Consider the following 115,343-nt stretch of genomic DNA (forward strand, 5'->3'; position numbering starts at 1 on the left):
TGAAAGCATATAAGCGCGAAACCCACCACAAGATGAGATTTCTTTAAAGGGTCGTGGGAGATGACCACGTTGATAGGCTATAGGTGTAAAGGCAGTAATGTCATAGCCGAGTAGTACTAATTACCCGTAGGCTTATGTACTGACTCTTGTTATTTTGTTTTAAGAATTATTTACTTAATCTGGTCTCAAAATTATCTCAATATGTTACCTTATACTCTTTAGTGTATTACTGAGGAGATTCTCAATTAATTGGGAATAAAGACTTAAGGTGGTTATAGCAATGGGGCTCACCTCTTACCATTCCGAACAGAGAAGTTAAGCCCATTAGCGCAGATGGTACTGCAGAAATGTGGGAGAGTATGTCGCCGCCTTTTTTTAAAAACCCTTACTAATTATTAGTAAGGGTTTTTTTTATGATATAGTTTTTTGAAAATATATGTGATTTGTTGGTTTTTGATGCTTGATGAAAACACAATATGTAAAGCGAACACATAAAGATTATTCTATGTCATTTAAACTTCAAGTAGTGCATGATCTCTCTCGATCTCAAGCTGTTTTGAAGTATGGTATTCAAACCAAATTTCTAGTTAGGGATTGGTTCAGAATGATAGAATCATAGTATTAGATTACTGGAAAGTAGTTCACAATAAAAGATTCTTGAGTAGATATAAATCTCAAACTATTACAATTTTAACACTATTCGCGAATCAGCTAACTTTTAAAGAGTTGAACACCTTGAGCTAAGAAAACTATTTCGTTTGATATGATACCTGATTAAGCAGAAGAGGAATTTGATGTTTCAATCAGAATAACTTCAAACCCAAGTGATGGATATGTTTATGATAGATTACAAGTAGAATATTCTTATTAACCTACAATAGTTGAGATAAAGAGAGAGTTGTATTATCGAGTTATCGACTCAAAACATAAGCAATAGTATATTATTTTGAAAATAATATCGTTTTCAAAAGAATTTATTGTAAGAGCTGAGAGTTGGTAGCGATCGTTTGTTATTATTTATCTAATTTTCTAGTAGGTGATGAGTTCTATATAAAACCCTCAACCTAGTTATTAAAAATATAAAACCTCTTGAGTTATGACAATCAAGAGGTTTTTTTGAAACAAAAAATAGAAGCTTATTAGTTTACAATAAGCTTTTTAGTAGTCTTTATATCGTTTGAAATTATAGATACTAAGTATAGTCCTGATGCAATATTACTTACATCAATCGTATTTTCTGAAGATAATTGCATATCAATTTTTTTACCTGCATTATCAAATACTTCAATTTTGATATCTGTAATTCCAGCTGGAACTTGAAGTTTTACAATATCTTTAGCTGGATTTGGATATAATGATACCTCAGCTAGTATGTTTTCTTCTTCAATAGATAACGTTGCTAAATTGAATGTTGAAGGTGCTGTAACAGCCGCTGCATTAGGATCTACTCTGTTTGAAAACATTGCCATTCCATCATCATCCATATCAGCTTGCATGAAAGATTTTAAAGTTGTTACTGCATTTGCTAACGGGGAATTATTTTCTAGTATGTATATAGTGCCTGATGTTGGACTTCCGTCTACTGTAAATGTATATATGTCAGAGTTTGTTCCAGCAGACGGTGCAGGTAAGGACATAGGACTACCTAAAGTCTCGGTGACTAAATATCCATCATTTGCTGGTTGCGAAACATTATTTCCATCAAAGAATGTACCATTTGCGGCATTTCCTAAAGAGGATACAGTTGTAATTGTTACACCATCAGGAACTAAGATTGTAAATCCGTAGCTCTGTACTGAAGTAGCAAAGTTGTTAGCACTTGCATTTGGCACTGCCTGCACTGTGAAGTTATAACCTCCATTGTGCATCAATGTGTAAGTATAGCCATCTTGAGCTTTTAGCTGTGAAGCTAAAAGACAAAAGATGCTAAATATAAATATGTTTATTGTTTTTTTCATAAGTTTAATTTTCTGGTAATTGTTCTTGTATTTGATATGTACTAAAGTTTAGGAAATTCCCAGGATGTGCTAATATATTTTGTAAAATTAATGGTGTATCTGGAGTTGTTCCGGTATATTGTGTGTTTCCATCCATATTTACATCATTTACATTATATCCATTTACTACATACGTAGGGAAGTTTAGGAAATTACCTGCATCATTGAGTACAGTTGATAGTATACTTGGTGAATCAGGAGTTGTTCCTGAATATTGTACCACAGTATCACTATTTACATTTCCTGACCACAATGCTAAATCTCCATTAGACAATTGCACTTGTGCATTGGTACCAAATATTCCAGTTGCACTATTTGTGAAATCTACATTCGTAGCTGTTACAGATAAAGGTAATTTATTTGCAGTCATAACACCTAAATGGTTTCTGTGCTTAACTACTATATAATATTCACCTGTTAATCCACGAACTATTACATCAGATGTACCATCTAAAGCAACAATATCTCCATCACGTTGTACTAAAGCAGAAGTATCATCAACAATAAGAGTATCGTCTGAACCACTTCTGATTTCTACTAATACCCAATCAACTATATTGTCTTGACTTGATCCACTGCCAGAAATTCCTCCATTGTTGAATACATCAGAATCAGGAATTGCAGTACTACCATCATATGGGCTAACTTTTGGGATTATATTTGCGGTACGCAAATCATCATTCATAAGTCCATCATCAATAGCATTTGTGCGTGGTCCTTGTAAAAATACTGTTGCTCGTATTCTTAAATCAACAACTTGATTCGGATCTAAGAAAACATTTTCTTGATCAACACTAAACCCATCACCATTTCCACCTTCATATAAAACAGCTAGTGAAATATTTTCTAGGGTAGTTGACTGTAAAGTTCTACTAGAGAAACCATCACCATTGCTACCTTCATATAAAACAGTAAGCGAAATATTTTCTAGCGTGGTCGATTCTAGCGTTCTACTAGAAAATCCATCACCATTTCCACCTTCATATAAAACAGCTAGTGAAATATTTTCTAGCGTGGTTGCTTGTAAAGTTCTACTAGAGAACCCATCACCATTGCTACCTTCATATAAAACGGTAAGCGAAATATTTTCTAGTGTAGTTGCTACTAAACTTCTACTAGCAAACCCGTCACCATTACTGCCTTCATATAAAACGGTTAGTGAAATATTTTCTAGTGTAGTTGCTACTAAACTTCTACTAGCAAACCCGTCACCATTACTACCTTCATATAAAATAGTTAATGAAAGATTTGTAAGCGTTGTACTTAGTTCGCTTTCTACATCATTACCATCGCCATTACCACCTTCATATTGTGCAAATACTTGTGTGACTTGGAATAGTATAAAAGATAAGATTAGAAATCTTTTTTTCATCTTTTTATGTATTAAGGTGCAGTTCTAGCCGCTCTAAATCCTAAACGATTGTTTCCAGAAGCAATAATTGATGCACCATCAAATCTATCAGATACTCTAATAAAATCTGCTCCATTTAACCAACTTCCTCCACGGAAACTGTATCCATCACCTGTTGTATTATTTGGCCAGTTAGATACGGTACCATTTCCTGTAGTAGAACTAATAATTCCGTTACCATGTAAACCTGTAAAGTTTCTTCCTTGTGCCGTTCCTACGGTTACTACACGTTCGTATAAGTTTCCAGAAAGTTCCATAATTCCATAATAACTACCACCAGTTTCTTCACGATTGTTATTTACAGCACTTGCCGCAAAAATTCCATTACGTAATGGTCCATCAATTGTTCCATTAGTTAATGAATACATTGCATTTCCAGTATTTGTTTCTGGGTTTGTAACACGCTCACTTGAGAAACCAGAGTTTACAATAGTATAGTCATTAGAAGCAATATTAGCACTTCCCCAAGCAAATTCGCCAGGTTTCGGTAAAATAGGTCCTCTACATGCTTTTTCATATTCTAACTCACTAAGTGGTCGTAAACCTGTCCAGTCCATATATGAATTCATATCTGAAATATCTAAATATGCAACAGCTCTGTCTGGAGCTGTTGATGTGGCACTTGCCGTTCCACCAGTCCATGAAATTGTATTTCTACTGATTACAGCATCACTGTTTTTGTGTGTTGCATCTGTTATATCTCTATTTGTTTTTTGATTTTCTGTCAAGCTATTGAAGAAAGCTAACCATTGCCCTTCGGTTACTTCGTATTTCATAGCGTAAAAATCATTAAACCCTTTTGGGTATGATGCAGCTAATACTCCTGTTTGGTCTCCACCATTAGAGTTTGTTGCTGTATAGTATAAGTTTCCAGATGTATTTGCAACAGTTAATGCGTTTTCTGAAGTAATTCTAAAAGAAGAAGCTGTAGAAAAACCACCTGAGTGAAATTTATTTGCTTCATCACCTGTAGTTCCTCCTACATAGAAAGATCCTTCTGGTACGTATACCATTTCAATGGCAAATACCTGAATGTCTATAATATCATTTGTATCGGTAGAACCAAAATTCCAACGAATCTGATTGTTTTGGAAATTTACATTTCCACTTCCATCGGTACTTCTGTAAATAAAAGCACCAATACCGTCAGAGGTAACTTCAATTTCAGCACCAGTAGCCGCTACTGAGTTTGCTTGGCTGATAATTCCGTGTGTCCACGTACCGTTGTTTACTCTATATTTGATAAATACCCAAGCAGCATCCCAATTAGATGGTCCTGAGCTTATTCTCCATGAATTTTCCCAAAATAGATCAAATTCTACGTGTACCCAATTTGATACATCGTTTAAGTTTTCTAGTGAAATGTTATTCACTTGGATGTTGTTTGCTTTAGTCGTTGACGTTAAAGCAAAACAAAATAGCATTAGAATTAGTGTAATTTTTTTCATTACTTTGATTTTGATTGTTTAGTTATTAGATAAATTGTATTCTAGATTATTAAAATATTTACATGTATATAATTGACTATAAGCGATCAAAATTTGGGGGTAGAGCTTATTTATGTTTCAAATATACCCGATGATTAAGCTCATAAGTGCAATTTTTGTATGAATGGAATCAAATGTTGTATAGATTGTTTTTGACTGAAAAGGGTGAAAATCCCCTTGTATGTTAACCATTTGTAAAAATAAACCGCATATACATATTTTAGCACCAATGATACGAACGACAATACAATGTAACTCGAAAAGTTTACCTTTATAGTATAAAACCCAAAATCACATGTTAAGAGCAATTTTAATTGACGATGAACCTAAAGCTTTGGAAAGTTTGTCATGGGAATTAGAAAACTTTAGCGATGAAATAGAAATTCTAGCTACGTTTACTGACCCAGAAGAAGCATTATTGTATGTAGAGAAATCAAGTTGTGATTGTATTTTTCTTGATATTGAAATGCCAACAATGGATGGTTTTCAATTTTTAAATCGATTGAAGTCAAAAGATTTTGCAGTTGTTATTACCACAGCTTATAATGAATATGCAATCAAAGCTTTAAAAGAAGAAGCTATTGATTATTTGCTGAAACCAATTGACATGGACGATCTTAAAGTTGCCATTTCTAAAGTAAAAAAATATATTTCCAGAAATGATGTTTCTACCGAAAAGTTTGAACGCATCTTATCTGATTATAATAGTAGATTCAATAAAAAACGAATCACCATTAATACAGACGGAAAACTTATTTTCCTCGATTTAGACGACTTGCTATTTGCTGAATCCGATGGAAATTATAGTACATTATATTTAACCAATTCCAAAAAAATAGTACTTACAAAGAAACTGAAAGAAGTAAATGCCATGTTACCAGATGAGCGTTTTTTCAGAATACATAATTCATACATTGTCAACTTAGATAAAATTAAAGAGTTTATAAAATCTGATGGATATGTAATTTTAGTTTCCAATCATAAAATTCCTATTTCTAGACAACGCAAAGCGGCTTTCCTAGAAAAATTATAAGAAAAATAAAGTGTATATGTGCAATTTACATAAGAATGCTTTGCTGTTCATTCTTGCCCTATTTTTATCTACCATTAGCTTTTCACAAAATATCGATAGTATTTTTGTGGAAGACGCGAATGCACTTTTAAAAACAAAACCTACAGCATATTTTAAAATTAATGAAAATCTTAAAAAGTATAGTAAAGACTCTATACAACTTCAATATTTAGCAAAACTTTACAACGAAAATAAATACCTACATGGAGAAAGTTATGCCCTAAACGGAATTGGTATTTATTGTCGCAATACATCTCAATATGAAAAAGCAATTGTATATCACAACAGAGCTTTAGAAAAGGCAAAAGAAGCTGGTGATAAAGAATTACATGTAAACGCTTTAAACATGTTAGGTGTTGTGTATAGAAGAATTGACGATATCCGAACAGCGTTAGATTATCACCAAGAAGCCTTAGCATTAGCAGAAACAATTAACGACAGAACAGAATCCGTAAAACGAAGTATTGCCGTTTCATTAAATAGTATGGGAAATATTTTTCTAGTGCTAGAACAATATGATTTAGCAGTGCAACGCTTTACAAAGTCAATAAAAATTGAAGAAAGTGTAGGCAATAAACTCGGTTTGGCAATCAATTATCATAATATAGGATATGCAAAAGAAGCTACTGGCGATTTGGAAGGCGCGTTGATTGACTATGAAGAATCGTTACGTTATAACAATGAAATAAACTCCGATTTAGGACGCGTAATTTGCAATAATACAATTGGTAGAATATACATAAAGCAACAAAAATACGAAGAAGCCATTGGCATCATTTCATCTACATTGGAAAGTGCGAAAGGATTGCGAGACAAATTTCATCTTTGTGGCGTATATACCAATTTAGGTTGGGCGTATTTAGAATTAAAAAACTACAAACTTGCTAAAAAATACCTCAATGAAGGATTGGCAATTTCTAAAGAATTCAATCTAAGAAGTTCTATAGCTGAATCCTATGAGCATTTATCCAAATTAGCCGAATATGAAAAAAACTTCAAAACGGCATTGGAATATCAGCGAAAATCGTATGAATTGAATGAAGAGATTACCAATGAAAAAAACTTCAAATATGTAAATGATCTCATTATAAAATACGATAAAGAAAAATACAATTTACAAATTGAAAATCTTGAAAAAGAAAATCAAAATGTAAAGCTTACGCTGAAACGAAATAAAAGTATTTGGATTACAAGCAGTATTGTGTTGGCATTTTTGGCTATTATGATTTACATTCTGTACAGACAACGTTTGTTGAATAATGAAAAGAAAATTTTAACGCTCGAACAAGATATGCTTCGTAGTCAGATGAATCCACATTTTGTGTTCAATTCGTTAAACTCTATCAAACAATACATCATTGCGAATGAACAAAAAAATGCGGTTCATTACTTAAATAAATTTGCAAAACTGATTCGTAAAATATTAGATGCTTCACGTGTAAAAGTTGTTCCGTTAGGAGACGAACTAGAAACAATGGATTTATATATGAGTATTGAAAATATTCGTTTTTCTAATGGTATCAATTTTGAAATTATGGTGGATAATGATATCAATCTCGATCAAATAAAAATTCCATCATTAGTATTACAACCGTTTTTAGAAAATGCATTATGGCATGGTTTATCTTCTAAAAAAGGCGAAAAAAATATTAGACTTTCTGTAGAAAATACTAAAAAAGATTTCATTACAATTTCTATTTCTGATAATGGAATTGGAAGAGAAGCGGCTCAGAAAATTGCAAATGATAAATTTGTAAAACGAAAATCAATTGGTATTGCGTTGACAAAAAATAGAATGACCAATTTTGTAAAAGATTTTAAAAATAGTTTCTCTGTAAATTTCATCGATCTTAAAGATGAAAACGAAAATCCAAGCGGAACACAAGTAGTATTAAGCATTCCGCTTCGATAATTTTATATCATTCACTCACATTCTTTTTTTGATTACGAACGCTTGCTGTCACTGCGAGGATTATTTGAAAGGTTAATATGTTCTGTAGGTCTACTAAGAGTTACCGTAGGAATGCAATCAATCGATTTAGGCGGTATACCACCTTTAATTTCTCTTAGCTTTAAATTTGTAATATGTGCAATAGTCGTTTTTCTAAGATTCATTTTTTTCATATAAAAAGGTTGAAGTTTTAAATTAAGAAATTTCAATATAAAAACATTTAGTTAGCCAAACAGTGTAAATTTTAGACAATTTATGAATTGTCATTTTTTAGTTTCCTTAAATAATACGCAGGTGATATTCCTGTTTGCTTCTTAAAAACTCTCGTAAAAGTCTCAGACCTACTAAAACCAAACTCTTGCGCCAAATATTCTATCGTATATCTTTGATAGTGGGCATCGTTTTTCAACTTTTCAAGTGCCGTGTTAATACGATATTCATTAATGTAATTAGTGAACGACTTCTCCTTATATTGATTTATAATTTTTGAAAGATAAGAAGTATTGGTATTAATTTCTTTAGCTACATGCGCAAGTGTACAATTTAAAGTCAAATAATATCCTGTAGTTTCTAAGGTTTCGAGCGACTGTAAAATCCGTTGTATATTTTTATCTTCAATAGCTGCAATCTTCATTTTTTCTTGATCATTCTTTTGAATATTCTTCGTTTCTAACTGTTCAAGAATTTTAGATAATGCCTTTTCGTTCTTTTTATTTTTTCTGTAATACTGAACTAAAAAGAAGCCTAAAATACATAGTAATAGCGAAGATATTAGTAAAATGGTATTTTGTGTACTTTTCGATTTATCTGTTAGCTTCTTAATTTTATCTTCAAACTTCTTAATATCATATTCTTTATGAATCTTTGTTAAGAGCTGATTGTTTTGTTTATAAATGAGTTTCTGAGCATTTGTATGCTTCTCATAATATATTCTTGCTTTTTCAATTTCTTTGGTATGAAGATAGCTATTTGCTAATAAAAAGTATAAATCAGGAATTTCTGTGAATGAAATTTCATGTGTATCTAAAAGGTTCGTTGCAGGTTTTAAAACCTCAATCACTTTTGAATAGTCTTCTATTTCATGGTAAGTCCTTGCAATGTATAAATTGATTAAAACTCTTCGCCGAATGATAGAATTACGATCAAAATATGTTTTTGCCTCCTTGAATTTTTCAAGTGCTTTTTGATACTTTTTTTGTTTGTGATATAATTTTCCTTGCTCACTTACCAATAAAAAATAGGCTTCTTCATCCTTGTGATAGATACTTTTCTCTACTCCTAAATTTATATAATGATCGGCCACATCTAAAGAATCCATGCTTAAATACGCATTGCTGAGAAAATGTAAAACGCTAATTTCACTTTTGTGATCACCAATTTCTTTAAAACCTTTTAATGCGATAATTCCATCCGCTAAAGCTTCCTTGTAATTAGCGAGATCCTTTCTTAGCAGTGCAATGTTATATAAAGTAATTAATGAACTTCGTTTGTCTTCTGTATTTTTAGATATGTCCCATGATTTTAAATACAGGCTTAATGTTTCTTTATAATTTCCTTTTTGATAAAAAATATTGCCCTCCAAAAAATAGCTTTTTGCTAAAAAAACCGCATCATTCATTTCTGTAGCGTAATTTCTTAGGCTATCAATTGCATTTATTGCGTGTTCATTATCTCCTAACTTCCTGTGAATGAAGGCTAAGTTATAATAAGATGCAATCTTCCAAGTAGAATTATTATCATTATATGCTTTCTTCAACATCTCATTAGCATAGGTTTTTGCTTCATCAAAATTGTGTTGTTTTTTGTGCTGAAATAAAGAGTCCAATCTTGTAAAAGACAAATTGCTAAAGTCTTTTTGAGAATTATTTTGACCTTGTATAGTTGCAATTGAAAAAAGAAAAAATATGCTAACTATGTGCCATTTTATAGAAAATGCAAGCATTATTATGATTTTAAATTTAAAATTGAAGATATCTTTTTTATTCATATCAAGCACAAAATCTTAAAGGTACATTACTAAGAATAATTATACAATTCATGAATTGTATAAAAACGAATTTGCATACAGCTTGTCAATTCTGCTACTTTTGAAAAAGATCGATCGCATACTTTAGTATAATTATTAATACAATTAAAACAATAGAAATGAAAAAACAAAAAACCTTAAAACTACAATTCAATAAAAATATCGTTTCAAAATTTCAGACATATCATGTTTCAGGAGGAGATATTCATGTTTCGGGAGGACACAATACTTGCCCGAGTGTTTGGTGTTCAGAATTAAATACAGCTTGTTGTCCTAGAACAGTGTTTCCTTGTCTGATACAACCCAATAGCAGAGCTGTGAAAACAGGTTGTGTTGCTGTTCTTGCTACACAAGTAGGACAACATACGTGTATGGATGTTAACGGAAATTTATGTTAACTAAAAAAATGGCTGTCTAAAAGTCGTTTTTTCGAATAAAATAAAGCAATCTGTGAAATTTAAGTTATTGATTCACAGATTGCTTCAAAATTATAAATTTTTCGTAATACACTTTTTAGGCTGTCTCCTTAAATAAAATATCTTGTCCTTCAAACCTTTTTTAGTTGTACGATACACAAAAGTTAGCAGGGCAAGATATAAATATAAGAATTTCAAGAATGTTTACTTTAGTAAAGAATCCTTTACAATACTATCTTTTTGAATGGCCATAGAATCTTTGATAGCTTTTTGTCGTGCGCGTTCTTCATCAGTATAAATTACATCTTCAGATAAATTTTCAGAAGCTTGCCACGTTTCTCCAAGTTGTTTTAAAATTTCAGTATTCCATTGTGAAGGATGTTTGGCATCTATCCAAACAACATCTTTATAGGAAACATCAACCAACGCCAAATCTGGAGTTGAACCACCATCAAACTGATCGCTATTTGCTCGTTTTGCCGCAACAGTTGAAAGCATAAACAAACGTCTTTTTCCGGCAATATCTCTAATAAAAGGTCTAAACTCTACAGGTTTATTAACGGTCCAATCGTACGATTTTTTAGATTCCATCACTTTCGCTGGCATTGCCGAAACGCCTGCATATCCTTCTTTCTTCTTAGAATGATTGTAATAATATACTTTTTTAGTTCCGTCGGCGGGAATAAAAACACTAATAGATAAACTTGTACGTTGGTCACCAATTGGTTCTAAACCAAACCAATGATACAAACCGTCATACGCATTATTTACTACGCCATCAAACTTGAAATCTGTCACAAATGGTTGTTGATTTTGATCTTCTATCAAATCTGGAATTTTTACCGCAGTTTTCTTATTCCAAGGCAATGGATCTGTAAAACCACCTAAAAACATCATCGATTTTGCTTGCAAACGTGATACTTTTTCAGACAATGTATTTTGACGTGTTAAGTATGGATAATTTTGTACATCTTCTGCGGCAATAAACGTTCCTTTTCCAATGAGCAAACGCTCCAAATAGTCGTTAAAATCATGTTCACCAGTTTCTACAACCATCACGCCACCAAACGTTGGATATGGAAAAAAGAAACCTTTCCATTTAATCAAACTTACAACTTGAACCCACTTTCCTTCGTCATTTTTCATGTAATACGCTTCGTGCGGTTCGTAATTAAACAATTGCCAAGGATTAAAACGTTGCACAACGGCATTATAGGTATTTCTACTAAACGCTAACGATTCGCCAATAGCAAATGTTGCCGCAATTCTATTCTCGTTAGAAAATCGGGGAGAAGGTGATGTACTCGAAACCGAAAACAATTCTTCAATATTATCACTTGTACGTTGCACAAAATATTCTTGTGAAGGTTGTACAGCCATTGTCCATTGATTGCGATCATCAACTCTAACCAATTGTGGCGCTGATACTTCTTGCGTTTCCGAAATAGATTCGTACGCCATTGTTTTAATGTTGTTATATGGCTGTATACGTTCGTTTTGCGTTAGTGGCAATGCTGAAATTTCTTGAAGATTCATGTCGTTAAACACATTGTACGTTTGCATATAATCATACATGCCAACATTCCAGAAAAGGACATATATCAGCGTAATAGACGCCAATGTCAAAATTCCTCTAAATACTTTTTTTAGGGCATTTGTAGCTTTTCGAAATGCTCGAATTCCGAGATATAATATTCCAACAAACAAAAGTAACACAAAGAAATACTTTCTAATAAAAAGTAAAAATGGTTGATAATCGTCTCTTAAAATAAAAAGCGCACAAAAAATGATAATTCCTATAATAATGAGGATAGTTTTCTGTTTTGCGCCACGTTTCCAATATCTTTTTAGCATAACTTTCTATTTTAAAAATCCTTTATCTTTTAATCGTTCTCTACCGCTTTTCTTAGGCGTTTCAGGTTCGTTTGCAGCTTCTTCTGTTTCTGTTTCTGTTTCTTTTTCTTTAGAAAAACTTGATGCCGCTTCTTGTCCTTTGGTTTTAATATCGTCAAAAATATCTTTTCCAGTATCGACAACTTTATCAATAAGGTCTTCAGATTTATCTTTTACATTGATTACAAAATTAGCAATATAAATTCCGATCATTGTTCCAAACACACCAGAAACGTAATATTCAATTCTAGGGCCGAAAGGTAATAATAGAAAAACCAATGCCACTAAAATAAAGATAACATTTACATACACGAGTCTTGGAAGAAATTCTTGATTTACAAAAAAACCTTTCTTGCTAGTTGCAGGCATGCGTAGTTCTTTTGAATTTGCAATTTTGTTAATAGATCTGTATAATCCATTACTTTGAGCTTCGAGCCAATACAATGCAATTCCAAAAATGATACTTGTTATAAATATGATGATGTCAAATGTAATCATGTGTTCCAAGTGTTTTGTTTAATTAATTTGATGACCCAATCCTGATACGATTCGTCCCAATTTGTATATTCTGAATAGAATGTTTCCTTATCATACCAATACAAAAATAATGGATCTTTGTATGGTGATGTTTTTACAATCAATTTCCAAACAAGTTCTTGTTCTTTCATTGGTAGTTCAGGTGTTGGAATTTGTATACAAGCCAACACTTCTGGCGTTAAGCCACCTTCTATATCTAATGCGTTTTCTTTTTTAGAATTCTCTTTTAAGCGTTCTAAAATCATAACTTGCTTTCGCGAATCTGCTGTGAAACGATTTAAATAGCGTTTGTACACATTACTATTTTCTAAAATTTCATGCAATGAATGTGTCGCATTTTTTAGTTGCTTCGAGAAAATTATTTTTTGTACACGTTCATAATATCCTGATAAAACGCTGTGTTCAGGATCGAGTACAATCATTTTTTCAGCGGCCAATGCACTATAAAAACGTCCGTCTTCAATATGAAAACCTTGTGTTTTTGACGATGTTTGTACTTTATCGGCAACTTCTTTCGATTCAAATATTAGAATGTTTTTTCCACTTCCTTTTCGTCTAAAAACAAACACGCCGCCAAATGCTCTAGTGTAAAAAGAATCTGTTTTAAAAGACATGCTTTCCATTTCCAGCGTACGCGAACGTAAATCGCCGTGTTTTCTGGCGGAAGCCAAAATTTTTAAATGTAAACTTTCATCTAAAAAATTATCGTCATCATGAAACGTTTCAACAAGTTTCAATTGCTTTTGTTGTATGCTGTATAAATCTTCAACAACCGTAAAATCGACTGTGATTTGATTGTATTTTAGTAAATCTTCTGGTTCGTAAAACGCATCAATATATTGATCTAAATCTACACAAATTGCGGCGTCACGTGTAATATCTTTAATGGCATCACGATGTTCTTTAAACACCAAATTCATGATTTCTCTATCAAAACTATGAAAAGGCGTGTACGCTGGTTTTTCGTTTTGTTTTGGTGAAAGAATGATAGCATTCGGATTGGCTTCTCCAGAATTTAAATACAAGAAATCATCTTTTTCATCGGCAATTTCAGGACTCCAACCCATGGCATCAATATGAAAACTGCGCAGTTTTGTTGGTGCGGTTCCTATGAAAGATAGACATTTATTGTAGCGTTCTACCAAAGCGCCCGTAACAGGAACTAAGGCGGCGCCAAATAATTCAGATCGTTTTAATTTTTCCATTCGCTATGTATCAATTCAACCATAAAAATACAATTATTTATAGTTTTTCAAGGATATTAAATTGTTGTTATTGTGCTATTCTTTCTAACTGTCAAAAAGCACTCAGTCATATTATATTAGTAAGAAATTTGATCGTTTCGTTACAGTTTAGATCAAGATTCCAAAATAGATCGTTTAAAATAAGGTTTTCCAATAGACGCCTGTAATTGCAGTAGCATCTATGAGACCTATATAGCGACTATCTCTTGCATTATCTCTGTTATTACCAAGCACAAATATTTTTCCTTCGGGAATTAGTAGCGGTCCAAAATAATCTTTGTTCCAGTTTTGTTGATAGTTTTCTTTAACTAAATCATCTACATGATTTTTCTTTTCTATGTATTTATATTTTCCTAAAGCATTTAAGTTTGCATCGGAATCTTTCATAAACACCATGAATGTATCTTTGTTTAGCTTGATTTTATCTGAATATGAATCGTTCAATTTGCCCAATTGCGCTTGACTTAAAAGATACGAATGTTTTAATTCGAACTGTTTGTCAAAATTTTCACCATTTACATATAAAACACCTTTTTTAATCTCAATCGTATCATTTTCAACACCACACAAACGAAAAATATAGTTAAAATCTTGGTATGGGAGATCATGAGATAAACGATCGTTGAATGTAAATGTAATTAAATCACCACGTTTGGGCGTTTTTAAACTTGTTGTTAGTATATACGAACCTTTTTTTATGGTAGGTTCACTACTAGATGATGAAATTGTGGATAGTACGAGCGCTCCTGAAAATTTTAAAATATAATACACAAGCGCAATGCTGAAGAGAACGATGTATATTTTGTATGATTTTTTCTTCAAACTTTTATCGTTTTATATAATATACTTCCGTAATTTTATCGTTTTCCACAATATACATTACAATAAATTCTTTGGCTGGTTCGTCTTTTTTAAAAGTTACCTTTTCATGATCAATCACTGTATTTCCAGAAGCAATTCTGTCTTCAATATAACTGAACAAATCTGGTGTATTTTTAAACATTTGACCAAAGCGTTTTTCTAATTCAGCTTTTCCTGATGAACGCAACTTTTTTGGAAAATCGTACATTTTGACATCATCGCTAAATAATGCTGAAAATGCTTGTATGTTTCGTGCATTATACGCTTCTACCTGTTTCTGAACAATGATTGCGGCTTCATTATTTTCTTGTGCTGTTGCAAATGAAACGCTCAGAAGTACAAAAATAAGTAGTTTTTTCATGATGATATATTTTATAAAGTTTAATCTCTTACAAAGTAAATTTTTGCTATTTTTCCGTTCTCTATTTTATAAATCACGATAGCCTCACTGTAATCTCCATCTCCATATTTAATACGTTCATGATCAATAACAGTATTCAGTCGTGTAGTTCTGTTTACGATTTCGCAATGTAAATCAGGATATTTTTTAAAAAATGTTGCCCATCCTTTTTTGAATTCGTCTTTTCCTTTTGTTTTTAGAATGTTTGTGAATGTATAAACCTCTATATCATCACTAAAGCTTTCTAAAAATGCTTCTACGTTTCCTAAGTTATAGGCATTTACTTGTCGCTGTACAATATTTTCAGGCGATTCTATCAAAACATCTTTCGTATGATAAATGCTTCCACCTTTTATAACATGACTAATTTTTTGCAATGCTTTGATGTCTTCTAAAGGATTATTTTCTAAAATAATTAAATCTGCAAGTTTAGATACTTCAATACTTCCAATTTCGTTGTCTTTATCCAATACTTTAGCGGAATTAATGGTAGAAGCTTGAATAATTTCCAAGTTAGACAATCCAGCTTCTTTCATCAACCGAATTTCTTCTTGATATGAAGTTGCATGCAAAGTTCCAATGTTTCCTGCGTCAGTTCCGGTAGCAATGTTTACATTTTTATGTTGCAATAATTTTAGATTTGTTGCTTCTGTTAAATTTTCCTCAACTTGGCGTTTTTTGTAGGCTATATTGTTTTTCTTGTAACGTTCAAATTGTTCCTCATTATCTAGATGTTTATGATCTGAAAAACTTTTGATCGGAAATGGGTTGGAAAGCCTTAATTCTTCATTTGAGAATGCAATTTTTTGCGTAAATGCTTCCGTATATTTATCACTAACCATTAAAGTTGGAATATAACTCACGTTATTTGAAGTAATCATTTTAACAAATTCTTCATCAATAGTCGCTTTTACAATTTCATAATTTAAGTTTGCATCACCTCTTTTGATATACCAAATTTTGATAAAATCAGGTTTGTATGGAACTTGCTTTTTTACCAATTCAATAGCTTCTTCAGGTGTATTAGCTTTAATAATTGGGCTGTCTTCTATGTCAAAAGCTTTCGGTTGATAGGTTGAAATTAATGGACCAGTAATATATATATTCGGAAAAGAAGTATGATCACTATATAAATCGCGAATTTTATAATTATACATTGGTCCGCCAATATCAATAATGGTAGTAATTCCTGATTGTAAATACCGTTTTAATATATCTGGAGCATTTTGACGAAGCCATTTGCGTTCGTCTTCATATGGTCTGAATCTGGTTAAATTAAAAGCATCTGGACGTGTGTACAAACTTCCCGATTGAAATAAATGTACATGACTGTCAATCATTCCTGGCAACAACCATTTTCCTGTTCCGTCAATTTTGATAGTAGCCGTATTGTTTTCACGAATTTTCTTAGCAATTTCTACAATTTTTTTATCGCGAATCAACACGCTTTGCTTATTGTATTTTCCTGTGTGAACGTCAATTACATTTATATTCTCAATCAAAATAGCTTCTCCTTTCGGGTTCATTTTGATACTTTCAACTTTTACAACTTCTTCTTGAGCGAAACTAACTGAAATACAAAAAAGTAGGAAGAAAACGATTTTTTTCATGATTATTAGCTGTCTTTTTCAAAACGATTACGTGCTTCCGTTCCAATTTTCATTTGCATAACTTGTTGTTCTACTTTACGAGAGAAATCAGTGTCAGCAATGGTTGCAACGTTGTCTAAGTAACGAATTACTTCTTGCTTACGAATGGCCGCAAAGTTGAGTCCTTTCATGTTTGCGGTCATCAATTCCTTTAACATTCCTAATTTGGTATCGTAATCTTTTAGGAAATACAATTCAGGGTTTTCAAACCAATCTTCTTCCAAGTTGAAATCTGTTAAACGTAACGAAATCGCACTTTGAATGTTTCTGATATCTCTTGAAGAGAAAAACGGAAATTCTTTCTGAACCGAACCGTATAAGTTTGAATAGAATGTATGTGAATCTAACGCATCTTGCGCCAATACTTTATCATAAATAATGGCAATTTTTTCTTCTGTAGGTTTGTCCAATTGCCCTAAAATTTCTCCTGCATTGGCTGCCAACCCTTGATCACTTAAGTATTTGTAAGTTGCATGATCTTTCATAGCAACAAAACCTGGCAACGTTTTTTCAAGTTTATTCCACCAAATATAATCTTGGTCTAAGAAATCGTGTTCCGTACGTGCGCCATCAATTTTGAAACGTCCTTGAATTCTGGAAATTACTGCTTTGTCCAATTGTTCGGGCAAGTTGGTAAATAATCCAATCGCACTATTTCCATGATTTACAGCATATGCACCTTCTGTATAGCGTAAAAATACACCAATTACTTCTTTTACACCAGCCGAAACGCCTTGCGCAGTTCGTTCTTGTAAGTTGTTTTCTGCATCATCAATTGGCGCAAAAATCAATCGAGTTGGATCTTGCATCGGTTTCATCCATTGCACCATTTTTTCAGCGGATCCGCCTTGAAACGTAGAAACTACGGTATCTGGCATTGGATGAAATAAAAATGGAATGTCCAAATGATCACAACGTTCTTTCAACATCGTAGCAATTGCGGCAATTAACATACTTTTTCCTGTTCCTGGAATTCCGTATCCCATAAATACAGGCATGAATCCGCCAAGTTCCTGAAAAGGATTTCTTTTGGTGGCAATGTCGTAACTCATTAAACGTTCTACCAAACGCTTGGCAAAATGTTTTGCATCTTTGTTTCCAACAATTTGTTCAAAACGAATTGGATTGAATTCTATACTCGTGGCACTTCCTGTAAAAGCAGTTTCCCAACCAGCAATTGAAAATTCAGAATCTTCTAATTGATACGTTCTATCAGTAATTACTTCTGTATAATTTAACGCGCCTTTTCGTTGAATGATTTCGTTTAAATACGATTCAAAATATAACACCGTAAAATCAATTACATCTTGTTCAGAATTGATTAAATTTGGGTGATTCATGTATTTGTCATAGTAAAATAACTGACATGAAATTCCTTTCATTGGTGATAACAGTGATACTTCTGGAATTCCTGCAAATTTGTTTTGCATGACTTTATTGTCTTCCGAAGCTTTTTCCTTCATCTTAGAAAGAATGAAATACGATACGCTAAACAACATAAAAGCAGTTGCCGTTTGTTGTTTTGATTCGTATTCTTTGCGTTGTTCTGTGGAAAGTCCGGCTCTTTTTTCATGTAAAATAGACAATCCTGACGCATCATAATAACTATCTCTAATCCATAAACCAATTGCCAACGCTTCTTGCAAGTTGAAGAGTGTTTCATTCAGCGCAAGCGGCAACGCAACAGAATCTGGAAGCAATCGTTTTTTTAAACTTAAAATCGTTTTTGAGATTGAAATTGCATTCGCGCCAGCATTTCCTGTCGCTTTCGATAAGTATAATAAAATATCCTCTTGCTCTTTATTTCCGTCTCTGTTTCGTGCTTTGTATCCTTGTTCCCATTGTACGCCTTTGATGAACGAAGAAGCTTCTTCACGTAATATTTGTAATTCTGTTTTCTTGATAGGAAAAGTCGGTTGTTTCTCCATGTATGTTTTTTTCTTTAGTTTATGAGTTATGAGTTTGTCGCTGCGCTCCTGTTTTTTTTGATTTCAAAGTTCAAAGTTGTTTTTAATATTTAGAATATAACTTCATCCATAATTTTCAATTTCAATTCAGCTCATTCGGTAATTCTTCCACTTCAAAAGGTTCGTGATGTAAATGAATTACCGTATCTGGAATTGCACCATATAATAATTGAATGACTCTGTGTGGCGCTAAGATGTAGTTGTGTTTTACGACAGAACTCCAAACTTGTATGACTTGTTTTTTAAACGATAATAAATCATTGCTTACTTTGGATGAGTTTACAGCGTCAATTGTTTCTACTTTTGTGCTTAAAGCAAACGAATTAAGCGTAATATCTTTTTGTGCAATTGCTTTTAGAAGCGCATGTGTTGTATCATGATCATCTTTAGAAAAGATACTGTGCAATATGCCCAAATCAACACGTTTTATTTTTCGCGGATGTACATATTTTAAGCGTTTATCAATCATGTACGCCATATTGTCTAAATCCATATGACGATCGCCACATTCTTTTATGGTGTTATAAATTTCTTGTTCAACTTTAGCATCGTGTTTGTAATCGAAATACATAAAACAGATAAAAGGTCTGTTGAGCGATACGTCATAAAAAGCCCAATCGAGCACATAAGTGGCAAACGAACTTTTTGTCTTTTTGATCTTTCCAATCACAAACTTTTGAAAGATTTTATCTTCCTGAATCATGTTGTAATACAAGGAAGAAGAGGCTTCAAACAAATCGCGTTTGTCTACATGTTGTTTATTTATCATTAACTGATGAATAAACTTTTCTTTAAATTTTTCAGCTTCTGGAAGTCTAGCTTTAAACTCTTCTTTCAAGTCTAAATCGTTATGAATATAGCGCAATTCCAGGTAATTTGGAAATCCAGATTCTGTCAAATCGACTTTCATATGTTCTTCATCAAAACGATATTTTAATTGCATGGCTTTTAACGAAAAAGCTAGGCGTTTGCAATAACTTTCTAATGATTTTAGTTCTTCTTTTGTACAAATTCGTAAATGATTCCATTCCACTAAATTAATTTCAAATTCATCCAATACATGCTTCACCATTCTATAGTAAAGTTCGTATTGCGCATCTGAATCTAAAGTTGCGGAATCTAATGGAGTTGTGATATCGTTTATAGACATTAAAACAGAAATGTTTTAGTAATTAATATTTTTTGGGCATGTCCACCAATGAAAAAATTGGCGGTCAGGCTATCAGCAGTCGCTTTTTTTATAGTGCAACTTTGTCATACCTGCGCAGGCAGGAATCTAAAAAAAGAGCTCCGACAAAGCTTCTATCCTTCATGCGGAACTCTCATTGTGCATTTTTATAATTATCCTAACAAATCATCCGAACCACCATCATTTGTTGGTGTTGGTTTTCCTGCATCATCACCATCATTTTTTCCTGTAGAAGGATTGTCATTGTTTTTGTAATATTCTTCAAATAATTCTTTCATGTCAATTCCGTAACGATCTGCGAAGTTTTTACGAATTTCAACATCTTTCTCCCGAATTTCTTGTAACGATTCTGCATAACTTCCGTAAATACCTTTCATCACTTTTTCATGTACAGGAATGTTTTCCATCATATCTTGACGTGCTCTTGCACTTGCAGTATGCATTGCGGCTAACGTTTCACCAATTTTTTCATCAGTTTTGATTCCTAAGTGCTCTAAAATTGCAGCAAATTCTTGATCCGTTCTTGCTTTCAATGCAACTACATAACCGTCATAGTAACGAACTCGTTCTTCCGTATCGGACTTCAATTTCGCTCTATGCGTTTGTAAGTTGCTACGTAACGATGTTAATACTTTAATGGTTAAGTTATGCTTGTGAACGAAACTATCTTTACTCGCGGCTAACGTAATGTATGCAGTTCGCAAACCTTCTAATTCTTCTACTTTTTGTTCAAGTTTTGTAATTTTTGACAACGTTTCAGAATAGGCAGTTGATTGTTTGTCTACAACTTCTTCCAATTCTTGTCGTGCTTGACTCAATAAAGATTTTTCAGTTTCGAGTTTTTCTTCTACTTCTTTCTTTTTCTCTAACGCTTTCGTGTGATTTTTACTTGCTTCAACAATTGCAACTTGCAATTTGTCTTCTACTTCTTTAATTTCAACTTCACGGTCTTTTAAACGTTTTACAGCCGCCTGACTCTTGAATGATAGTTCTTTTAACAACGTTTCAGTATCAGAACTTTCAATACGCTTTTGAAACATTTCCTTTGCTTTTGAATCGGCAAATTTTCTTGTTTTCTCAGCTTGATCTAAGTCAGATTTTGAACTTTTTATCTTTGATTTTCGTCCCCAAAGGTTGTTCCACCATGTATCAGGCTTCTCTAAAGCTTCACGATATTCAACTTTTGCTTTTTCAAGGTCTTTTTGAGCATTGTCAATGACGCGTTGTTCTTCATCGTTTAATGTAGAAAAACGTTCAAAAATAATTCCAACTTCATCTTGATAATCTGTTAAGTCTTTGATGGCATCTAACAAAGAAGTACGATCTTTTTCAGCCATATCAACCACATTATCTAAGGTTGCATTTAATATTTTTTGACGTACTTCAGGGCTATCTTCTTGTGCTAATTTCGACTTCATTTGGTCGATAGCTTTTCCCCAATCTACTTTATCGTTTGATTTTTGTTCTTGTTGTGATCCTGAAGTTTCCAGTAAATCAAATTCGTCAGCCATATACTATTTAGTTTATTGTTAATGAATGTTTTTTTAGTCAATTATGTTTTAGCATACTTACTTGAGTTTTTTCCATTGACTAACAATGAAAAAAATGATTTTTTCAAGTAATTTCTAAAGATAAAGAATTTAAGTTATACGTATGAAAAAAACTCAAATTGTTACGGATTTCCATAATATTTTCATGAAATTTGATGAAAAATGAAGTAACAATCTTATTGTTTTAAGCGCTGAATCAGCTCATTAGGAGCTTTCCAACTCATTGTATTTGCAATGTGATTTTGAATCTCTTTTATTTGTGTTTCCGTAGGATTTTCTGGCGTTGATTTTTGTAAATACTTGCCAATTTCATAGGCTTGATGAAAACTAGGATAGATTTGTTCTACTTCTTTAAAGGCAATTATTGCTTTGTCCAATTCACCATTTATTAAAAAAATAAAGGCTTCACGTTCTTTTGCAATAGCTTTGTCATATTTAGATATTTTTTGCTGAATAACAGTTGATGCTGCAAAGCTTTCTTTCAACTCAGTATTGTCGTTTGCAAATGTATTTACGGCATTATTTATTTTCTTGGCTTCTTCTGCAGTTCCCGTAATTGCTTTGTTTTTAAGGAAATTGTCAATAGATTCTTGAATTTTAGTTGCTAAGACATCATTTTCAAGAATTTCATCTAAAATGTCACGAAAAATAATAGTTCGTTCTACTATTGTGTCATTGAATACTTGATTTACAATGTTTTGTGATATTTTTAATTGTTCCATGCGTTTTTCAGATTGCTTTACAACATGCTGAAAATAATAGCCCATTCCGGCAAGAATTAATGGAAATATAAAAAACTGTAACCACAGATTAAAATTTCGTTTCTTTTCGAGTTTTACAACTTTTTCTTTGAGTTCGTTGAATTCGTTTTCATCCATCAGGTTAAAGCTTTTTAATAAGTATCCTAAATTACTTTTAATTGTAATACGAGTAAAGGGGAAAATTCCCCTAAATACAAAAAGGGAAACCACAGCCAGTGATTTCCCTTTTTTATCATAACTAATTACTAAATTACAATGAAATTATTTGATCATTAATTTTTTAGAAGCCGAACTTTTATCGGTTGTAATATTTACGATATACATACCTGATGATATATTGTTGAATTCTATTTTAGTGCTTCCTGCAAATACAGTTTGTCTTTTTACCATTTGTCCCGTGATAGCAACAATTTGAACTTCTGCTTCGTTTGCAACCGAATTATCTAGCATAATTGTAAATGTTCCGTCTACACTAGGATTTGGATACATTGTGAAACTATTTGCTGTAAACACATCGTCAACTGACAATACAAATTGTCCTTCGAAAGCTCCAATATCTCTTGTTGTTCCAAATATAGCTTGTCCAATTTGATCGGCAAACATATCTGTTGGATCACCAGTATTTACTGCAGGAGAAGGATTCATTAGTGCATGTGTTAATGTGGTTCCACCATTATCTTGTAACGGTCCTAACGCTGGATCTACACCTTCAATATCATTTGTTTGTGGTGTAAAAACATTGAGATCATCACTAGCAATTAAGTTATAATCATTAGAAGTTATTGTTCCAGAAACATCTGCGCCAGTTGCAGCAGTGTTGTTTGCTACAATTGTATTCTTTAATGATACATTGTTAACGGCATTAATTCCACCACCATTTCCTGCGGTGGAGTTCATAGCAACCGTTACAGCATTTAAGTCTAAACTTGCTCCGTTATTTGTCATTCCACCACCAGAAACAGAAGCTGCATTACTCGATATTGTACTTCTAGTTACGACAGTAATACTTCCCGTGTTATTATAAATTCCTGCGCCTTCTGCCGCCGTATTGCTATCTACTGTAGAAGTTGTTACAGTCATAGTAACTCCATTCTGATTCCACAATCCACCACCTTCGTTTGCGGCAGTATTTGCAGATACGGTACTTTGTGTAATGTTCACTGTTCCAGAAGTACCACTTATGTGCATTCCACCACCATTTCCTGGTGCTCCAGCTCCTGTAACAACTCCCGTATCATTAGAGTTTAAATCTACATCTGTTAGTGTAACCGTTCCGCCACCGTTACTTTCAATTCCTCCACCTGCACGGTTAGAAGTATTGTCCATAATTGTTGTTCCGTCAGCAGTTAATGTTCCAGCGGCATTTAAAATTCCACCACCTGTAGATTGTGCTCCGTCAGCAACGTTGTTTATAATTGAAGTTGTTCCAGAAATCGTTAATGTTCCACCTTCATTGAAGATTCCACCACCACCAGCGGCTCCTGGCGTTGTCATGTCATTTCCTGAAGCTGTATTTCCATCTACTGTATGATTTGAAACTGTCATAATTCCTGAACCATTCCATAATCCGCCACCTTCATTTGCGGCTACATTTCCATTGGAAGTTCCACCTGTTATTGTAATGTTTTGCATTCCTGTAATGTGTAAACCACCACCATTTCCTGGTGCGGCTACTGCAGGTGCAACTCCTGCATTATTTGTGTTTAATGTTGTATTTGTTAAAGAGATTGTTCCTGCTCCAGCATTTACTTCAATTCCACCACCAGCTCTGTTTGCTCTGTTTCCAGTTATTATGGCATCTGTTACGCTAAGCGAAGCCGCATCTACCATAATTCCACCACCAGAACCAGCAGTTCCATCAGCAATGTTATTAGAGATTGTAGCTCCGTTTGTAATGTTTACAGTTCCACCAGTTAGTGCAAAAACACCACCACCACCTTCGGTAGCAGTTGCACCAGAAGCTGTATTTCCATCGATAGTTGTTCCATCAATAGTCATAGTTCCTGTTCCATTCCATAGTCCACCACCTTCAGAAGCGGCTGTATTCGTATTTACTGTTCCACCTGTTATTGTAATGTTTTGCATTCCTGTGATGTGTAAACCACCACCATTTCCTGGCGCGGCTACCGCAGGTGCAACTCCTGCATTATTTGTGTTTAATGTTGTGTTTGTTAAAGAAATTGTTCCTGCACCAGCATTTACTTCAATTCCACCACCAGCTCTGTTTGCTCTGTTTCCAGTTATTGTGGCATCCGTTACGCTAAGTGAAGCCGCATCTACCATAATTCCACCACCAGAACCAGCAGTTCCATCTGCAATGTTATTAGAGATTGTAGTTCCGTTTGTAATGTTTACAGTTCCACCAGTTAGTGCAAAAACACCACCACCACCTTCGGTAGCAGTTGCACCAGAGGCTGTATTTCCATCGATAGTTGTTCCATCAATAGTCATAGTTCCTGTTCCATTCCATAGTCCACCACCTTCAGAAGCGGCTGTATTCGTATTTACTGTTCCACCTGTTATTGTAATGTTTTGCATTCCTGTGATGTGTAAACCACCACCATTTCCTGGCGCGGCTACCGCAGGTGCAACTCCTGCATTATTTGTGTTTAATGTTGTGTTTGTTAAAGAAATTGTTCCTGCACCAGCATTTACTTCAATTCCACCACCAGCTCTGTTTGCTCTGTTTCCAGTTATTATGGCATCCGTTACGTTAAGCGAAGCCGCATCTACCATAATTCCACCACCAGAACCAGCAGTTCCATCAGCGATATTGTTAGAGATTGTAGCTCCGTTTGTAATGTTTACAGTTCCACCAGTTAGTGCAAAAACACCACCACCACCTTCGGTAGCAGTTACACCAGAAGCTGTATTTCCATCGATAGTTGTTCCATTAATGGTCATAGTTCCTGTTCCGTTCCATAGTCCACCACCTTCAGAAGCGGCTACGTTTCCGTTAGCTGTTCCGCCTATGATTGTTACATCACCAGCACCAGTTATATGTAAACCACCACCATTTCCTGGTGCGGCTGTTGCTGGCGCAATACCAGCATTGTTGTTGTTGAGTGTTACATTGTTGAGTGTAATACCCAAACCAGCACCTGAGTTGTCTTCGATTCCACCACCAGCTCTGTTGGCTGTGTTGGAAGATATTTCAGAATTATTTACAACTAAAACACTTCCTGTATCGTTAAATATTCCGCCACCTGAACCAGGACTTCCATTTGCAGTATTGTTTGTAATTACAGCGTTGTTAATAGTAATTACTGCATTAGTTGAATAAATAGCACCACCATTGTCGGCTAATCCGTTGGTGAGAGTTAAATCATTAAGGTTAAATGGACCACTTGTTACGTTAAAGATTCTTCCGTTATTTCCTGCATCAATAGTAACCGTAGTTGCCATGGTTCCTGAGATTGTCAATTCTTTATTGATGGATAGTTCAGAGTTTAGGTTTACTGTAAGTACCGAAGGCGCAAAAGTAATTATTCCACCAGCAGGTGTATCTGCAATTTCTTGCCGAAGAGTTCCGTCTGATCCATCGTCTAGTCCACTTGTTACAAGTTGACCATACGAAAGTGACGTTGTAAGTATTGCACCTATGAGTACAAATAACTGCGTAGTTTTGTTTTTCATTGTATTAGTATTAGTTAGTATTAATTTTGTGTATTCAACTATTTCTAAAGACTGATAAGCATTGTCTGGTTTACTGAAGCTTACAATGTTCAATACATTCCATTTACGTAGTTTTCACAGGATTGGTTTTGCTGTATAAAATATTTAACATTATTTTAACATTTATCTTACTTCATTTTTTTGTTGTAAGATGTGTACATTGGGAAGTGTAATTTTTTGTATAAAGGAGTCAGTTATTTCATCCTCAATACTAATGATCAAAAAATACGTATAATTAAGTATTGTTCTGAGTGTTTTAATGATGGATATTTATCATAACCTAAAACACGACTCAATGAAATCATCAAAAACAACTATCGAAATCGGAAATGAATTTAAAGAAGTAGAAATTTATTATGATAAAGTAACAGAATCACAATTAACAATTGCTATTAATAAAAATCAGGTTACTGTTTCGCAGGAATAAGCATTTGAGTTCATCAATATTAAGGAAGTAAAAACAATCAATATTGACTATTGCTTCCATGAATAGTTTAGTTGAAATTTGTTGTAAACTATTAAAAATTAAAATTTATGGAAACACTAACTACCAAAGTTGAAATTGCAAATGAGTTTGAAGAAACAGGAATGTTTTGCGGACCTGATGAATCTACTGATACGCCACGACCAGACGGAAACGATGATACGACAGGTTCTAAAAAAGATGAAGATGATAAAACTGACCAAGACGGTGAAGTTATCAAACCAGGCGGTTTTTAGATTTTTACACTAAAAACTTTACAATTTTAAAAGGCTTTACTTATCTTTAAAAGGAAAGTTGAGCCTTTTTTTAGCATAAATATTTACAATGACATACACAAAATTTATACGTTACTTTTTTTGCTTTTATATAAGTATCTACGCGCAGTGCCTAAAAGGTCAAAGCACAAAGAAAATTGATAGTATGAAGACTGCTTTAAAAACCCAAGAAGGAGTTGTGAAACTAGGAACATTAAACGAATTAGCTTGGGTTTTACAGAAAAAGAAAGATTCTTCAGGAATTGCGTTTGGATTGCAACAATTACAATTGAGTAAAAAACTCAAAAATTATCCTTATCAGGTTGATGCATTAAATATTTTAGGAAGAATAGCCAAACATCAGCAAAAATATAAAGATGCTGAAAAGTATTTAGTAGAAGCTACAGAGTTGGCAAAAAATCATTCGTATGACCACGGAATTGGGAGAGGATTCAATGAACTTGGTTTGTTTTACAAAAGGCAAGGAAAAACAATGATTGCGATTGAATCTTTTTTAAAAAGCTATGAATCATTTAAACAACAAGGAAAAAATAAACCATTAGCAAAAGTAACTGCAAATCTTGGAAATTTATTTAAAGAAGTGGAAGCGTACCCCGAGTCATTGACATATTTTTTGGAAAGTTTAGAGTTGAGAACAATGCTTCATGATACGTTAGGTTTAGCAAAAGTTCATAAATATTTAGGTGAATTGAGTAAAGATCGTAAAAATTATGAAGAAATGTTGCATCATAATTTAACTTCCAAAAAGTTATATGAAGAATTGAAAAAATATAAAAGTGTCTTTGAAATGAATGTACAAGTGGCGGCATCTTATGATTATTTAAATCAAGATGGAAAATCAAAAACAACCTACTTGGAAACCAAGCAAATGATTCCTGAGTATGATATAAAAGATGCATCAAACTTATATCATAATTTTGCCACACTGTATAAAAAAATGGGTGTGTTGGATTCTGCATTATTTTACTATCAAAAGGCGCAAAAAATATTCAAATCAGACAATGATTTAAAACGATTAGCTGTCAATTATAATAACTTAGGGAATTTACACAATGCGTTAAACAACAATGGACAAGCCTTGTCAAATTTTAATCAAAGTTTATTACTACAAAAACAAGTTCGTGATTCCTCTTTATTGGCTAAAACGTATAATGCTTTGTCGGGTTTTTACGAAAAAAATAAAGATTTCCAAAAGGCACTTGTATACAAGGATTCTTGTGAGCAAATCAGAGAACAATTAAATAAAAACATAAAAAATGCAGATCGTTTAGAAGCGAATTACATGCGTGATAAACAACAGCTCGAAAAACTGAAAAATGAAGCGGAAATAGCAACTGTTAACGCAAAATTTACAGCGAGTAATGAGAGAAGAAATACGATAATTATTTCTATAGTATTAGTTTCGATTGTGTTATTATTTTTTGTCTTATTGAGAGTGAAAAAATTAAACCAAGAAAAAAAGCTAGCCGAATTAGCATATGAACAGCAAAAAATTGAAGCACAATTAGCAAAAGAACAGCAAGAAAAAAAGCTTGAAGAAATGCTGAAAGAGCAAGAGCGAAAAGCCATTACATCAATGATTAGTGGACAAGAAGAAGAGCGCGAACGCATTGCTAAAGACCTTCATGATCGTTTGGGAAGTATGTTGTCTGTGGTGAAAATTCATTACAAATCTGTTGAAGAAGATTTAGAAAAAATAAAAAACGAAACAAAATCACAATACGAAAAAGCAAATCAATTGTTGGACGAAGCCTGCGAAACAGTACGCAAAATTGCACATAATATGGTTTCAGGTACATTGACAAAATTTGGATTGGTGCCTGCATTAAAAGAACTCAAACAAAAAATTGAGGAAACCAAAATGCTTCAAATAGAGTTGTTAGCACATGGCTTGGACAATCGGTTAGATAATACTACAGAAATTCAATTGTATCGCATCATTCAAGAATTATTAAATAACATATTAAAGCATGCAAACGCTACAGAAGTGACCATTCAATTACTAAAAAGAGAAGTAGATTTAAATATTATGGTTTCGGATAATGGAAACGGTTTTGATAATAATAATGAATATGAAGGAATGGGCTTAAAAAGCATCAAAGCACGTGTTGCAGAAATGAGCGGAAATGTGCTGATCGATTCAAGTAAAGGGAACGGAACTACAGTTACTATAGAAATACCTACCATGAAATAAAAAGTACTATGATACAAAAAAAAGAACTCAATATTATTATTGCAGATGATCATCAAATTGTCATTGATGGATTAAAATCACTATTAATTCAACAATCACACATTAAAGTTGTTGGCGAAGCCGCTAATGGAAAAGAAGCGTTAGATTTAATTGAAAATAACAATATAGACATTGCAGTGTTAGATATTAGCATGCCTGAAATGAATGGTGTGGAAGCAACAAAAATCATTAAAAAACAATATCCTGACGTAAAAATTTTAATCTTGACTATGCACGATGGAAGCGAATTTGTCCATGAACTCGTTGAGATTGGCGCAAACGGCTATATCTTAAAAAATAGAGGGAAAGAAGAATTTGTGGAAGCGTTGGAAACCATTTCTAATGGGGAAGAATATATAAAGGGACAAGTATTAAATACCTTATTAAAAGCTGTTCGAAAACCTAAACCAAAAGCTGTACAATTTACTAAAAGAGAAAAAGATGTATTGCGATTAATTGTTGATGAGCACACAACCTCTGAAATATCTGCAAAGCTCAATATAGCTAACAGTACGGTAGAAACACACCGTAGAAACTTAATTGAAAAAACGGGTGTAAAAAGTTCATTAGGGTTGGTTCGATATGCTATTGAAAATGGATATGTGTAATCAGAAGCTATTCTCTAAAAGATAATTTTAAAAGCTCCTCAAATTTGAGGAGCTTTTTTGTTCCTTAATATTGATGTTTTCCTGTGTAGCGGAATCCTTGATCTTTGTAAGTGTATGAATATCAAAAACCACCAATATATGAGAAGAGCTTTACTTGTAGGAATTAATCATTACAAAAAAAATCCACTTAAAGGTTGCATACCTGATGCAAAACGAATGCAAGAAGTGATTGCCAAACATGAAAATGGCGATCCAAACTTTGACTGTAAACTCATCACTTCTAACCCTGACAAATACAACATTACCGTTGCAAGTTTAAAAAGTAAAATTCATGACTTATTTAATCATGAAGCTGAGGTTGCTTTGTTCTATTTTTCCGGACATGGTGCCGCTACAGACTTAGGAAGCTATTTGGTGACTCAAGATGCGGAAAAATTTGATGAAGGCGTCAGTTTGAGTGAAGTCATTACAATGGCAAATAATTCTAATGTTAGTGAAGTTATCATCATTCTCGATTGTTGTCACAGTGGCGACATTGGAAACTTTGTGGCACTTGGAGAACGAAAAGCGTTACTACGTGAAGGTGTTTCTTTACTAACAGCTAGTAGAGATACACAATACGCTATGGAACGAGGCGGATTTGGTGTGTTTACAACCATTATTTATGAAGCCTTAAAAGGTGGCGCGGCAGATATTTTGGGAAAAGTTAATGTAGCCAGAATGTATAACTACATAGATATTATGTTAGATTCTTGGCGACAACGCCCCATTTTTAAGTCACATGTATCCAAAATGATTCCACTTCGTAATTGTGAACCTAAAATTCCGTTGCCGATACTAAGAAAACTGAAAGATTACTTCAATGATGACAAAGCAGGGTTTCAATTATCAAAAGAATATATAGCAAGTGCTGACAGTAAAAATGGATTGATAGAAGTCATGTCCGATTTACGAAAATATCACGCCAACGGATTACTAATTCCGTTAGAAACATCTTCTTTGGATGAAGCGGCAGAAAAAGGGAAAGCTTGCATCTTAACACCTTTAGGAGTTTACTACAAAGACTTAGTTCAAAAAAATAGAATATAATGATTAAGGTAGATGTCATCGTCAATTATATTGCGGCGTTAGCTATTCCAAAAATTGTTTTTATCATTATAAAAATGATAAGTGGATATGGTGGCGCGTCAGCTATTACTTCTAGTTTAAAAGATATGTCATTTCGTTATGGAATGGAAGAAGGAATTGGTGTGTTGATTTTTTTAGGAATTCTTCTGTATAACCTATCAAATCGATTGGTTCACAACTATTATGCTGATAAAATAAAAAAAGAACGCAAAGAAAATAAACTATTGACCAAAGAGATTTTAAAAGAAATTAATATGTATCCAATATCTAAACCGCTAAAGCAAAAATTGATCTCAGCATACATTTTACAAACCTATTATTAAAAATAAATACATGAATCCAGTAACACAACATCGATTAATTCAAGACATTTTCTTTTCACTACAAACGAGTCACAGCATGAAAGAAATGGTCAGTATCTTAAGTGGATACGGAATTACAAACGAGTCAGTTAATGACTATACACAAACTGAAATTAAAAAATTGTTAGCAACAGCTTCCGATAAAGTATTATTACTAATTGCGGATGACTTGAAAATTGATACCTCAAATTATGTCATTCAAGAAAAGGGAAAAGGGAGAACAACTACAAAACCCAAGGAGAAGTTCTTGAAGAAAGTATTTGTAAGTCATTCAAGCAAAGATAAAGACGTCGTGACAAGTTTTGTACAGATTTTAGAAGTCATCGGAATTCCTCCAGAAAATATTTTTTGTACATCTTTAGAAGGCTACGGGACGGGTTTAGGAAACAACTTTATTGAAGAAATAGAAGCACGTTTGGATGAAGATGTGTTAGTGTTTTTTATGTTATCTGAAAACTTTTATCAATCGCCCATGTGTTTGATAGAAATGGGCGCTGCTTGGGCAAAAACGAAAAGTCAAATCTCTGTAGCCATCACACCTTTTCAATTAGGAAAAATAGAAGGTGTTTTCAAACATTTTCAAGGAATCCAAATTGACAATGAATTTCATTACGACATACTTAAAGAAACACTTGAAGCAAAATTTGGTTTAGAACCGAAGCGCCCACTTGTTTGGAGTCCTAAGCGTAATATATTTTTGAATATGATAAAGCAGCAGTTGAGGAGTCAGTAAAATAAAAATATCAAGTGAAGCTTAAAAGGTATGAGTTCAAATGAAAAAACTGATGATGAATCTAAATTTCTAAATGTAATAATTGCGGTATTTACAATGTTTTTAGTAGTACGAAAAAATTACTTTAATTACTATAACACAAAAGCTGTAATTGGACTCATTGGAGGAACTTCATTTTTTATCTTCTTTATTGAAAACAGTGGTATTGTCTTGATCATAACAGCGCTTAGTTTAGTGAGTTTTTTGGAAATAACAGATCATCATCTATGGAAATATCCGCCTTTTTCTTGGATGTATGTTATCAAAAACTTTTCAGGAACTTATAAAGGCAGACAAATAAACTTATACTTTTCAGAAGATAGAAAAGATATCTTTAAAGAATACAAAGAAAATCTAGAATTAACTCTAGTAATTCATCAAACAGGAAGTAAAATAAATGTCAATTTTTTCTATTACAATACAAGTAGTAAGAAATCTTCCAAGCACAAATGTGATCAAGTTATCATATCAAAAACTGATGACGAGCAACACTATGTATTAACTTGTTATCATGGAGATATTGGCGAATTGGAAAATGGAGGTCATCACGAAACAATAATTTTAAAATTCATAAAAAGAAATAGAAAATATCATATAGAAGGTGGCTGTTATGATAATAGAAAATTACAAGCGCGCGGAAAATTCGTGGAATTAAAAAAAGTTAGTTCTGCTATGGATCATCCTTTTTAGAATTAAGTAATAAGTAGGAAACGAAATCACAATCACCCTAAAATATTTAAATATGAAACATTTTTACATATGCTTCTTAGTCCTTATTTTAAGTTGTACTACCAAAGAAGAATATTTGACAGATTATCAAAAATTTATAAATGAAATAAAGGTTAATTGGAAATCATATTCAGATAACGATTGGGAAGCAAAAGAAAAAGAATATCATTATTATAACGTTAAACATTACGAAAAATTCAAACGTGACTTATCACCTTCTGAAAAAACTAAAATCCATTGTTTTAGCTTTGCTTTCAATTTTTACAAAGGAAATATTTCTGCTAAAAAACTTTTTGCAGGTGAATACAATAGTATCATAAAAAAAAAATTGAAAGCCATTTGGGATGAAATTTATAGAATTGGTGTAACAATATTTAATACACTAAATGATATAAGAACAGAAGGCTTTGTGAATATTGTAAATCAATTGATTCAATAGAATAACACTCTTTGGCACTTTTCTTGATACACTTTGGCAACATTAAAACCATTTTATGAAGCCAAAAATTACACTATTTCTTTTGTTGTGTTGTTTTGCCTGTGCACTTACCAATGCGCAAGGAAAACTCAATAGAGCCAAAAATGATCTGTCTAACAGTAATTCTAATAGCTCGTCAAGTTCTATTAGGAGTTCTGATAACGATTATGACGACAACGCAAGTTACTTCGATGGCGTATTCATTGAACTAGCGTATTACATTAGTTATGGTGTATTGTTTGGCGACATGGAATCACGGTATTTTTACACACATCCTTATTCCGATGGTTCGCACGGAGAATATGCGTTTCCTGATGAAAATGTCCCGCTAAAAAGAAGTCAGTTCATAATTTCTAACACATTCTTTGCAAGTGGAAAACAATTCTATGGAAATGATTTCGAACTAAACTATCGTTTCATGCCATTACTTGGCGTTGAAGCCAATCATTTATACTTTTTTGAAAAAGACCCAAAAGTAGAATTAGGCGTCACTTCTTTTATGATAAACTATTATCGCGTTCGCGAAAAACATGTTACAGGTTATTGGGGAATTGGAGTTTCACATGTCGGAAATGGTGTTGATGAAACAGGTTTTGCCTATCAAGTAGGTGTTGATGTATATCTAAACAAGCCATACAGTTTTGGAATTTCTTGGAAACAAAGTCTAATCAATGCTTCTTCCGTAGACGAATTCAAAGTGCTTGTACACCGTCATCTAAAACGGTTTTCCATTCATGGAGGTTTCAATCATTACAAATTGGGAAGCGTCACTATCAACGCTGTAGCATTTGGGTTAAACTATCGTATATAAGAAAAAAATTTTATTTCTTTCCGCCCAAAAAACTAACAATCAAGGCAACTAATCCAAGTCCAACAGTAATAAAAGCATTCGTATTATCTTGACTTTCTATTTCAACAATAGCTAAGTCAACAGAAGATTCAGGTGCTATAATCATATATATACCGTAGCCTACCAAGACAACTCCAACAATTAGCAATACCAATTTTATAGTCTTATTCATAAGTTTGTTTGTTATTAATTAGTCTTAATGTACCGAAAATAGTTGACAATTAGCAATAAAAAAAGCGCATTAAATCATTCAATGCGCTTTTCATAAAGTATATATTTTAAAGCTTATCCTTTGATAACACCTCTTGAAATTACAATTTTCTGAATCTCAGAAGTTCCTTCATAAATCTGTGTAATTTTTGCATCACGCATCAAACGCTCTACATGATATTCTTTTACGAAACCATTTCCACCGTGAATCTGAACAGCTTCAACTGTATGTTCCATCGCTACTTTAGAAGCAAATAATTTTGCCATAGCGCTTTCCATATCATAATTCTCTTTTGCATCTTTTTTGCAAGCGGCTTGCATTACTAAATGACGAGCCGCAGTAATATCGGTATACATATCGGCTAATTTGAAAGCAATTGCTTGGTGATTGCAAATTTCTGTTCCAAACGCTTTGCGCTCTTTTGAATATTTCAATGCCAATTCATACGCTCCAGAAGCAATTCCTAACGCTTGTGCGGCAATTCCAATTCGTCCACCAGATAACGTTTTCATTGCAAACTTAAATCCAAATCCATCTTCTCCAATACGATTCTCTTTCGGAACCTTTACATCATTAAACTGTAACGTATGTGTGTCGCTTCCGCGAATTCCTAACTTATCTTCTTTTGGTCCAATATCAAAACCTGGCATTCCTTTTTCAACAATAAAAGCGTTGATTCCTCTATGTCCTTTTTCTCTATCTGTTTGTGCAATCACTAAATACGTGTCTGCGCGTCCACCACTTGTAATCCAGTTTTTAGTACCATTAATTACATAGTGATCACCTTTGTCAATTGCTGTAGTAGTTTGTGAAGTTGCGTCACTTCCAGCTTCTGGTTCACTCAAACAAAACGCACCAACATGTTCTCCTGTTGCTAACTTTGTTAAATATTTTTGTTTTTGTTCTTCATTTCCGTACGCTTCTAATCCGTAGCATACCAACGAATTGTTTACTGATACAATAACAGAAGCTGAAGCATCAATCTTAGACAATTCTTCCATAATCAATACATAAGAAATAGTATCCATTCCACTTCCTCCGTATTTTGGATCAACCATAATACCCATAAAGCCAAGTTCTCCCATTTTGTGAACCAACTCTTGTGGAAATTCTTGTTTATTGTCACGTTCTATAACACCAGGAAGCAACTCTGTTCTTGCGAAATCGCGAGCCGCATCTCTTATCATGATGTGTTCCTCTGTAAGATTAAAATCCATAACTATATATTGTATTAATAAATTTTTAAAAAAGTCGCACAAAGATAATTCTAAAATAGCAGATTTTCAATAATAAGCGCGTTTTTCTGAGAATTCTTAATTTTGCTTGGGTGAAACTCTAAATGTTATCTTAAAAATGAAATCAAAATGACAAAATTTGAATAATTTTGTAAAATGATTTCATACAACGTGATTGGTGTAATGTCAGGAACTTCGCTTGACGGAATTGACTTAGCCTACATACATTTCGAAAAAAATGAAAGTTGGACATTTTCCATTCTAAATGCAACTACGGTTTCATATACCAAAGAAATGGAAAATGAACTTCGAGAAGCCATTCTGTACGAAAAAGAAAAACTAGCCGAATTTGATACAATCTATACAAAACATTTGGCTTCAGTAATTAAATCCTTCATAAAAAAACACCAAATTACAGCAATTGATGCAGTTTGTTCACACGGACACACCATATTACATCAACCAGAAAATGGAATTACCTATCAAATTGGAAATCAAGAAAAACTAGCCGAAATAATGCAGCAAAAAGTAGTCTGTGACTTTAGAGTACAAGATGTTGAGCTTGGCGGACAAGGCGCGCCATTAGTGCCAATTGGCGACGAATTGTTGTTTTCTGAATATGATTACTGTTTAAATTTGGGCGGATTCGCTAACGTATCATTTCATAAAGAAGGAAAACGAGTTGCATACGATATTTGTCCTGTAAATATTGTATTAAATACATATGCAAAGCAATTAGGATTTGAGTATGACGATAAAGGAAAACTTGCAAAATCAGGCGAATATTTGATGAGTTTGGGTGCTGAATTAAACAATTTACCTTTTTACAAACAACAACCGCCAAAATCGTTAGGACTCGAATGGGTTCAAGAAGAAATATTTCCAAAATTAGAAGCTTTCAAACGAAAAGAGAGCGACATTTTGCGTACATTCACAGAGCACATTGCACAACAAATTGCTAAAAGTTTTCAAATAAGATCCAAAATCTTAGTTACTGGCGGCGGCGCGTACAATGATTATTTGTTAGCACGAATTAAATTCTACAAAGAAGTACATCTTGTAAAACCAAATGCTGAACTCATTGAATATAAGGAAGCTATTATTTTTGGATTTTTAGGAATATTACGCTTGCGCGATGAGGTAAATTGTCTAAAAAGTGTCACTGGCGCTACTAAAAACCATAGTTCAGGAAAAGTCTATGATTTTAAAGTAAATTAACCTAAAAGATGTTAACAATTTTTATATTTGTCTGAATAGAAACAACATGCCAATAAAACCCAATATTTAATTGAAAGAACTACTCAAAATATACGAAAATAAAGCACCTGAAATAGTATTTAACTGGAAAGATGCTGAAACTGATGCAGAAGGATGGACAGTAATTAATTCACTTCGTGGTGGAGCCGCTGGTGGCGGAACAAGAATGCGAAAAGGTCTTGATATGAATGAAGTACTTTCGTTAGCAAAAACGATGGAAGTAAAATTTACAGTCTCAGGTCCAGCAATTGGAGGGGCAAAATCTGGAATCAACTTCGATCCGAGAGATCCAAGAAAAAACGGCGTTTTAAAACGTTGGTACAAAGCAGTTGCGCCATTATTGAAAAGTTACTACGGAACTGGTGGCGATTTAAATGTAGATGAAATTCATGAAGTAATTCCAATTACGGAAGATAGCGGCGTTTGGCATCCGCAAGAAGGTGTATTTAATGGACACTTTAAGCCAACGGAAGCTGATAAAATCAACAGAATTGGACAATTGCGTTTGGGCGTTATCAAAGTAATAGAAAGTTCTGAATACTCACCAGATGTGTCTCGAAAATATACAGTTGCAGACATGATAACAGGATTTGGAGTTGCTGAAGCCGCACGCCATTTCTATGATATTTACGGAGGTTCTATTGAAGGAAAACGTGCCATTGTGCAAGGTTTTGGAAATGTTGGAGCCGCTGCTGCATATTACTTAGCGCAAATGGGCGCAAAAGTAGTAGGAATCATTGATAGAGTTGGTGGAGTCATCAAAGAAGAAGGATTTTCATACGAAGAAATAAAAGAATACTTTTTGCAAAAAGATGGAAACACATTGGTGGCAGACAATATGATTTCATTTGAAGAAATGAATGAACGTATTTGGGAATTGCCAACGGAAATATTTGCGCCATGTGCTGCGTCACGCTTGATTACAAAAGATCAAATAGACAAAATGATTGATACAGGTTTGGAAGTCATTACCTGTGGAGCTAACGTACCATTTGCCGACAAAGAAATCTTTTTTGGACCAATTATGGAACATACAGATCAAAAAGTAAGCTTGATTCCTGATTTTATCTCAAACTGTGGAATGGCACGCGTATTTGCATATTTCATGGAAAGAAGAGTGCAAATGACGGATGAAGCTATCTTTGAAGATACATCTAAAATTATCAAAAAAGCATTACAAAATACATTCAAACGAAACGCTTCAAAAGTAGATGTTAGTAAAACCGCTTTTGAAATCGCATTAAAAGAATTAGTATAATTACAACTTATAAAAACTACAAATGGAATCAGCAATCATAGCCATATTCGTCATAGGATATTTAGCCATAACCTTAGAACACAACTTAAAAATTGATAAGCTTATTCCAGCATTAGCCATGATGGCCATATGTTGGGCACTTGTCGCTTTCGGAATTGAAGACTTTCAAAACTGGTTCGATTCAGGCGCACATTCACTAGTCGAAAACTTTGGGAGCATGCCAAGCGAAGAAAAGATGCACATTATGGAAGAATCCCTACTGCATCATCTTGGTAAAACCGCTGAAATACTCGTATTCTTACTTGGGGCAATGACCATTGTGGAAATAATTGACTATTTCGACGGATTTGCAACAATTAAAGACTTTATCAAAACACGAAGTAAAGTACGTGTACTTTGGATTTTTTCTTTTTTGGCATTCGTTTTATCCGCTATTATTGATAACCTAACAGCTACCATTGTATTAATTTCTATTCTTCAAAAAATTATTAGTGATAGAAATACTCGAATTTGGTATGTAGGTTTAATCATTATCGCAGCAAATGCAGGTGGAGCTTGGTCGCCAATTGGAGATGTTACAACTACGATGTTATGGATTGGAAACAAAGTATCTACAGGTAAACTTATTGGTTACTTGTTTATTCCATCATTGTTATGTATGATAGTTCCAACACTTATTGCCTCTTTCTTAGAGCCATTTAAAGGAAATCTGCCAGATGAAGACGCTAAAAGTGATAAAAAATCACATCGTTTTGGACCAACAATGTTATACTTAGGGTTGTCTGCTATTATTTTTGTACCAATATTTAAAGTAGTAACACATTTACCACCATATGTAGGAATGATGTTGTCATTAGCAGTTGTAGCCATCTTTGCAGAATTATACAGTAACACAAAATTCAGCATGTCGTCAGTAGCGGCAAATGAAGGATATGATCATGAAGGTGCTCAAGCAGATGCAGCATTATCAGCACATCACAGTCCAGTGCATCATTCATTATCAAAAATTGAATTGCCAAGTATATTATTCTTTTTAGGAATATTAATGGCTGTTGCGGCGTTAGAATCATTAGGATTACTTTTCGGATTTGCTGATTGGCTAAAAATGGCAACACCACAAATGGGAACTGAAATGACAGCAGATGGTGTTTCTGACTTGGTGGTTATGTTGCTCGGCGTTGGATCGGCAGTAATTGACAACGTACCTTTAGTAGCGGCGAGTTTAGGAATGTTTACAGAACCTTTAGATCATGAATTATGGCACTTTATTGCTTTTGCAGCAGGAACAGGAGGAAGTATGTTAATCATTGGTTCAGCGGCAGGAGTTGTAGCTATGGGAATGGAGAAAATTGATTTCTTTTGGTATCTCAAAAAAATATCTTGGTTAGCTTTAGCAGGGTTCTTAGTAGGTTCAATATCATTTATGATTATGCGAACCTTATTTTAAAGTATACTTAATTAAAAAAAACAACGTTATCATAGTTTAAATCAAGAATATATATGTTCCTATTACAAACAACCAAAAAAGCAAAACAAGCTGCCGATGCAGTAGAAAATCTATTAGAAGATCAAGAACAAACACTTTCTATTTATGAAATGGTCGTCGATGGAGGAATTGGAAGTATTATCATAATAAGTGTCCTTTTCGTTTTATTAGCTGTTGCTTTATATATTTATTTCGAACGTTTATTCGCTATAAAATCAGCTTCTAAGATTGATAAAAACTTCATGAATCAAATTAGAGATAATGTGTCTAGTGGAAAATTAGATGCCGCAAAAATGTTATGTACACAAACAGATTCTCCCGTAGCGCGTTTAACGGAAAAAGGAATTTCACGTATAGGGAAACCTTTGGAAGACATTAACAAAGCAATTGAAAATGCAGGTACGTTAGAAGTGTACAAGCTAGAGAAAAACGTAAGCATTTTAGCAACAGTTGCTGGAGCTGCACCAATGATCGGTTTCTTAGGAACCGTAATTGGTATGATTTTGGCATTCCATGAAATGGCAACAAGTGGCGGTCAAGCCGAAATGGGCTCGCTAGCAGGCGGTATTTATACTGCCATGACAACAACAGTTGCTGGTTTAATTGTGGGAATTATTGCGTATATTGGATACAATCACTTAGTTGTAAAAACGGATAAAGTGGTGCATCAAATGGAAGCAAATGCAGTTGATTTCTTAGATTTATTAAACGAACCTGTATAATTCATATCATATGAGATTAAAAGGTAGAAATAAAGTAAGTCCAGAATTCAGTATGTCGTCCATGACGGATATTGTATTCTTACTATTGGTATTTTTCATGTTAACAGCAAATTCGCCAAACGCATTAGATTTACTCTTGCCAAAAGCAAAAGGAAAATCAACGAATACGCAAAATGTAGCGGTTAGTATCAAGAAAAACCTTGAAGTATATATAGATTCTGATAGAGTAAGAGCAGGAGAAATAGAAGCAAAGCTAAAAGTAAAATTAAGAGGACAAGAGGAGCCTACTGTTATTTTACGTGTAGAAGAAGGTGTTCCTATTGAAAATGCTGTCAATGTAATGGATATTGCAAATAGAAATAAATATAAAATCATTCTAGCGGTTCGCCCTAAATAATGGGGTTGCTTGAAACGAAGAATAAAAAATTTAACATGCCATTCGTTTTTATTGCGGGTGTATTATTTCTAATAGCATTAACATACTTTGCGAAGTATATAGAAGATTTGTCAGCAGAAACGAACGATTCAGAAACGGTAAAAAGTGAAAAAACAGTTTCAATTCGATTTACAAAAAATAAAAATATATATCTTGATTCGTTACAAATAGAAGTAACAGCGTTAGAAGAAAAATTAAAAATACAATTCGACGGATATGCAAATCCAACAATTCTACTTCAAGTAGAAAAAGGAGTTCCTGTAAGTGAAACAGTGACTATTATGGAGATTGCAAGCAAAAATGAATACAAAGTTATTTTAGGAGTACGACCAAAATAAAAAGATTATGTCAATACTAAATACAGAACACAAACGAAAATCAGCTACAATTACGACAGTATTAATGATTTTGTTGTTAATACTCATGTTCCTTTTTGGGATGCGCTATTTAGATCCACCTGAAGAAAGTGGTATTGCCGTAAATTTTGGTACAACAGAAACTGGAAGCGGTAATGTGCAACCTACAGAAGCTTTAAAACCAGATGCAGCTCCAACACAGCCAGAAGAAGAAGTTGAAGAGCCACAAGAAACGGAAGCTGTTACAGAAGAGCAACCAGAAACAACTACCGAAGCTGCAACGGAAGAAGTAGTAACGCAAGATTCCGAAGAATCAATCGCGATAAAAAAAGCAGAAGAAGCAAAACGTAAAGCAGATGAAGCTGAAAAAGCGGCAAAAGCAAAAGCAGACCGAGTTGCAAAAGAAAAACGTGAAGCAGAAGAAAAACTGCAAAAAGAACGTGATGCCAAAAAAGCGGCGTTAGATGCAATGATGGATGGCGTAAAAAATTCTGATGGAAAAGCGGATGGCGGAGAAGGTGATGATAATGAAAAAGGCGACAAAGGAAATCCTGATGGCGATCCATATGCAACAAGTTACTACGGACAACCAGGTTCTGGAAATGGTGGAACAGGTGGTTTTGGATTGAACGGAAGAAGCAAAGTAAGTGGTGGAAATGTAGATGAGCAAGACTGTAATGAAGCAGGAAGAGTTGTTGTGAAAATAACAGTTGATCGTAATGGAAAAGTAATTGATGCGGTTGCGGGAGCCAAAGGAACTACAAATAACGCAGCATGCTTGCTAAAACCTGCTGAAAAAGCTGCTTATGAATATCGTTGGAATAAAGATGCGAAAGCACCAGCAACTCAAGTCGGTTTCATCGTTGTAAACTTCAAGTTGGGGCAATAATTTCTTGAAAAATAGCATGAATTACGAAGAAACCTTGGATTGGTTATTTCATCAATTGCCGTTCTTTCAACGTCAAGGTGCGAAAGCATTTAAAAAAGATTTAGGAAATAGTATAAAACTTTCCAACCATTTAAACTCGCCTGAAAACAAATTCAAAAGTATTCATGTTGCAGGAACCAATGGAAAAGGTTCTACAAGTCATATGATTGCTTCCATCTTGCAAGAAGCAGGATATAAAGTTGGCTTGTATACATCACCACATTTAAAAGATTTCAGAGAGCGAATTCGTGTCAACGGAAAAATGACAAGCAAGCAATTTGTCATTCAATTCGTAAAACAAAACAAAGCGTTTTTAGAAACAGAAAGACTTTCGTTTTTTGAAATGACAGTTGGGATGGCATTTGATTATTTCGCAAAGAAAAAAGTAGATATTGCTGTTATTGAAGTTGGTTTAGGCGGACGATTAGATTCTACAAATATTATTACTCCAGAAGTAAGCGTGATTACAAACATAGGTTTTGATCATGTTGGTTTTTTGGGTGATACATTGCCAAAAATTGCTTTTGAAAAAGCTGGAATCATCAAAAAAAATATTCCTGTAGTTGTTGGCGAATATCACAAAGAAACCTTTCCTGTATTTGCAGAACGTGCACAAGAAGAACATTCCGAATTATATCTTGCAGAAAAAACAATTACAAAACAATATCAAACGGATTTATTAGGCGATTACCAGCAAAAAAACTACAAATCGGCAGTACAAGCTGTACAATTGCTAAAAGGCTTTAAAATTCAAGATACACACATCAAAAACGGATTGCTGCATGTGGCTAAAAACACAAAGTTACAGGGTAGATGGCAAATTTTAAACCAATCACCAAAAACGATTTGTGATACGGCGCATAATAAAGAAGGTTTGGAAGTTACAATGCGTCAATTGCAACGAGAAGAGCATGAATCATTACACATTGTGTTAGGTGTTGTAAAAGATAAGGAATTAGATGAGGTATTTCCAGTATTGCCAAAACAAGCAACATATTATTTCTGTTCTCCAAAAATAATTAGAGGTTTAGACGCAGCTATTTTACAAGAAAATGCCAAGCAATATAACTTGTTTGGAAATGTATATAATTCTGTTTCAGAAGCCTATGAAGTTGCTACTGCAAACGCTTCTTCTAATGACGTCATTTATATTGGTGGAAGTACATTTGTTGTAGCTGAAATAGTTTAAATTTTTTAAGCTTAAATTTTGTCAGATATAAAATCTATTCTATATTTGCATCCGCAATAAGGGCGATTAGCTCAGTTGGTTCAGAGCATCTGCCTTACAAGCAGAGGGTCACTGGTTCGAATCCAGTATCGCCCACTATCTTATTGAAAACAAATTTCGGGTGATTAGCTCAGTTGGTTCAGAGCATCTGCCTTACAAGCAGAGGGTCACTGGTTCGAATCCAGTATTACCCACAAAAAAAGCTTCTCTTAATGAGAAGCTTTTTTTAGTTTATAACAATTCTAGTATTCTTTCCAAAGCCATACCACGTGAGCCTTTTATGAGTAAAGTGCTATTTTTAACATCGGGAAAGTTATTTTTTAAATCTTCAAAATTTTTGTAAATAATAACATTGCTATTATGATTTTGTGTCTTGTTAAAATTTTCGCCTACTAAATAAATTGTATCAATTTGCAAAGAAGTGGCATATTCGTTTATATATTGATGTTCCTTATTTGCGGTTGGACCTAATTCGAACATATCGCCTAAAAAAGCAATCTTAGAGGTGTCTGTTAAGCTTGAAAAGTTGTCCAAAGCGGCTTTCATGCTTGTTGGGTTTGCATTATAAGCGTCTAAAATTATTTTGTTAGATTCTTTATGAATAATCTGCGATCGGTTGTTAGAAGGTATGTATGATTCTATAGCTTCTTTTATTTCACTTAGTTGGACTTTGAAATATGTTCCTATAGCAATTGCCGCGGCAATATTTGAAAAATTGTAAGCTCCGATCAACTGACTTTGTATTTTTGTGTCACCAACTTGTAAACGAACCATGGGATTGGCGTTAATAAATTGAATTGTTAAATCTGATGAATCTGTATTTCCAAATGTATAATGATTTGAATTTTGAGTGCGTTCAACTTGTTTTGAATCGTTTCCATTGACAAAAATAAATTTTCCGCTAGCTTTTAAGTAATCATATAGTTCGCTCTTGCCTATAATCACGCCTTCTATTCCTCCAAAACCTTCTAAATGTGCTTTTCCAAAGTTTGTAATGTAGCCGTAATCTGGTTCGGCAATACTGCTTAGGAAAGCAATTTCTTTTTTGTGATTTGCGCCCATTTCTACAATTCCAATCTCAGTAGTTGTTGTCATAGAAAGAAGTGTAAGTGGAACACCAATATGATTGTTTAGATTTCCTTTGGTAGCTGTTGTTTTGAATTTTTTGGCAAGTACCGTATTGATTAATTCTTTAGTTGTTGTTTTTCCGTTACTTCCGGTTAGTGAAATGATAGGAATGTTTAATTGATGTCTATGATAATTTGCGAGTTCTTGAAGTGTTTCTAATACATTTTTAACGAGTATCGTTTTTTCTGAACTTACATATGCTTTTTCGTCAATAATGGCATAAGAAGCTCCTTTTTGAAGCGCTTCAGTTGCGTATGTATTTCCATTGAAGTTTTCACCTTTTAAAGCAAAGAAAATACAATTTGGAGTAATGTTTCTTGAATCTGTACAAACGACAGGATATTTTTTAAAAATGGTATATAATGCTGTAATCATGTGTGAATACATTTAAATAAGGTTGAAACCAAAAAAAGCCCTGATATATCAGGGCTTTTTTCAATTACTATTCATTAAGTAATATTATTTTCTAGGTCTTTTTTTTCCTTGTGATTTTGAACCAACTCTAGACATTGCACATCTAAATCCAATGTATGAAGTTGCCATATATTCTGGGAAAGCTCTTCTTTGTGCTGGATCAATCCAGTAAGCTCTATCTTTCCAAGATCCACCTTTGTATACACGAACGTTGTCGTCAATTAAAGTAGTTCTTTCTTCAGATTTGTCATATTGTCTAAGCATTCCAGTAGAATCAGATCCAACGGAATGTTTTGGAGCATTGTACATTCTCTTTTTGCTGTCTTCTCCATCTTCATCTTCGTTGTATAAATCGTAAAATCTTGAAGAAGCAACATCACCATCTCTGTAGTTTCTGTTGTCCGACTTGTCAAAGTTTACTCTTAAGTACGTTTCATTTTCGTCAACTGGAACTTGCGCTAACTGACCTGGAAGATTTCTTGCCATAATTCTACCATTTGCAATTGTATCGTATGTGATACTATCTGCGGTAACAATTTGAGCTTCTCCGTTTTGGTTAATTTTATTTTTCATGTAAACATTACCACGGTAGTAGTTAAAGTCACTTGCTTCATCATCTACAATAGGGCGATATACATCAGCAACCCATTCTGCAACATTTCCAGCCATGTCATATAATCCAAAGTCATTTGGAGGATATGATTTTACTTGAGCAGTAATATCAGCACCATCGTCAGACCAACCTGCGATTCCACCGTAATCTCCTTTACCTTGCTTAAAGTTTGCTAACTGATCTCCACGTCTTTTTCTGTTTCCACTTCTAGTAAACTCACCTTTCCATGGATATTTTTTTCTACCACGTACATTGTTGTACTCTCTTAATCCATCTAAACCTTTAGCAGCATATTCCCACTCAGCTTCCGTAGGTAAACGATATTCTGGTAAAATAACTCCAGATGTACGTTTGGCATATACATTTGTATCTTCTTCTGAAGAATCTTGTTTCTTACTTGCTTTTTGAGCAATTCTTCCTTTGTACTCATCAATCTTACCTCCGTAAGTTTGGCTAGGATTTGTTAAGTATGCTTCTGTACTAAATGTGCTTCCTGAATCAATACTATCCGTTTTTACACCTTTAGCAATATATCCTTCACGCTCTAAAACTGCTTCGTTTACACGGTCAGTTCTCCATTGGCAAAACTGCACTGCTTGAATCCAGTTAACACCAACTACAGGATATTCTGCATATCCAGGATGTCTTAAATAGTTTGTAGTCATCGTTTCGTTAAACCCTAAACGATCTCTCCAAACGAGTGTGTCAGGTAAAACACCTGTATAAATGTTTCTGTAATTTTCTTCTTCTGGAGGGAAAACAGTTTTTGTCCAATATAGGTACTCTGTGTACATTAAGTTGGTAACTTCTGTTTCATCCATATAAAAAGATTGCACGTGTTGTTGGTTAGGAGTATTATTCCAATCGTGCATTGGGTCATCTTGTGTTTTTCCCATAGTGAAGGTTCCACCTTCAACAAATACTAATCCTGGAGCAGTTTCTTGATCTTTGTATTTAGTATTGGCCGCAAATCCACCGTCTTTACCATCAATTCGCCAACCTGTGGCTCTAGATGTGTTATTAGATGATGATCTTTTACAGCTAAAAAATCCAAAAGAAACTACTGCGACTAGTAGCATAATTTTTATTGTTCGCTTTTTCATAGTCAAGACTTGAGTATTGAAAGAAATTTTGGTTTGCAATATAGCAATTAAAGGTAAAATATCAAGGTTTATTTTAAAAATTAATATGATACTTACCCTCATCACAAATATCAATAGTTTTCATATAACGACTACAGTTGTGATTTATTATTCTTAATTTTGTTTTTTTAGAAGAAATACACAAATCATTTAATAATATTTGATTTGTTTTACCGTTAAATATGCAATGAAAAAAAAACTTACTTTCCTCTTAGGTATCCTTTTTATAAGTATGCATGCTCAAAATAAACATTTTGATTTGGCATGGAGTGATACTACAACTGAGTTTTCTACAGAAAATATTAGTTTACAACTGCCCACGTTTAACAAAGAGCATTTTGTATACAATGGCGACGCTACCATTAGTTTTGTAGCACAATGGGATGATGATCGAATTGCAAATCAGAACTCGATTCGGTTTGATAATATTACCTACGGAACACTTACAAGTTCGCAATTGGGCAATATTGACAAGCGAAAGTTACCTGCTGCGGCAACTATAAAGCTATACAACTCAAAAGCAAGAGGGAAAAATAATCACATTGTAGTGGTTTCACCTTTAATCAATGAGAATGGTATTGTGAAAAAAGTAACAAGTTTTGACGTTAGCTATAATTTTAATGCGAGTCGAACTTTTTCTTCAATAACAACTGAAGACATTACAAATTCAGTATTGGCTTCAGGTAATTTCTATAGATTTTCTGTGCAAGAATCTGGAATTCATAGAATAGATGCGAACTTCTTAAATCAAATTGGATTCAATACAGGAAATTTAAACCCTAGAAAATTAAAAATATATGGTAATGGAGGAAGAATGCTTCCTTTGTTAAATTCATTAAATGAATATTATGATGTTGCCGAAAATGCTATTACTGTAGTTGGAGAGGAAGATGGAGAGTTTAATGCCAATGATTATATTTTATTTTATGCGGAAGGACCAAAAGAATGGAACAATGACAGTCAAACACATATAAATGCATACACTGATAAAACCTATTATTACATAACAACAGAAGGTGTAGAAGACGGAAAAAGAATTCCAGAAGCTGCACAACCATCTGGAACGCCAGATGTTATCATTACACAATACGACGATTATCAGTATCACGAACTTGATAATGTGAATATTGCAAAACTTGGAAGAAGATGGTTTGGAGACGTTTTTAACATAGAAACAGAGAAAACATTCGATTTTAATTTGGTAAATCTTGTTACTTCTGAGCCCATAACTATAGGAATTAAACCAGCGGCTATTTCTAACAGTGCCACATCTATGTCCACACTTATAAATGGGCAACCTGCAGAAAATGTAAATGGACAACCTACGTTTAATTTTAATTTTGCACCTATAAATGGTTCTTCATTAGCAACACAACACATTGTGCCTGGTGAGACGCAATTACGTCAAGGACTTATAGAAGATCAAGTAAATCTTAATTCTGAAGATTTAAGTATAACGCTTAACTATTCAAACAATGGAGTTGCAGGATCTATAGCATATTTAGATTACATTTCAGTAGCTTCTACGCGTATGTTAATGGGAGTTGGATCACAATTCAAATTTCAATTTAATGAAGCCAGAAATATTATTGGAACTGGAGAATTTGTAATAGCTAATGCTTCCGACATTCCAGAAGTTTGGGACATTACCGATATATGGGATATTAAAAAAATTACAAATGATGGAGCGGCAACGAACTTCTCGTTCAACGCGTCCATGGGAGAAATTAGAAAATACATTGCATTAGACAATTCGCAAATTCTAATTCCGTCCATTGAGCCAAACAGCTTAGTGGTAAACCAAGATTTAAAAGGAACTATATTTTCTAATGGAGATGTTAATTACATCATTATTTCTCCGCAAGAATTTGTTTCTCAAGCTGAACGCTTAGCTGATTTTCATCGAACAAACTCAGGATTGCAAGTGCAAGTAGTTACGCTACAAAGCATATACAACGAATTTAACACAGGAAATCCAGATATTGGCGCCATTCGTAACTTCATTAAATATGTATATGACAATGCAAGTTCAGATGAAAACAGACTAAAATATGTTTGTTTCTTTGGTGATGCATCCTACGATTACAAAGATAGAATTGAAGAAAATACCAACATCGTCCCCGTATTTCAGGCATACGAAAGTTTTAACCTTACCAGAGGTTTTATGACAGATGATTTCTATGGAATGATGGATGATAACGAAGGAACATTAGCTGTTGCAGATCGTTTAGACATTGCTTTGGGGAGAATGTTAATCATGGAGCAAAATCAAGCGAAAGCAATGGTAGATAAAGTATTAACGTACTACAGCAAAGAAGCTTACGGACGATGGCGAAATACCGTTACTATTGTTTCTGATGATGCGGAAGACAACTCTGACAAAGACTTAGAAGTAGATTTAGATGCGTTAGGAAACACCATAGTTGCCAACAAGCCATTTATAAACATCTCTAAAATTCACTCAGATGCATTTGTACAACAAACATCTTCAGGTGGAGAACGATATCCAGAAGTAAATGAAGCCATAAAAGACAATATAGCACTTGGTTCGTTAGTTGTAAACTACTTTGGACATGGTGGAGAAGATGGTTTGGCAGGAGAACGAATATTTGAAAAAAATGATTCGCAAGAACTACGAAATGATTGTAGACTTCCTTTATTTATCACAATTACTTGTGAATATACTCGTTTTGACAATCCGTTGCGTGAAACTGCCGGAGAATTTATGTTTTGGAATGAAGAAGGTGGCGCAGTATCACTTTTAACAACAACACGACAAATATTTCAAAATGTAGGTGTAAGTATCAACGAATTGCTTGCCAGATACTTATTTTCATATGATTCTAACGAATATCAACCTGTATCAGAAGCATTACGTCAAACAAAAAACTTAGTAACAACAAGTAACAAAAGAACTGTTTTCTACATTGGAGATCCAGCATTAAAACTTGCCATTCCAAAACCACGTGTCAATCTAACAGCAATCAACGATGTACCAATCACACAAGCTACTGATACCTTAAAAGCGTTAAGTAGAATAAAAATGACAGGAAACGTTTCAGACGAATTTGGAAATGTATTAAACACCTATAACGGAACAGTATTCTCTACGATTTATGACAAAAAAATTCAACGCCAAACATTGGCAAATGACTTTCCATTTATACTAGACTTTGAAACTTTAGGAGAAATCATATTCAGAGGAAAAGCAGCAGTAACCGACGGAACATTCGAATTTGAATTCGTAGTGCCAAGAGATATTTCTATTCCTGTCGGAAGTGGTAGAATCAGTTTCTATGCTGAAAAAGGTGACATCTTAGAAGATCATACCGGATTCAATGAAGATTTCCTTGTAGGAGAACTAAATGAAGATGCTCCAGCAGACAATCAGCCGCCAGTTGTAAATCTATTTATGAATGATGAAAGCTTTGTTTCTGGAGGAATAACCAATGAATCTCCATTCTTACTAGCAAAACTATCTGATGAAAACGGAATCAACACTGCCAGCGGAATTGGGCACGATATTGTGGGAATCCTTGATGGAGACGAAGTAAATCCATACATTTTAAATGATTATTACGAAACAGAACTAAACGATTATACCCGTGGAATTGTAAAATTTCCATTCCGAGATTTAGAAGAAGGAATACATACACTAACGCTAAAAGCTTGGGATGTATACAATAACTCTACAACAACTGAAATACAATTCACAGTTTTCAACGAAAACAACTCACTCACTATTACCAATGTGTTAAATTATCCGAATCCTTTTGTTAGCTACACCGAATTTTGGTTCAACCATAATAGTTCAAGCGAACTAGATATAATGGTGCAAGTATTTACCGTTACAGGGAAAGTGGTACGTACAATTGTAGGAAAAGCAAATGCGGGCGCAAGCAGTAAAGACTTTGGGTCATTATCTCGTGATATTGTGTGGGATGGTAAAGACGATTTCGGAGAAAAATTAGCAAAAGGAGTCTATGTATATAAGATTACAGTAAAATCTCCGTTAACTAATCAGAAAGTTGAAAAATTTGAAAAACTTGTAATACTATAAATAAAACCTATATTTGTTAAAATTTAACTTAATGAAGAAGATATTTTTATCCTTATTGTGTCTAATCCCGTTGGGAATGTATGCACAAACGACGGTTATCAATCCAAATGATACAAGAGTAATCACAACAGGAGTTCCTTTCCTACTCATCACTCCAGATGCACGAGCAGCTGGAATGGGAGAACTTGGAGTTGCAACCTCTCCGGATACATATTCACAACAATGGAATCCAGCAAAATACGCTTTTGCTAAGGAACAAATTGGAGTAGGTATCAGTTACACACCTTATTTAAGTGATCTAGTAAATGATATATTTCTTGGTAACTTAACATTTTACAACAGATTAAGCGAAAGAAGTGCGTGGTCTGCAAGTATCAAATATTTCAGTTTAGGAGAAATTGAAATCATTACACAACAACAAGCAGACATCGGAAACTTTACACCGCTAATTGAACGTCCAAACGAATTGGCAATTGATGCATCATACGCTTTACGTTTAAGTGATCAATTCTCAATGTCGGTAACAGGTCGTTTCTTACGTTCAGATTTAAAACTACAATCACAACCAGATACGGAAGCAAACGCTGCAAGTACATTTGCTGTAGATATTGCAGGATACTATCAATCAGAAGAAATTGCATACGACAGTTTCAACGGACGTTGGAGAGGTGGATTCAATATCTCTAACCTAGGGCCAAAATTAAAATATGATGACTTAGGTCAAGAAAACTTCTTACCAACACAATTAAGACTTGGTGGTGGATTTGACTTCATTTTTGATGAATACAACAAATTATCTGTAAGTGCGGAAGTAACGAAACTACTAGTTCCGACACCTCCAAAACTCGGTTACGTTGATTTAGACGACGATGGAAACCAAGATAGTGACGATCCTACAACGCCAAATGTTGATGAAAATGAACCTACAATCATTGTAGAAGGACAAAGTGATGATGTAAGTTTTGTATCAGGAATTTTTCAATCATTTGGAGATGCGCCAGGCGGATTCAGTGAAGAATTAAAAGAATTTACATATGCTTTAGGAGCAGAATACTGGTACCAAGACTCATTTGCATTACGTGTTGGATACTTCAACGAAAGTGAAATCAAAGGAGCTAGAAAGTTCCTAACGCTAGGAGCTGGATTCAAATACAGTGCTGTAAAAATTGATGTATCATACTTATTCTCTGCATCACAAGTAAAAAATCCATTAGAAAATACATTGCGTTTCTCTCTAACATTCAATCTAGGAGAAGAGTACGACGAATTATAAAATTCAATAAATACACATACAAAAACCTTTCGAGTTAGCTTGAAAGGTTTTTTTGGTTTAAAATAGTCTGTACAGAAATAATGCAAATCAAAAAACTAATGACGCGTAAACACCAAACTAACAAATCCAACGCAAGCAAGATCAACCTAATACCTAAGAGCGTAGCTATCCAATCACCAATACGCGACACTCAAATTACGTCATTCCATAAATAATCACTATATTTCTAAGCTATTTTGATTCGAACTAACAATCGGTCAAGAAGAAAATAAAAATTTCAAATGCAGGAAATAAAAATCACAACAACACTTACGTGTTACGACCATATAGAGGAACTTCCTCAAAGTGTCCAAGAATTAATGGAAAGTGCAGTAGAAGCACGAAAAAAGGCATACGCTCCGTATTCTAAATTCAGAGTTGGAGTCGCATTACTTTTAGAAAACGGAAAAGTAATCTTAGGAAACAATCAAGAAAATGCTGCCTATCCATCTGGACTCTGTGCAGAACGTGTAGCCATTTTTCACGCAGGTGCGGAATATCCAGGTATAACCATAAAGCAAATTGCAATTACGGCAACTTCTGACAATCATATCAACAAAACGCCAATTCCACCATGTGGTTCATGCCGACAATCGATTGCAGAATATGAAATGCGTCAAGAATCACCAATAGAAATCTATTTTATGGGAGGTGAAGGAAAAATAATGAAATCAAATTCACTTAAAGATTTATTGCCTTTAGTTTTTGATAAATCATATTTATAAAAAGACTAAAAAAAATAAAAAATAGTCGCAGCGTAAAAAATAATCACGTTCAAAAATCATTTTTGTGTTTTCGATAACGTTTTCGAAATAATAATTCGTGTTAAAAAGGTGATAAATCATCACAACATTTTTTCACTTATTATTAAAATAGTATTTTTGTTATCGTTTCATTAAAAATAAAACAAACAACAAGAAGCTATAAACCTTAAAATGGAATTGTTGCTATTTTTACATAACAACGCCAACCAATTTGAAATAAATGAAAAAGATCACTAAAGAAATATACCGTAAATGGTATGAGGAGATGTTATTCTGGAGAAAATTCGAAGACAAGCTAGCGGCTGTATATATTCAGCAAAAAGTGCGTGGATTTCTTCACTTATACAATGGTCAAGAGGCTGTTTTGGCAGGATCATTACACGCAATGGATTTATCAAAAGATAAAATGATAACAGCGTATAGGAATCATGTGCAACCAATTGGAATGGGCGTTGATCCTAAAAAAGTAATGGCAGAATTATATGGAAAAGCAACGGGAACTTCACAAGGTCTTGGAGGTTCAATGCATATATTTGCTCCAGAACAAGGATTTTATGGCGGACATGGAATTGTTGGTGGACAAATTCCTTTAGGAGCCGGATTAGCATTTGCTGATAAATACTTCAAAAGAAACGCAGTAACACTATGTTACATGGGAGATGGTGCGGTACGTCAAGGATCGTTACACGAAACCTTCAACATGGCAATGAACTGGAAACTTCCTGTAGTATTCATCTGTGAAAACAATGGATATGCCATGGGAACTTCAGTAGAAAGAACGGCAAACCACACAGATATCTGGAAATTAGGTTTAGGATATGAAATGCCTTGTGGACCTGTAGATGGAATGAACCCTGAAAAAGTAGCAGAAGCTGTGCATGAAGCTGTAGAAAGAGCAAGACGTGGTGACGGACCAACATTTTTAGAAATGAAAACATACCGTTACAGAGGGCATTCAATGTCAGATGCACAACACTATAGAACAAAAGACGAAGTAGCGGAATACAAAAAAATAGATCCGATCACACAAGTGAAAGAAACATTGCTTGAGAAAGAATACGCTACAGAAGAAGAAATTGCCGCAATGGACAAGCGTGTAAAAGACTTGGTGAAAGAATGTGAAAAATTTGCAGAAGATTCTCCATATCCAGAAAAAAGCTTAATGTACGACGCAGTATACGAACAAAAAGACTATCCATTTTTACCTCATAAACTATAAAACATGGCAGAAATAATAAACATGCCGAGACTTAGTGATACCATGGAAGAAGGAACAGTAGCTTCTTGGTTGAAAAAAGTTGGTGATAAAATTGAAGAAGGTGACATTCTTGCAGAGATTGAAACTGATAAAGCAACCATGGAATTCGAATCTTTCAATGAAGGAACACTTTTATATATTGGTGTAAAAGAAGGAGATACAGCACCAGTTGATACGTTATTAGCAATCATTGGTGATGAAGGAGAAGATGTTGATGCCTTAATAAAAGGAGCAGGAGAACCTGCAAAAGAAGAAGTTAAAGAAGAAAAATCAACGGAAGCATCAGAAGTTAAAGCATCTGAAGCATCAACTTCTGAAAAAGTAGAAATGCCAGAAGGTGCAATCGTAGTAACAATGCCACGATTGAGTGATACCATGGAAGAAGGAACTGTAGCAACTTGGTTAAAAAAAGTAGGAGACAACGTTGAAGAAGGAGACATCTTAGCTGAGATTGAAACAGACAAAGCTACGATGGAATTTGAATCGTTCAACGAAGGAACATTATTATACATAGGAGTTCAAGAAGGTGAATCTGCGCCAGTAGATAGTATCTTAGCTGTTATTGGTAAAGAAGGAACAGATGTCGATACGGTTTTGAAAGCGAATGCATCGGGAAACGAACCTGTACAAGAAAAAGAAGAAGAGAAGAAAACAGTAGCAACAAAGGAAGAAACATCAAAGTCAACGCCAGCAACTTCTGGAAACGGATCTTCAGGTGGTAGAATTATAGCTTCGCCATTAGCAAAGAAAATTGCAGAAGACAAAGGAATCGATCTATCAAAAGTAGAAGGAACAGGTGATCACGGACGTATTATAAAACGTGATATTGAAAACTTTACGCCAACAATAACTGCAGAAGCACCAAAAGCAACAGCTACAGCGTCAGCAAAAGAAACTACGGTAGTAGCTCCTTTTGTCCCTGCAGGAGAAGAAAGTAGCGAAGAAGTGAAAAACTCGCAAATGCGTAAAACAATTGCACGTCGTTTAGGAGAATCTAAATTCTCGGCACCACACTATTACCTTACGGTAGAATTGGACATGGACAATGCAATTGCTTCACGAAAAACAATCAATGCAATTCCAGATATCAAAGTATCATTCAATGACATGATTGTAAAAGCATGTGCAATGGCATTACGCAAACATCCACAAGTAAACACAACTTGGAATGATGCTACAACAACATACAACAAACACATTCATGTAGGTGTTGCAGTTGCGGTAGACGACGGATTGTTAGTGCCTGTACTAAAATTTGCAGATCAAATGAGTTTAACAACCATTGGAGCAAACGTACGTGACTTAGCAGGAAAAGCGAGAAATAAAAAAATATCTCCAGCAGAAATGGACGGAAGTACATTCACGATTTCGAACTTAGGAATGTTTGGAATTTTAGAATTTACATCCATCATCAATCAGCCAAACTCAGCAATCTTATCAGTAGGAACTATTGTGCAAAAACCAGTAGTGAAAAATGGAGAAATTGTTGTCGGAAATACAATGAAAGTTACACTAGCGTGCGATCACAGAACGGTGGACGGCGCAACAGGAGCACAATTTTTACAAACTGTAAAACAGTACGTGGAAAATCCTGTTACAATGTTAGCTTAATATCATATTACATTAAAAATCCCACGAAAGTGGGATTTTTTGTTTACATACATACATCATCAATCAAAAACTATCAATCAATGAAATATCTAAAAAACATATTCGGAATCTGTCTCACACTACTAATTGTCTCTTGTGGAACCAAAGAAATAGTAATTCAAGCACAAGAAGTAGACGATATAGTAACCTATTTGGCTTCTGACGAATTAGAAGGAAGAGATACTGGAAGTGAAGGAATTGAAAAAGCGGCGGTTTATATTGAAAACTACTTTAAAGATTTAGGCGTACAACCATATTTTGATACGTATCGTGATAGTTTTACGGTGAAAGGCGCAAATGCGTTTAATGTAATTGGATACTTAGAAGGAACCGATCCTGAATTAAAAAATGAATTTGTCATCATTGGTGCACATTACGATCATATTGGTTTTGCACAAGAAGAAAATGGTGATAAAATTGCCAATGGAGCTAATGACAATGCCGCAGGAGTAGGAACAGTATTAGCAATGGCGAAATACTTTGCAAAAACAAAAAGCAATAAAAGAAGTATCTTATTCACGTTATTCTCAGCAGAAGAAAAAGGATTGGTAGGTTCAAAATATCTAGCAAAAACACTAAAAGCTAAAAACATTGACTTATACATCATGTTAAACTTCGAAATGGTTGGTGTTCCGTTAGTAGATAAAGATTACACAGCATATGTAACAGGATTTGACAAAACAAATCTTGCAGAAAAAATGAACGAATACGCAGGGAAAAAAATTGCAGGATTCTTGCCAAAAGCTGGCGAATTTAGATTATTTATGCGATCTGATAACTATCCGTTCTTCAAAGAATTCAATGTGCCTTGCCAGACATTTTCAACGTTCGATTTTACAAACTTTCAACACTATCACAAAGTAGGTGATTCATCTGACAAAATGAATTTCGATCATATGGCGGCATTTGTAAACACGTTTATTCCTGCTGTGAAAAAAGCAGTAAATGCTGAAACGAAAGAAATCAAAATGAATCCTTCAAAGTAAATACATTGTTTGAAGACGTAATAAATAGCTAGTATCATTTTGTAAACGAAAACGTTACTTCGAGTGAAATTCTACAAGAATTTAGTATCGAGAAGTAATCATAAGTTCGTTAGATTTTACTAGCAGTAAAAAATAAGTTATGGCATGCTGAACTTAATTCAGCATCTCACAAAGTTTAGTATAACGTATTATGAAAAACATCATCATTACAGGAACAAGCAGAGGAATTGGCTTCGAAATGGTTCACTTATTTGCCAATGCAGGACACAATGTTTTAGCCTTGTCCCGAAACCAAAAACCAGTTTCCAACTTAACTTTTGAAAATATTACATCACTTGCATTCGATTTAAGCAAGCCAGAAGATTATGCAAAAGTGACCACTTTCGTGGAAGAAAACTGGGAACAAGTAGATGTTGTTATTCACAATGCAGGTGCGTTGCTAAACAGACCTTTTGCGGAAACCACCATGGAAGATTTCAAATGGATTTACGAAGTCAATGTATTTGGCGTTGCCGAATTGAGCAGAGTATTAACTCCATACATGGTTTCTGGAAGTCACGTCGTAACCATAAGTTCTATGGGCGGAATTCAAGGAAGCATGAAATTCCCTGGGTTAGCCGCATATAGTTCATCTAAAGGAGCTGTAATTACGTTGGTAGAATTACTAGCCGAAGAACACAAAGATGCTGGAATCGCGTTCAATGTACTTGCTTTGGGCGCGGTACAAACTGAAATGTTGGCAGAAGCATTTCCAGGCTATCAAGCACCATTAAGCGCTTTAGAAATGGCGCAATATATTTTTGATTTCTCGCTGCACGGAAACAAATATTACAACGGTAAAATAATGCAAGTTTCGAGTTCGACGCCTTAAGGGTACAGTTTTGAGAACAAGTTTATGTATATCTGTTTTCGGTCAAAGAGTTACTACGTAATGCTGAATTTAAGTAGTCAGTAATTAGAGATTAGAACAATTTATTCCTCTTCTTCAAAACGGGTTATACCTTTAAATTCAAAATTGATCGGTTTAACTTTATTGATACTTTCAAATTCAATTTGATATTCGCCTTTGTCTTCGTTGACTTCAACAATTTTTCCTTGTTTCCACACTTGATGCTGTACTAAATCGCCAACTTCAAATCGTTTTTCAATGACTTGTTGATTCAATTCGCGTTCAAGTTGTTCTCTTGCATCATCAATAAGTTCTTGACTCAAATCTCCTTTGGTGACAAAAAAGTTTTCATTAATTTCAAATAAAAAACGTGAAGGATATTTTCGCAAGCCTGAATAATTATATCCTTCAGATTCTGTCATGTAAAAAGCTTTTTCAGCTCTAGTAATCGCAACATACGTCAAGCGGCGTTCTTCTTCTAATGCTTTTTTACGCCTTTCTTTTAGCGACATTGAACTTGGTAAAATTCCATCAGTAAAACCACAAAGAAACACATACGGAAACTCTAACCCTTTCGAAGTATGAATGGTCATTAATTTAATCCGATCATTTCGATCGTCATGTATATCCATATCCGTATAGAGCGCAATTTCTTGTAAATATTCAGTCAAATTAAAAGGTTCTTCATCTTGATTTTCGGATACAATGATAGCATTTTGAAGTTCCTTAATATTGTCAAGTCTATCCGTATCGCCATCAGTTCTGTACAATGCTGAAATACCACTTTCGTCAATAATCTTTTTTACCAAATCAGAAACTAACAACTTCGTTTTTAATTTTTTAAACTTTGTAAGTAAGGCAAGAAATTCAATAGCTCCTGTACGATGCAAATTCTTTTCTGAAATATTTGCTGTCAATGCCGCATACAACGAACTATTTTCTTTCGCAGCAATAGTTGCCAGATTTTCAATGAACTTTTTGCCCAAACCTCTACTTGGTGTATTGATAATTCTTAAAAAAGAAAAATCATCTTCAAACTCTATCAATCGTAAATAGGCAAGAATGTCTTTAATTTCCTTTCGTTCAAAAAATCGAATGCCACCAAAAACGGTATACGGAATATTTTCTCTAATCAATGACTGTTCAATATGCCGTGAAACAAAACTTGCTCTATACAAAACGGCAATGTCTGAATGTTTGGAATTTTCTTCAGCAATCAAGCGTTTAATTTCATTGGCAACCCACAAACCTTCTTCAAAATCATTTTGTCCGTGAAAATGGATCACTTTTGCACCTTCTAAATTTTCAGTAAACATATCTTTGTCTACTCTAATTTTATTTTTCTTTATGATATGATTTCCGAGTCCTAAAATATTTGGAGTAGAACGGTAATTCTGATTCATGATAATGGTTTTAGAATTCACAAATCGTTTATCAAAATCCACTAAAATTTCAGGTTTTGCGCCTCGCCACTCGTAAATCGTCTGATCAGGATCGCCAACAACAAACAAGTTTTGATGAAATTTAGAAAGCATTTCCATCAACATAAACTGTTTCTGAGAGCTATCTTGTGTTTCATCAACTTGAATATAGTGCAACCGCTTTTGCCATTTTTCAAGTATATCGGCATTATGGAGAAATATATATAAAGTAAAATTAAGTAAGTCGTCAAAGTCTAAAGCAAAATTCCGTTGTTGTTTTTCCAAATACCGAAGAAATATTTTTTCAATTGGATCGTCCGTTTTTTTCTGTTTCGATTCTAGTACATACTGTACATATTCCTGCGCACTTTTTTCTTTGCTGATGTAGCGTAAAACTTGTTTAAACGTAAAATCTCTAGATGTTAAACCAAGTTCAGTATACACTTGTCGAAGAATCGTTTTTTGATCTTCCACATCCATAATAATAAAATTTTTAGGATATTGAATCTTATTAATATCTTCTCGTAAAACGCGTACACAAAACCCATGATAGGTAGTAATGTAATTTAAATCAAAACCATCACCGACCAATCTTTTAACTCGTTTGCGCATTTCTTGTGCCGCTTTATTGGTAAACGTCACACACAATATATTAGAAGCGCTAATTCCCAAAGCTTCCACTATATACGCGTATCTGTTCGTTAATGCTTTTGTTTTTCCAGAGCCTGCGCCAGCAATCACACGTACAAAACCTTCTGTTTCGGTAACAGCTTCCAATTGTTGTAAATTTAAATCTTTGGTAAGTTTTTCAATACTTGTCATGCGGATTTATATATTTTAGCTAAGAGTTTATTCTTCTTCTATAAAAATAGCACATATCTCATACATTAACAATGTGGATTTCCTTAAGTCATTAAAACAATACCTAACTACAGTTCATGTAAGATAAAAAATAGTAATGAAGCATACATAATATTGAACACATGAAAACATTACGTCGATTTTTATAGTAATGTCGTAAAAAGTACTTTGGATGTCATATATTGAATGTTTATAGTTGCTACTAATCTTTATTTACAAGTTTTTATGAACCCAATTTCAATACTAATTGATAAAATAAACAATGAAAATCTTTGGGATAAAGAAATTCACTTAGAACGAAATGAATATTTAAAAGTAAAAGGAAGTATTGATACCAATATCTATTTGGTAGTGGATGGAAGTTTGCGAATTTTTGTCATTGATAGTTACGAAGAACATACAATTAGATTTGGCTATCGAAATAATTTGATAGCATCTTTAGATTCATTTTTGAACGGGAAACCATCCGAGCTTTATATCCAAGCATTGAAAAAGGCAACTGTAAAAGCAATTCGAAAAGAAAATTACACTGCTTTTATTGAATCATCAACTGAAAATAAAAAATTGTGGCTTTCCATTTTAGAAAGTTTTGTGTTGCAACAAATGGAACGAGAGCGAGATATTCTAACCTCATCACCTGTAGAAAGATATACTAGAGTGTTACAACGAAGTCCGCAACTCTTTCAAGAAATCCCAAATAAATATATTGCTTCGTATTTAAGAATGACTCCAGAAACGTTATCGAGAATTAAAAAATCTTAATTTCAATCAATTTTTTTCTCAGAATGGATGCTGAAATTTGTCAAAAAAAATAATGGTATCTACATCAAAAAAAATATTACAAGATTTATTAGAATTGACACGAGAAAATTTAAACGCTGTCGAAAGTTTAAAGAATCAACCTATAAGACTTCTTAACTGGAAACAAGATACGACAAGTTGGAGCGTATTAGAATGTATTGAACATTTAAATAGATTTGGAGATTTTTATATTCCTGAAATGACAACTAAAATAGAGACTTCTGTACACAAGAGTTCGGGGGTTTTTAAAAGCAATTGGCTTGGGAAATATTTTAGTAAATCGGTTTCTTATCAAGAAAAACTGAATAAAATGAAAACATTCAAGCCGATGAATCCACTAAACTCAACATTAGATATACAAACTCTTGAAAAATTTATAGATCATCAACATCAAATAATAGAATTATTAGACAAATCAAAACATGTAGATTTAGATAAAACTAAAACAACAATTACCATTTCTAAACTAATTAAATTACGACTTGGAGATACTTTTAGAGTTGTAATATATCACAATGAAAGACATATAAAACAAGCAGAAAAAACCTTGAAAATGGCAAAAATGAGTACGAAATAATAGGTAATAATTTTTGAAAAGTATGTTAAACAGCAATAGTGTTAGATACGTACAATCATAAGAAAATACAAAAAAGGAAGCTGATTAGCTTCCTTTTTCAATTCTATATAATAAAAACAAGATTTACATTTCATCAATAATTTTCTCAATCAGTTCGGTTGTTGAACCATAACTTAATCCTTGTTCTTTTGCAATGTCAACAGCCTTTTTAGCGGTCTTTAAAGCTTTTGTATAGTTTCCTGTTTTATACAGCAAAGCCGCATGCGTATCCACATTATAATACGTAGTTTCAAGCTCAATAGAACGTTCTGCGGCTTTTACAGCTTTCAGTAACACCTTAATATCATTATGATTTTTGTATGCGTTCCACGCTAAGGAATTCAATTTAGTAGACGAATTCCAGATTTTATCTAAATTAGCTTGGCTGAAATCATTCACATCAAAATCGTCAGTAGTGTCAGTAGAAACGGTTGTGCCAGCATCGCCGCCCATGTGTTTTTTAATTAAATTTTCCATTTTCGATTTGCTCATGGCGCCTTCAATCTGTTCCAAGTTAGAACTATTGTAGATAAATAAATAGGTTGGCATTGCAGAAATTCCCAAGGCATCATCTACTTGACTTTTATCTACATCAATTTTATAAAAATCAACACGATCTTTATACTTTGTTACCAATTGTTTTATAATTGGATCCATACGTTTACATGGTCCACACCAAGTGGCATAAAAATCTAAGACGATCAATCGATCATTGTTTACAAGCAATTTTGATTCGGCGGTATCGTCAGACAACTCAGTTTGCGCAATGGAGGGAATCGCAATACAAAGCATTAGCAATAGCAATACTTTTTTCATAATAGTAAAAATTTAATTTGTTTTAAAAATAACTAAAAAAACCATGCCAAAAAATAATAGACGACTATTTTGATGTAATGTTTCTATTTTTAGCTGAACAGCTATATGACTATGTCAAATATTTGTAGTAATTTATCCATCTATAAAACAAGTATTTCTACGGTTTTATGATTAAAAAGGAAAACCTACATTTAAAACACCATAAAATAAAACGAACCAACATTATGAATGGATTACTCTTTCAGTTGCCAAAAAAGGTAACCAAATCAAATCTCAAAGAAGCAATGCAACAAGCTATTGAAATTGAGATTGCAACAATTCCTGTGTATTTGTACACTTATTATTCAATTACCAGAGTTCCGAATCAATCTGAAATAGAAGCACAAATTCTTTCAGATATGCAAGCAACTCAAAAAGGAAAGAAAAATAAAAAAACTGATGCTGAGTTGCAAGAAGCGGCAAAACAATTAGCATTAGATATAATGGTATTTGCAAACAAATCAGGAGCCTTAATCATGAGCGTTGCCGTAGAAGAAATGTTGCACATGTCGTTATCTTCAAACATAAAAAATGCACTAAAATCTCCGTATGGCGGAATTCCAGAATTAGTCGGAAAAACACCAAAAGTATGGCCAGCCTATTTACCAGGACATGTTCCTGCATTTGAAATAAATAGAGGCAAACTTAGCAAAGAACAATTACATGCGTTTCTATTAATTGAAAGCCCATTACCATTTAAAAATGAGGAAGGAGAAAACGGAAAAGCCATTGAGTACACAACAATCGGAGAATACTACGATCAAATTATAAAGTGTATCAAGGATGAATTAAAAGATTCTGACTTCAATGCAAATGCGCCACAATTACTGCCCGAAAAAGGATACTATGCGCAAAATAATATTGATACAGTATATTATGATAAAAATCACAAACCTCAATTTCCAAATGAAGATGATAGCGGCGGATTGGTGCATGTAAAAGGTAAAAAATCTGCCATTCATGCAATGGAAGAAATCATTGAGCAAGGAGAAGGCGCAACAGAAACCATAAAGCTAGATGTAAATGGAAAACCTATATTTAAAGATAAAATAGTAGGCGATCATTTAGCGCCAGATGGTACAGTTGTTTGTCCATTATTTCCATTAGATTCAGGAATCGTAAATCCAAACGATTTTGATGATAAAGACAAAAAGGAATTGTCTCATTTTGATAAATTCTTAGAAGTATACTGTACAATTGAAAGAACAAATCATGCATTACATCAATTCTTAGGAACAAAAGATTTCGATTTTACAAAATACTTCGTAAAAGACATTCCAACAAACCCAAGTACATCAGACTATCCAAAAGCAATTCAGGATGTATCCAATCTTACAAATGCAGTGTATACGTATATTTTTGTCATGGCAGAAGCATGTTACAAAACTGCTGGACACAAACAATATGAAATCTTTATGTTTGGAATTCACAAATCAATGATTTGGATTCTAAACATGTTAAGTATGACTATGACTGGATTATCGTACACAGATAGTAGCGGAGAAAAACAAAGTGTTTCAGCAACATTTGAAGACTATACATTTGCAAATTCGTCAAGTCCAAAATCACAAATTATTGACTTAGCCGGAATTGCAATGGCTTCTAGTAGTATTGTATCGCAAGGAATCTTAGATCGTATCAAAGACTTGCCAGATGTGCCTGTAGAAGCATATTTAGTGGAAAACAATAAAGGGGTTTTATAATTAAAAGGATAAAAAAAGATGAAAGATTTTAAATATAGCGCGGCGAATAGTTGCGGAGCAAATAGTTGTGGAAGTAGCGGCGGAAGCAGTAGTAGTGGATCAAATGGTTGCGGAAGCGGCGGCGGTACACCATCAAAACAAAAAGACATTGCAGTACCTTTAGAATTACACGCGTGTATGGGGTTAAATGCTTGCAAAGGACATGATCGTTTCGGAACCAACGATTGCGCTGGTTCAGGATACTGTGCAACAGAAGTTCATAGTTGTCATACCTTAAACAATTGTCGTGGTCAAGGTGGTTGCGGATTGTATGGAGATTCAGAAGAACAATGCAAACCAGGTGCAAATGATTGCGCATGGCAAGGAAGCTGCGGAACGCCAATTCCTGCAGAACGCTTCATGACTCAAGGAAAAAACAAAGGAAGAAGTGTATGGCTTTTGGCACGTAAACTTTTTGAACATCGAATGGATACATCTCGTAGAACGGTAAAAAATGCACCTTTTCAATATGGACCACCAATAGCATGGTTAAAAGCAAATGGTAGAGGAGAATCTTGTGGAAGCAGTGGCGATAAAAACTGTTCTTTTGGTGTAAATGATGCCGCAAGTGATGCAAATAAATTTTGTATAGAAAGCAGTAAAAAAATGAAAAACACGATTGAAAATTGTGGCTGTGATGATGAAAAGAAAGATTCCAAAAAAATAGGATATAAAAAATAAGTTGCAAATATAAAAGAGTCTAGAATATAGCGTCAAGGCTCTTTTATATTTTCTGAATCGTCATTACGAACGATAATGAAGTAATCTAGCTTGCCATCAGCTTTTACAAATTCTCACAATGACATAGATTTAAAGGAAAAAAAGAAATCTATATTCGGTATAAAAAATGAAAAAAACAGTACAACAATTGCCCGATTTAGGTTTGGGTTTAGGCTTGCGTGGAGAACATTTCAATCATATAATAGAACATACACCTGCGGTAGATTGGTTTGAAATCATTTCAGAAAACTTTATGGATTCTGGTGGAAGACCACGATATGTGCTAGATCAAATTGCAGAAAAATATCCAATAGTAATGCATGGTGTTTCAATGTCTATTGGAAGTACAGATGAGTTAAATTTTGAATATCTAAAACGATTAAAAAATCTAGCGAAAGCGATCAATCCAAAATGGATAAGCGATCATTTGTGTTGGACAGGCGTGTTAAGTTTAAATTCTCACGATTTATTGCCTGTAGCGTTAAATGAAGAAAGTTTACAGCTAATTACTACGAAAATAAAACAAGTGCAAGACTATTTAGAACGTCCATTAATTCTAGAAAACCCAAGCACGTACTTAACGTTTCAACAATCAACAATTCCGGAATGGCAATTTTTAAAATATATGGTAGAAGAAACCAATTGTGGATTGTTATTGGATGTAAATAACGTCTATGTTTCTTCGTTTAACAATGAATTTGATCCTGTGGAATACATAGAAGGTTTGCCGCATGAAAGTATTGTACAAATGCATTTGGCGGGTCATCAACACAATGGTGATCACATTATTGATACGCATGATAGTCCTGTCGTTGATCCTGTTTGGGAATTATTCAGCCTAGCATGGGAACGCACGGGCGGAACGTCTACGTTATTGGAATGGGACGGAAATATTCCCGCTTTTGAAGTCTGTCATGCAGAATTGTTAAAAGCTAAAAATTATATGAATGGTTTCAAAAAAGATAAAATTTCTGAAAGTAAAATTCAAAAAGTAGCAGAAACGGTTTCCAATCCAATTGATTTTATGGTGACAAATGTTGCAAAAGATTTTGTAGAATAATGGAAATCAAACGAGATACATCGCGAGAAGCAACACAAAAAAGTTTTGCAGAAATTCAACAATGGATGCAACATCAATTACTACATCCACAATTTGGAAACGATTATGAAGACTATGTAAAATCGACTTCCAAACTTTCAGCAAAGCAACATGTACAAATTTATCAACGTAGTTATATTGCACGTTTGCGCGATTGTATGGTAACACAATTTCCTGCGTTGCGTCATGCTTTGGGAAAAGAATTATTCTTAGAATTTGCCGATTTATACCTAGATCAATATCCTTCTAAAAGTTATACGTTGGGCGATTTAGGACAGAATTTTGGTAAATTTCTTGAAGAAACACGTCCTGATAAAGATGCTGAGGTAAAAGAATCGTGGCCAGATTTTATGATTGAACTCGCCGAATTTGAATATTCAATTAATATTATATTTGATGAAAAAGCTACTGAAAACCATCAATCTGCAACAGCGGAAACCGAAGAAGACGACTTGAAATTGGTTCCTGTATTTCATTTATATACACATGAATATCCAATTAGTTTGTATTACAAAGAAGTGGTAAATGACAGAAATCCTGCATTGCCATTTGAAACAGAAAGCTATTGTGTGTTATTGCGGCGCGATTACCGATTGGGATTGTTTGAATTGCATCCTGTACAATATCATTTCTTGGCAAAATTAAAAGAAACGCAGTCTATTTCTGAAACGAAACAATTCTTCATAAAACAACATAATTTTGACACAACTGAACTCGAAAACTATTGGCAACAATGGAAAGCAAAATGGTTGGAAGAAGGTTTTTTTATTGAGAGATAGCTTTTTCATTCCTGTGAAGGTAGGAGTTTTAGCACTTCAAAGTGGATTGTATATTTTTTGAACCGTCATTGCGAAAGTTTTAAAAAAACTTGCAATCTGTTACTTAATAAGCAAATTACTTCGTCGCTCACTTCTCGTAATGACATATTAAAACAATCTAACAATCTATGTAATTTCCAAGAACTTCTCGATACAATTTTCTTTCGAAAATCACACGAAGTGACGTTTTAAAAAAGAATATTTCAACACCCCAAAATCTAATTACTTTAAACTTTCAAACGAAAACGATGTGTTCATTTTCACTTGGTTATCTATCACAATCATTGTACGTTTAATTACAACCAATGCGCTATCTTTTTGAGTGTATTTTGAATTGATAAATGTTGTATACAAAATTTTCTGTGTCGTAATACTATCGTTTCGTTTAAGCATGTTTCCTGAACGTTCAATCTCCTTAATTTCAATTGTTTTGATAGAATCTGAAAGTGTAAAATTGAATTTGCCAGAATTTGCCAATTGTTCTTTAATTGCTTCTTGAAATTCAGGATGTTGTATTGCTAAAATTGTGGCTTCATAATTGGCTTGCAACTTTTCTTCAATCTCTGTATTGATATCATCAAGTGAAAAGTTAATCTCTAGTTTTTTTGTGTCTGTTTTTCCATCAGCATCATCTATCAAACTGCTTTCGTCAACTTTGAAGTCTTCAGCTTCAACGGATTTTTCTTCTGTAGGAACTCGATCAGCATTCCGATTATTCGAACACGAAAAACACAAAATGAAACACGCTATGTACACAATCTTTTTCATCATTGAATCATAAATTTAAGTTTCACAATCTTGTTATTTGTATAGACTTTATCCAGAATTCGCATCTTTTTTAAGCTACTTGTCGGAATTGTTAATAAGTTGATAAATTCCTTTTTGGTGTACATTTCAATACCAATATTATTTTTAAAAGCTCTGTAAATTTGCGCATTATCAGAAATCAATTCGTTCAATTGCGCACGGCGTTTTTTCCAATCGTCTTTATTGCCGTTTGCATAATATAACAACATTAATGCATAATCATCAGTGTGTAATTGAACCGTTTTGTGAGTACTCGAATTGATATGGCGAACAATCGTATCTGTTTTATGATAAGGCGATTTTACCACAAATTTCAATTCGTTTTCAGGAGTTGTATAGGAAAAACAACCCAAACTATCTGTCTTAAAATACAAAGACGATTCATTGGTAAGAATCACTTCAATATCTAACGGAATTTTGGTAATTGCTTCACGCTGATCGGCATCTGTAAAACAAAATGAAAAAGTATTTTCTTTTGGATATAAACTATAAATTCCAAACGCAACTAACGGAAGTAGCAACAGCCAAATAAACTTACGAGCAGGTTTTTTAACTTGTTCAATTTCATTTCCAACTTCAATTTCAACTTCAGTATGTTTCTGTATAAAATCATTCCAATGTTCATGCCCAACATACATACTTAACAAATTGAGCATGTCTACACGTGGCAACTTTTCGGCATCATTTTTAATGTATGTGTAAAACCATTTTTCGCTAATACTATCGTTGGTTTTGCTACGTAAATCTTCTTGAAAATCTGTAATTGTATTTCCTTTCCAATCACGAATATCGTTTGAAGCCGCATGCGAAGCCAAAAAAGTAGTCGCAATTTGCTGTTTCAAAAGTGAAAAGTAATATGTTTTTTCTGTGTTCAATTAAAATATAAAAATCAGGTAATCAGTTATTTGTATTTTGTAAATTAATTTACAAAGCCGCTACAAGTCATTTACAAAGCTTCACGGTGAAACTCCTTTAGGTTTGTATTCGTAATCCTTAAAAATATAAAATTATGAATGCAATCACACTAAAACGAATCGTAAAATCATACTTATTATTATTTCTATTCTTGATTTCTTTATCATGTAACAGAAGTTCTGATCATCTTTCAGAAGAATTTGCACTAGAAAACGTTGATCTCAGAAATGATTATGATGGTGTTGATGATGATGAAACAAAGAATGCTGACAAGAAAGAAAATTTCACAGTAGACACAAAAGGGTTAACTTCCGAACAAACCAGTCGTTTAAGAGTGTCTAATATTCCGAAAGATTTAAAAATTATCAAAACGGCAAGTACGCGATATAAAGTAAAGAATATTGAAAAAGCATTGGCAGAAATTAAAGAAGTAATGTATTTAAATGGTGGTTATATTTCTGAGTTGCGATATGACAAGAATTATCAGGAAAAGCAAAACAGATTTACTATAAAAATTCCAAAAGAAAACTTCGACATCATGTTAGATGGCATTCAGAAATTTGCCGAAGAAACTGATTATGTAAATATTTCTACAACAGATGTTACTGAAAAATACATGGACGCACAATCACGTTTGCAAACGAAGTTGGAAGTAAAAGAACGTTTGGAGGCAGTTTTGCGTAAAAATGCAAAAACAGTAAAAGATATTTTAGCAACAGAAAACGAATTGCGTGTCATTCAAGAAGAAATAGAAGCGACGCAAGGAAAAATAAAATACATGAGTAATAGAGTTGCGTATAGTACAATTCAGGTTGAAATTTATGAAAAAATTACATATAAGGAAGAACCAGTTTCATATGAAAAAGGATTTGGAGCAAAAGCAAAGGAAGGACTAATTGCAGGTTGGGAATTCATTCAAGGAATTGCAATAACGCTTTTATACATTTGGCCAATTATTTTACTAGGTATTATTGGGTTTATCTTTTTTAGAAGATGGAGAAAAGCAAAGCAGTAAATAGCATGCAATTTATAAAATATGGGCAACAGATAACTCACATTCCGTGAATTGTCGGTTGCTCTATTTGGTTAAATTATCTCCTTTCAAAACAAATTGTTACTTTTGAATCGTGAAAGATATTCTAGCCAAATACATTCCTGAACGTGCTGTTGATCCTACTTTTGAGCTTATCAAACAACATCAAGTACACTTAAAAATTGTAAATCAGCGTGTTACACGACATGGTGATTACCGTAGAATGTCTGATGGAAGGCACATAATTACGGTAAATGCTGGTGAAAATAAATACCGATTCTTCGTTACCTTGATTCATGAAATTGCACATTTGGTAGCGTATGAAAAATTTGGACGACTTATAAAACCGCATGGATTAGAGTGGAAACAGACATTTCAGCAATTAATGTTGCCATTTATCAATCCGCAAATATTTCCAACCAGAATATTGCCAGTTGTGGCAAATCATTTCAAAAATCCGAAAGCAAGTAGTGATACAGATGCAAAATTTGCGTTAGCACTTAAACAATACGATCCAGAAAATGATAAAAATTATGTATTCGAAATTCCACACGGAAGCACGTTTCGATTGCACAACGGAAAAATATTCAAGCGTGGAAACAAACGTGTAAAACGCTATGAATGTCAGGAAGTTGCTACAGGACGCGTTTACTTATTCAATCCAAATGCAGAAGTAGAATTGTTACGGAGTTGAAGCATCTTCACGTGCTAGAATTTCAGGAAGTGTACTTTGCCAATCCATAGATTCAAATTTGTCTAAAATTCTATTATTCTTTCCAATCACATAGCAAATTACTGAACAATATTCTTTTCTATAGATCTTATAAAACGTCTTATTAGCCTCATTTTCCATATCAATTTGCCATACGTCGCTTGTTTGTTTAATATTTGAATCAATACGGAAAACGTTTAAGTCCTTATAGGTTTCGGCTATTTCTTCAAAAACGGTTACAGAATCTTCAAGACCTGAACAACCACAGGAATTTACAAGTAATGTAGTTGTATTTGGAAGGTCAGCACTTCTAATTGTGTCTTTTTTGGTAGTAACTACTTCAAATTCGGGAGCAATCATTCCCGCTTGTGTTCCTTTTTTAGAAGTAAAATTATTTTCTTTTACCAATGTAACTGTAGTTCCATCATCGGTAATACTTTGAAATTTATAATACGTTTCATCTAACTTTACAAACTCACCTAACATAATTTTATCACGATGTGTAATGGTATCTTTTATATTACCTCGATCATTTTTTAAGACCAATTGTGGATCAATATTATATGAAAAACTCATGTTTCTAGGAGCCGCAATACTAATTTCAAAGCTGTTGTTATCAATAGTAAATGTACCTGAAACATGATCGCTTCTACCGTATTGTAAATCACCATATATAGTTCCAATTTTCAGCCAAGAAGAATCGATAACAATTTCGTTCCCTACACGTTTGGAATAGCTGCACGGTATCAAATTTTCTGATGAAAACCATGCTATTTTTTTAAAAGCTCTAACTTTATCATCTGTTAAATTCTTATTATTATTTTCATCAACTATAAAAACTGGTTCTCCGTTTTTAGTTCCTTTAATAATAATTACATAAAAATTATCTTTTTGCTTTAGGTCAGTATCAAAATAACTATGTTTTATATCTTCAATTTCTGTTGATAATATTATATCATTTGAAAATGATTCGGTAAGATTTTTAAATGCTATTGGCGTAACGCCTAGTGAAAACAAACCACCTCCTTTTTGCTTTTCTGTGGAAATGATCAACGTGTCAGCAGTAGCTAAAAAACTATTTGCAGCAGGTATTTTTTTGTCGTTTTGACAGGAAGTAAGAAAGCATAACATAAAAAGAAAAATACTGTAGTATACTGATTTCATGAAATATATTTTTGTTAAATGATTAAACTACTATTTGTAAAACGATGTTGAAAGCTATCTATTATAAATGTTGCAAAAGTATGTCAATACGATACGTTTCATTTTTAAAAAAGTCAAGAAACTTTACAATAATGGTTATTTACCGAAACAAAGCTGTTAATAATCTAAACTTTTATTATTTTTTTCAGCAATCTGTATTATATTGCTTACGTAACTTAAAAACCTACCACGAATACACATGACAATGAACAAGAATTATTATGCAATTCTGATGGCTGGCGGCGTAGGATCGCGCTTTTGGCCTGTAAGTACTTCAAGCTTTCCAAAGCAGTTTCACGACATGTTAGGAACTGGAGAAACGCTTATACAAAAAACATTTAGCAGACTGAGTAAATTAATCCCAAAAGAAAATATTTACATTCTTACCAATGAAAAATACAACGATTTGGTGTTGGAACAATTGCCAGATGCTACACAAAAACAAGTAGTGTTAGAGCCTGCTATGCGAAACACGGCACCGTGTATTTTATATGCTTCTTTAAAAATTCAAAAGATAAACCCAAATGCAGTGATGGTGGTCGCGCCAAGCGATCATTGGATTGAAGATGAAAATGCATTCATTAGCAATTTGCAAACATCTTTTGATAAATGTGAAAAAGAAAATGTATTAATGACGTTGGGAATTCAGCCTACATTTGCCAATACAGGATATGGATATATCAACTTTGAAAAAAGTGAAAATACAATCAAAAAGGTACACCAATTCACAGAAAAACCAGATTATGAAACGGCTAAAACATTTGTGGCAAGTGGAAATTATCTATGGAATGCAGGAATTTTTATTTGGAGTGTAACTACAATAATTACCGCGTTTCAAAACTTTCAACCAAAACTATACGAACTATTAGATAAAGGTTTTTCAGTATATAATACAGACTTTGAAGACGATTTTATTCGTGATAATTACGGTCGAGCCGAAAATATTTCTATCGATTATGCAATCATGGAACATGCATCACATGTGTACGTTGTACCTGCAACATTTGACTGGAATGACTTAGGAACTTGGGGTAGTTTATATGACAAGCTTAACAAGGAAGAAAACGGAAATGCTGTTGTAAATGCACAAACTATTTTACAAGATGCAAGCGGAAATATGATTCGTACAGCTGGTGAAAAAGTGGTGGTAATCGATGGATTAAATGATTATATTGTCGTAGATAAAGAAGAAGTTTTACTGATTTATCCCAAAGCGAAAGAGCAAGATATTAAGAAAGTATTACAAAAAGTCAAAGACACCTTTGGTGAAAATTACGGATAAAATATATGAGTACAGAGGAAGAAAATAAGTTCAACTTCTCAGAAGAAGAACCAAAAAATACAGGGGAAACAAAGCCGCCGACAGACGCAAAAGGTTTATGGCAAGGCTTGAAAACGTTTTTATATGAATTATTAGACATTCGACACGATGTTGATAAAGATCAAACTATAGAAGATGTCAAAAAAGACATTCCATTTAAAGGTGCAACTGCTTGGATTTTAGTCTGTTCCATCTTTATTGCATCCGTAGGATTGAATGCAGATTCAACAGCAGTTGTAATTGGAGCCATGTTAATATCGCCACTAATGGGACCAATTTTAGGAATGGGAATGGCGATTGCTATTAATGATATTTATACACTTCGAAAATCCTTAATCAACTTTGGTGTGATGGTATTTTTGAGTGTGTTAACAGCTTTTTTATTCTTTAAATTTTTTCCTTTACAGACAGATTCTTCTGAATTATTAGCACGAACGAAGCCAGATATTCGTGATGTATTAATTGCATTTTTTGGTGGTTTGGCATTAATCATTGCCCGAACCAAAAAGGGAACAATTGCTTCTGTAATTTTTGGAGTAGCAATTGCAACTGCCTTAATGCCACCATTATGTACTGTAGGTTTCGGACTCGCAAAAGGAGGATCGTTAGGATGGGTATATGCAGGTGGCGCGATGTATTTATTTATTATAAATACCATCTTCATTGGATTAGCGACGTTTTTAGTATTGAAGTTATTGCGTTTTCCAATGTTAAAATATGCAAACTCTGCCAAACGTAAGCGTATTTCACAGTTAGCTTCTGTAGTGGCTTTAGCTGTTATGATTCCGGCAGTTTGGACATTTTGGGATGTATTACAAACCAGTAATGTTAATAGAGAATATGATTTATTTATTAAAAAAATAATCGCCAATGAAAAAGTATGGCTTCACAAAGAAGGTAAAGACGGATTAGACATAGAGAATAAAAAAATCAGTCTATATTTCAATGGAGAAATGTCGGATGCTTTAATATCAGAATATAAAAATGAGTTAAAAGGCTATAGCTATATTAAAGATTTTGAATTAGAAGTTGGAGCAAGTAATACTAGAAGTGTTGATAAAATTTCAGCAGCATTAGATAGAGCGTATAGCGATTTGGATAATAGTAGAAATATTATTGACGGATTGCAAAAACAGATTGCCGAACTTAAGCAAGAAGTTTCAGATCTTAACTCTCAAATAGAATCGAAAGCTTCACTCGAAAATGAAAACTATGTTGCGTTTAGTAAAGTTGCCAAAGATGCTAAAATAAAATATACAGATTTACGCCAATTTGGATTTGCCAGAATGTTGAATTCAAAAGATTTTATAAAAGTTGATACCATTCCGGTAGCCGCTGTAAAATGGAATCCAGCATTGACAGATAGTGTACAAACACTTAAAGAGAAAGAATTGGAAACTTGGTTGCGTAACGAGTTATCACTCGATACGTTGATTATTGAACGAATTAAATAGAAAAATAAAATAATGAGTAATTGTAATGAAGCGAACTTTTGAGTTCGCTTTTTTTATGTTAAAAGCTGAAATTTTCTTTTTGCTAAAAGCTTATTCATCCAACTCTTTCAAATATACTTCTCTAACTTTTTTGAACAAATCTGAAGAATATACGAAGTCTGTCACTGATTTGTTGTCGGTTTTAAATATTTGTTTATTGGTGCCTTCCCAAGCTTTATGACCGTTTTTTAAGAAAACAATCTTTTCACCAATTTCCATTACAGAATTCATATCATGTGTGTTAATCACAGTTGTAATATCGTATTCGTCAGTAATTTCTTGAATTAAATTATCAATAATGATTGCCGTTTTCGGATCGAGTCCAGAATTTGGTTCATCACAAAATAAATATTTTGGTTTCATTACAATAGCACGCGCAATTGCCACACGTTTTTGCATTCCACCAGAAGTTTCTGCAGGGAATTTATGATGTGCATCTACTAGTTTAACCCGTTTCAATACGAAATCAACACGGTCTTTCATTTCGCTTTTAGACTGATTGGAAAACATGCGCAATGGAAACATTACATTTTCAAAAACGGTCATTGAATCAAACAATGCACTTCCTTGAAAAACCATTCCAATTTCCGTACGCAAGTCGCGTTTTTCTTCATCAGTTAAATCTTTATGATTTTTCCCTTCAAAAATAATATCACCTTCTTCTGGCGTAAATAATCCGAGAAGCGATTTTAAAAAAACTGTTTTTCCAGAACCACTCTGACCAATAATCAAATTGGTTTTTCCTTTGTAAAACTTCGTTGAAATTCCTTTCAGAATTTCAACACCGTCAAAAGATTTTTTTATGTTTTTTACTTCAATCATTTAAGTCAGTAATAATTGTGTGATGATATAATTCAATAAAATAATAACAACACTCGTCCATACAAACGAAGTTGTACTTGCTTTTCCAACTTCCAATGCGCCACCTTTCATGTAATATCCAAAAAAAGAAGGAATTGTAGCCAAAATAAATGCAAATATAAATGTCTTTAAAAAGGCATATGCAACATGAAAAGGGATGAAGTCAATTTGTAACCCTTCAATAAAATCAGCACTCGTTGAAAAACCTCCGTAAATAGAAGCAACCCAACCACCTAAAATTCCTAAAAACATAGAAATTGCAATGATAAAAGGATATAGTGAAAGCGCAACAATTTTTGGAAATACTAAATAATTCAAGGAGTTTACACCCATAACTTCCAACGCGTCAATCTGCTCCGTAACACGCATAGATCCTATACTAGATGTAATAAATGAACCTACTTTTCCTGCCATAATGATAGAAATAAAGGTAGGCGCAAATTCTAAAATAACAGATTGTCTTGTGGCAAAACCAACTAAGTATTTAGGAATTAATGGATTGTTAATGTTTAAAGCCGTCTGAATAGCAACAACACCACCAACAAAAAAGGAAATAAAACAGACAATTCCTAGAGAGCCAATGATCAAATCATCAATCTCTTTAAAAATAAGGTGTCGTAGCATGGACCATTTTGTCATCTTGCTAAATACGCTTCTTAACATCAAAAAATAGCGTCCTATATTTTCTAGGTAAATCATGGGTTAAAAATACATTATTCGGGCAACCTAATAAAATAATTCAGGTATTTAATGTTTAGATAAAACTAATTGAAAGAAAACGATTATTTTTGAATCGCCATAGAAATCATTCATAATTGAATTCTAACAAACGATAACGACAAAGCCTCATCATGAAAAGAGTCATATTTTTAAGTATTCTATCCTTTTTCTTTCTTCAATGTATATCTGTTAAACAGAAAGTGAAAGCCACACCAACAAAGACTGAAACTGCTACAACAACTGTAAAAACACCAAAATTAGTGGTTGGAATTATTGTAGATCAGATGCGATACGATTATTTAACACAGTTTGAAAATAAATATGGAGAAGGCGGATTTAAGCGTATGATGAATGAAGGCTACAATTGTAAAAACAATCATTACAATTACATTCCAACCTATACAGGTCCAGGACACGCGTCTGTATATACAGGGACAACACCAGAAAATCACGGAATTATTGCAAACGATTGGTACGATAAGTTTGCGAAAAAGTTTGTGTATTGTGCTTCGGATGATAGATATACATCTGTTGGAGTTACAGATAAGTACGAAGGAAAAATGTCGCCAAGTAGAATGCAAACCACAACCGTAACAGACCAATTGCGTTTGGCAACACAACAACGCGGAAAAGTAATTGGAATTGCCATAAAAGATAGAGGCGCAATTTTACCAGCTGGTCATGCGGCAAATGGTGCGTATTGGTTTTACGGAAAAGACAAAGGAAACTGGATTACAAGTACGTATTATACAAAAGAATTGCCAACTTGGGTACAAACATTTAATGCCGCGGATGAAGCAGAAAAGTATTTAACGACTTGGAATACATTATATGACATTCATACATATGCAGAAAGTGGCTCCGATGTAAATACATATGAAGGAACATTTAAAGGAAAAGCCAATGGAAGTTTTCCGTACGATTTGGCGGCTTTAAAAGATAAAAATGGTGGTTTTGATATTATAAAAGCAACTGCATATGGAAACAGTTTAACTACTGATTTTGCTATTGCGGCTATAAAAGGTGAGCAATTAGGAAAAGATGCTACACCAGATATATTAGCAGTAAGTTACTCAAGTACAGATTATGTTGGACATAAATTTGGTGTAAATTCGAAGGAAATTCAAGATACATATTTACGATTAGATAAAGATATTGAGCGCTTATTTGCAAGCTTAGATGCAGAAGTTGGAAAAGGAAATTACACCGTATTCTTAACAGCTGATCACGCCGCTGTTCATGTGCCATCGTATTTGGAAAGCATGAAAATTCCGGCAGGATATTTTAGTAACAAAGCATTAAAAAAACATTTAGTTGATTTCTTAAACACAACTTACGGAAGCGAAAAATTGATTGAAAATATTTCAAACGGACAAATATTTTTAGATCACACAGAAGTAAATCGTTTAAAAATTGCAGCTATAGCTATAGAAAATGTATTGCAAACGGAATTACTAAAATACGATCAAGTTTCAAAAGTATATACACGTACAACGTTAACTTCGGGCGAATTTACAACAGGAATTGCCGCTGCTTTGCAAAAAGGATTCAACCAAAAACGTTCAGGTGATGTTTGTTTTGTATTAAATCCGGCAACAATTTCATATCCGCGTACAGGTTCTACACACGGTTCAGGATTTAACTATGACACGCACGTTCCGTTATTATTCTATGGAAATGGAATTGAGCAAGGAGAAACATTACAACGTACTGTAATTACAGATATTGCACCAACAATTTCGGCAATTTTAGGAATTTCGTTTCCAAATGGAACTACAGGAAATCCAATTGAGCAAGTATTAAAAAACTAGGCTCTAGTTTCTAAATATAATTGATACATAGCAATTACTTTCTTTTTACTTCGAACAGAAGTTGAAATTTCGGCACCATTACACATATATATAATTCCGTCTTTTGAAATAACTGAAATATGTTTCATGTTCACCAGTTTTGAGCGATGAACTCTATAAAAACCTTCATCTTCAATGAGGTCTTCAATGCGTTTTAAATTTCTAGAAGCTAAATATTGATCGCCATGTATTGTATGAATAAATGTATAACTTCCAGAAGCGTCGCAGAAAATAATATCTTTTAATTTTATAGGAACATAATCATCTTTAACAATAATGTTGATGATTTGATTTTTTGACTTAATTTGATTTTTAAACGCCATATATTTTTGTACATCAAATGACGTTCGTTTCACGAAATACATGTCTAACACCTTTTTTAGTTCATGTTCTTGAACAGGTTTGTTAAGGTAATAAAACGCAAAATAATCCATGGCACGTTCCTTATAATCTAAAAAACCTGTGGTAAAAATGATTTCAAAAGGCATTTCACGCTTCAGTTTATCGAGCACTTCAAAACCACTTCCGTCTTGCAATTGAATGTCTAAAAACACAATATCGGGTTTATTTGTTTCAATCATTGTCACAGCATCGTCAACATTAGATGCTGATGCAAGGACTTGAATGTTAGAATGATTCTTTGTAAGAATTGATAAAAGATATTCCATTGAAGATTTTTCATCTTCGACAATAACTGCAGTAATCATGTGGATATTGTTTTTACTTGACAACGGGGAACGAAGGATAACATTGTCAGCAAATTACGGTTAATTTATGAAAGATCGTAACTTTTTGTAAAAAATAAGAGATATTAATCGTTAATTTTCTTACGATTTGAAAGAGAAGGGCTTTTTTAATTTGCTCAACATTTTAGAGCGCCTGTATTTTCTAATAAAAACACCTTGTGCTGGCGTTACCAAGAAATCAACTTTGTTGTTTTTTGCAAGCCAATATCCTTTTATATAATCAAAAAATAATGAAACTCTTTTTTTAAGGAACGCCAATTTTAAGGACGATATGAGCGTGATCATAAAACCATACCGAAGTCTGTAGAAAGCTTCTCCCTGTCTGTACATGGCTTTTTTATTATACGTTGCGCCAGTTGGTTTTAAATGTTTGGTCTTTAAAGAAGTATCCGTTTTAATTTTCCAACCATAATACTGAGCAAGCAATTCGTCAACAGTATCCCAACCCATTGCTTTTTTAAGTCCGCCAATATCTATAAAACATTGTTTTCGATAGGCTTTTAGCGCACCTCGCACATGATCTTTATCTGTTAAATTTTCCAATATCCACGTTGTCCCTTTTTGGATGTAGCAAAATCCGCCAGCAATTCCAACTTCGGAATCATTCAAAAAATGATTGCAAATAGTTTCAAAATAGTTTTCGGGTAAAATGATATCAGCATCCAGTTTTACAATTACATCATACGTATCGTCAAGTGTTTCAAAACCTTTGTAAAATGTATTGATAACTTTGCTTCCAGGCAAATGTTCATTAGGTGCATTCGTATTTACTTTTGTAAAAAATGAATAGTTCTCAGTAAACGTATCAATAATTTTTTCAGTACCATCAGAAGAATTATCATTCACCACCACCACTTTTGCGGGCAATTTTGTTTGTTGCACAACAGAAGTCAGCGTAGCATTGATATGCGTTTCTTCATTATGTGCAGGAATGACAATATAAAACTTCATTCGGTTAAAATTAGTTCGTAAGTAAGGTTACTGAAATCATAAAGAATAGGCTATTATTTTGATGCTTTACGTTCTGCATACACAGCGTAGTAACGAGGAATTAAGTGACGTAAAATTGGGCGTGGCGCAATTGGCGGACGTGAAGGGTTTGTCCATTTTTTAGTTTTAACAATGTCCCATCCTGCTTTTTCCAATAACCAATCAAATTGCCAATCTTCAAACTCGTGGTAATGTCTGTCCCAAGGATCTGTTTTACTTCTGTAAGCTGTAGCAAACCACAAACGCAACGGAACTGTTACAACTATTTTTGTAGCTTTAATTTCTTTTAAAATATTAAAAGGAGCAACCAAATGTTCGAAAATTTCAAATGCAGTTACTACTTCTGCATCACTTTGTTGTACTGAAGAAAAGTCTTCATCCAAATCTTCACCATTCGTATTTTCAACACTATACCCTTCTTTCGTCATAATTTCAGACAACGGATTTGAAATTCCTAAATCTAAAATTTTTGAACCGCTAGGGATGACTTCTTTCAGAAAATCAATCGTATGTCGATACCGTTTATGTGGAAAAAATTTATTGTACATGTAATGCTAATCTTTGTGTTACAAATATATACAAAAGAGTTGTTAGATACTTGCATTATTGCATTTTTAGTTACACTGGATTTTTGGGTAAATTTCACGGTTAAATTTGCCAGATTTATAAAAATTAGATCTGTTTTGTACGGAAAAACTAAGAATTGAAAACAAACAATGAACAAGCAACACTCAATAATTATTTAATCTTTCCGTCATTTAATCTAACAATACATACATTTATGTAAATTTGCCACGATAAGGAAAGTAACGATTGGAAAAAAAGCAACAAGAAGTATCATCACAAGCGCTCAAGTTTAGCGTCATCAATTACATTGGTGCGGCAATTGGTATTGTGTCTACGCTTTTTATTTACCCAAACAACAAAGAGTTTTTAGGAATTATCCGATACATTTTTGATGGTTCGCAAATTTTAATGGCGTTTTTTGTATTTGGAACCTCACAATCGTTGGTCAACTATTTTCCACGTTTTAAAGATTCGGTAGAAAAACGGAACATATTTTTTTCTTCAACACTAGTAATTGTCATCATTAACAGTATTCTGTTTTCAATAATCTTTTTACTCTTGGCAAATTCTTTATCAAGCGTATTGCCCAATTTTCATGCGTTTGATTATATTGAATATTCTATTGTTGTTGGTTTTGCTTTCGCGATTATGGACGTGAGCAAACGACAAGCATCAAACTATAAAAAAATTGCGATTCCGACCGTGTTAGAGCGTTTCTCTATCAAAGTATTTTTTCCAGCAATATTTTTACTCTTATTAGCAGGAATTATCTCAGTAGAAACAGGAAAGCTACTATATACAAGCTGTTTTGTAATTCTATTGATTGTTGCCTTATTGTATGTGAAAAAAGTGGCAAATATTCAATTTAATTTTAACTATAAAAATGTATTTGATACTACGTTTCGAAAAGAATATGTAACCTATAGTGTCTTTGCTTTTTTAAGTATTTTAGGTTCATTATTAGCGTTTAAGATTGACGGAATTATGGTGCCAAACTTGATAGAAGTAGACGCAATGACCGCAAACGGAACGTATAGTATTGGTGTAGTTTTAGCGGGAACATTGGCAATTCCGGCAGTTGGTTTGTATACCATTTACAGTCCAATTATTAGAGAATACATTGCAAAAGATGATATTGTTTCCTTAGAAAAAAAGTACAAAGAAATTTCAATGTTATTATTTGCGCTTGGCGGATTTTTACTGAGTTGTATCTTTTTAGGAGTAGATGATTTATTTTCAATTTTACCCACACGCGAAAATTTGCTTGATACAATTCCTATAATTTTAATTTTGAGTTTTAATGTGGTAATTGATATGAGCACTTCGTTCAATTCGCACATATTATTATATTCAAAATACTATCGTTTCAACATGATTGCGATTGCTATTTTGGTGGTATTGAATATTGTTTTGAATATTTATTTTATCAAATATTTAAATTTTGGAATAGAAGGCGCGGCGTATGCAACATTGATTTCCATGACATTGTACAACAGCGTAAAGCTAATTTTTATCTATTCAAAATATAAAATTCAACCATTTACAAAAAAGCATTTCATACTGTTAGTGGTCTTGTTAGGAAGCGTTTTTATATTGCACAACATTCCAACAACAAACAATACTATTTTAGATATCATTCTTAAAGTTGGAACGTGTATGATTGTAAACGGATTCGTGATTTATAAACTGCGTATGATTCCAATGGTAAACGATTGGATTTCAGATAGAATAGGCGTGAAGTAGTTTCTTATGACTACTTTTAGTCAACTTCATTTCAATAAAAAGAAGCTAAACTCACGATGCATTATTAGCCGTATTTCGTTCAGCAATTTCCACTTGCTTTTCTAAAAGCTCTGTCATACGATTCAATAACTCAATATTCTTAGGCGTTACAACAGTTGCGTTTTTAGGATCTTCCGCTTTGTTTCGCATCGAATTCATAACTTTTACCACCAAAAAAACAGTAAAACCTATAATTAAAAAATCGACCAATACTTCAAATAATTTTCCGTAAGCAATCGCAACTTCTTGTGGTTTTACAACGCCATCTATTGTAATTGCTTCTCTTAAAATTAGTTTCTTGTTAGACCAATTAATGCCATCTGTCAATAGCGAAAGTGGCGGAAGAAATACCTCTTTTACCAACACGTCTATTACCTTATTAAAAGCACCACCAATAATAACTCCAACAGCAATATCAATCATATTACCCTTAACGGCAAATTCTTTGAATTCTTTAAATAGCTTCATTTTCATGTACTTAATTTTTTGTAAAAATAGGAATCCTTTTTTATTCTGACTGAATTTTGAAGTGTATGTATTTTGGTAAATGAAATAAATTCAAGAGCATGTAATCACGATCTAACAGCGAACGATCTAAAAACTAGTCCTTCTGAATGGTTTCAATAGAAGTTGTAATTCCTTTGATAAGAGAAGAACTAAATCCTTGGTGTTCCATTTCGTTCAATCCAGCAATTGTACAGCCTTTTGGAGTGGTTACTTTGTCAATTTCTTCTTCTGGATGATTGCCATTTTGAAGTAATAATTCGCTAGCACCTTTTACGGTTTGTGAAGCGATTTTTGTGGCGGTTTTGGCATCAAATCCAATTTCAATTCCACCTTGAATCATAGCGCGGATAAAACGCAATGCATAGGCAATTCCGCAAGCACCTAACACAGTTGCGGCGTCCATTAAACTTTCGTCAATTTCAATAGTTTCACCCAAGGCATCAAAGATAAACTTCGTTTTAGACATGTTTTCTTCGCTAGCATTTTTAGTTGCCAAGCAAGTCATGGACTGACTAATAGCCGCCGCCGTATTTGGCATAGCGCGAATCACTTGAATCGTTGACGTTAAACATTTGGAGAGTTGCTCCAGTGAAAAATCACTAATTACAGAAATGACTAAATGATCAGGTGTAATGTGTGGAGCAAGTTCTTTTAAAACATGTTTAATACGATAGGGTTTTAGGGCGAAAATTAAAATTTTTGCTTGCTGTACAGCTTCTACATTGTTAGAAGTTGTTTGTACATTTTGCGCTTTTAAATCGTCTAATAATGCAACTTTAGTACGCGTCACATATATGTGCGCTGGATTGTAATTATTTTTTAATAACCCTTGCGCAATAGACCTTCCTAAATTTCCGCCACCAATAATGGCAATCGTATCCTGATTCATGTCTAATATTTATACACAATAGCATTGATGTTCATTCCTGCACCAACACTGGCAAACATAATAATGTCACCTTTTTTAATTTCTTGATTTTCTAATTCTCCTTTTTTAACCATATCAAATAAAGTTGGAATAGTTGCAACTGAGCTATTTCCTAAATTATGAATAGTCATCGGCATAATATCTTGTGGAACTTCTTTATCATATAAATCGTAAAAACGTTCTACAATGGCTTCGTCCATTTTTTCATTGGCTTGATGGATGAATATTTTTTTCAAATCATCAATAGCATAATCACTTTTATCCAAACATGCTTTCATAGCCGCTGGAACATGTGTCAGCGCAAATTCATATATTTTACGACCATACATTTTTATATAACGTGTATCATCAGTCGATTTTAGATTGTTTGATGTTCCAAAGAACAAATAATGAGCTTCATCATATGAATGTGTCGCGGTTTCATGTGCAATAATTCCACAATCTTCATTGGTCGTTTCAATAACCGTTGCGCCAGCGCCATCAGAATAAATCATAGAATCTCGGTCATGTATATCTACAACTCTCGATAATGTTTCCGAACCAATAATTAAGCACTTTTTTGCAATTCCTGCTTTTATAAAAGCATAGGCTTGTATCATACCTTCAACCCAACCTGGGCAACCAAATATGACATCATAGGCAACACATTTTGGATTTTTAATTCGCAAATTATGTTTTACTCTAGTTGCTAAACTTGGTACCGCATCACTTTGAACGGAATTGTGTTTTACATCACCAAAATTTTGTGCAAAGATGATATAATCGAGTTCTTCAGGATCAATTTGTGCGTCTTTTATTGCTTTTTCAGCGGCTAAAAAACCTAAATCAGAAGAGTTATGATGTTTTTCTGCATATCTACGTTCATCAATTCCAGTAATGGACTTGAATTTTTTTATAATAATATTCGTATTTTGTTTAAAAGGGCTACCATCGTCATTTAGGAATTCATGCTGGAGGAAATCTTCATTTGTTTCAACTTCAGAGGGAATATAGCATCCTGTCCCAGTTATTTTGACATTCATACCAATATCAGTTTTTAAGATTTAAGTCAACTAAATTAATCATTATAAAGCTGGCTTATTTCAGAATGGAAGCGTAAAATATAATTTTTGAGGATAATGCACTTATATGTTAAGGTTTTGAATAATTGTCAAAAAAAACCTTAAATAATGATAATAATGCAATAAGAAATAGGAAGAAATGAAAAAAAAGGAGCGTTTCAACAAACGCTCCTTAATTCTTTTTATGCTTCTGCGTACGCTTCAATTGGCGCACATGTACAAATTAAGTTTCGATCTCCATACGCATCATCAACTCTACGAACTGATGGCCAGAATTTATTGTCTGTTACATATGGTAATGGAAATGCAGCTTTTTGACGTGAATATGGAAGTTTCCATTCTTCTGCTGTTAGCATTGCTAGTGTATGTGGTGCATTACGCATTACATTATTTGCATCATCAGCTTTTGCTTCTGCAATTTCACTACGAATTGCCAACATTGCATCACAGAATGTGTCTAACTCTGCCATACTTTCACTTTCAGTTGGTTCAATCATGATAGTTCCGCCAACTGGAAAAGATACAGTTGGTGCATGGAATCCGTAATCCATTAAACGTTTTGCAATATCTGTTACTTCAATACCATGTTGTTTAAATGGTCTGCAATCAATAATCATTTCATGCGCACATCTGCCACGTTCGTTTGTATATAAGATAGCGTATTCATCTTCCAATCGTGCTTTGATGTAGTTTGCATTTAAGATGGCACTTTCGGTAGCTTTTGTTAATCCTTTTGAACCTAACATTGCAATGTATCCGTACGAAATTAAACAAACTAAAGAACTTCCCCAAGGTGCTGAAGAAATTGCTGTTATTGCTTTTTCTCCACCAGTTTTGATAATTGGATTGCCTGGTAAGAAAGGTACTAAGTGTGACGCTACACAAATTGGTCCAACGCCTGGTCCGCCGCCACCATGTGGAATGGCAAATGTTTTGTGTAAGTTTAAGTGACAAACATCAGCGCCAATAGTTGCCGGGTTTGTCAATCCAACTTGTGCATTCATGTTTGCACCATCCATATATACTTGTCCACCATTATCGTGAATGATTTGTGTAATTTCTTTAATCGTAGCTTCAAAAACGCCATGTGTTGATGGATATGTTACCATTAACGCCGCTAAGTTGTCTTTGTGAGCTAATGCTTTTTCGCGTAAATCTTCTACATCAATGTTTCCGTCTTCTGTCGTTTTTGTTACCACAACTTTCATTCCTGCCATTACGGCACTTGCCGGATTTGTTCCGTGTGCAGAAGCTGGAATTAAACAAATGTTTCGGTGTGTGTCACCTCTTGATTCGTGATAAGCTCTAATCACCATTAATCCAGCAAATTCTCCTTGCGCACCAGAGTTTGGTTGCAACGAAGTTCCTGCAAATCCGGTAACTACATTTAGTTGATGTTCTAATTCTTTTAATAAGATTTGATAACCTTCCGCTTGTTCAATAGGAACAAATGGATGAATGTTATTCCACTGTGCCGAACTTAACGATAACATTTCTGCAGCAGCGTTTAATTTCATCGTACATGAACCCAATGCAATCATAGAGTGATTTAAGGATAAATCTTTACGCTCTAATTTTTTGATGTAACGCATCATTTCTGTTTCCGAATGATAACTATTGAAAACAGGTTCTTCCAAGAAAGTTGTTTTTCTTGAAACTGACGATAGTATTTTTGATGTATTTGTACTTTCTATTTCAATGGTTTCCTTTCCTGCAACTGTTGCAAAGATGAAAACAATATCGTTTAGATCGCGAGTAGTTGTAGCTTCATTGATAGAAATTCCAACCGTATCTTGATCAATATATAAGAAGTTAACTTCGTTTTGTTCTGCAATTTCTCTCACTTTATCAGCATTCGCTTTGATGACAATTGTATCAAAAAACGCAGTGTTTGTTTGTTGGAAACCTAGTTTTTCTAATGTATTTGCTATCGTAACTGTGTTGGAGTGTACTTTGTTTGCAATATATTTTAATCCGTTTGGACCGTGATATACAGCGTACATTCCAGCCATAACAGCTAGTAATACTTGCGCTGTACAAATATTAGAAGTTGCTTTGTCTCTTTTAATGTGTTGCTCGCGTGTTTGAAGCGCCATACGCAACGCACGATTGTCGTCCATATCTTTGGTCACACCAATAATACGACCTGGTAAGTAGCGTTTGTGTGCTTCTTTTGTAGCAAAAAACGCTGCATGTGGTCCACCATATCCTAATGGAATTCCAAAACGTTGTGTAGTTCCGACAACAACATCAACTCCAAAATTACCTGGAGATTCTAGTAATACTAAACTTAGAATATCTGCTGCAACGGCAACTTTGATTTCGTTTGCATTTGCTTTTTCCGTAAACGCTCTGTAATCAAAAATTTCTCCGTGTTTTCCAGGATATTGTAACAATGCTCCAAAATACTCGGTAGAAAAGTCGAATGCTTCATGATTTCCGAATACTAATTCTATTCCAATTGGAACAGCTCTTGTTTTTAGCAATGAAATTGTTTGTGGCAATATTTCATCAGAAACAAAGAACTTTACAACATTTGCTTTCTTTTGTGCTCTTGATCGAACTGCAAATAGCATTCCCATTGCTTCAGCTGCGGCTGTACTTTCATCTAATAAAGATGCATTTGCAATTTCCATTCCTGTCAAATCTGTAACCACAGTTTGAAAATTTAACAATGCTTCCAATCTTCCTTGTGCTATTTCCGCTTGATAAGGTGTATATGCAGTGTACCAACCCGGATTCTCAAAAATATTACGTTGTATAACAGCTGGCGTAACAGGTTCGTGATAACCCAATCCAATGTATGATTTAAATATTTTATTGTGTCCTGCAAGATGTTGCATGTGTGACAAGAATTCGTTTTCGCTTAATCCTGCAGGAAGATCTAATGGCGCGTTTAATCGAATTTCGTTAGGAATAGTTTCGTCTATTAGTTGTTCTAGAGAATCAACTCCGATGGTTTTTAACATGTTAGGAACGTCTTTTGCACGTGTTCCTGTATGTCTTAGTGAGAAAGAATCCGTATTCATCGACTTTGTATTTTCTTTTTATATAGTTGTATTTTTTTCGCTATGCAAAAGTACGATTAAAAAATTATATCTTTTACTTTTATTTTGTAGCGAATATGGAAAGTTTTTAACGAAAAATATAGGTTATGAACAGTTTAGTTATTTTTGTATGATGAATCTTTTAAAAAAACTCTTTAATTTTTATTTAGATAGTAGTATTCACATAGGTTTAAGTGTGTATGCATTGACGTATAGTACGCTGTTATTATTTCAGTTACCGTATGATAAAGCTGTTTTATATTTCACATTTTACAGTACAATTGTGACGTATAATTTTATAAAATATGGAAGTTCTGCAAAGCGTTATTTTTTTGTGAGATCAGTATATATAAGAGGAATTCAACTATTGAGTTTTGCATGCTTTGGTTTGGCATTGTTTTATGCCTATTATTTAAAGATAGAAACGTTGCTGTGTGCTGCTGGATTTGGCGTATTGTCTTCCTTGTATATTATTCCGTTTTTGCCCAGCCATAAAAACTTTAGAACATTAATAGGTTTTAAAATCGTGATTGTTAGCTTGTGTTGGGCTGGTGTAACGGTTATTTTACCGTTGATGAATGCGAACGTTTTTGTGTTTGAAACTGCTATAGCATTGTTTTTTATTCAACGTGTATTACTCGTATTAATTTTAATGATTCCTTTTGAGATTGTTGATTTAAAGTTTGATGCGCCTGCATTGGGAACTATGCCACAACGTATAGGAATAACTAAAACAAAGTTGATTGCCTATGGTTGGATTTTACTTTTTTTGGCAATTGAATGCTGGCAAACAGAAACCTACACAACAGTATTTTTTAGTACAATAGGATTGAGTGTCTTATTAACAATTGTTGTTTGGCAAGCAAACATAAAAAAATCGAAATACTTTACCTCTTTTTGGGTAGAAAGTATTCCGATTGTATGGTTTTTAGCACTACTTTTTTTGTAGCCTAATATTTGCTCATTTCTTCTTGCAGTTTGCGTTGCATTTCTGTTTTTTTGTCGTTTTCGATCACTTCAATCTTAGATTCTTTAATCAACTTTGTCAACTTACTATTGTTACCAGAATAAGCTCTAGTGATGCGACACCAAGATAATCTAACGTTCAGCTTTACTTTTTCCCAAAAGTTAGCTTCTCCATATTGTGTTTTATCACAAATATGTTTTGCTTCTTCGCAGGATATGAAAAATTTATTCTTTGTACTCATTTAATTCAATTTAATACCAGTTCTGTTCGAGGCATCCAGAAAGTGCTGTACGAGCTCTATGGATAATAACCCAAAGGTTAGACGCAGTTATATTTAGATCATTACAAATAGTTTCAGTGTCGTATCCTAAAATGGTTTTCATTTTAAAAATAGTTGCTTGCTTTTCAGGAAGTTTGTCTAAACAATCTTCAATAGCAAGTCCGAGTTCTTCATTTTGTATTTGATCTTCGGCGTTTTTGTCATAGTTATCCGCAACGCGTTCTTCTAACCAATCTCCTTCAGATTCTGAATCAGAGTTGTAATTGATTCGCACTTCAGCTTGCCCTTTTTTAGAGTTAATTTTACGGTAATGATCAATGATTTTTCGTTTCAAAATAGAAATCAACCAAGTTCGTTCAGAAGCTTCTCCTTTGAAATTAGCCATTGATTTTAATCCTGCAAAAAATGTTTCTTGGACAAGGTCTTGCGCAGTCTCTCTATCTTTTACTCTTACAATCGTATAATTGTAAAGGTAATCTGCATAGAGCGTAATCCACTTATTAGGGTCAAGTTGATGATTTGGCATTTATGGTCTAATTATTTCTTCAAAAGTAAACGATAATTGTTAGAATAAAAAATAATTGCTAAATACGAAAATTCTTTAATTTGTTAAATATAACAGTTCTTGTGTTTTTTTAGTTAGATTTTTTTTAGAAGAGTCAAGAGTATAGAAAATAGAATGTTGAAGTTTTTGAGCGTGATTTTAGCTTAATAATTTCAAGTTATCACATCTTCAAGTCTTTAAATCAAATGATTCCGCGCGTTGTTTGATGTGTAGATTTCGTTCTAAGAGAAATTTTGTTAGATATGATTTTAGAATGAAATAATTGAAAATCTTACCAAAAATACCATACGGAACTTCGTAGGTAAGAACGTCAATCATTTCTGTACCGTTTTCGTTTTCTACGAAGCGGTGTTCGTGATGAAAACTTTTAAAAGCACCTTTTGTCATTTCATCTACAAAATAGGTTGGCGACTCAAAAGCCAAAATTAGACTTGTATGTTTTAAATACAAGCCAAAGTGTTTTGCGCGCCAAGTGACGGTTTCTCCTAGATTAATTTTGCCTGAAGTTTTCCCTGCAATTGCTTTTTCACGTGTACTGTTTGTGGAAGCTTCATGCTCAGAAATATCTCTGGAAATATCAAAAACCGTTAATATAGGTGCTTTTATAATCGTTTTTAGATTGATTGTGGTCATTTGATTGATTTTTTCGGCTCTACCGTAATTGCTGAACCTTCCATCAAAAATACAGAATCGGGCTTTTGGTGTGTTAAATGCGCAAACTTTTTTCCGTAATTCAATTCGAAATCTATGTTTGCGTTGTATTCATGAACCTTATAATACAACCATTTTGGATGCGTAACTTCGTATTCAAACGTTTTGGAATTACTGTATTTAGTATAGCCGAAATAGTGCTCTGAGATGAATTCAATTTCTGAATCTTCAATAAATGCTACAGGATTGTTAGCCGCTTTTACCGCAATTGATTGTATTGTTTGCTGATGTTTCCACGAGTATGAAATATCAATTGTTTTTGGTGTAATATTCCATTGGTGCGACATTGGACGTGTGATGTAATGTTCGTGATACACCGTATTTGCTACAAAGCTTAACAAGCGTTTCGGAACAATTTCTTGAATAAAAACGGCGCCTCTTTTCCAAATAGCACCATCTTTTCGTTTTACATAAAATCGTAAATTGACTTCTTCAAATGTATGCAAACCGGGCATTTTGCATCCTAAAACTTTGGTGTTTTTGAACATGAAACCAATTACACTTACAAAACACTTTCCGTTAAAACTGTCTAAAACAGTTCCTTTTGGGACATATTCTTCAAGTAATTCTGGATCAATTGTATAGTTTATAAAGACTAATTTTCGCCATTCTGCGGTTAAAAAACTCATGCTATTTTCTTTTAAATTCGTTATCGAGATATAATTTCTTTCATGGCAATTGCTGCCGTTGGATAGTTAAACTGAAAACCAGCCGCTACTAATTTTTCAGGAATGACAAATCTGCTTTTTAAAATGAGTTCGGCTTCCGTTTTAATGATTCTAGCACCAAAGTTGAGTAACCATTTTGGTTGTGGTAGGCCAAACGGAACTTTTAATACGTGTCTTAAGGTTTGCATAAAATGTTTGTTTGGTAAAGGATTTGGCGCCGTTACGTTAAAAATTCCTGCTTTGTTTTCTGTCAAAAGGAAATTGACAGCGCGGCAAAAATCGTGTTCATGAATCCAGCTTACTTTTTGGTTACCGTTTCCTTGTGTTCCGCCCAATCCAACTTTCGTTAGAGTTTTTAAAGGAATAAAAGCACCACCATTTTTTCCTAATACAATAGACGTTCGCAAGGCAATTTTTTGCGTTCTCGGTGTTTTGATTTGATGAAATGTTTTTTCCCACGATTTGGCAACATTCATAGAGAAATCGTCACCAATAATTCCGGTAGCTTCGGTCATTTTTGTATCTAGCGAATGCTTGTAAATTGTAGCTGTAGAGGAATTCATCCATACTTTTGGCGGCACTGCACATGCTTGAATTGCTTGTCCTAATACTTCCGTAGATTGTACTCTGGAGTTTAGAATTTCAGCTTTGTTTTTTTTGGTGTAACGACAATCAACCGATTTTCCTGTAAGATTGATTAACGCTTCAATTCCTTCTAGTTCGGACAACCAAATATCCAATGTTTTTGCATTCCATTCAACATACCGAAGCATGTCGTTTCCTGTTTCTTTGACAATTCGCGTAAGCACTACTATTTCATAATTTTTAGGAAGATAAAAATTGATCAATGCTTTTCCAAGAAATCCACTTCCGCCTGCGATAACTATTTTTTTCATATTTATTTCCCAAGAAAGTGGGAGTCTTTGTTTTTAAGATTTTTGAACTGTTTCACATGTTACTTTGATATGATTTAAGACACGATGATGAATTTTATGAATGATGTATTTGCTCCAGATTTTCCAATAAATTTCTGGTTGTATTTTATTGTAATACCAAGTTGTACCTTCTAACAGTGTTTTTCCATCTGCTAATTTTGTAAGTTTAAATTGTCCTTTTTTAGACACAAAGTAGTCATGAAGATGTGCAGGATCAATGTTATATAAACTAATTTCTTTCATTGGAATCGGTTGTTCTTTTACCGAAAACGCTAGTAAATTTGGTTCGTTCCAAGCGGTTATTGGTTCTACAAAACTCCCTGTAGAAAAGTTGCAATAGCGAATAGCGCCAACGCCTTTTCCTTCAATAGTTGCATTAATTGGATAAGCAATTCCTGTTTTGAATACAAATTCTGTGGGAGCTTCCATCTGAGGAAATTCAATAACTTGCTTCCATACTTCTTCAATAGGCGCATCAATTAGTATGCTTGACTGAATTGGAAATACCGTTGGTTTGCTATCTGTATGATTTTCAAAAGCCAACAGTGACGGAACAACTACGATATATAATACAATCATTTTGATTCCTGAAGCTTTTTTATGTTGAATTTTATATCCAACAAATGCTCCTAAAATTATAAATGGAATTGCAAGTGGTGCCGCCATAATGATACAGATGATGCCTTCAATGGCAAAAAGCAATAAAAATAATGAACAGACAAAGAATACGAGTAACGAGTTTTTGAAAGCGCTTGCAAATGTAACGTGTCCATAAATGCTGAGTAATAATGTAGTTGTTACAGCTGAAAAGAATGGGATTATCGCAAAAACTGTCCAGCCGTAATTGTTAAAAACATCTACACCAATGTGCACAAATAGTGTTGATAACAATGCTGTTACAATGCAGGCATAGATAAAAGTGAGATATTTATTTTTTTGTAATGTGGTTTTCATGATGTTGCTTTTTAATTGAGTTGTAGTTTATTGTGAAGGAAGTTGTTTTGCAGATTGTCTAGCCTTTTTTCGTCCTCTTAAAAATAGAAATAGATTCAAGAATAACATTACACCTAAATATATTGAAAAGGTTCCTATTTTTACCGTGATAAAAAAGATAATTGGAATGTATATGATATAACTAATGATGTTGAAATTCATGCAATTACTTTTTAGCAGTGATTATGTAATACCCAAAATTCGTTAGGCTTAAGCTTGATAATAAAGCAAAGAAGGAACCTTTTAAATTTTTGATACTTTCTGGCTTTAACGGTTCTTTTTTGAAGAGTTTTTTCAAGATAAAAGCACTAATTGTGAACGGAACATGTAAAACTGAAGGTGCAACTCTGTACCAAATATTCTGAACTTTTACATCTTTAAAACCTAGATTTTCTAAATCAGTTTTTACACGATTCACATTTCCTAAGTTTTCTAAACTCCATGATTCACATAAACCTTTGTAAGTATATTTTGAAAGTGAATTCATTTCATTGAAATCCTTTTTGGTAAAGGCATCTGCAATTACGAATGTTGAGCCAGGTTTTAAAATGCGATACGTTTCTTCCAATGCATCTGTACTACAACCTGAATGACATAAACTTTCAATTGCCATTGCACCATCAAAAGAGTTTTCTTTAAAAGAAGTATTGCGATAATCTCTGTTTAAAATTGTACCGCGTTCGGTGTTGAGCATTTCATTTCCTTTTTCAACCTGAAACGGAGAAATCGTTAAACCAGTAACGGCAAGGTTTGGATAGTTTAAAAGTCCATAACGAATGGAAGCGCCCATTCCACAACCTAAGTCTACAATATGTTTCTTTTTGTCTGTAACATTCAAACGTTTAAAAACTTCTTTGTTCATTCTATTCAACATTGTATCACGTTTCAATGGATTTGTTTTGAAAAGATCAAAATAGCCAAAGTGCATATTTAAATCGTTGCTCCAAAAACGATAATCTTCGGTAGCTTCATTGTAAAAATCAATTACTTGTTCTTTGTTTGAAGGAGTTGTTTGAAATTCCTTTTTTAAATAGGAGAGAAGACATAGATTTTTCATAATGATTGTTGTTTAAGTTGATATACGATGTATGTGAAATAGGTTGCAAGGCTCATTGGGATGAAAATTAGGAATATCCAATTTTGACCAAAGAATTCCGTTGAAGAGAAAAAGCATATTAAAAAGACAGCTGAAAGTGTACCATATGTAAGTAAATGCCGTTGCATTATTTTTGTAAACTTGTCATAGTTGAACAGTAAAATAAAGAAAAATATCACTTGAACACCTCCTAATAAAACCTGCATTAGCATTCCCAAATAGACTGTAATGTATAACCCGATTGTAATGATAAAAGCAATTTTGTTAATGTAATAAATAAATTTCATAACTATTATATATTTTAAACTTTCAATAGATATTGAAACATAAGTTGAAATAAAAAAGGAAAATGAATTCCTTTCGTTTGTTATTTTAAGAGCTTCATGAATGTTTTCGTCAGCCAATTGGACTCTTGATTCACAACTCGATTCATAATGGAATCTGCCGTTGATGCTAAATCGTGAAGCGCTTTCGTTTGTTTGATAAATTCTTTTGTTTTTGCCGAACCATCATCTTCAATACTGCTTACTTCTTTCAATACTTTTAGCGTTGGCTGAATTTCTCTTCGGCTACGTTCACGTGCAATTTGCTTTGCAAGCTCATTAATGTCTTTCTCTGAGGCGAAGTACTCTTTACGTTCTCCAGCTTTTGACGTTTTGTATACAATTCCCCAATCGATTAACTGGCGTAAATTCATACTGGTGTTTCCTCTTGAAATATGTAATTCTTCCATTACATCTTCCATGGATAACGGTTCAGGAGAAATAAAAAGTAAGGCGTGAATTTGTGCCATCGCTTTGTTAATTCCCCATAAGGTTCCTAATGATCCCCATGTTTGTATAAATCTATTTTTTGCTTCCGTGTAATTCATAGTACAAATGTATAATAATTTTTAAACTTTCAAAAATTATTGAAAGTTTATTTTCATTTTTTATGAAATGTTACTTGATTTTATACTTTAAGTAGAAATATTCCGTCGCTTTTTCTAGGTAGCATTCTTCAGGATTTTTAACGTAGATAATAAATTCAGTATCAGAAATCCAATGAATGGAAAATTCATCCAAAAGCATATCATTTTCATTGAATTTGAAAGGATACGACCAAGAATTTGTTTGGAATGAAACATAATGTTGATAGGTTTCATCTTTGAGTTTGTTTACAACCATAAAAGTTTGCTGCATACATTCGAACTCATGAAAAACGGAAACACTGTATTTTTTAGAAGGCGAAATATATGGATAGCCGCTAAACCTGTGCAATGTATCTCCTGTTTTTTTGCTTAAAACGGTGTACATATCGTCCGTAAAAAACATATGTTCACTTACCATATATGTATTTGGAAATGCTTCGTGAAATGATACATTATAACTTCGCGTAGGATTGTATTCAGATTTATAGGTTGAATCTTTTAAGACGAGTTTTTGACCGTTTTCAAAAGGCAACGTGAGTATTTTTCCTTTCTTATAAATGGTGTCAACCGTTGGTAAATTAGGAGTTTTCCTAATTCTATTTTTGTAGGTATTAAAGTTTACACGTTTAATTTCAAACAATTCTTTAAGGTCAATTGTGGCGTTTTCGTCTCCAGAATTGCTTCCTATTTTTAAATATTCATACTCATATGGAAAATCAGCTTCATATTTTACGGAATAATCATCATACAAAAAGCCTGAAAATACATAGCCAGTATTAGACGGTTCAATATAAAAGTCTTTTCCTTGTGTTACTTTTTTCGGATCAAGAACAATGCGTGCTTTTGGTGCTTTAATCGTTTTGCCAGCATCATTAACTGTAAGAGAATCTTTGGTATAATCCACAATATAAACAGGTTCGCCAAATTGTACTTTTCCAATCGGATTTCCTACTGAATCACGAACAAGCAATCCACTTTTCGCTTTTACGGTTCGTTTTGGCATTTCATACATATATCCATGAAATTTGCCCAAATAGCGATAGTATTTAAAGGTTACAGGCTTATTGCTCTTTTCAATTTTTCCGCTTTCGCGAATGATAAACTCTTGCGTTGTATCATGCTTTGCATCTTCTACAAACAAAGAATTTCCGTCTAAATACGTTTTCATGATCGAACCGCCTTTTCGACCATGATGATCTGCAGCAATATGACTAATTAACTTATAATTTGAATCATACGTTGCCAAATGTGTTGATCCGAAAGTTGTATTGTCAGACGTTCCAAAAACAAACGTTTTATAGTTGTTTGAAGGATTCAAGTTTGCCAAAAAACGATATTCTAATGAAGCATCATAGGTTATAAAAATACGCTGTAGTTGTAAGATGTCAAATTCTTCTTTAGAAAGTAATCTGCCATTTTTATGATATTGCCAAATTTGAAAAGGCTTTTTAATAGTAAACTTTTGAACCGAATCTGTAAAACTGAAATTTACAGTTACTTTCGAATCTTCTATAGCAGGATTCGTATTTTTAGTATCGGAAGTATTTTTACACCCAAAACATAGAAGGAATAGTATAAATATGTAACGCATAATTTCTATGTTTTGGATGTTATTTTGTATGATTTAATCAACCAACAAACCAGCACGTTTTAGTAATGCATCTGGTTTTGGTGCTTGTCCACGGAAACGTTTGTATAACGTCATTGGATGTTCTGTACCACCTTTAGATAATACATGCGTTGCAAATTTTGAAGCAATTTCTTTACTAAAAATTCCGTTTTCTTTAAAATATTCAAACGCATCTGCATCTAACACTTCTGCCCATTTGTAACTGTAATATCCAGAAGAATAACCACCTTGAAATATGTGTGAAAACGCTGTACTCATTGCCGTTTTTGGATTTTCTGGAAACAAACGTGTGTTTTTAAAAGCAGCTTGTTCGTGTGTCTTTAAATCTGTAATTGTGGTCGGATCAATTCCGTGCCAACTCATATCGAGCAATCCGAAACTTAATTGACGCAACGTTGCCATTCCTTCCAAGAAAGTTGCGGAAGCTTTTATTTTTTCAATAAATTCCATCGGAATCACTTCATTAGTTTCGTAATGTCTGGCAAAAATAGCTAACGCTTCTGCTTCATAACACCAATTTTCTAATACTTGACTTGGCAATTCAACAAAATCCCAAAAAACAGAAGTTCCGCTTAAGCTTGGATAGGTTGTATTGGCTAACATTCCGTGTAACGCATGCCCAAATTCATGGAATAAGGTTGTAACTTCATTAAACGTTAATAATGATGGTTTTGAAGCTGTTGGTTTTGTAAAGTTGCACACAATAGAAACATGTGGTCTTTCAACAATTCCATCTTTTCGTTGTTGTGATTTATAGGAAGTCATCCAGGCACCATTTCGCTTTCCTTTTCTCGGATGAAAATCTGCATAAAATACTGAAACGAAGTTGTTATTTCCATCAAAAACTTCATATGTTTTTACAGCTGAATGATAGGTATCGATGTCAAAAACTTGCTCAAAACGCAAATCAAATAGCTTATTAGCTACTGTAAACGCTCCGTCAATTACGTTTTCAAGTTTAAAATATGGTTTTAGTTTTTCATCATCCAAATTGAACAATTCTTGCTTTAGTTTTTCAGCATAATACGAACTGTCCCAGCTTTGTAACTGCTCAATTCCATCTAACTTTTTTGCAAAGTTTGACAGTTGTTGAAACTCACGTTCGGCGGCTGGTTTTGCTTTTTCTAAGAGTTCATTTAAGAATGCAGTTACTTTTTTGGGTGTTTCTGCCATGCGTTCTTCTAACACAAAATGTGCATGCGTTTCATATCCTAATAAATGTGCACGTTTGTGGCGTAATTTTGCAATCTCTAATACATTTTCTTGATTATCTAATTCGTCATTCTTAAAACATTTAGAACCAAAAGCAGTTGCCATTTGTTGGCGTAAGGCTCTATTGTCAGCATATTTCATAAAAGGAATATAACTTGGATAATCGAGCGTGAAAATCCAGCCTTCTTTATCTTGACTTTTCGCGATTGCTTTTGCAGCTTCTAGAGCACCATTTGGAATTCCTGAAACGTCTTTTTCGTCGGTTAAGTGTAACTGAAACTTATTCGTTTCGGCAAGTACATTTTCACCAAATGTCAAGCTCAATTTTGAAAGCTTTTTATCAATTTCACGAAGTTGTTCTTTCTTCTCTTCTGATAAATTAGCACCATTTCTAGAAAAACCTTTAAACTTCTTATCTAGTAACGTTTTTTGCTCGGTAGTTAAATCTAAATTCTCTTGAGTGTCATACACATATTTCACTCTTTTAAACAAAGCTTCATTAAGTGTGATGTCATTAGAATACTCTGTTAATTTTGGAGAAATTTCTTGTGCTAACTTTTGAATAGTTTCATTTGTTTCTGCCGAATTTAGGTTGAAAAATATACTTGTAATTCGGTCTAATTGCTGTCCGGAATACTCTAATTTTTCAATAGTATTTTCAAATGTAGGAGTATTTTTATTTGCTGTTAGTTGGTCAATTTCCTCTTTAGAACGTTCTATCTCAGCTTCAATAGCAGGAATAAAGTCAGTTTCATTAATCTTAGAAAAAGGAGCCGTTGTATGTTTTGTGGGAAATTTTGTAATTAAAATATTCATCTTGTCGGTCTATTTATGCGTTTTATCGAAATTGAATTTTTATTTTGTAGGAAAAGGTTATTTTTACACAAAGTATTTAAATTTATATACATAAACATTTTCACTGCTTTATACTAAAAACCAAAGATAGAGAATTTGCGTATATAATATTAAAATTGTCTCGATTATGAAGAAGCTTATACTATTGTTTTTTTTCCTACTATTTTCTACTGCTATGATAGCACAACCACCAACTGATGGTTACTATTTAGATGGTGTAGATGATTTTATTGAATTGAGTGATTCAGATAATATTAACACCACAACTGTAGCTGATAGAACTATTGAAGGTTATTTCAAAGTTGATGATGCCACTAGCAGACAAGTTATATACAAAGAAGGTGGAGGATCAAGAGGTATTGTTATGTATGTAGAAAACGATTTTGTTGTTGTTGGCGCATATAATAGAGCGAATGATTATACACCTCGTTGGAATGGAACCTATTTTAGAGAGCCTATAAGTGATGATACATGGTATCATATAGCTTTAGTGTTTGACAATTTGGCCGCTCCTGTAAACGATCCTATTGCAGCTTCAGACAATACCAACTTAAAATGGTATTTAGATGGAACGTTAATGGATTCAAGAGCTGGTTTTGAAATAAGAAGCCATTCTGGAGATGTTAATTTAGGACGATCAGATTCTAATGCGCGCTACCCAAATTGTGGCACATGGACTTCGGGTGGTAGTTCTGAATATTGTTTTAACAGCAATAATCAATCCAATTCAAATAATTATTTTGCTGGAAATATTTGGGGATTTAGAGTTTGGGATGATGTCCGTACAGCAACAGAAATTGATGATAATAAAGATATATTAATCACAACCGTTGGTACAAATAACTTAGTAGCTGCTTTGGATGGAGATACCATTTCATATTTAGATGATGATGATGATGTAGTGACGGATTCTGCTAGTAACAAAACTGTCATCACTTGGTCTGCAACAGCTTCAACAACAAGTTGGACAACAGGTAGTAACTGGGTTGGAGGAACTGCTCCAGATGCTACAAAATTAGAATCGGTAGTAATTCCATCATCTACAAACTATCCTGTATTAACAGCGCATATTGAAGTTGGTGAACTCACCGTAGATGCAACAGCTTCAATTACGGTAAATGCAGGCGCTACACTTGATGTTTTTTACGACATCACAAATAATGGAACAATCACAATTGAAAATGATGGCGCTCTCATAGCGCGCGAAAATATAGCTGTTAAGGGAACAGGAAGTTATACTGTAAAACGTGACTCACCTGATTACGTAGACAGATACTTTTATTCGTACTTCTCTACACCAATTGATGAAGCAAGTAGTACAATTGCTACTATTTTTCCAAGTGTAGGCGGATATGATTACTACTGGAATGCTTCCGCAACAAATGCGGCTTGGAACAATGATCATACACAAATGGAAGTTGGAAGAGGTTATGTGCTTAGAGCAAATCACTTCAACGTAGAAACAGCAACTTTTACAGGAACAGTAAACAATGGAGACATTGTAGAAAATGTATACTATACAATTGATCCAAGTTCTGGTGAATCAGGATATAATATTATCGGAAATCCATATCCATCAGCAATTGATTGGGAAACGTTTCAAGATGATAACGCTGATGAAATTCAAGGAACTGTTTATTATTGGAGACAAACAGCTGCGCCAGTTGGAGATAATTTAGCATCTGATTACATAGAATATAACAGCACAGGTTCTAATCCATTAGGAGCGGCAGATGGAAATATATCAACTGCACAAGGATTTGCAGTTCAGGCAAAAGTTGGAACTAGCGGAACTGTTACATTTAAAAACTCGCACAGAGTTGTTGCAAATAATGATCAATTCTTTAGACCTAATTCTTCAGATGCATTTATTCCTGAAACAACAAATACAAGCAACAGTCAAACCGATGGTAGATTGTCATTACGTATTTTTGGTAACGGAGTATATGCTACACAATTAATAGGATTTATTCCAGAAGGAACTCTAAATTATGAAGAACGCTATGACGGTCCATTCATTAATGAAGGTTCAAGCTTAGAATTCTATTCATATATAGGTGCTGATAAAATGTCTATTCAGGCGTTACCTGAATTAACAACGACTAATTTTGAAATTCCTTTAGGGTATCAAGTATTGTCAAGTGCAACATATACCATACAAATTGATGCAGAATACTTAAATCCTGCTTTTGATATCATTTTAGAAGATAGATATGAAGGAATTTTTACAGATTTAAGACAAGCTACCTATTCTTTTTCAACAACTCCAACAGAAGAAAATGATCGTTTCTTTTTAAATATTCATAGTAGAAGTACATTAGGAGTAGACGATATTGCTACTGCAAATGAGCAAACAAATGTGTTGGTTGAAAATAATGAATTACGAATCATTACTGATCGTACTGATTTTGAAAGTATCACGCTATATGATATTTCTGGAAAGCAAATCATACAGCGTACGTATACAAATGTAGTAGCAATTCCGCAACTATCAAAAGGTGTGTATATTGTAAAATTGACAACTGAAAATGGTATCACTGTGGTAAAGAAAGTTTTAAAGTCTTAAAAAACAATTAATATTTTGTTTATCATTGCATGAGCCTATTGATTTTAAAATAATCAAACCCCATAGCCATGAAAACAAAATTAACCCTACTACTGCTATTTATTGGCATTTCTGTATCTACAACATACGGACAAAATTGGTCACAAATAGATGAAAACACGAACCAACTCATCACTCCAGAAGATGATCAAACCGATGGACGACTCTCATTACGATTAGCAGGAAACGGTTCTTTTATGACGATTCTTTTAGGGTTCATTCCTGGTGGAACGATCAATTTTGATGAAGGATTTGATGGAAATTTTATAAATGATGGTGCTGTCTTAGAATTCTATTCAATGCTTGGAAATACGAAACTTTCAATTCAAGCATTGCCAGCACTAACAACTGTTGATGTAGAAGTTCCTTTAGGATACGAACTTACCACAAACGAAACTTACAGCATATCAATTGATGCCGAATTTTTAGATCCAACTTTTGATATCATTTTAGAAGATAGATATGAAGGATTATTTACAGATTTACGCCAAACTACCTATTCGTTTGCAGGAACCATTGGCGAATTCAATGATCGTTTCTTTCTGAAATTAGATCGTCGTGCTTCATTAAGCATTAAAGATATCAACAACAACACTACAAATGTACATGCATATTTTGCAAATGACATACTTACCATTCACACACAAAAAAACAATTTTAATAGGGTAGAACTCTTTAGTATGACTGGTAAATCTGTATTTACTACTGACTTTAAAAACAAAATAACGGCAAAAAATGTAGCCCGCGGCATCTATATTTTACGTTGCACAGACACTTCAGGAACTGTAAGTATCAAGAAAATTGTAAAATAAACTATGCTATAACTCATCATATCGGTTATCAATGCATTTCATCGATTTGGAATAGAAATGTATTTTGTCATTCTTCGAATTACTAGATAATTAAGAATTTTGCTTCGTTGATTTAGTAGAGATAATTTTTTTCATAATTATAAAATATATGTAACCTACTTGAAGCATGGATACAATGTTGATAGCCCTATTAACTGTATAGTAATTAAAATGGATTGGTTGATGTAAACCCTTTAAACAAATGTTTGGAGGGTTTTTACTTTTAATATATAAAGTAAAATAGGTATTAAGTGAGAAGAAATGACTTTCATCGAATAGTTGATGCATTTAAACGAGAAAACGAATTAAATGTAGTTTCAAAAGTACAAATAATAAGCAATACAATACATTTGAAGCATCATTACAAACTTATTTATCCAAACATGTTTTGGGGTAAAAAATGATTAATAATATGGTAGGTTAGTTTTATTTTTAATAGTTTGTATGGTACAAAAAAGTCGCTTTTCGAAGCGGCTTTTTCTGTTATAACCACCGCCTATATCTTCTTCAATAGCGCGTATACTTTTGTATATAGTGATTCAGTAATAAAAGTAAGCTTCATATAAAGTGCTAATAATCAATGCCGTTTTTAAATGAGTTCATGATAACATCGTATGAGCTAACACAACTAATGTGTAGGAATTATATTTGATAAAATGCTTCCACGAGCATAAAATATGAATCTTTAAAAAAAATATATGGAAATAATTTTTGAATATCACAATGTAACAGCAAGCGAAGCTTTAGAAAATTTCGCAACAGAAAAAATAAACAAACTTGTTGAAAAATATCAAATGGTCATTAGAGCAGATGTATTTTTTAAAACAGAAAATACAACTTCAGACGAAACAGGAATGATATGCAACATACGTTTAAGTCTTCCTGGACCTCGATTGTTTGCAGAAGCAAGTCATTCTAACTTTAGAGACTCAATCTCGGAATCAATAAACGACTTGGAACGTCAATTACGCAAGCGCAAAGAAAAAATGATAAATTATTAAAAACCACTCACAAAAAAGAAAAAAAAAGAAACACTATGAAACAGAATAAAGAAAATATATTAGTTGCTGGAGCAACTGGAAACACAGGAAAAAAAGTTATAAACTTATTAAAACAATCGCAATATTTCAATCCGATTGCAATGGTGCGAAAAGAAGAGCAAAAAGCACAATTTGAACAAAAAAATATTGAAACTGTATTAGGTGATCTAGAACAAGATCTATCAAATACGGTGAAAAACGTAGATAAAATTGTATTTGCGGCTGGATCTAATGGTAAAAAAGTAATTACTGTAGATCAAGAAGGAGCAAAAAGATTGATCGATGCTGGAAAGAAAGAACGCGTAAAGAAATTCGTAATGCTGAGTTCAATGGGCGCAGATCAGCCAGAACAAGCAGGAGATATGAAAGAATATATGCAGGCGAAAGCGAACGCAGATGATTATTTGCGAATTAGTACGCTAAACTATGCCATTGTACGTCCAGGAACGCTGACAAATGAGGCAGGATTAGGAAAAATAAAATTAGGCGATCACTTAGATCGTTCTGGCGAAATAAGTCGTGATGATGTTGCGCAAACTTTAGTAAGATCTTTACATGACAATGCCGCACACAACAGAACTTTTGAAATACTCAAAGGAGAATCATTAATTGCAGACGAAATGAGTAAAGTTTCCAAAGCAGATGAATATATAGTAAAATAAATTTACATTCCCACTTCAACTATAATAACTGAAAAACCGCCACAATTGTACAATTGTAGCGGTTTTTCTATATAAATTCGTTTCAAAGTTGCGAAAGTTTATTCAGAAACTTTCTTTGCGCCTTCGATCACTTTTTGTTTCAAACCTTCTTTATACACTAAAATTTTGTCCAATACGCATGCATCAGAAGTTCCAATAATTTGTGCGGCTAAAATTCCAGCATTCTTAGCGCCATCCAAGGCTACTGTTGCTACAGGAACGCCGCCAGGCATCTGTAAAATAGACAAAATAGAATCCCAACCATCAATAGAATTTCTCGATTTTACTGGAACGCCAATTACTGGCAACGGAGACAAAGAAGCTACCATGCCAGGTAAATGCGCCGCGCCACCAGCACCAGCAATAACAACGCTAATTCCTCGTGTGTGTGCGTTTTTACCATAATCAAATAACTTCTCAGGAGTTCTGTGTGCAGAAACAATATCTACTTCAATTTCAATATCAAAACCGTTCAAAATATCAATTGCTTCTTGCATCACAGGAAGATCACTTGTACTTCCCATAATAATTCCCACTTTTGCCATATTACTTACTAATTACGTTGATTGTTTGTTTCACTTTTGCCGCTACTTTTCGAGCTTCGGCAACATTTTCATCCACAATAGTTACATGTCCCATCTTGCGAAACGGACGTGTTTGTTTCTTTCCATAAATATGTGGTGTCACGCCTTCCATTTGCATGATTTTTTCAATATTCTCATACACAACATCACCAGTATGATTCTCGGCGCCAACTAAATTTACCATAATTCCAGCAACTTTACTAGCTGTATTTCCTAAAGGTAAATCTAAAATTGCACGGATATGTTGTTCAAACTGGCATGTATAACTCGCTTCAATACTATAATGGCCACTATTGTGTGGTCTTGGAGCAACTTCATTCACAATAATTTCATCGTCTTGTGTTTGAAAAAGTTCTACTGCCAAAATTCCTGTATGTTGTATTGCTTCGGACACTTGTAACGCTACTTTTTTCGCTTTCGCTTGAATGTCCTCAGAAATTCTTGCTGGACAAATTACATACTCAACCTGATTGGCTTCTGGATGAAACTCCATTTCTACCACAGGATACGTTTTCATTTCGCCTGAAACATTTCGGGCAACAATTACGGCGAGTTCATTCTTAAAATCGATCAATTGCTCGCACATACATTCTACATTCGGTAAATTTCCTAAATCTTCCAATGAACGAACTACTTTTACGCCAGTTCCATCATACCCAAACTGTGTGCTTTTCCAAACAAAAGGAATTGAAATTACTTCGTTTTCTACACCATGAATCAATTCTTCCAACGACATGTAAATTGAAAATGGCGCTGTCGGAATTTCATGTTTTTGATAAAAAAGCTTCTGAACTCCTTTATTCTGAATTGTTCGCAATGTTTTTGCAGACGGATATACATGCACACCTTCATCTTCAAGCTTCTCTAAAGCATCTACATTTACAAGTTCTATTTCAAACGTCAATACATCTACATTCTTACCAAAATTATACACCGTATCAAAGTCCATCAAATCACCTTGATGAAAATCATTACACGCTATTTTACAAGGTGCTTCTGCGCTTGGATCAAGCACTTTTGTGTAAATGTCAAACTTTCGAGTTGTATACAGTAGCATTTTGCCTAATTGACCGCCACCGAGAATTCCTAGTTTAAAATTGGAGGAAAAATAATTCATGGATTTCATATTTTACACAAAAGTACAAATCTAAAATGGTAAAAGTAAACTCGTAAAACGTTATTCATAAATCAATTTGTATCTTTGCACCTTTCAAAATGATAAAAAGTGTCATTTTTAATGAAATATCAACGGATAAAAGAAATTTTTATTCCAAAAACGCATTCAAACCGTGATTAAATTACACGACAAATATTTCAAGAAATTCATTACTGAAGCGCAAATTCAGGAAGCTGTCGCTAGAATGTCCTCAGAGATAGCTGACGACCTCAAAGGTGAACAACCAATTTTCATCGGAATTTTGAACGGCGTTTTTATGTTTTTCTCCGATTTTATGAAGGCGTATCCATTTCCATGCGAAATGAGTTTCATCAAACTAGCTTCTTATCACGGAACTTCTTCTACAGGAGACATCAAAGAACTCATTGGCTTATCTCAAGACATTGAAGGAAGAACCGTTGTTGTATTAGAAGATATCATTGATACGGGGAATACCTTAGACGAATTACACAAAATATTCAAAGCAAAAAAAGTAAAACAATTCAAAATTGGAACGTTATTTTTTAAGCCTGAAGCATATCAAAAACAACACAACATAGATTATATCGGAATGGAAATTCCTAATGAATTCATCGTAGGTTACGGTTTGGATTATGACGAATTAGGAAGAAACTTACCCGAAGTTTATCAACTACACACACACAACATGATTAATTTAATTTTATTTGGAAAGCCAGGCGCTGGAAAAGGAACACAAGCAAACTTCTTAAAAGAAAAGTATGATTTAGTTCATATTTCTACAGGAGATGTATTTAGATACAATATTAAAAACGGAACAGAATTAGGGCTGTTAGCCAAGTCATATATGGACAAAGGCGATTTAGTTCCTGATGAAGTTACCATTAATATGTTACAAGCGGAAGTGGAGAAAAATCCTGAAGCAAAAGGATTTATATTTGACGGTTTTCCAAGAACTACGGCACAATCAGAAGCATTAGATGCGTTTTTAGCAACAAAAGAGTGGACAATTTCTGCTACAATTGCTTTAGAAGCTGATGACGAAATCTTAATTCAACGTTTGTTAGAACGAGGAAAAGAAAGCAAGCGTGTAGATGACCAAGATGAAGATAAAATTAGAAATCGTTTTGATGAGTACAATCAAAAAACAGCTCCATTAATCAATTATTACAAAGCGCAAAACAAATTTTATAGCGTAAATGGTATTGGAACTATTGAAGAAATTACAGTACGTTTAAGCAAGGTTATTGATGCATTATAATTCTCAATTATACATACAAAACTTACAACAAGAATTGGCGCCACTACAACAACAAATAGTGGCACATTCTTTATATAATAAAGTGAATTCTGTACATGCGTTGAATACATTTATGGAACATCATGTGTTTGCTGTATTTGATTTTATGTCACTATTAAAAGCATTGCAAATACACTTAACACAAACAGAATTACCTTGGATTCCAAAAGGGAATCCAGTCACAAGACGATTTATCAACGAAATTGTTTTTGGTGAAGAAAGCGATATTGACAAAGATGGAAAACCATTAAGTCATTATGAAATGTATGTAGAAGCTATGGAAGCTTCTGAAGCAAATACAGAAATGATTTCAGAATGCATTGCATATATTTCAAAAGGTAAAAGTGTCGCTGAAAGTTTGATCGCGGTAAATGCACCAAAAGCTGTACAAGATTTTGTGAATTTTACATTTGCCATAATTAATACAAAAGAAGTACATAAAATTGCGGCAGTATTTACGTTTGGTCGAGAAGATTTAATTCCAAATATGTTTTTGGAAATGGTCAAAGGAATAGATCAAAAAAGTATCGATGTAAATTTGGATAAGTTTATCTATTATTTAGAAAGACATATTGAGCTTGATGGAGATGAACATGGACCATTAGCGTTACAAATGATACAAGAATTGTGTGGTACTGACTCTCAGAAATGGGAAGATTGTATCGCGGTAAGCAAGCAAGCATTACAACACAGAATTGCACTTTGGACAGCAATTGAAGACAAAATAGAAGTATTTTCGCAACATGAACTTGTGTAGCGAACTAAAATAATGATACAATGACAGATGGAAATTTTGTAGATTATGTAAAAATGCACATAACTTCTGGAAACGGAGGAAAAGGATCTATGCATTTATTACGTGAAAAATACAACGCTAAAGGCGGACCTGATGGCGGCGATGGCGGACGTGGCGGACATATTATCCTCAGAGGAAATCAAAACCTTTGGACACTTTACCATTTCAAACTGAAAAGGCATCACAAAGCTGAACATGGAAGTCATGGTAGTGGAAATAGAAGCACAGGAGCAGACGGACAAGATGTATATTTAGATGTTCCGTTAGGAACTGTAGTACGTGATACAGAAACCAATGAAATCATTTTTGAAATCACGGCACATGATGAAGAACGTATCATTGCTGAAGGTGGAAAAGGTGGACGCGGAAACTGGCATTTCAAATCGTCAACAAATCAAACACCACGCTATGCACAACCTGGAATTCCGGGTGAAGAAAAAGATATTCTATTAGAATTAAAAGTATTAGCAGATGTTGGTTTGGTAGGATTTCCAAATGCTGGAAAATCAACCTTACTTTCTGTAATTACTTCGGCAAAACCGAAAATTGGTAATTACGAGTTTACAACACTAAAACCAAATTTAGGAATTGTAGAATACAGAGATTACAGATCGTTTGTCATGGCAGACATTCCAGGAATTATTGAAGGTGCTTCCGAAGGAAAAGGTTTGGGGCATTATTTCTTACGACACATTGAGCGTAACTCAACCTTACTATTTTTAATTCCTGCAGATAGTGCTGATATTTCAAAAGAATACGACATTCTATTGAATGAACTTCAAAAATACAATCCTGAATTGCTAGATAAAGAGCGTTTCATTGCAATTTCTAAGTCAGACATGCTAGACGATGAACTGATGGAAGAAATGAGCGTAGAACTCAAGCGAGACTTAAATATTCCGTTCATGTTTATCTCTTCTGTTGCCCAACAAGGTATCATGGAACTCAAAGATAAACTCTGGGAAATGTTAAACAACTAATAAGAAGTGACTTTAGAGTCACTTTTTTTGTATCTTTTTTTCAGAATGACGCACTTTATACCTTTATAATACTTAATGAATATACATTAACTATTTACAATCAATTAACATGAAAAAAGTACTTTTCCTCCTTTTTATAATTTTCTCACAACTTTCGTTTGCACAAAAAAACGAACGCATCTCTACCGTTGATTTTGTTCAAATTATAGATGGAAACAAAGCAGAAGCTATGTATTATTACCAGCATAACTGGAAAATACTACGTCAAATGGCGATTAAGAAAAACTATATAGCTTCTTTTGAAATCATGGAAACCGTGTATTCTGAAGAAGCGCCTTTTCATCTCATGTTGATTACAACATATGTAAACAACGCGCAATACGAACAACGTGAAAAACACTTTCAAGAACTTATCAAATTAGCAGGAAAGCTGAAATTACTGAATGATAAAAAACCAACAGAATTCCGAAAAAACCTATTTCATAAAGAAAATGTGAGGCATCAGAATTAATACAGATCTTTCTGCTTAAAGACTGAACTAGTGGAAAATGATAAGAAATTATAAATGCCAAATGTTTAATTTTAAATTATTTTTTTAGACAATAAACAACTAAATAATACCAACTAAATGAACTCAACACCAACATTATTCGTCTACGGCGGACAAGTCAATAAAGGATTTGTAGAATATACAGCCAAACTCACAGGAAAGAAAAAACCACGCATTTGCTTTTTGCCAACCGCAACAGGTGACGCACTTTGGTACATAAATTATTGGTATGAGTTATGTCACGATTTAGAAGTAGAGCCGCATGTATTGAAAGTTTGGATTAGTACCAGTTCGCAAGATTGGGCTTTTGAAGATCTATTATTGGAAATGGACGCCATTATTGTTGGTGGCGGAAATACCTTAAACTTGATGACCTTACTAAAAGCACATGAACTTGATACTGTGTTCAAAAAAGCATACGACAAAGGAATTGTATTGGCTGGCGGAAGTGCAGGATCTATATGTTGGTTCAATGGTGGATTTTCAGATTCTAGACCTAAAGAACTTACGTTTGTAGCAGGTTTCAACTTTTTACCATTCAGTAACTGTCCACATTACCATTCCGATCCGTCACGTCGTCCGTTATTTCATCATAATATTGCCAACGAAATTTTAACCGATGGTTACGCGTGCGATGACTTGTCAGGAATTGTATTCGAAAACGGAAAAGTAACGAAAGTGATGTCTTTAGACGAAGAAAATCATTCATATTTCGTTTACAAAAAAGATGATGAAGTTATTGAAGAACGTTTGGAATCGGAGGTTTTTTCTTAGTATTTTTCATTCTTAGCGAACATTGAGCGGAGTCGAAATGTGATGTAAACGGCATTCAACATTTATGACTTAATCGCTTTCTTAGTTTCCAACACAACTCCATCTACAATAGTACGAATCAAATAGATTCCTTTTGGTTGTGTTGAGATATCAATTTGTGGAATTTTAGAAAGTTTTGTATGTGTATTGGTTTGAATCAATTGTCCGTTCATGTTAAAAACTTCTACAGTAAGACGATCATATGTTTTATCAAGCTGTAGCTGAAATAAACCGTTTGCAGAAGGATTTGGGAAAAGCCTCGGTATTGCTTTTTCTTCAATTGCTTTTTCAGCATGTATTTCGATTCCTTTTACGGTGTATATACATTTACTTTCTTCATCCTCATCTTCAACCATTCTACACATTATGAAATAATCGTAATTATTACTTCCTTTAGATATTACTTTTCTGCATGTTACAAGTTTGTTTAGTGTTAAAGTGATAGTCTCTAATTCATCAAAATCTTGTTCTAATACAATTTGAATATGTTTTTGATCACCAACGACAACTTCTTTAGTTTCAAATCCTAGATAAGAAATGACTAAGATGTTTTCAGGAATTACGTCAAGCGTAAATGTTCCCTGTGCGTTTGTAATTTTTCCTTTCGTTGTATTTTTGACAATCACGTTTGCGTTTGGAAGTATATTTTTATCTGCATCATACACAATTCCTGAAACCGTGTTGGTTTGCGCAAAGCAATTAAATGACAGACTAAAGAATACGCAAAATAGTAACATTGGTTTCATAATAATTTTTGTTTGATTAGAATCCAAATCTACCGTATCTTGATACTTTATAAAACGACGAATTCGTGAACAGCGCTTTTGAGTGAGTGAAACATATCTTTTTAAAAAACGACAACTTTTTATGCAACACATACTACAAACAGCAACGACAACACTTGAAATTATTTGGGATGAATCGTGTGGAATTATTGATCGGATAAAAAACTATACTTTGCTAGAAGGAATTGCAACACATATTCAAGGAGAAGTATTTTTTTATCAATACGAATTGGACATTCCATTCAATGGACAAGAACGCGAAATTTTTGACGTTGGTGATGTGGTGTATTGGCGTTCGCAAACAGATGATACAAAGTTTGGAATTTTATTCATGTATGGAAATACTACGTATGGCGATGGAACAAAACCAAGAACGTCAAGTCCAGGTATTAAAATTGGACATATTGAACAACATGAAGCCATTCGTTTGATTGAAACAGGTGAAAAATTGAAATTAGGATAAAAATAAATAAATCATGAAGTATAACATAAAATCTATTCGAACTTTTATTGGCGCAAAAAATTATGAAGTTTCTAGAAACTTCTATCAGGACTTAGGTTTTGAAGAAATTATTATTTTTCCAAAAATGTCGTATTTCCAAATGGGAAATTTCGGTTTTTATCTTCAAGATGCATATGTGAAAGATTGGGTTAACAATTCAATGGTTTTTATAGAAGTAAGCGATTTGCAAAAACATTTTGAGCATATAAAATCGTTACAACTAGACAAGAAATACGAAAATGTGCGACTCAAAGAAATCGTTTACAACGATTGGGGAAACGAGTTTTTCATCTACGATCCGTCAGGAATTTTATGGCATATTGGCGAGTTTACACGTTAGTAGTTGATTGTACTTTATAGCAATCCAACATTTCGACTTCGCTCAATAGTGCAACTCAAGAAAAGCAAACTGAGCGGAGTCGAAGTTTAAATTTGTTCATTACTATTTCACTTTGATACGAATACCTTTGGTGTGACTTCTAAATTCAGGCGCATACATACTTTCAATTGTTGTAATTCCGTTTGAAAAATCACCTACATTATTCACGCGAACTTCATATTCGAGAATAAAAACACCTGCTGGAATTTTATCAAAAAAGAAGTTTGTACTTGCATCACGTGTGCTTTCAAAATACCCAACTCCATCTTGCCATTTGTATTCAGATAATACATTTGTTGGTTCCAAACCAGCCGCGCGCATATCTTTTAAATGTATAAACTCGATGTCTTTTTTATTTTTAATTGTCAATCGGACAGTAATTAAATCGCCAATTTGTAACGAACGTTTTGCCAACGGAACTAAGGTTTTTTTAGAACCAACAACTTTTTTAGTATATAACTCTTTTGTTACTTGTAAAGGCGATTCATCATTTTGAATTATGTTGTCTAATTCTTCAAAATATTGCCAATACACGCCGCCATATCCAACAGTTTTACTATTGTTTTGAATCTTTATCGTCGCTTTTTCTTTAGTTGTTTCATCTTTGTTCCATGACATTTTTAGATATCCTGTACCAGCTTCTTTTTCAGCTTCATTAAGTTGTTTTGTCTTAATTTTTTCCGTTCCGATAGTGAAAACTGTATTGTCTTTGATTGAAATAAATTCTTTTGGATGTAGCAACAAGGCATAAATTGCTTCTGTTGTTGCTTTTGTAGTTGCCCATTGTGAGGTTTGTTTTTGTTGCAACAACCACAATTGTAATTCTCCAACGATTTTGTCATCTTTTGTAATTTCTGAAAACGCTTCAATGAGCAACGCTTGCACTTCCACAGCATGCGAAGTATACGAACGCCTTTCTGTAACAGCTTTCCAATACATTCCGTTTTCTTCAGATGTTACGGCAGTTTCGGCTAACGACGTCATAATTTTTTTAGCAATATTTGTATTCCCAAAACGATGTAATGCAGTTGCCAATTGGGCTTTTTTCTCTATGGATAAAGTCAACCAATTATTTTCTAAACCTTTGGTGTAAAACGCAATTGCTTTCTGAACATCTTTTGAAGGTTTAAATTCTTGTGCAAATGAACTACGAACATGTAAATATTGAATTTGTCCTTCATAATAAACATTTGCTGGGTTTTTAGAATGATGAATATATGTTTTGAAAAATTGTTCATCTATGTAGTTGACGGCTTTTTTAATCATAAAATTGAATGATCTATTTTCCAACGCTTCCACATTCAATTTTTGTAAATGCGCATATGAATTCAAGATGTGAAGTGTCATGTATATATTTTCATTTCCACCTGAAAACCATGGAAATCCACCAGATGATTTTTGTAAATCGTCTAGTTTAATAACAATTTCCATGAATTGATTTTCAAGTGCATCAGCATCAAATAATTGTAACAAACGTTGTTTCTTTTCGGTTTCAGAAGCGGCATCACGAACCCAAGGTGTTTCCTGAATCAATAGGGTTTTTAACTCTGAATTCTTTTCTAAATCAGAGATTAACGCGCCATTTGCTTTCCATGATTCAAATACTTCTATAATTTTTGGCGAACTTTGTAAAATATGCGTTGCTAATAAGTTTGCATACAAGCGTGCAAAGGTTTGTTCGGCACATTCATACGGATATTCTAATAAATACGGTAATGATTGAATGGCATTCCATGTTGGATTTGAAGTATATTCCAATGTTAATTTGTGTTGCTTTAAACTTTTACTTTTGTTGTTGGCAAGCTTGCTAAACGTAACTTCTGTTGCTTCTCCAGCTTTTACCCAAATTGGTTTTGCTTCTGTAATTAATATACTATTTTTTAATACAGGCAACGCACTTTCTTCTCCGTCTGAGAAATTTCCCGCTTTAGCGATCACTCTATATTGAATGGCATCCAAGCCTTCCGGAATGTACAATTTCCATGAAACCGTTGTGTTTCCTTTTGCGTCAATTGTAAATGCTTTGTTTTTGTTTTCTAAGTGAAGTTGCGCATCAATAGATTTCATGTTTAACGCATTAAACAATCGGAGTGAAGCAATTCCTTTGCTTTTTTCTGAACGTAAATTGGTCACTTTCGTAGAAATGACAATCGTATCTTTTTCACGTAAAAAACGCGGCATATTTGGAATAACCATCAATTCTTTTTGTGTGACAGCATTTTTTTCAATCATTCCATATACACCATCTTTTTGATGTGCTAACAATTGAAACTTCCAACGCGTCAACGCTTCAGGCACTTCAAACTCAATGGCTACATTTCCTTCTGCGTCTGTTCGTAAGTGTGGAAAAAAGAAAGCGGTTTCATCTAATTTTTTTCGTGTTTCCACCGTATTAAGATCGTCTTCAGTAATTCCGACAATAACGTCTACACCATCAATGGTTTCTTTTTTTGTTCCGTATTTAGTTGTAATAATAATTACGCCATTTGCGCCTCTATTTCCGTATAAAGCTGTTGCAGAATCACCTTTAAGAACGTCTAAACTTGTAATATTATTTTGATCTAAATTTTTAAAAGTATTTTCATCTATCGGCACACCATCAATAATAAATAGTGGTGCTACGGAACCATCAATTGAGTTGCGCCCACGCAATAAAATTGTACCACTTCCGCCAGATTGTCCATTTGAAGTTTGTATGTCAATTCCGGCAGCTTGACCTCTCAATATTTGTTCAATAGAAGCTGTAGGTATATTAATTGATCGTCCATTAATGGTAACAATAGATGAGGTAATATTGGAACGACGTTCAGTTCCATATGCAACAATAACAACTTCACCTAATGCATTGTTACTTTCCAACGAAACGTTTATGTTATTTTTGGAACCAACACGTATTTCTTCAGAATTAAAACCTATATAACTTACAACTAATATTTCTTCAGGTTTTACGTTTATTGAAAACAATCCGTCAAAGTCAGTTGTAATTCCTATTTCAGTTCCTTTAATTAAAACAGTTGCACCAGGTAATGGCAAACCTGTATCATCAGAAACATACCCAGTAATATTTCCAGTTGCGTTTTTTCTCTGTTCTTTTTTTTCTTGTAAACGTTTTAGATATAAGTTGTTTTTATATGTTGAGTTTTTAAAGTCTAATCCAAACCAATCAAATTGTAATTGAGGCCCAAAATTTGGCTTATTCAGATATACATTTTTGTTGTAAAGAATGCGTGATTTTGATGTTGTAAAGTTTGATGTTTTAAACCTTGGCGTACTGTAGTAATTATAATTGATAGAACTCATATTTGGATTCCATACATGTGTGGTAAATTGATCTAATGACTCATCATACATTGAAGCCAATACTTCCGTAGGATTCGCTTTTTTCTCTAAATCAAGAATGTTAAATCGCCAAGTTTCCTTTTGTCCAGGCATTAATTTATTTCGAAAACTTAGTGTTTCAATATTTAGAAACTTATTCTCTGAAAAGAGTTGTAGATTAAATTTTCGTTCATAAAAGCTATTGAATTTTGTGTATTGTAAACGAATTGTAACTTCATCTTTATATGTAGGTTTGATAGGAATTTGAACAATTTTAGAACCTTTATCTATCTTGAAATTTTTAGCGTACACCAAACCTTCTTGATAAAACATGTGTACATTCACAGGCAATGTATCATTTTTAATTGCTGTTGCAATTTTTAAAGCGATATAACCATCTTTGGCAAATGCACTGTTAAGAATTGTGTAGTCAAAAATTTCATTATCAGGCAAATAACGATCTTCTATATCAGTTAGTGTAATTATTTTTTTGACATGTATGGAATCTTTTTGTTCGTTAATTCCGTAACTTTCAATTGCATATTTTCCAGATTTCCAAGTGTCTACATCTACCGAAATCGATTTGTCATTCGTGGTATTAAACGCCAACTGTGCAACTTGCGTTCCTTTTTCCCAATGACGTTCCGATTCACTTTTTTCATATTGTTCATGTGGAAATTGTGTAATAAATGCTGCTTTCGGAATTAATTGTGTTGTTGGTAAAGACCAAGGACGTTCGCGTAAAACACGATCAGGACTTTTGAGTTTGTATATTTTTATATCGCCAGAAGCTAAGACAGGAACATTGTTTACATCGTTCGCATTTATTCCAATAACTAGTGGAGATTTCAAATCTTGTGTTGTGGGGACAACTAAATAAAAATTGAAATTATCCTCACTTACTTGAATGGTTTTTTGTGCCGTTTGCGTTTCACCATTTATATCAATAATGTCAATATCTATCGTATATGTGTAAGATTTAATGTCAGCTTTTGCAATGCTATCATTTTCTAAAGCGACAAATGGAATGGTAAATTTACCCGTTTTGTCCGTTTTGGTCGTTGCAGTTAGTAGTTCATAATTACTACTATAATAGCCATATGTTTCTCTTTTGTTATATAGAATATTTGTTTGCCGTTTTACTTTATATTTTACAATTGCATCCGAAACATAACTTCCCAACAGTGCTTTTGCCGTTCCTTTGATATGAATAGAATCATTAAATGTAACATGATCTTCAAACTTATCTAGGACAACTTCAAAACGCGGACGTTTGTATTCTTCTACTCTAAATTCGTGTTGATGAGATTCAAAATCTACAAAATCCCAAAACGGATGTTCATCTTCTTCGAAATCAATATCTTCATC

At 33.6% G+C, this 115,343-nt stretch carries 101 protein-coding genes, 2 tRNA genes and 2 rRNA genes (2 of these 105 running past the window's edge); 56 read left to right on the forward strand and 49 right to left on the reverse strand.

Annotation, left to right across the window (positions count from 1 at the left end):
• A 23S ribosomal RNA gene (locus ACQ654_RS18785) occupies nucleotides 1-140 on the forward strand; it begins 2,683 nt to the left of the window's first position.
• Nucleotides 141-264: 124 nt separating this feature from the next.
• A 5S ribosomal RNA gene (gene rrf, locus ACQ654_RS18790) occupies nucleotides 265-374 on the forward strand.
• Nucleotides 375-1,139: 765 nt separating this feature from the next.
• Here rrf and ACQ654_RS18795 read toward each other — a convergent pair.
• From ACQ654_RS18795 to ACQ654_RS18805, 3 genes are read right to left on the reverse strand one after another with little or no spacing between them, the layout of a single operon-like run.
• Nucleotides 1,140-1,958: a T9SS type A sorting domain-containing protein gene (locus ACQ654_RS18795; protein ID WP_430411883.1), complete on the reverse strand. Its 819-nt coding sequence runs from the start codon at nucleotides 1,956-1,958 to the stop codon at nucleotides 1,140-1,142.
• A gap of 4 nt (nucleotides 1,959-1,962) precedes the next feature.
• Nucleotides 1,963-3,369: a hypothetical protein gene (locus tag ACQ654_RS18800; protein WP_430411884.1), complete on the reverse strand. Its 1,407-nt coding sequence runs from the start codon at nucleotides 3,367-3,369 to the stop codon at nucleotides 1,963-1,965.
• 11 nt (nucleotides 3,370-3,380) lie between these two features.
• A complete protein-coding gene (locus ACQ654_RS18805) occupies nucleotides 3,381-4,856 on the reverse strand; it encodes an SUMF1/EgtB/PvdO family nonheme iron enzyme (protein ID WP_430411885.1) in 1,476 nt (491 codons plus the stop codon).
• A gap of 334 nt (nucleotides 4,857-5,190) precedes the next feature.
• Here ACQ654_RS18805 and ACQ654_RS18810 point away from each other — a divergent pair, with 334 nt between their 5' ends.
• Both ACQ654_RS18810 and ACQ654_RS18815 read left to right on the forward strand, forming a co-directional pair.
• A complete protein-coding gene (locus tag ACQ654_RS18810) occupies nucleotides 5,191-5,928 on the forward strand; it encodes a LytR/AlgR family response regulator transcription factor (RefSeq protein ID WP_430411886.1) in 738 nt (245 codons plus the stop codon).
• Nucleotides 5,929-5,944: 16 nt separating this feature from the next.
• Complete coding sequence (locus ACQ654_RS18815) at nucleotides 5,945-7,879, forward strand: tetratricopeptide repeat-containing sensor histidine kinase (protein ID WP_430411887.1); 1,935 nt, start codon at nucleotides 5,945-5,947, stop codon at nucleotides 7,877-7,879.
• 292 nt (nucleotides 7,880-8,171) lie between these two features.
• Here ACQ654_RS18815 and ACQ654_RS18820 read toward each other — a convergent pair whose 3' ends face one another.
• Nucleotides 8,172-9,860, reverse strand: a complete 1,689-nt coding sequence (locus ACQ654_RS18820) for a helix-turn-helix domain-containing protein (RefSeq protein ID WP_430411888.1) — start codon at nucleotides 9,858-9,860, stop codon at nucleotides 8,172-8,174.
• Between the two features lie 203 nt (nucleotides 9,861-10,063).
• Here ACQ654_RS18820 and ACQ654_RS18825 point away from each other — a divergent pair, with 203 nt between their 5' ends.
• Nucleotides 10,064-10,342 carry a hypothetical protein gene (locus tag ACQ654_RS18825; protein ID WP_430411889.1) on the forward strand — a complete coding sequence of 93 codons (279 nt, stop codon included), beginning with the start codon at nucleotides 10,064-10,066 and terminating at the stop codon, nucleotides 10,340-10,342.
• A gap of 222 nt (nucleotides 10,343-10,564) precedes the next feature.
• On the opposite strand, the gene ACQ654_RS18830 is transcribed toward ACQ654_RS18825, so the two are convergent.
• From ACQ654_RS18830 to ACQ654_RS18880, 11 genes are all read right to left on the reverse strand, one after another.
• On the reverse strand, nucleotides 10,565-12,214 hold the full coding sequence (locus tag ACQ654_RS18830) for a hypothetical protein (protein ID WP_430411890.1): 1,650 nt from the start codon (nucleotides 12,212-12,214) through the stop codon (nucleotides 10,565-10,567).
• Between the two features lie 6 nt (nucleotides 12,215-12,220).
• On the reverse strand, nucleotides 12,221-12,751 hold the full coding sequence (locus ACQ654_RS18835) for a hypothetical protein (protein WP_430411891.1): 531 nt from the start codon (nucleotides 12,749-12,751) through the stop codon (nucleotides 12,221-12,223).
• Complete coding sequence (locus tag ACQ654_RS18840) at nucleotides 12,748-13,995, reverse strand: DUF6638 family protein (RefSeq protein ID WP_430411892.1); 1,248 nt, start codon at nucleotides 13,993-13,995, stop codon at nucleotides 12,748-12,750. The genes ACQ654_RS18835 and ACQ654_RS18840 overlap by 4 nt, the downstream gene beginning before the upstream one ends.
• Nucleotides 13,996-14,169: 174 nt before the next feature.
• Complete coding sequence (gene lepB / locus ACQ654_RS18845) at nucleotides 14,170-14,856, reverse strand: signal peptidase I (protein ID WP_430411893.1); 687 nt, start codon at nucleotides 14,854-14,856, stop codon at nucleotides 14,170-14,172.
• A gap of 4 nt (nucleotides 14,857-14,860) precedes the next feature.
• Complete coding sequence (locus ACQ654_RS18850) at nucleotides 14,861-15,256, reverse strand: nuclear transport factor 2 family protein (RefSeq protein ID WP_430411894.1); 396 nt, start codon at nucleotides 15,254-15,256, stop codon at nucleotides 14,861-14,863.
• A 20-nt stretch (nucleotides 15,257-15,276) separates the two neighbouring features.
• Nucleotides 15,277-16,905, reverse strand: a complete 1,629-nt coding sequence (locus ACQ654_RS18855) for an amidohydrolase family protein (RefSeq protein ID WP_430411895.1) — start codon at nucleotides 16,903-16,905, stop codon at nucleotides 15,277-15,279.
• A gap of 5 nt (nucleotides 16,906-16,910) precedes the next feature.
• The gene (locus ACQ654_RS18860) at nucleotides 16,911-18,872 is read right to left on the reverse strand and encodes an AAA family ATPase (protein ID WP_430411896.1); all 1,962 of its coding nucleotides are present in this window, start codon (nucleotides 18,870-18,872) and stop codon (nucleotides 16,911-16,913) included.
• Between the two features lie 121 nt (nucleotides 18,873-18,993).
• Nucleotides 18,994-20,061 (reverse strand): hypothetical protein, encoded by a 1,068-nt coding sequence (locus ACQ654_RS18865; protein ID WP_430411897.1) that lies wholly within the window; start codon nucleotides 20,059-20,061, stop codon nucleotides 18,994-18,996.
• A gap of 191 nt (nucleotides 20,062-20,252) precedes the next feature.
• Nucleotides 20,253-21,611, reverse strand: a complete 1,359-nt coding sequence (locus ACQ654_RS18870) for a microtubule-binding protein (RefSeq protein WP_430411898.1) — start codon at nucleotides 21,609-21,611, stop codon at nucleotides 20,253-20,255.
• Nucleotides 21,612-21,826: 215 nt separating this feature from the next.
• On the reverse strand, nucleotides 21,827-22,528 hold the full coding sequence (locus ACQ654_RS18875; RefSeq protein WP_430411899.1) for a hypothetical protein: 702 nt from the start codon (nucleotides 22,526-22,528) through the stop codon (nucleotides 21,827-21,829).
• Between the two features lie 144 nt (nucleotides 22,529-22,672).
• The gene (locus tag ACQ654_RS18880) at nucleotides 22,673-26,047 is read right to left on the reverse strand and encodes a choice-of-anchor Q domain-containing protein (protein WP_430411900.1); all 3,375 of its coding nucleotides are present in this window, start codon (nucleotides 26,045-26,047) and stop codon (nucleotides 22,673-22,675) included.
• Nucleotides 26,048-26,381: 334 nt separating this feature from the next.
• Here ACQ654_RS18880 and ACQ654_RS18885 point away from each other — a divergent pair, with 334 nt between their 5' ends.
• The 10 genes from ACQ654_RS18885 (at nucleotide 26,382) to ACQ654_RS18930 (ending at nucleotide 33,966) form a co-directional block, all read left to right on the forward strand.
• Nucleotides 26,382-26,513 (forward strand): hypothetical protein, encoded by a 132-nt coding sequence (locus ACQ654_RS18885; protein ID WP_430411901.1) that lies wholly within the window; start codon nucleotides 26,382-26,384, stop codon nucleotides 26,511-26,513.
• 107 nt (nucleotides 26,514-26,620) lie between these two features.
• Nucleotides 26,621-26,806: a hypothetical protein gene (locus ACQ654_RS18890; protein WP_430411902.1), complete on the forward strand. Its 186-nt coding sequence runs from the start codon at nucleotides 26,621-26,623 to the stop codon at nucleotides 26,804-26,806.
• 184 nt (nucleotides 26,807-26,990) lie between these two features.
• Nucleotides 26,991-29,039 (forward strand): ATP-binding protein, encoded by a 2,049-nt coding sequence (locus ACQ654_RS18895; protein WP_430411903.1) that lies wholly within the window; start codon nucleotides 26,991-26,993, stop codon nucleotides 29,037-29,039.
• Nucleotides 29,040-29,047: 8 nt separating this feature from the next.
• Nucleotides 29,048-29,686: a response regulator transcription factor gene (locus tag ACQ654_RS18900; protein ID WP_430411904.1), complete on the forward strand. Its 639-nt coding sequence runs from the start codon at nucleotides 29,048-29,050 to the stop codon at nucleotides 29,684-29,686.
• A 138-nt stretch (nucleotides 29,687-29,824) separates the two neighbouring features.
• Nucleotides 29,825-30,775 (forward strand): caspase family protein, encoded by a 951-nt coding sequence (locus tag ACQ654_RS18905; protein ID WP_430411905.1) that lies wholly within the window; start codon nucleotides 29,825-29,827, stop codon nucleotides 30,773-30,775.
• Nucleotides 30,775-31,137 carry a hypothetical protein gene (locus tag ACQ654_RS18910; protein ID WP_430411906.1) on the forward strand — a complete coding sequence of 121 codons (363 nt, stop codon included), beginning with the start codon at nucleotides 30,775-30,777 and terminating at the stop codon, nucleotides 31,135-31,137. Before ACQ654_RS18905 ends, ACQ654_RS18910 begins: the two co-directional genes overlap by 1 nt.
• 10 nt (nucleotides 31,138-31,147) lie before the next feature.
• The gene (locus ACQ654_RS18915; protein WP_430411907.1) at nucleotides 31,148-31,909 is read left to right on the forward strand and encodes a toll/interleukin-1 receptor domain-containing protein; all 762 of its coding nucleotides are present in this window, start codon (nucleotides 31,148-31,150) and stop codon (nucleotides 31,907-31,909) included.
• Nucleotides 31,910-31,939: 30 nt separating this feature from the next.
• Nucleotides 31,940-32,638 (forward strand): hypothetical protein, encoded by a 699-nt coding sequence (locus tag ACQ654_RS18920; protein WP_430411908.1) that lies wholly within the window; start codon nucleotides 31,940-31,942, stop codon nucleotides 32,636-32,638.
• Between the two features lie 52 nt (nucleotides 32,639-32,690).
• The gene (locus ACQ654_RS18925; RefSeq protein ID WP_430411909.1) at nucleotides 32,691-33,116 is read left to right on the forward strand and encodes a DUF6565 domain-containing protein; all 426 of its coding nucleotides are present in this window, start codon (nucleotides 32,691-32,693) and stop codon (nucleotides 33,114-33,116) included.
• 55 nt (nucleotides 33,117-33,171) lie between these two features.
• Complete coding sequence (locus tag ACQ654_RS18930; RefSeq protein ID WP_430411910.1) at nucleotides 33,172-33,966, forward strand: hypothetical protein; 795 nt, start codon at nucleotides 33,172-33,174, stop codon at nucleotides 33,964-33,966.
• Nucleotides 33,967-33,976: 10 nt separating this feature from the next.
• Here ACQ654_RS18930 and ACQ654_RS18935 read toward each other — a convergent pair whose 3' ends face one another.
• Both ACQ654_RS18935 and ACQ654_RS18940 read right to left on the reverse strand, forming a co-directional pair.
• On the reverse strand, nucleotides 33,977-34,177 hold the full coding sequence (locus tag ACQ654_RS18935) for a hypothetical protein (protein WP_430411911.1): 201 nt from the start codon (nucleotides 34,175-34,177) through the stop codon (nucleotides 33,977-33,979).
• Between the two features lie 113 nt (nucleotides 34,178-34,290).
• Nucleotides 34,291-35,433 carry an acyl-CoA dehydrogenase gene (locus ACQ654_RS18940; protein WP_430411912.1) on the reverse strand — a complete coding sequence of 381 codons (1,143 nt, stop codon included), beginning with the start codon at nucleotides 35,431-35,433 and terminating at the stop codon, nucleotides 34,291-34,293.
• 174 nt (nucleotides 35,434-35,607) lie between these two features.
• Here ACQ654_RS18940 and ACQ654_RS18945 point away from each other — a divergent pair, with 174 nt between their 5' ends.
• The 10 genes from ACQ654_RS18945 to ACQ654_RS18990 all read left to right on the forward strand — a co-directional run bounded on the left by ACQ654_RS18945 (nucleotide 35,608) and on the right by ACQ654_RS18990 (nucleotide 43,316).
• Nucleotides 35,608-36,669: an anhydro-N-acetylmuramic acid kinase gene (locus ACQ654_RS18945; RefSeq protein ID WP_430411913.1), complete on the forward strand. Its 1,062-nt coding sequence runs from the start codon at nucleotides 35,608-35,610 to the stop codon at nucleotides 36,667-36,669.
• Nucleotides 36,670-36,739: 70 nt separating this feature from the next.
• Nucleotides 36,740-37,966, forward strand: a complete 1,227-nt coding sequence (locus ACQ654_RS18950) for a Glu/Leu/Phe/Val dehydrogenase dimerization domain-containing protein (protein WP_430411914.1) — start codon at nucleotides 36,740-36,742, stop codon at nucleotides 37,964-37,966.
• Between the two features lie 22 nt (nucleotides 37,967-37,988).
• A complete protein-coding gene (gene nhaD, locus ACQ654_RS18955) occupies nucleotides 37,989-39,413 on the forward strand; it encodes a sodium:proton antiporter NhaD (protein ID WP_430411915.1) in 1,425 nt (474 codons plus the stop codon).
• Nucleotides 39,414-39,466: 53 nt separating this feature from the next.
• A complete protein-coding gene (locus ACQ654_RS18960) occupies nucleotides 39,467-40,174 on the forward strand; it encodes a MotA/TolQ/ExbB proton channel family protein (protein WP_430411916.1) in 708 nt (235 codons plus the stop codon).
• 10 nt (nucleotides 40,175-40,184) lie between these two features.
• Nucleotides 40,185-40,571 (forward strand): ExbD/TolR family protein, encoded by a 387-nt coding sequence (locus ACQ654_RS18965; RefSeq protein WP_430411917.1) that lies wholly within the window; start codon nucleotides 40,185-40,187, stop codon nucleotides 40,569-40,571.
• A 35-nt stretch (nucleotides 40,572-40,606) separates the two neighbouring features.
• Nucleotides 40,607-40,948, forward strand: a complete 342-nt coding sequence (locus ACQ654_RS18970; protein WP_430411918.1) for a biopolymer transporter ExbD — start codon at nucleotides 40,607-40,609, stop codon at nucleotides 40,946-40,948.
• Nucleotides 40,949-40,955: 7 nt separating this feature from the next.
• Entirely contained in the window at nucleotides 40,956-41,855 is a 900-nt protein-coding gene (locus ACQ654_RS18975; RefSeq protein WP_430411919.1) for an energy transducer TonB family protein, read from the forward strand.
• Nucleotides 41,856-41,871: 16 nt separating this feature from the next.
• Entirely contained in the window at nucleotides 41,872-43,083 is a 1,212-nt protein-coding gene (locus ACQ654_RS18980) for a bifunctional folylpolyglutamate synthase/dihydrofolate synthase (RefSeq protein WP_430411920.1), read from the forward strand.
• A gap of 60 nt (nucleotides 43,084-43,143) precedes the next feature.
• Nucleotides 43,144-43,218: transfer RNA gene (locus ACQ654_RS18985), tRNA-Val, on the forward strand.
• A gap of 23 nt (nucleotides 43,219-43,241) precedes the next feature.
• Nucleotides 43,242-43,316, forward strand: a tRNA-Val gene (locus tag ACQ654_RS18990).
• Between the two features lie 37 nt (nucleotides 43,317-43,353).
• Here the strand turns inward: ACQ654_RS18990 and ACQ654_RS18995 are convergent.
• Together ACQ654_RS18995 and gldJ are read right to left on the reverse strand one after the other, a co-directional pair.
• On the reverse strand, nucleotides 43,354-44,625 hold the full coding sequence (locus ACQ654_RS18995; protein WP_430411921.1) for a UDP-N-acetylmuramoyl-tripeptide--D-alanyl-D-alanine ligase: 1,272 nt from the start codon (nucleotides 44,623-44,625) through the stop codon (nucleotides 43,354-43,356).
• Nucleotides 44,626-44,709: 84 nt separating this feature from the next.
• Complete coding sequence (gene gldJ / locus ACQ654_RS19000; RefSeq protein WP_430411922.1) at nucleotides 44,710-46,380, reverse strand: gliding motility lipoprotein GldJ; 1,671 nt, start codon at nucleotides 46,378-46,380, stop codon at nucleotides 44,710-44,712.
• A 226-nt stretch (nucleotides 46,381-46,606) separates the two neighbouring features.
• Between gldJ and porU the strand changes: the two genes are divergently transcribed.
• From porU to ACQ654_RS19035, 7 genes are all read left to right on the forward strand, one after another.
• Entirely contained in the window at nucleotides 46,607-50,479 is a 3,873-nt protein-coding gene (gene porU / locus ACQ654_RS19005; RefSeq protein WP_430411923.1) for a type IX secretion system sortase PorU, read from the forward strand.
• Nucleotides 50,480-50,510: 31 nt separating this feature from the next.
• The gene (gene porV / locus ACQ654_RS19010) at nucleotides 50,511-51,752 is read left to right on the forward strand and encodes a type IX secretion system outer membrane channel protein PorV (RefSeq protein ID WP_430411924.1); all 1,242 of its coding nucleotides are present in this window, start codon (nucleotides 50,511-50,513) and stop codon (nucleotides 51,750-51,752) included.
• Between the two features lie 281 nt (nucleotides 51,753-52,033).
• The gene (cdd, locus tag ACQ654_RS19015; protein ID WP_430411925.1) at nucleotides 52,034-52,516 is read left to right on the forward strand and encodes a cytidine deaminase; all 483 of its coding nucleotides are present in this window, start codon (nucleotides 52,034-52,036) and stop codon (nucleotides 52,514-52,516) included.
• A 259-nt stretch (nucleotides 52,517-52,775) separates the two neighbouring features.
• Nucleotides 52,776-53,774, forward strand: a complete 999-nt coding sequence (gene pdhA / locus ACQ654_RS19020; protein ID WP_430411926.1) for a pyruvate dehydrogenase (acetyl-transferring) E1 component subunit alpha — start codon at nucleotides 52,776-52,778, stop codon at nucleotides 53,772-53,774.
• Nucleotides 53,775-53,777: 3 nt separating this feature from the next.
• Nucleotides 53,778-55,424, forward strand: a complete 1,647-nt coding sequence (locus tag ACQ654_RS19025) for a pyruvate dehydrogenase complex dihydrolipoamide acetyltransferase (protein ID WP_430411927.1) — start codon at nucleotides 53,778-53,780, stop codon at nucleotides 55,422-55,424.
• Nucleotides 55,425-55,504: 80 nt separating this feature from the next.
• Nucleotides 55,505-56,449 (forward strand): M28 family metallopeptidase, encoded by a 945-nt coding sequence (locus ACQ654_RS19030; RefSeq protein WP_430411928.1) that lies wholly within the window; start codon nucleotides 55,505-55,507, stop codon nucleotides 56,447-56,449.
• A 190-nt stretch (nucleotides 56,450-56,639) separates the two neighbouring features.
• The gene (locus ACQ654_RS19035; RefSeq protein WP_430411929.1) at nucleotides 56,640-57,320 is read left to right on the forward strand and encodes an SDR family NAD(P)-dependent oxidoreductase; all 681 of its coding nucleotides are present in this window, start codon (nucleotides 56,640-56,642) and stop codon (nucleotides 57,318-57,320) included.
• 101 nt (nucleotides 57,321-57,421) lie between these two features.
• On the opposite strand, the gene ACQ654_RS19040 is transcribed toward ACQ654_RS19035, so the two are convergent.
• On the reverse strand, nucleotides 57,422-59,581 hold the full coding sequence (locus ACQ654_RS19040; RefSeq protein WP_430411930.1) for an ATP-dependent helicase: 2,160 nt from the start codon (nucleotides 59,579-59,581) through the stop codon (nucleotides 57,422-57,424).
• Nucleotides 59,582-59,845: 264 nt separating this feature from the next.
• Between ACQ654_RS19040 and ACQ654_RS19045 the strand changes: the two genes are divergently transcribed.
• Both ACQ654_RS19045 and ACQ654_RS19050 read left to right on the forward strand, forming a co-directional pair.
• Entirely contained in the window at nucleotides 59,846-60,382 is a 537-nt protein-coding gene (locus ACQ654_RS19045) for a Crp/Fnr family transcriptional regulator (protein WP_430411931.1), read from the forward strand.
• A 52-nt stretch (nucleotides 60,383-60,434) separates the two neighbouring features.
• The gene (locus ACQ654_RS19050; protein WP_430411932.1) at nucleotides 60,435-60,998 is read left to right on the forward strand and encodes a DinB family protein; all 564 of its coding nucleotides are present in this window, start codon (nucleotides 60,435-60,437) and stop codon (nucleotides 60,996-60,998) included.
• A gap of 123 nt (nucleotides 60,999-61,121) precedes the next feature.
• On the opposite strand, the gene ACQ654_RS19055 is transcribed toward ACQ654_RS19050, so the two are convergent.
• Entirely contained in the window at nucleotides 61,122-61,853 is a 732-nt protein-coding gene (locus tag ACQ654_RS19055) for a thioredoxin domain-containing protein (RefSeq protein ID WP_430411933.1), read from the reverse strand.
• Nucleotides 61,854-62,077: 224 nt separating this feature from the next.
• Here ACQ654_RS19055 and ACQ654_RS19060 point away from each other — a divergent pair, with 224 nt between their 5' ends.
• The 4 genes from ACQ654_RS19060 (at nucleotide 62,078) to ACQ654_RS19075 (ending at nucleotide 66,232) form a co-directional block, all read left to right on the forward strand.
• Entirely contained in the window at nucleotides 62,078-63,595 is a 1,518-nt protein-coding gene (locus tag ACQ654_RS19060; protein WP_430411934.1) for a ferritin-like domain-containing protein, read from the forward strand.
• 18 nt (nucleotides 63,596-63,613) lie between these two features.
• Complete coding sequence (locus tag ACQ654_RS19065) at nucleotides 63,614-64,315, forward strand: hypothetical protein (RefSeq protein WP_430411935.1); 702 nt, start codon at nucleotides 63,614-63,616, stop codon at nucleotides 64,313-64,315.
• A 166-nt stretch (nucleotides 64,316-64,481) separates the two neighbouring features.
• On the forward strand, nucleotides 64,482-65,414 hold the full coding sequence (gene bufB / locus ACQ654_RS19070; protein ID WP_430411936.1) for an MNIO family bufferin maturase: 933 nt from the start codon (nucleotides 64,482-64,484) through the stop codon (nucleotides 65,412-65,414).
• Nucleotides 65,414-66,232, forward strand: a complete 819-nt coding sequence (locus tag ACQ654_RS19075) for an HvfC/BufC family peptide modification chaperone (RefSeq protein ID WP_430411937.1) — start codon at nucleotides 65,414-65,416, stop codon at nucleotides 66,230-66,232. Before bufB ends, ACQ654_RS19075 begins: the two co-directional genes overlap by 1 nt.
• 261 nt (nucleotides 66,233-66,493) lie before the next feature.
• On the opposite strand, the gene ACQ654_RS19080 is transcribed toward ACQ654_RS19075, so the two are convergent.
• Nucleotides 66,494-67,042 carry a hypothetical protein gene (locus tag ACQ654_RS19080; protein ID WP_430411938.1) on the reverse strand — a complete coding sequence of 183 codons (549 nt, stop codon included), beginning with the start codon at nucleotides 67,040-67,042 and terminating at the stop codon, nucleotides 66,494-66,496.
• Nucleotides 67,039-67,920, reverse strand: coding sequence for a hypothetical protein (locus tag ACQ654_RS19085; RefSeq protein ID WP_430411939.1), 882 nt, complete (start codon nucleotides 67,918-67,920; stop codon nucleotides 67,039-67,041). The genes ACQ654_RS19080 and ACQ654_RS19085 overlap by 4 nt, the downstream gene beginning before the upstream one ends.
• A gap of 167 nt (nucleotides 67,921-68,087) precedes the next feature.
• Here ACQ654_RS19085 and ACQ654_RS19090 point away from each other — a divergent pair, with 167 nt between their 5' ends.
• Together ACQ654_RS19090 and ACQ654_RS19095 are read left to right on the forward strand one after the other, a co-directional pair.
• Entirely contained in the window at nucleotides 68,088-69,008 is a 921-nt protein-coding gene (locus tag ACQ654_RS19090; RefSeq protein ID WP_430411940.1) for a DUF4349 domain-containing protein, read from the forward strand.
• Between the two features lie 112 nt (nucleotides 69,009-69,120).
• Nucleotides 69,121-69,720 carry a SprT-like domain-containing protein gene (locus tag ACQ654_RS19095; RefSeq protein WP_430411941.1) on the forward strand — a complete coding sequence of 200 codons (600 nt, stop codon included), beginning with the start codon at nucleotides 69,121-69,123 and terminating at the stop codon, nucleotides 69,718-69,720.
• Here the strand turns inward: ACQ654_RS19095 and ACQ654_RS19100 are convergent.
• A complete protein-coding gene (locus ACQ654_RS19100) occupies nucleotides 69,709-70,902 on the reverse strand; it encodes a hypothetical protein (protein ID WP_430411942.1) in 1,194 nt (397 codons plus the stop codon). The two genes, ACQ654_RS19095 and ACQ654_RS19100, sit on opposite strands and share 12 nt — an antisense overlap.
• 244 nt (nucleotides 70,903-71,146) lie before the next feature.
• On the opposite strand from ACQ654_RS19100, the gene ACQ654_RS19105 reads away from it, so the two are divergent.
• A complete protein-coding gene (locus ACQ654_RS19105; RefSeq protein WP_430411943.1) occupies nucleotides 71,147-72,223 on the forward strand; it encodes a mannose-1-phosphate guanylyltransferase in 1,077 nt (358 codons plus the stop codon).
• A gap of 5 nt (nucleotides 72,224-72,228) precedes the next feature.
• Entirely contained in the window at nucleotides 72,229-73,716 is a 1,488-nt protein-coding gene (locus ACQ654_RS19110) for a DUF389 domain-containing protein (protein WP_430411944.1), read from the forward strand.
• Nucleotides 73,717-73,806: 90 nt separating this feature from the next.
• Here the strand turns inward: ACQ654_RS19110 and ACQ654_RS19115 are convergent, their stop codons facing one another.
• Together ACQ654_RS19115 and ACQ654_RS19120 are read right to left on the reverse strand one after the other, a co-directional pair.
• On the reverse strand, nucleotides 73,807-74,577 hold the full coding sequence (locus ACQ654_RS19115) for an ABC transporter ATP-binding protein (protein ID WP_430411945.1): 771 nt from the start codon (nucleotides 74,575-74,577) through the stop codon (nucleotides 73,807-73,809).
• The gene (locus tag ACQ654_RS19120) at nucleotides 74,578-75,315 is read right to left on the reverse strand and encodes an MlaE family ABC transporter permease (protein WP_430411946.1); all 738 of its coding nucleotides are present in this window, start codon (nucleotides 75,313-75,315) and stop codon (nucleotides 74,578-74,580) included.
• 152 nt (nucleotides 75,316-75,467) lie between these two features.
• On the opposite strand from ACQ654_RS19120, the gene pafA reads away from it, so the two are divergent.
• Nucleotides 75,468-77,147 (forward strand): alkaline phosphatase PafA, encoded by a 1,680-nt coding sequence (gene pafA / locus ACQ654_RS19125; RefSeq protein WP_430411947.1) that lies wholly within the window; start codon nucleotides 75,468-75,470, stop codon nucleotides 77,145-77,147.
• On the opposite strand, the gene ACQ654_RS19130 is transcribed toward pafA, so the two are convergent.
• The 3 genes from ACQ654_RS19130 to ACQ654_RS19140 all read right to left on the reverse strand — a co-directional run bounded on the left by ACQ654_RS19130 (nucleotide 77,144) and on the right by ACQ654_RS19140 (nucleotide 79,470).
• Nucleotides 77,144-77,893 carry a LytR/AlgR family response regulator transcription factor gene (locus ACQ654_RS19130; protein ID WP_430411948.1) on the reverse strand — a complete coding sequence of 250 codons (750 nt, stop codon included), beginning with the start codon at nucleotides 77,891-77,893 and terminating at the stop codon, nucleotides 77,144-77,146. The genes pafA and ACQ654_RS19130 overlap by 4 nt on opposite strands.
• A gap of 120 nt (nucleotides 77,894-78,013) precedes the next feature.
• Nucleotides 78,014-78,883, reverse strand: coding sequence for a glycosyltransferase (locus ACQ654_RS19135; RefSeq protein ID WP_430411949.1), 870 nt, complete (start codon nucleotides 78,881-78,883; stop codon nucleotides 78,014-78,016).
• 53 nt (nucleotides 78,884-78,936) lie between these two features.
• Complete coding sequence (locus ACQ654_RS19140; RefSeq protein WP_430411950.1) at nucleotides 78,937-79,470, reverse strand: methyltransferase; 534 nt, start codon at nucleotides 79,468-79,470, stop codon at nucleotides 78,937-78,939.
• 265 nt (nucleotides 79,471-79,735) lie between these two features.
• Here ACQ654_RS19140 and ACQ654_RS19145 point away from each other — a divergent pair, with 265 nt between their 5' ends.
• On the forward strand, nucleotides 79,736-81,232 hold the full coding sequence (locus tag ACQ654_RS19145) for a polysaccharide biosynthesis C-terminal domain-containing protein (protein WP_430411951.1): 1,497 nt from the start codon (nucleotides 79,736-79,738) through the stop codon (nucleotides 81,230-81,232).
• Nucleotides 81,233-81,283: 51 nt separating this feature from the next.
• Here ACQ654_RS19145 and mscL read toward each other — a convergent pair whose 3' ends face one another.
• The 4 genes from mscL to gcvP form a co-directional block, all read right to left on the reverse strand.
• The gene (gene mscL / locus ACQ654_RS19150; RefSeq protein ID WP_430411952.1) at nucleotides 81,284-81,745 is read right to left on the reverse strand and encodes a large conductance mechanosensitive channel protein MscL; all 462 of its coding nucleotides are present in this window, start codon (nucleotides 81,743-81,745) and stop codon (nucleotides 81,284-81,286) included.
• Between the two features lie 127 nt (nucleotides 81,746-81,872).
• Entirely contained in the window at nucleotides 81,873-82,667 is a 795-nt protein-coding gene (proC, locus tag ACQ654_RS19155; protein ID WP_430411953.1) for a pyrroline-5-carboxylate reductase, read from the reverse strand.
• A 2-nt stretch (nucleotides 82,668-82,669) separates the two neighbouring features.
• Nucleotides 82,670-83,728: a 3-oxoacyl-ACP synthase III family protein gene (locus tag ACQ654_RS19160; RefSeq protein ID WP_430411954.1), complete on the reverse strand. Its 1,059-nt coding sequence runs from the start codon at nucleotides 83,726-83,728 to the stop codon at nucleotides 82,670-82,672.
• Nucleotides 83,729-83,949: 221 nt separating this feature from the next.
• On the reverse strand, nucleotides 83,950-86,796 hold the full coding sequence (gene gcvP / locus ACQ654_RS19165) for an aminomethyl-transferring glycine dehydrogenase (RefSeq protein ID WP_430411955.1): 2,847 nt from the start codon (nucleotides 86,794-86,796) through the stop codon (nucleotides 83,950-83,952).
• A gap of 148 nt (nucleotides 86,797-86,944) precedes the next feature.
• On the opposite strand from gcvP, the gene ACQ654_RS19170 reads away from it, so the two are divergent.
• Nucleotides 86,945-87,763, forward strand: a complete 819-nt coding sequence (locus ACQ654_RS19170) for a hypothetical protein (protein WP_430411956.1) — start codon at nucleotides 86,945-86,947, stop codon at nucleotides 87,761-87,763.
• Between the two features lies 1 nt (nucleotide 87,764).
• Here the strand turns inward: ACQ654_RS19170 and ACQ654_RS19175 are convergent, their stop codons facing one another.
• The 12 genes from ACQ654_RS19175 to ACQ654_RS19230 form a co-directional block, all read right to left on the reverse strand.
• Nucleotides 87,765-88,022, reverse strand: a complete 258-nt coding sequence (locus tag ACQ654_RS19175; protein WP_430411957.1) for a hypothetical protein — start codon at nucleotides 88,020-88,022, stop codon at nucleotides 87,765-87,767.
• 10 nt (nucleotides 88,023-88,032) lie between these two features.
• Nucleotides 88,033-88,587: a sigma-70 family RNA polymerase sigma factor gene (locus tag ACQ654_RS19180; RefSeq protein ID WP_430411958.1), complete on the reverse strand. Its 555-nt coding sequence runs from the start codon at nucleotides 88,585-88,587 to the stop codon at nucleotides 88,033-88,035.
• A gap of 207 nt (nucleotides 88,588-88,794) precedes the next feature.
• Nucleotides 88,795-89,259: an SRPBCC family protein gene (locus tag ACQ654_RS19185; RefSeq protein WP_430411959.1), complete on the reverse strand. Its 465-nt coding sequence runs from the start codon at nucleotides 89,257-89,259 to the stop codon at nucleotides 88,795-88,797.
• A complete protein-coding gene (locus tag ACQ654_RS19190) occupies nucleotides 89,256-89,966 on the reverse strand; it encodes a YqjF family protein (RefSeq protein ID WP_430411960.1) in 711 nt (236 codons plus the stop codon). Before ACQ654_RS19190 ends, ACQ654_RS19185 begins: the two co-directional genes overlap by 4 nt.
• Nucleotides 89,967-89,986: 20 nt before the next feature.
• Nucleotides 89,987-90,901: a TIGR01777 family oxidoreductase gene (locus ACQ654_RS19195; protein ID WP_430411961.1), complete on the reverse strand. Its 915-nt coding sequence runs from the start codon at nucleotides 90,899-90,901 to the stop codon at nucleotides 89,987-89,989.
• Between the two features lie 33 nt (nucleotides 90,902-90,934).
• Nucleotides 90,935-91,894 carry a hypothetical protein gene (locus ACQ654_RS19200; RefSeq protein ID WP_430411962.1) on the reverse strand — a complete coding sequence of 320 codons (960 nt, stop codon included), beginning with the start codon at nucleotides 91,892-91,894 and terminating at the stop codon, nucleotides 90,935-90,937.
• Between the two features lie 27 nt (nucleotides 91,895-91,921).
• Complete coding sequence (locus ACQ654_RS19205; protein WP_430411963.1) at nucleotides 91,922-92,095, reverse strand: hypothetical protein; 174 nt, start codon at nucleotides 92,093-92,095, stop codon at nucleotides 91,922-91,924.
• A 4-nt stretch (nucleotides 92,096-92,099) separates the two neighbouring features.
• The gene (locus tag ACQ654_RS19210) at nucleotides 92,100-92,990 is read right to left on the reverse strand and encodes an SAM-dependent methyltransferase (RefSeq protein ID WP_430411964.1); all 891 of its coding nucleotides are present in this window, start codon (nucleotides 92,988-92,990) and stop codon (nucleotides 92,100-92,102) included.
• On the reverse strand, nucleotides 92,987-93,316 hold the full coding sequence (locus ACQ654_RS19215) for a hypothetical protein (RefSeq protein WP_430411965.1): 330 nt from the start codon (nucleotides 93,314-93,316) through the stop codon (nucleotides 92,987-92,989). The genes ACQ654_RS19210 and ACQ654_RS19215 overlap by 4 nt, the downstream gene beginning before the upstream one ends.
• A gap of 80 nt (nucleotides 93,317-93,396) precedes the next feature.
• Complete coding sequence (locus tag ACQ654_RS19220) at nucleotides 93,397-93,900, reverse strand: GbsR/MarR family transcriptional regulator (protein ID WP_430411966.1); 504 nt, start codon at nucleotides 93,898-93,900, stop codon at nucleotides 93,397-93,399.
• A 70-nt stretch (nucleotides 93,901-93,970) separates the two neighbouring features.
• Nucleotides 93,971-95,530 (reverse strand): hypothetical protein, encoded by a 1,560-nt coding sequence (locus ACQ654_RS19225; protein ID WP_430411967.1) that lies wholly within the window; start codon nucleotides 95,528-95,530, stop codon nucleotides 93,971-93,973.
• 33 nt (nucleotides 95,531-95,563) lie between these two features.
• A complete protein-coding gene (locus ACQ654_RS19230) occupies nucleotides 95,564-97,597 on the reverse strand; it encodes a M3 family metallopeptidase (RefSeq protein WP_430411968.1) in 2,034 nt (677 codons plus the stop codon).
• Between the two features lie 166 nt (nucleotides 97,598-97,763).
• On the opposite strand from ACQ654_RS19230, the gene ACQ654_RS19235 reads away from it, so the two are divergent.
• The 4 genes from ACQ654_RS19235 to ACQ654_RS19250 all read left to right on the forward strand — a co-directional run bounded on the left by ACQ654_RS19235 (nucleotide 97,764) and on the right by ACQ654_RS19250 (nucleotide 102,794).
• Nucleotides 97,764-100,202, forward strand: a complete 2,439-nt coding sequence (locus ACQ654_RS19235) for a T9SS type A sorting domain-containing protein (RefSeq protein ID WP_430411969.1) — start codon at nucleotides 97,764-97,766, stop codon at nucleotides 100,200-100,202.
• A gap of 68 nt (nucleotides 100,203-100,270) precedes the next feature.
• Nucleotides 100,271-101,053: a T9SS type A sorting domain-containing protein gene (locus tag ACQ654_RS19240; RefSeq protein WP_430411970.1), complete on the forward strand. Its 783-nt coding sequence runs from the start codon at nucleotides 100,271-100,273 to the stop codon at nucleotides 101,051-101,053.
• A gap of 737 nt (nucleotides 101,054-101,790) precedes the next feature.
• Nucleotides 101,791-102,093, forward strand: coding sequence for a ribosome hibernation-promoting factor, HPF/YfiA family (gene hpf, locus ACQ654_RS19245; protein ID WP_430411971.1), 303 nt, complete (start codon nucleotides 101,791-101,793; stop codon nucleotides 102,091-102,093).
• A 35-nt stretch (nucleotides 102,094-102,128) separates the two neighbouring features.
• Nucleotides 102,129-102,794 (forward strand): SDR family oxidoreductase, encoded by a 666-nt coding sequence (locus tag ACQ654_RS19250; protein ID WP_430411972.1) that lies wholly within the window; start codon nucleotides 102,129-102,131, stop codon nucleotides 102,792-102,794.
• A 98-nt stretch (nucleotides 102,795-102,892) separates the two neighbouring features.
• Here the strand turns inward: ACQ654_RS19250 and purE are convergent, their stop codons facing one another.
• Together purE and ACQ654_RS19260 are read right to left on the reverse strand one after the other, a co-directional pair.
• Nucleotides 102,893-103,378: a 5-(carboxyamino)imidazole ribonucleotide mutase gene (gene purE / locus ACQ654_RS19255; protein ID WP_430411973.1), complete on the reverse strand. Its 486-nt coding sequence runs from the start codon at nucleotides 103,376-103,378 to the stop codon at nucleotides 102,893-102,895.
• Nucleotide 103,379: 1 nt separating this feature from the next.
• Nucleotides 103,380-104,534 carry a 5-(carboxyamino)imidazole ribonucleotide synthase gene (locus ACQ654_RS19260; RefSeq protein WP_430411974.1) on the reverse strand — a complete coding sequence of 385 codons (1,155 nt, stop codon included), beginning with the start codon at nucleotides 104,532-104,534 and terminating at the stop codon, nucleotides 103,380-103,382.
• A 172-nt stretch (nucleotides 104,535-104,706) separates the two neighbouring features.
• Between ACQ654_RS19260 and ACQ654_RS19265 the strand changes: the two genes are divergently transcribed.
• The 5 genes from ACQ654_RS19265 to ACQ654_RS19285 all read left to right on the forward strand — a co-directional run bounded on the left by ACQ654_RS19265 (nucleotide 104,707) and on the right by ACQ654_RS19285 (nucleotide 108,952).
• Nucleotides 104,707-105,813, forward strand: a complete 1,107-nt coding sequence (locus ACQ654_RS19265; RefSeq protein WP_430411975.1) for an adenylate kinase — start codon at nucleotides 104,707-104,709, stop codon at nucleotides 105,811-105,813.
• The gene (locus tag ACQ654_RS19270) at nucleotides 105,803-106,609 is read left to right on the forward strand and encodes a DUF3050 domain-containing protein (protein WP_430411976.1); all 807 of its coding nucleotides are present in this window, start codon (nucleotides 105,803-105,805) and stop codon (nucleotides 106,607-106,609) included. Before ACQ654_RS19265 ends, ACQ654_RS19270 begins: the two co-directional genes overlap by 11 nt.
• Nucleotides 106,610-106,629: 20 nt before the next feature.
• Nucleotides 106,630-107,628, forward strand: a complete 999-nt coding sequence (gene obgE, locus ACQ654_RS19275; protein WP_430411977.1) for a GTPase ObgE — start codon at nucleotides 106,630-106,632, stop codon at nucleotides 107,626-107,628.
• A gap of 109 nt (nucleotides 107,629-107,737) precedes the next feature.
• Nucleotides 107,738-108,139 carry a hypothetical protein gene (locus ACQ654_RS19280; protein ID WP_430411978.1) on the forward strand — a complete coding sequence of 134 codons (402 nt, stop codon included), beginning with the start codon at nucleotides 107,738-107,740 and terminating at the stop codon, nucleotides 108,137-108,139.
• Nucleotides 108,140-108,256: 117 nt separating this feature from the next.
• Nucleotides 108,257-108,952 (forward strand): Type 1 glutamine amidotransferase-like domain-containing protein, encoded by a 696-nt coding sequence (locus ACQ654_RS19285; RefSeq protein ID WP_430411979.1) that lies wholly within the window; start codon nucleotides 108,257-108,259, stop codon nucleotides 108,950-108,952.
• 62 nt (nucleotides 108,953-109,014) lie between these two features.
• On the opposite strand, the gene ACQ654_RS19290 is transcribed toward ACQ654_RS19285, so the two are convergent.
• The gene (locus ACQ654_RS19290; RefSeq protein WP_430411980.1) at nucleotides 109,015-109,737 is read right to left on the reverse strand and encodes a carboxypeptidase-like regulatory domain-containing protein; all 723 of its coding nucleotides are present in this window, start codon (nucleotides 109,735-109,737) and stop codon (nucleotides 109,015-109,017) included.
• A 121-nt stretch (nucleotides 109,738-109,858) separates the two neighbouring features.
• Here ACQ654_RS19290 and ACQ654_RS19295 point away from each other — a divergent pair, with 121 nt between their 5' ends.
• Together ACQ654_RS19295 and ACQ654_RS19300 are read left to right on the forward strand one after the other, a co-directional pair.
• Nucleotides 109,859-110,239, forward strand: a complete 381-nt coding sequence (locus tag ACQ654_RS19295) for a hypothetical protein (RefSeq protein WP_430411981.1) — start codon at nucleotides 109,859-109,861, stop codon at nucleotides 110,237-110,239.
• A gap of 13 nt (nucleotides 110,240-110,252) precedes the next feature.
• On the forward strand, nucleotides 110,253-110,618 hold the full coding sequence (locus ACQ654_RS19300; RefSeq protein WP_430411982.1) for a glyoxalase: 366 nt from the start codon (nucleotides 110,253-110,255) through the stop codon (nucleotides 110,616-110,618).
• Between the two features lie 102 nt (nucleotides 110,619-110,720).
• Here the strand turns inward: ACQ654_RS19300 and ACQ654_RS19305 are convergent, their stop codons facing one another.
• On the reverse strand, nucleotides 110,721-115,343 hold the 3' portion of the coding sequence (locus ACQ654_RS19305) for an MG2 domain-containing protein (protein WP_430411983.1). 1,992 nt of this gene lie beyond the right edge of the window; 4,623 of the gene's 6,615 nt are visible here — the last part of the coding sequence; its start codon lies off the right edge, out of view; it ends in the stop codon at nucleotides 110,721-110,723.

Source organism: Kordia sp., assembly GCF_965283645.1.
Taxonomy (GTDB): Bacteria; Bacteroidota; Bacteroidia; order Flavobacteriales; family Flavobacteriaceae; genus Kordia.

What these genes read in the sequence shown, in the direction of transcription:
- ACQ654_RS18825 (WP_430411889.1), top strand. Translation starts at nt 10,064, where the DNA reads ATGAAAAAACAAAAAACCTTAAAACTACAATTCAATAAAAATATCGTT.
- ACQ654_RS19180 (WP_430411958.1), bottom strand. Translation starts at nt 88,587, where the DNA reads ATGCCAAATCATCAACTTGACCCTAATAAGTGGATTACGCTCTATGCA.
- ACQ654_RS19235 (WP_430411969.1), top strand. Translation starts at nt 97,764, where the DNA reads ATGAAGAAGCTTATACTATTGTTTTTTTTCCTACTATTTTCTACTGCT.
- ACQ654_RS18800 (WP_430411884.1), bottom strand. Translation starts at nt 3,369, where the DNA reads ATGAAAAAAAGATTTCTAATCTTATCTTTTATACTATTCCAAGTCACA.
- ACQ654_RS19115 (WP_430411945.1), bottom strand. Translation starts at nt 74,577, where the DNA reads ATGATTGAAGTAAAAAACATAAAAAAATCTTTTGACGGTGTTGAAATT.
- nhaD (WP_430411915.1), top strand. Translation starts at nt 37,989, where the DNA reads ATGGAATCAGCAATCATAGCCATATTCGTCATAGGATATTTAGCCATA.
- ACQ654_RS18805 (WP_430411885.1), bottom strand. Translation starts at nt 4,856, where the DNA reads ATGAAAAAAATTACACTAATTCTAATGCTATTTTGTTTTGCTTTAACG.
- proC (WP_430411953.1), bottom strand. Translation starts at nt 82,667, where the DNA reads ATGAATCAGGATACGATTGCCATTATTGGTGGCGGAAATTTAGGAAGG.
- ACQ654_RS19200 (WP_430411962.1), bottom strand. Translation starts at nt 91,894, where the DNA reads ATGAAAACCACATTACAAAAAAATAAATATCTCACTTTTATCTATGCC.
- ACQ654_RS19185 (WP_430411959.1), bottom strand. Translation starts at nt 89,259, where the DNA reads ATGACCACAATCAATCTAAAAACGATTATAAAAGCACCTATATTAACG.
- obgE (WP_430411977.1), top strand. Translation starts at nt 106,630, where the DNA reads ATGACAGATGGAAATTTTGTAGATTATGTAAAAATGCACATAACTTCT.
- ACQ654_RS18965 (WP_430411917.1), top strand. Translation starts at nt 40,185, where the DNA reads ATGAGATTAAAAGGTAGAAATAAAGTAAGTCCAGAATTCAGTATGTCG.
- ACQ654_RS19060 (WP_430411934.1), top strand. Translation starts at nt 62,078, where the DNA reads ATGAATGGATTACTCTTTCAGTTGCCAAAAAAGGTAACCAAATCAAAT.
- ACQ654_RS19250 (WP_430411972.1), top strand. Translation starts at nt 102,129, where the DNA reads ATGAAACAGAATAAAGAAAATATATTAGTTGCTGGAGCAACTGGAAAC.
- ACQ654_RS19230 (WP_430411968.1), bottom strand. Translation starts at nt 97,597, where the DNA reads ATGAATATTTTAATTACAAAATTTCCCACAAAACATACAACGGCTCCT.
- ACQ654_RS18795 (WP_430411883.1), bottom strand. Translation starts at nt 1,958, where the DNA reads ATGAAAAAAACAATAAACATATTTATATTTAGCATCTTTTGTCTTTTA.
- ACQ654_RS19110 (WP_430411944.1), top strand. Translation starts at nt 72,229, where the DNA reads ATGAGTACAGAGGAAGAAAATAAGTTCAACTTCTCAGAAGAAGAACCA.
- ACQ654_RS19190 (WP_430411960.1), bottom strand. Translation starts at nt 89,966, where the DNA reads ATGAGTTTTTTAACCGCAGAATGGCGAAAATTAGTCTTTATAAACTAT.
- ACQ654_RS18840 (WP_430411892.1), bottom strand. Translation starts at nt 13,995, where the DNA reads ATGGAAAAATTAAAACGATCTGAATTATTTGGCGCCGCCTTAGTTCCT.
- ACQ654_RS18815 (WP_430411887.1), top strand. Translation starts at nt 5,945, where the DNA reads ATGTGCAATTTACATAAGAATGCTTTGCTGTTCATTCTTGCCCTATTT.
- purE (WP_430411973.1), bottom strand. Translation starts at nt 103,378, where the DNA reads ATGGCAAAAGTGGGAATTATTATGGGAAGTACAAGTGATCTTCCTGTG.
- ACQ654_RS19130 (WP_430411948.1), bottom strand. Translation starts at nt 77,893, where the DNA reads ATGATTACTGCAGTTATTGTCGAAGATGAAAAATCTTCAATGGAATAT.
- bufB (WP_430411936.1), top strand. Translation starts at nt 64,482, where the DNA reads ATGAAAAAAACAGTACAACAATTGCCCGATTTAGGTTTGGGTTTAGGC.
- ACQ654_RS18885 (WP_430411901.1), top strand. Translation starts at nt 26,382, where the DNA reads ATGAAATCATCAAAAACAACTATCGAAATCGGAAATGAATTTAAAGAA.
- pafA (WP_430411947.1), top strand. Translation starts at nt 75,468, where the DNA reads ATGAAAAGAGTCATATTTTTAAGTATTCTATCCTTTTTCTTTCTTCAA.
- ACQ654_RS18865 (WP_430411897.1), bottom strand. Translation starts at nt 20,061, where the DNA reads ATGTCTATAAACGATATCACAACTCCATTAGATTCCGCAACTTTAGAT.
- ACQ654_RS19260 (WP_430411974.1), bottom strand. Translation starts at nt 104,534, where the DNA reads ATGAATTATTTTTCCTCCAATTTTAAACTAGGAATTCTCGGTGGCGGT.
- ACQ654_RS19135 (WP_430411949.1), bottom strand. Translation starts at nt 78,883, where the DNA reads ATGAAGTTTTATATTGTCATTCCTGCACATAATGAAGAAACGCATATC.
- ACQ654_RS18890 (WP_430411902.1), top strand. Translation starts at nt 26,621, where the DNA reads ATGGAAACACTAACTACCAAAGTTGAAATTGCAAATGAGTTTGAAGAA.
- ACQ654_RS19080 (WP_430411938.1), bottom strand. Translation starts at nt 67,042, where the DNA reads ATGATGAAAAAGATTGTGTACATAGCGTGTTTCATTTTGTGTTTTTCG.
- ACQ654_RS18940 (WP_430411912.1), bottom strand. Translation starts at nt 35,433, where the DNA reads ATGGATTTTAATCTTACAGAGGAACACATCATGATAAGAGATGCGGCT.
- ACQ654_RS18880 (WP_430411900.1), bottom strand. Translation starts at nt 26,047, where the DNA reads ATGAAAAACAAAACTACGCAGTTATTTGTACTCATAGGTGCAATACTT.
- ACQ654_RS18810 (WP_430411886.1), top strand. Translation starts at nt 5,191, where the DNA reads ATGTTAAGAGCAATTTTAATTGACGATGAACCTAAAGCTTTGGAAAGT.
- ACQ654_RS19035 (WP_430411929.1), top strand. Translation starts at nt 56,640, where the DNA reads ATGAAAAACATCATCATTACAGGAACAAGCAGAGGAATTGGCTTCGAA.
- ACQ654_RS19025 (WP_430411927.1), top strand. Translation starts at nt 53,778, where the DNA reads ATGGCAGAAATAATAAACATGCCGAGACTTAGTGATACCATGGAAGAA.
- ACQ654_RS19240 (WP_430411970.1), top strand. Translation starts at nt 100,271, where the DNA reads ATGAAAACAAAATTAACCCTACTACTGCTATTTATTGGCATTTCTGTA.
- ACQ654_RS19175 (WP_430411957.1), bottom strand. Translation starts at nt 88,022, where the DNA reads ATGAGTACAAAGAATAAATTTTTCATATCCTGCGAAGAAGCAAAACAT.
- ACQ654_RS19090 (WP_430411940.1), top strand. Translation starts at nt 68,088, where the DNA reads ATGAATGCAATCACACTAAAACGAATCGTAAAATCATACTTATTATTA.
- ACQ654_RS18830 (WP_430411890.1), bottom strand. Translation starts at nt 12,214, where the DNA reads ATGCTAAAAAGATATTGGAAACGTGGCGCAAAACAGAAAACTATCCTC.
- ACQ654_RS18875 (WP_430411899.1), bottom strand. Translation starts at nt 22,528, where the DNA reads ATGGATGAAAACGAATTCAACGAACTCAAAGAAAAAGTTGTAAAACTC.
- ACQ654_RS19215 (WP_430411965.1), bottom strand. Translation starts at nt 93,316, where the DNA reads ATGAAATTTATTTATTACATTAACAAAATTGCTTTTATCATTACAATC.
- ACQ654_RS18975 (WP_430411919.1), top strand. Translation starts at nt 40,956, where the DNA reads ATGTCAATACTAAATACAGAACACAAACGAAAATCAGCTACAATTACG.
- ACQ654_RS18850 (WP_430411894.1), bottom strand. Translation starts at nt 15,256, where the DNA reads ATGAAAAAACTACTTATTTTTGTACTTCTGAGCGTTTCATTTGCAACA.
- ACQ654_RS18910 (WP_430411906.1), top strand. Translation starts at nt 30,775, where the DNA reads ATGATTAAGGTAGATGTCATCGTCAATTATATTGCGGCGTTAGCTATT.
- ACQ654_RS19045 (WP_430411931.1), top strand. Translation starts at nt 59,846, where the DNA reads ATGAACCCAATTTCAATACTAATTGATAAAATAAACAATGAAAATCTT.
- ACQ654_RS18935 (WP_430411911.1), bottom strand. Translation starts at nt 34,177, where the DNA reads ATGAATAAGACTATAAAATTGGTATTGCTAATTGTTGGAGTTGTCTTG.
- cdd (WP_430411925.1), top strand. Translation starts at nt 52,034, where the DNA reads ATGCAGGAAATAAAAATCACAACAACACTTACGTGTTACGACCATATA.
- ACQ654_RS18970 (WP_430411918.1), top strand. Translation starts at nt 40,607, where the DNA reads ATGCCATTCGTTTTTATTGCGGGTGTATTATTTCTAATAGCATTAACA.
- ACQ654_RS19120 (WP_430411946.1), bottom strand. Translation starts at nt 75,315, where the DNA reads ATGATTTACCTAGAAAATATAGGACGCTATTTTTTGATGTTAAGAAGC.
- ACQ654_RS19170 (WP_430411956.1), top strand. Translation starts at nt 86,945, where the DNA reads ATGATGAATCTTTTAAAAAAACTCTTTAATTTTTATTTAGATAGTAGT.
- ACQ654_RS18960 (WP_430411916.1), top strand. Translation starts at nt 39,467, where the DNA reads ATGTTCCTATTACAAACAACCAAAAAAGCAAAACAAGCTGCCGATGCA.
- ACQ654_RS19160 (WP_430411954.1), bottom strand. Translation starts at nt 83,728, where the DNA reads ATGAATGTCAAAATAACTGGGACAGGATGCTATATTCCCTCTGAAGTT.
- ACQ654_RS19280 (WP_430411978.1), top strand. Translation starts at nt 107,738, where the DNA reads ATGAAAAAAGTACTTTTCCTCCTTTTTATAATTTTCTCACAACTTTCG.
- gldJ (WP_430411922.1), bottom strand. Translation starts at nt 46,380, where the DNA reads ATGAAAAAGCGAACAATAAAAATTATGCTACTAGTCGCAGTAGTTTCT.
- ACQ654_RS19105 (WP_430411943.1), top strand. Translation starts at nt 71,147, where the DNA reads ATGAACAAGAATTATTATGCAATTCTGATGGCTGGCGGCGTAGGATCG.
- ACQ654_RS19225 (WP_430411967.1), bottom strand. Translation starts at nt 95,530, where the DNA reads ATGCGTTACATATTTATACTATTCCTTCTATGTTTTGGGTGTAAAAAT.
- ACQ654_RS18860 (WP_430411896.1), bottom strand. Translation starts at nt 18,872, where the DNA reads ATGGAGAAACAACCGACTTTTCCTATCAAGAAAACAGAATTACAAATA.
- ACQ654_RS19205 (WP_430411963.1), bottom strand. Translation starts at nt 92,095, where the DNA reads ATGAATTTCAACATCATTAGTTATATCATATACATTCCAATTATCTTT.
- porV (WP_430411924.1), top strand. Translation starts at nt 50,511, where the DNA reads ATGAAGAAGATATTTTTATCCTTATTGTGTCTAATCCCGTTGGGAATG.
- ACQ654_RS19065 (WP_430411935.1), top strand. Translation starts at nt 63,614, where the DNA reads ATGAAAGATTTTAAATATAGCGCGGCGAATAGTTGCGGAGCAAATAGT.
- ACQ654_RS19050 (WP_430411932.1), top strand. Translation starts at nt 60,435, where the DNA reads ATGGTATCTACATCAAAAAAAATATTACAAGATTTATTAGAATTGACA.
- ACQ654_RS19030 (WP_430411928.1), top strand. Translation starts at nt 55,505, where the DNA reads ATGAAATATCTAAAAAACATATTCGGAATCTGTCTCACACTACTAATT.
- ACQ654_RS19290 (WP_430411980.1), bottom strand. Translation starts at nt 109,737, where the DNA reads ATGAAACCAATGTTACTATTTTGCGTATTCTTTAGTCTGTCATTTAAT.
- gcvP (WP_430411955.1), bottom strand. Translation starts at nt 86,796, where the DNA reads ATGAATACGGATTCTTTCTCACTAAGACATACAGGAACACGTGCAAAA.
- ACQ654_RS18870 (WP_430411898.1), bottom strand. Translation starts at nt 21,611, where the DNA reads ATGGCTGACGAATTTGATTTACTGGAAACTTCAGGATCACAACAAGAA.
- ACQ654_RS18855 (WP_430411895.1), bottom strand. Translation starts at nt 16,905, where the DNA reads ATGAAAAAAATCGTTTTCTTCCTACTTTTTTGTATTTCAGTTAGTTTC.
- ACQ654_RS19040 (WP_430411930.1), bottom strand. Translation starts at nt 59,581, where the DNA reads ATGACAAGTATTGAAAAACTTACCAAAGATTTAAATTTACAACAATTG.
- ACQ654_RS19140 (WP_430411950.1), bottom strand. Translation starts at nt 79,470, where the DNA reads ATGTACAATAAATTTTTTCCACATAAACGGTATCGACATACGATTGAT.
- ACQ654_RS18895 (WP_430411903.1), top strand. Translation starts at nt 26,991, where the DNA reads ATGAAGACTGCTTTAAAAACCCAAGAAGGAGTTGTGAAACTAGGAACA.
- ACQ654_RS18835 (WP_430411891.1), bottom strand. Translation starts at nt 12,751, where the DNA reads ATGATTACATTTGACATCATCATATTTATAACAAGTATCATTTTTGGA.
- ACQ654_RS18980 (WP_430411920.1), top strand. Translation starts at nt 41,872, where the DNA reads ATGAATTACGAAGAAACCTTGGATTGGTTATTTCATCAATTGCCGTTC.
- ACQ654_RS19210 (WP_430411964.1), bottom strand. Translation starts at nt 92,990, where the DNA reads ATGAAAAATCTATGTCTTCTCTCCTATTTAAAAAAGGAATTTCAAACA.
- ACQ654_RS19075 (WP_430411937.1), top strand. Translation starts at nt 65,414, where the DNA reads ATGGAAATCAAACGAGATACATCGCGAGAAGCAACACAAAAAAGTTTT.
- ACQ654_RS18905 (WP_430411905.1), top strand. Translation starts at nt 29,825, where the DNA reads ATGAGAAGAGCTTTACTTGTAGGAATTAATCATTACAAAAAAAATCCA.
- ACQ654_RS18820 (WP_430411888.1), bottom strand. Translation starts at nt 9,860, where the DNA reads ATGCTTGCATTTTCTATAAAATGGCACATAGTTAGCATATTTTTTCTT.
- ACQ654_RS18915 (WP_430411907.1), top strand. Translation starts at nt 31,148, where the DNA reads ATGAATCCAGTAACACAACATCGATTAATTCAAGACATTTTCTTTTCA.
- ACQ654_RS19220 (WP_430411966.1), bottom strand. Translation starts at nt 93,900, where the DNA reads ATGAATTACACGGAAGCAAAAAATAGATTTATACAAACATGGGGATCA.
- ACQ654_RS18925 (WP_430411909.1), top strand. Translation starts at nt 32,691, where the DNA reads ATGAAACATTTTTACATATGCTTCTTAGTCCTTATTTTAAGTTGTACT.
- ACQ654_RS18900 (WP_430411904.1), top strand. Translation starts at nt 29,048, where the DNA reads ATGATACAAAAAAAAGAACTCAATATTATTATTGCAGATGATCATCAA.
- hpf (WP_430411971.1), top strand. Translation starts at nt 101,791, where the DNA reads ATGGAAATAATTTTTGAATATCACAATGTAACAGCAAGCGAAGCTTTA.
- pdhA (WP_430411926.1), top strand. Translation starts at nt 52,776, where the DNA reads ATGAAAAAGATCACTAAAGAAATATACCGTAAATGGTATGAGGAGATG.
- ACQ654_RS18945 (WP_430411913.1), top strand. Translation starts at nt 35,608, where the DNA reads ATGATTTCATACAACGTGATTGGTGTAATGTCAGGAACTTCGCTTGAC.
- ACQ654_RS19295 (WP_430411981.1), top strand. Translation starts at nt 109,859, where the DNA reads ATGCAACACATACTACAAACAGCAACGACAACACTTGAAATTATTTGG.
- ACQ654_RS19195 (WP_430411961.1), bottom strand. Translation starts at nt 90,901, where the DNA reads ATGAAAAAAATAGTTATCGCAGGCGGAAGTGGATTTCTTGGAAAAGCA.
- mscL (WP_430411952.1), bottom strand. Translation starts at nt 81,745, where the DNA reads ATGAAAATGAAGCTATTTAAAGAATTCAAAGAATTTGCCGTTAAGGGT.
- ACQ654_RS18995 (WP_430411921.1), bottom strand. Translation starts at nt 44,625, where the DNA reads ATGATTACAGCATTATATACCATTTTTAAAAAATATCCTGTCGTTTGT.
- ACQ654_RS19270 (WP_430411976.1), top strand. Translation starts at nt 105,803, where the DNA reads ATGCATTATAATTCTCAATTATACATACAAAACTTACAACAAGAATTG.
- ACQ654_RS18920 (WP_430411908.1), top strand. Translation starts at nt 31,940, where the DNA reads ATGAGTTCAAATGAAAAAACTGATGATGAATCTAAATTTCTAAATGTA.
- porU (WP_430411923.1), top strand. Translation starts at nt 46,607, where the DNA reads ATGAAAAAAAAACTTACTTTCCTCTTAGGTATCCTTTTTATAAGTATG.
- ACQ654_RS19100 (WP_430411942.1), bottom strand. Translation starts at nt 70,902, where the DNA reads ATGAAATCAGTATACTACAGTATTTTTCTTTTTATGTTATGCTTTCTT.
- ACQ654_RS19300 (WP_430411982.1), top strand. Translation starts at nt 110,253, where the DNA reads ATGAAGTATAACATAAAATCTATTCGAACTTTTATTGGCGCAAAAAAT.
- ACQ654_RS19285 (WP_430411979.1), top strand. Translation starts at nt 108,257, where the DNA reads ATGAACTCAACACCAACATTATTCGTCTACGGCGGACAAGTCAATAAA.
- ACQ654_RS19055 (WP_430411933.1), bottom strand. Translation starts at nt 61,853, where the DNA reads ATGAAAAAAGTATTGCTATTGCTAATGCTTTGTATTGCGATTCCCTCC.
- ACQ654_RS18930 (WP_430411910.1), top strand. Translation starts at nt 33,172, where the DNA reads ATGAAGCCAAAAATTACACTATTTCTTTTGTTGTGTTGTTTTGCCTGT.